The sequence below is a fragment of the Geodermatophilus sp. SYSU D01105 genome, from assembly GCF_054050095.1.
This window is the reverse complement of record NZ_JBJGYR010000012.1, coordinates 1-113,306: the sequence shown is the minus strand read 5'-3', so window position 1 is coordinate 113,306 and position 113,306 is coordinate 1. Positions and strand designations below refer to the sequence as shown.

General features: G+C 74.4%; 108 protein-coding genes and 1 tRNA gene. 57 read left to right on the top strand and 52 right to left on the bottom strand.

The window, feature by feature from the left end:
• Window positions 1–161 precede the first annotated feature (161 nt).
• Complete coding sequence (locus tag ACI79I_RS13405) at window positions 162–521, bottom strand: hypothetical protein (protein ID WP_456992831.1); 360 nt, start codon at window positions 519–521, stop codon at window positions 162–164.
• A 687-nt stretch (window positions 522–1,208) separates the two neighbouring features.
• Between ACI79I_RS13405 and ACI79I_RS13400 the strand changes: the two genes are divergently transcribed.
• From ACI79I_RS13400 to ACI79I_RS13385, 4 genes are all read left to right on the top strand, one after another.
• A complete protein-coding gene (locus tag ACI79I_RS13400) occupies window positions 1,209–2,156 on the top strand; it encodes a tyrosine-type recombinase/integrase (protein ID WP_456992830.1) in 948 nt (315 codons plus the stop codon).
• Complete coding sequence (locus tag ACI79I_RS13395) at window positions 2,153–3,643, top strand: hypothetical protein (RefSeq protein WP_456992829.1); 1,491 nt, start codon at window positions 2,153–2,155, stop codon at window positions 3,641–3,643. The genes ACI79I_RS13400 and ACI79I_RS13395 overlap by 4 nt, the downstream gene beginning before the upstream one ends.
• Before the next feature lie 110 nt (window positions 3,644–3,753).
• On the top strand, window positions 3,754–5,679 hold the full coding sequence (locus ACI79I_RS13390) for a hypothetical protein (protein ID WP_456992828.1): 1,926 nt from the start codon (window positions 3,754–3,756) through the stop codon (window positions 5,677–5,679).
• 184 nt (window positions 5,680–5,863) lie between these two features.
• Window positions 5,864–7,066: a hypothetical protein gene (locus ACI79I_RS13385; protein WP_456992827.1), complete on the top strand. Its 1,203-nt coding sequence runs from the start codon at window positions 5,864–5,866 to the stop codon at window positions 7,064–7,066.
• A gap of 83 nt (window positions 7,067–7,149) precedes the next feature.
• Here the strand turns inward: ACI79I_RS13385 and ACI79I_RS13380 are convergent, their stop codons facing one another.
• Window positions 7,150–8,331, bottom strand: coding sequence for a GTPase family protein (locus tag ACI79I_RS13380; protein ID WP_456992826.1), 1,182 nt, complete (start codon window positions 8,329–8,331; stop codon window positions 7,150–7,152).
• 143 nt (window positions 8,332–8,474) lie between these two features.
• The gene (locus ACI79I_RS13375; protein WP_456992825.1) at window positions 8,475–9,809 is read right to left on the bottom strand and encodes a hypothetical protein; all 1,335 of its coding nucleotides are present in this window, start codon (window positions 9,807–9,809) and stop codon (window positions 8,475–8,477) included.
• A 383-nt stretch (window positions 9,810–10,192) separates the two neighbouring features.
• Here ACI79I_RS13375 and ACI79I_RS13370 point away from each other — a divergent pair, with 383 nt between their 5' ends.
• The 5 genes from ACI79I_RS13370 (at window position 10,193) to ACI79I_RS13350 (ending at window position 17,340) form a co-directional block, all read left to right on the top strand.
• Window positions 10,193–13,030 carry a type I restriction endonuclease subunit R gene (locus ACI79I_RS13370; protein ID WP_456992824.1) on the top strand — a complete coding sequence of 946 codons (2,838 nt, stop codon included), beginning with the start codon at window positions 10,193–10,195 and terminating at the stop codon, window positions 13,028–13,030.
• On the top strand, window positions 13,027–14,508 hold the full coding sequence (locus ACI79I_RS13365) for a hypothetical protein (protein WP_456992823.1): 1,482 nt from the start codon (window positions 13,027–13,029) through the stop codon (window positions 14,506–14,508). The genes ACI79I_RS13370 and ACI79I_RS13365 overlap by 4 nt, the downstream gene beginning before the upstream one ends.
• On the top strand, window positions 14,505–15,998 hold the full coding sequence (locus ACI79I_RS13360; RefSeq protein ID WP_456992822.1) for an N-6 DNA methylase: 1,494 nt from the start codon (window positions 14,505–14,507) through the stop codon (window positions 15,996–15,998). Before ACI79I_RS13365 ends, ACI79I_RS13360 begins: the two co-directional genes overlap by 4 nt.
• Before the next feature lie 24 nt (window positions 15,999–16,022).
• Complete coding sequence (locus tag ACI79I_RS13355) at window positions 16,023–17,147, top strand: restriction system modified-DNA reader domain-containing protein (RefSeq protein ID WP_456992821.1); 1,125 nt, start codon at window positions 16,023–16,025, stop codon at window positions 17,145–17,147.
• A 120-nt stretch (window positions 17,148–17,267) separates the two neighbouring features.
• A tRNA-Lys gene (locus ACI79I_RS13350) sits at window positions 17,268–17,340 on the top strand.
• Between the two features lie 73 nt (window positions 17,341–17,413).
• Here ACI79I_RS13350 and ACI79I_RS13345 read toward each other — a convergent pair.
• Both ACI79I_RS13345 and ACI79I_RS13340 read right to left on the bottom strand, forming a co-directional pair.
• Window positions 17,414–17,974 carry a site-specific integrase gene (locus ACI79I_RS13345; RefSeq protein ID WP_456992820.1) on the bottom strand — a complete coding sequence of 187 codons (561 nt, stop codon included), beginning with the start codon at window positions 17,972–17,974 and terminating at the stop codon, window positions 17,414–17,416.
• A gap of 169 nt (window positions 17,975–18,143) precedes the next feature.
• A complete protein-coding gene (locus tag ACI79I_RS13340; protein ID WP_456992819.1) occupies window positions 18,144–18,683 on the bottom strand; it encodes an OsmC family protein in 540 nt (179 codons plus the stop codon).
• A gap of 311 nt (window positions 18,684–18,994) precedes the next feature.
• Here ACI79I_RS13340 and ACI79I_RS13335 point away from each other — a divergent pair, with 311 nt between their 5' ends.
• On the top strand, window positions 18,995–19,444 hold the full coding sequence (locus ACI79I_RS13335) for a PGPGW domain-containing protein (RefSeq protein ID WP_456992818.1): 450 nt from the start codon (window positions 18,995–18,997) through the stop codon (window positions 19,442–19,444).
• A gap of 39 nt (window positions 19,445–19,483) precedes the next feature.
• Here the strand turns inward: ACI79I_RS13335 and ACI79I_RS13330 are convergent, their stop codons facing one another.
• From ACI79I_RS13330 to ACI79I_RS13320, 3 genes are all read right to left on the bottom strand, one after another.
• Window positions 19,484–19,969, bottom strand: a complete 486-nt coding sequence (locus ACI79I_RS13330; RefSeq protein WP_456992817.1) for a response regulator — start codon at window positions 19,967–19,969, stop codon at window positions 19,484–19,486.
• 147 nt (window positions 19,970–20,116) lie between these two features.
• Entirely contained in the window at window positions 20,117–20,479 is a 363-nt protein-coding gene (locus tag ACI79I_RS13325; RefSeq protein WP_456992816.1) for a hypothetical protein, read from the bottom strand.
• A gap of 84 nt (window positions 20,480–20,563) precedes the next feature.
• Window positions 20,564–21,370, bottom strand: coding sequence for a DUF2382 domain-containing protein (locus ACI79I_RS13320; RefSeq protein WP_456992815.1), 807 nt, complete (start codon window positions 21,368–21,370; stop codon window positions 20,564–20,566).
• A 276-nt stretch (window positions 21,371–21,646) separates the two neighbouring features.
• Here ACI79I_RS13320 and ACI79I_RS13315 point away from each other — a divergent pair, with 276 nt between their 5' ends.
• Window positions 21,647–22,405 carry a TetR/AcrR family transcriptional regulator C-terminal domain-containing protein gene (locus ACI79I_RS13315; protein WP_456992814.1) on the top strand — a complete coding sequence of 253 codons (759 nt, stop codon included), beginning with the start codon at window positions 21,647–21,649 and terminating at the stop codon, window positions 22,403–22,405.
• A 9-nt stretch (window positions 22,406–22,414) separates the two neighbouring features.
• Here the strand turns inward: ACI79I_RS13315 and ACI79I_RS13310 are convergent, their stop codons facing one another.
• Window positions 22,415–22,759, bottom strand: coding sequence for an STAS domain-containing protein (locus tag ACI79I_RS13310; RefSeq protein WP_456992813.1), 345 nt, complete (start codon window positions 22,757–22,759; stop codon window positions 22,415–22,417).
• A gap of 413 nt (window positions 22,760–23,172) precedes the next feature.
• Between ACI79I_RS13310 and ACI79I_RS13305 the strand changes: the two genes are divergently transcribed.
• A complete protein-coding gene (locus ACI79I_RS13305) occupies window positions 23,173–23,418 on the top strand; it encodes a hypothetical protein (protein ID WP_456992812.1) in 246 nt (81 codons plus the stop codon).
• Complete coding sequence (locus ACI79I_RS13300; protein WP_456992811.1) at window positions 23,408–24,316, top strand: hypothetical protein; 909 nt, start codon at window positions 23,408–23,410, stop codon at window positions 24,314–24,316. Before ACI79I_RS13305 ends, ACI79I_RS13300 begins: the two co-directional genes overlap by 11 nt.
• A gap of 6 nt (window positions 24,317–24,322) precedes the next feature.
• On the opposite strand, the gene phaZ is transcribed toward ACI79I_RS13300, so the two are convergent.
• The 5 genes from phaZ to ACI79I_RS13275 form a co-directional block, all read right to left on the bottom strand.
• On the bottom strand, window positions 24,323–25,159 hold the full coding sequence (gene phaZ / locus ACI79I_RS13295; RefSeq protein ID WP_456992810.1) for a poly(3-hydroxyalkanoate) depolymerase: 837 nt from the start codon (window positions 25,157–25,159) through the stop codon (window positions 24,323–24,325).
• A gap of 7 nt (window positions 25,160–25,166) precedes the next feature.
• Window positions 25,167–26,891: a PHA/PHB synthase family protein gene (locus ACI79I_RS13290; protein ID WP_456992809.1), complete on the bottom strand. Its 1,725-nt coding sequence runs from the start codon at window positions 26,889–26,891 to the stop codon at window positions 25,167–25,169.
• A gap of 120 nt (window positions 26,892–27,011) precedes the next feature.
• Complete coding sequence (locus ACI79I_RS13285) at window positions 27,012–28,073, bottom strand: flippase-like domain-containing protein (RefSeq protein ID WP_456992808.1); 1,062 nt, start codon at window positions 28,071–28,073, stop codon at window positions 27,012–27,014.
• The gene (locus ACI79I_RS13280) at window positions 28,070–28,672 is read right to left on the bottom strand and encodes a hypothetical protein (protein WP_456992807.1); all 603 of its coding nucleotides are present in this window, start codon (window positions 28,670–28,672) and stop codon (window positions 28,070–28,072) included. The genes ACI79I_RS13285 and ACI79I_RS13280 overlap by 4 nt, the downstream gene beginning before the upstream one ends.
• On the bottom strand, window positions 28,669–30,363 hold the full coding sequence (locus ACI79I_RS13275; protein ID WP_456992806.1) for a phosphatase PAP2 family protein: 1,695 nt from the start codon (window positions 30,361–30,363) through the stop codon (window positions 28,669–28,671). The genes ACI79I_RS13280 and ACI79I_RS13275 overlap by 4 nt, the downstream gene beginning before the upstream one ends.
• 103 nt (window positions 30,364–30,466) lie before the next feature.
• Between ACI79I_RS13275 and ACI79I_RS13270 the strand changes: the two genes are divergently transcribed.
• Both ACI79I_RS13270 and ACI79I_RS13265 read left to right on the top strand, forming a co-directional pair.
• A complete protein-coding gene (locus tag ACI79I_RS13270; protein ID WP_456992805.1) occupies window positions 30,467–31,372 on the top strand; it encodes an ABC transporter substrate-binding protein in 906 nt (301 codons plus the stop codon).
• Between the two features lie 90 nt (window positions 31,373–31,462).
• Window positions 31,463–32,170: a hemerythrin domain-containing protein gene (locus tag ACI79I_RS13265; protein WP_456992804.1), complete on the top strand. Its 708-nt coding sequence runs from the start codon at window positions 31,463–31,465 to the stop codon at window positions 32,168–32,170.
• A gap of 120 nt (window positions 32,171–32,290) precedes the next feature.
• Here the strand turns inward: ACI79I_RS13265 and ACI79I_RS13260 are convergent, their stop codons facing one another.
• Together ACI79I_RS13260 and ACI79I_RS13255 are read right to left on the bottom strand one after the other, a co-directional pair.
• On the bottom strand, window positions 32,291–33,334 hold the full coding sequence (locus ACI79I_RS13260; RefSeq protein WP_456992803.1) for a YihY/virulence factor BrkB family protein: 1,044 nt from the start codon (window positions 33,332–33,334) through the stop codon (window positions 32,291–32,293).
• A gap of 107 nt (window positions 33,335–33,441) precedes the next feature.
• Window positions 33,442–34,920, bottom strand: a complete 1,479-nt coding sequence (locus tag ACI79I_RS13255; RefSeq protein WP_456992802.1) for an MFS transporter — start codon at window positions 34,918–34,920, stop codon at window positions 33,442–33,444.
• A 196-nt stretch (window positions 34,921–35,116) separates the two neighbouring features.
• Between ACI79I_RS13255 and ACI79I_RS13250 the strand changes: the two genes are divergently transcribed.
• Window positions 35,117–35,293, top strand: a complete 177-nt coding sequence (locus ACI79I_RS13250) for a hypothetical protein (protein ID WP_456992801.1) — start codon at window positions 35,117–35,119, stop codon at window positions 35,291–35,293.
• A 174-nt stretch (window positions 35,294–35,467) separates the two neighbouring features.
• Here ACI79I_RS13250 and ACI79I_RS13245 read toward each other — a convergent pair whose 3' ends face one another.
• Complete coding sequence (locus tag ACI79I_RS13245; protein ID WP_456992800.1) at window positions 35,468–37,261, bottom strand: acyl-CoA dehydrogenase; 1,794 nt, start codon at window positions 37,259–37,261, stop codon at window positions 35,468–35,470.
• 111 nt (window positions 37,262–37,372) lie between these two features.
• Here ACI79I_RS13245 and ACI79I_RS13240 point away from each other — a divergent pair, with 111 nt between their 5' ends.
• Together ACI79I_RS13240 and ACI79I_RS13235 are read left to right on the top strand one after the other, a co-directional pair.
• Window positions 37,373–37,849 (top strand): hypothetical protein, encoded by a 477-nt coding sequence (locus tag ACI79I_RS13240; RefSeq protein WP_456992799.1) that lies wholly within the window; start codon window positions 37,373–37,375, stop codon window positions 37,847–37,849.
• Between the two features lie 20 nt (window positions 37,850–37,869).
• On the top strand, window positions 37,870–39,015 hold the full coding sequence (locus ACI79I_RS13235) for a zinc-dependent alcohol dehydrogenase (protein WP_456992798.1): 1,146 nt from the start codon (window positions 37,870–37,872) through the stop codon (window positions 39,013–39,015).
• Window positions 39,016–39,080: 65 nt separating this feature from the next.
• Here the strand turns inward: ACI79I_RS13235 and ACI79I_RS13230 are convergent, their stop codons facing one another.
• Entirely contained in the window at window positions 39,081–40,862 is a 1,782-nt protein-coding gene (locus ACI79I_RS13230) for an MDR family MFS transporter (protein WP_456992797.1), read from the bottom strand.
• Window positions 40,859–41,377: a MarR family winged helix-turn-helix transcriptional regulator gene (locus ACI79I_RS13225; protein ID WP_456992796.1), complete on the bottom strand. Its 519-nt coding sequence runs from the start codon at window positions 41,375–41,377 to the stop codon at window positions 40,859–40,861. Before ACI79I_RS13225 ends, ACI79I_RS13230 begins: the two co-directional genes overlap by 4 nt.
• A 237-nt stretch (window positions 41,378–41,614) precedes the next feature.
• Between ACI79I_RS13225 and hrpA the strand changes: the two genes are divergently transcribed.
• Window positions 41,615–45,691 carry an ATP-dependent RNA helicase HrpA gene (hrpA, locus tag ACI79I_RS13220; RefSeq protein ID WP_456992795.1) on the top strand — a complete coding sequence of 1,359 codons (4,077 nt, stop codon included), beginning with the start codon at window positions 41,615–41,617 and terminating at the stop codon, window positions 45,689–45,691.
• A gap of 31 nt (window positions 45,692–45,722) precedes the next feature.
• Here the strand turns inward: hrpA and ACI79I_RS13215 are convergent, their stop codons facing one another.
• Window positions 45,723–46,088, bottom strand: a complete 366-nt coding sequence (locus ACI79I_RS13215; protein ID WP_456992794.1) for a hypothetical protein — start codon at window positions 46,086–46,088, stop codon at window positions 45,723–45,725.
• 194 nt (window positions 46,089–46,282) lie between these two features.
• Here ACI79I_RS13215 and ACI79I_RS13210 point away from each other — a divergent pair, with 194 nt between their 5' ends.
• Window positions 46,283–46,447 carry a hypothetical protein gene (locus tag ACI79I_RS13210; protein WP_456943616.1) on the top strand — a complete coding sequence of 55 codons (165 nt, stop codon included), beginning with the start codon at window positions 46,283–46,285 and terminating at the stop codon, window positions 46,445–46,447.
• Between the two features lie 84 nt (window positions 46,448–46,531).
• Window positions 46,532–47,914 carry a cytochrome P450 gene (locus tag ACI79I_RS13205; protein ID WP_456992793.1) on the top strand — a complete coding sequence of 461 codons (1,383 nt, stop codon included), beginning with the start codon at window positions 46,532–46,534 and terminating at the stop codon, window positions 47,912–47,914.
• A gap of 17 nt (window positions 47,915–47,931) precedes the next feature.
• On the opposite strand, the gene ACI79I_RS13200 is transcribed toward ACI79I_RS13205, so the two are convergent.
• Window positions 47,932–49,170, bottom strand: a complete 1,239-nt coding sequence (locus ACI79I_RS13200; protein WP_456992792.1) for an MFS transporter — start codon at window positions 49,168–49,170, stop codon at window positions 47,932–47,934.
• 123 nt (window positions 49,171–49,293) lie between these two features.
• On the opposite strand from ACI79I_RS13200, the gene ACI79I_RS13195 reads away from it, so the two are divergent.
• The 3 genes from ACI79I_RS13195 to ACI79I_RS13185 are packed head-to-tail and all read left to right on the top strand — an operon-like array spanning window position 49,294 to window position 52,906.
• A complete protein-coding gene (locus tag ACI79I_RS13195; protein WP_456992791.1) occupies window positions 49,294–51,579 on the top strand; it encodes a xanthine dehydrogenase family protein molybdopterin-binding subunit in 2,286 nt (761 codons plus the stop codon).
• Window positions 51,576–52,079, top strand: a complete 504-nt coding sequence (locus tag ACI79I_RS13190; protein WP_456943620.1) for a (2Fe-2S)-binding protein — start codon at window positions 51,576–51,578, stop codon at window positions 52,077–52,079. Before ACI79I_RS13195 ends, ACI79I_RS13190 begins: the two co-directional genes overlap by 4 nt.
• Complete coding sequence (locus ACI79I_RS13185; protein WP_456992790.1) at window positions 52,076–52,906, top strand: FAD binding domain-containing protein; 831 nt, start codon at window positions 52,076–52,078, stop codon at window positions 52,904–52,906. Before ACI79I_RS13190 ends, ACI79I_RS13185 begins: the two co-directional genes overlap by 4 nt.
• Window positions 52,907–53,120: 214 nt before the next feature.
• Here the strand turns inward: ACI79I_RS13185 and ACI79I_RS13180 are convergent, their stop codons facing one another.
• The 7 genes from ACI79I_RS13180 to ACI79I_RS13150 all read right to left on the bottom strand — a co-directional run bounded on the left by ACI79I_RS13180 (window position 53,121) and on the right by ACI79I_RS13150 (window position 60,178).
• The gene (locus ACI79I_RS13180) at window positions 53,121–54,452 is read right to left on the bottom strand and encodes a sulfate adenylyltransferase subunit 1 (protein ID WP_456992789.1); all 1,332 of its coding nucleotides are present in this window, start codon (window positions 54,450–54,452) and stop codon (window positions 53,121–53,123) included.
• Window positions 54,452–55,360 carry a sulfate adenylyltransferase subunit CysD gene (gene cysD / locus ACI79I_RS13175; RefSeq protein WP_456992788.1) on the bottom strand — a complete coding sequence of 303 codons (909 nt, stop codon included), beginning with the start codon at window positions 55,358–55,360 and terminating at the stop codon, window positions 54,452–54,454. The genes ACI79I_RS13180 and cysD overlap by 1 nt, the downstream gene beginning before the upstream one ends.
• A 94-nt stretch (window positions 55,361–55,454) precedes the next feature.
• Window positions 55,455–56,219 carry a 3'(2'),5'-bisphosphate nucleotidase CysQ gene (locus tag ACI79I_RS13170; RefSeq protein ID WP_456992787.1) on the bottom strand — a complete coding sequence of 255 codons (765 nt, stop codon included), beginning with the start codon at window positions 56,217–56,219 and terminating at the stop codon, window positions 55,455–55,457.
• Window positions 56,216–56,929 (bottom strand): PaaI family thioesterase, encoded by a 714-nt coding sequence (locus ACI79I_RS13165; protein ID WP_456992786.1) that lies wholly within the window; start codon window positions 56,927–56,929, stop codon window positions 56,216–56,218. Before ACI79I_RS13165 ends, ACI79I_RS13170 begins: the two co-directional genes overlap by 4 nt.
• Window positions 56,930–56,959: 30 nt before the next feature.
• Entirely contained in the window at window positions 56,960–58,546 is a 1,587-nt protein-coding gene (locus ACI79I_RS13160) for a sensor histidine kinase (RefSeq protein ID WP_456992785.1), read from the bottom strand.
• The gene (locus tag ACI79I_RS13155) at window positions 58,543–59,265 is read right to left on the bottom strand and encodes a response regulator transcription factor (protein ID WP_456992784.1); all 723 of its coding nucleotides are present in this window, start codon (window positions 59,263–59,265) and stop codon (window positions 58,543–58,545) included. The genes ACI79I_RS13160 and ACI79I_RS13155 overlap by 4 nt, the downstream gene beginning before the upstream one ends.
• Window positions 59,266–59,365: 100 nt before the next feature.
• Window positions 59,366–60,178: a siderophore-interacting protein gene (locus ACI79I_RS13150; RefSeq protein WP_456992783.1), complete on the bottom strand. Its 813-nt coding sequence runs from the start codon at window positions 60,176–60,178 to the stop codon at window positions 59,366–59,368.
• A 278-nt stretch (window positions 60,179–60,456) separates the two neighbouring features.
• Here ACI79I_RS13150 and ACI79I_RS13145 point away from each other — a divergent pair, with 278 nt between their 5' ends.
• The gene (locus ACI79I_RS13145) at window positions 60,457–60,666 is read left to right on the top strand and encodes a DUF2945 domain-containing protein (protein WP_456992782.1); all 210 of its coding nucleotides are present in this window, start codon (window positions 60,457–60,459) and stop codon (window positions 60,664–60,666) included.
• A gap of 25 nt (window positions 60,667–60,691) precedes the next feature.
• A complete protein-coding gene (locus ACI79I_RS13140; protein WP_456992781.1) occupies window positions 60,692–61,123 on the top strand; it encodes a DUF2795 domain-containing protein in 432 nt (143 codons plus the stop codon).
• 12 nt (window positions 61,124–61,135) lie between these two features.
• Here the strand turns inward: ACI79I_RS13140 and ACI79I_RS13135 are convergent, their stop codons facing one another.
• Window positions 61,136–62,356, bottom strand: coding sequence for a hypothetical protein (locus ACI79I_RS13135; RefSeq protein ID WP_456992780.1), 1,221 nt, complete (start codon window positions 62,354–62,356; stop codon window positions 61,136–61,138).
• A gap of 180 nt (window positions 62,357–62,536) precedes the next feature.
• Here ACI79I_RS13135 and ACI79I_RS13130 point away from each other — a divergent pair, with 180 nt between their 5' ends.
• Window positions 62,537–64,753 carry a LytR C-terminal domain-containing protein gene (locus ACI79I_RS13130; RefSeq protein WP_456992779.1) on the top strand — a complete coding sequence of 739 codons (2,217 nt, stop codon included), beginning with the start codon at window positions 62,537–62,539 and terminating at the stop codon, window positions 64,751–64,753.
• A 184-nt stretch (window positions 64,754–64,937) separates the two neighbouring features.
• Here the strand turns inward: ACI79I_RS13130 and pstB are convergent, their stop codons facing one another.
• The 6 genes from pstB to ACI79I_RS13100 form a co-directional block, all read right to left on the bottom strand.
• Window positions 64,938–65,717, bottom strand: coding sequence for a phosphate ABC transporter ATP-binding protein PstB (pstB, locus tag ACI79I_RS13125; protein WP_456992778.1), 780 nt, complete (start codon window positions 65,715–65,717; stop codon window positions 64,938–64,940).
• Between the two features lie 26 nt (window positions 65,718–65,743).
• Window positions 65,744–66,823 carry a phosphate ABC transporter permease PstA gene (gene pstA, locus ACI79I_RS13120; RefSeq protein WP_456992777.1) on the bottom strand — a complete coding sequence of 360 codons (1,080 nt, stop codon included), beginning with the start codon at window positions 66,821–66,823 and terminating at the stop codon, window positions 65,744–65,746.
• Window positions 66,823–67,773, bottom strand: coding sequence for a phosphate ABC transporter permease subunit PstC (pstC, locus tag ACI79I_RS13115; RefSeq protein ID WP_456992776.1), 951 nt, complete (start codon window positions 67,771–67,773; stop codon window positions 66,823–66,825). The genes pstA and pstC overlap by 1 nt, the downstream gene beginning before the upstream one ends.
• Before the next feature lie 104 nt (window positions 67,774–67,877).
• Entirely contained in the window at window positions 67,878–68,996 is a 1,119-nt protein-coding gene (pstS, locus tag ACI79I_RS13110) for a phosphate ABC transporter substrate-binding protein PstS (protein ID WP_456992775.1), read from the bottom strand.
• 213 nt (window positions 68,997–69,209) lie between these two features.
• On the bottom strand, window positions 69,210–70,151 hold the full coding sequence (mshD, locus tag ACI79I_RS13105) for a mycothiol synthase (protein WP_456992872.1): 942 nt from the start codon (window positions 70,149–70,151) through the stop codon (window positions 69,210–69,212).
• 7 nt (window positions 70,152–70,158) lie between these two features.
• On the bottom strand, window positions 70,159–70,902 hold the full coding sequence (locus ACI79I_RS13100; protein WP_456992774.1) for a winged helix-turn-helix transcriptional regulator: 744 nt from the start codon (window positions 70,900–70,902) through the stop codon (window positions 70,159–70,161).
• A gap of 292 nt (window positions 70,903–71,194) precedes the next feature.
• Here ACI79I_RS13100 and ACI79I_RS13095 point away from each other — a divergent pair, with 292 nt between their 5' ends.
• The 5 genes from ACI79I_RS13095 to ACI79I_RS13075 all read left to right on the top strand — a co-directional run bounded on the left by ACI79I_RS13095 (window position 71,195) and on the right by ACI79I_RS13075 (window position 74,511).
• Complete coding sequence (locus ACI79I_RS13095; RefSeq protein ID WP_456992773.1) at window positions 71,195–72,016, top strand: hypothetical protein; 822 nt, start codon at window positions 71,195–71,197, stop codon at window positions 72,014–72,016.
• Window positions 72,016–72,705: an LmeA family phospholipid-binding protein gene (locus ACI79I_RS13090; RefSeq protein ID WP_456992772.1), complete on the top strand. Its 690-nt coding sequence runs from the start codon at window positions 72,016–72,018 to the stop codon at window positions 72,703–72,705. Before ACI79I_RS13095 ends, ACI79I_RS13090 begins: the two co-directional genes overlap by 1 nt.
• Before the next feature lie 43 nt (window positions 72,706–72,748).
• The gene (locus ACI79I_RS13085) at window positions 72,749–73,111 is read left to right on the top strand and encodes a thioredoxin family protein (protein WP_456992771.1); all 363 of its coding nucleotides are present in this window, start codon (window positions 72,749–72,751) and stop codon (window positions 73,109–73,111) included.
• 270 nt (window positions 73,112–73,381) lie between these two features.
• Entirely contained in the window at window positions 73,382–74,215 is an 834-nt protein-coding gene (locus ACI79I_RS13080) for a sulfurtransferase (RefSeq protein WP_456992770.1), read from the top strand.
• A 2-nt stretch (window positions 74,216–74,217) separates the two neighbouring features.
• Complete coding sequence (locus ACI79I_RS13075; RefSeq protein ID WP_456992769.1) at window positions 74,218–74,511, top strand: DUF1416 domain-containing protein; 294 nt, start codon at window positions 74,218–74,220, stop codon at window positions 74,509–74,511.
• Window positions 74,512–74,584: 73 nt separating this feature from the next.
• Here ACI79I_RS13075 and ACI79I_RS13070 read toward each other — a convergent pair whose 3' ends face one another.
• Both ACI79I_RS13070 and ACI79I_RS13065 read right to left on the bottom strand, forming a co-directional pair.
• Complete coding sequence (locus ACI79I_RS13070; RefSeq protein ID WP_456992768.1) at window positions 74,585–75,835, bottom strand: PP2C family protein-serine/threonine phosphatase; 1,251 nt, start codon at window positions 75,833–75,835, stop codon at window positions 74,585–74,587.
• A gap of 275 nt (window positions 75,836–76,110) precedes the next feature.
• Window positions 76,111–76,803 carry a TetR/AcrR family transcriptional regulator gene (locus ACI79I_RS13065; RefSeq protein ID WP_456992767.1) on the bottom strand — a complete coding sequence of 231 codons (693 nt, stop codon included), beginning with the start codon at window positions 76,801–76,803 and terminating at the stop codon, window positions 76,111–76,113.
• Between the two features lie 125 nt (window positions 76,804–76,928).
• Here ACI79I_RS13065 and ACI79I_RS13060 point away from each other — a divergent pair, with 125 nt between their 5' ends.
• The 3 genes from ACI79I_RS13060 to ACI79I_RS13050 all read left to right on the top strand — a co-directional run bounded on the left by ACI79I_RS13060 (window position 76,929) and on the right by ACI79I_RS13050 (window position 80,323).
• Complete coding sequence (locus ACI79I_RS13060) at window positions 76,929–77,858, top strand: NAD-dependent epimerase/dehydratase family protein (protein WP_456992766.1); 930 nt, start codon at window positions 76,929–76,931, stop codon at window positions 77,856–77,858.
• A gap of 231 nt (window positions 77,859–78,089) precedes the next feature.
• Window positions 78,090–78,623, top strand: a complete 534-nt coding sequence (locus ACI79I_RS13055; protein WP_456992765.1) for an FABP family protein — start codon at window positions 78,090–78,092, stop codon at window positions 78,621–78,623.
• Window positions 78,620–80,323 carry a DUF885 domain-containing protein gene (locus ACI79I_RS13050; RefSeq protein ID WP_456992764.1) on the top strand — a complete coding sequence of 568 codons (1,704 nt, stop codon included), beginning with the start codon at window positions 78,620–78,622 and terminating at the stop codon, window positions 80,321–80,323. Before ACI79I_RS13055 ends, ACI79I_RS13050 begins: the two co-directional genes overlap by 4 nt.
• A gap of 3 nt (window positions 80,324–80,326) precedes the next feature.
• Here ACI79I_RS13050 and ACI79I_RS13045 read toward each other — a convergent pair whose 3' ends face one another.
• Together ACI79I_RS13045 and nhaA are read right to left on the bottom strand one after the other, a co-directional pair.
• Complete coding sequence (locus tag ACI79I_RS13045; protein WP_456992763.1) at window positions 80,327–81,079, bottom strand: hypothetical protein; 753 nt, start codon at window positions 81,077–81,079, stop codon at window positions 80,327–80,329.
• Window positions 81,080–81,400: 321 nt separating this feature from the next.
• Window positions 81,401–82,714: a Na+/H+ antiporter NhaA gene (gene nhaA, locus ACI79I_RS13040; protein ID WP_456992762.1), complete on the bottom strand. Its 1,314-nt coding sequence runs from the start codon at window positions 82,712–82,714 to the stop codon at window positions 81,401–81,403.
• A 170-nt stretch (window positions 82,715–82,884) separates the two neighbouring features.
• Between nhaA and murD the strand changes: the two genes are divergently transcribed.
• The 11 genes from murD (at window position 82,885) to ACI79I_RS12985 (ending at window position 92,151) form a co-directional block, all read left to right on the top strand.
• Window positions 82,885–84,219, top strand: a complete 1,335-nt coding sequence (gene murD / locus ACI79I_RS13035; RefSeq protein WP_456992761.1) for a UDP-N-acetylmuramoyl-L-alanine--D-glutamate ligase — start codon at window positions 82,885–82,887, stop codon at window positions 84,217–84,219.
• Window positions 84,212–85,531 (top strand): hypothetical protein, encoded by a 1,320-nt coding sequence (locus ACI79I_RS13030; protein ID WP_456992760.1) that lies wholly within the window; start codon window positions 84,212–84,214, stop codon window positions 85,529–85,531. Before murD ends, ACI79I_RS13030 begins: the two co-directional genes overlap by 8 nt.
• Window positions 85,528–86,439, top strand: coding sequence for a glutamate cyclase domain-containing protein (locus ACI79I_RS13025; RefSeq protein ID WP_456992759.1), 912 nt, complete (start codon window positions 85,528–85,530; stop codon window positions 86,437–86,439). The genes ACI79I_RS13030 and ACI79I_RS13025 overlap by 4 nt, the downstream gene beginning before the upstream one ends.
• 10 nt (window positions 86,440–86,449) lie before the next feature.
• Window positions 86,450–86,917, top strand: coding sequence for a Fur family transcriptional regulator (locus tag ACI79I_RS13020; RefSeq protein WP_456992758.1), 468 nt, complete (start codon window positions 86,450–86,452; stop codon window positions 86,915–86,917).
• On the top strand, window positions 86,914–88,023 hold the full coding sequence (ygfZ, locus tag ACI79I_RS13015; RefSeq protein WP_456992757.1) for a CAF17-like 4Fe-4S cluster assembly/insertion protein YgfZ: 1,110 nt from the start codon (window positions 86,914–86,916) through the stop codon (window positions 88,021–88,023). The genes ACI79I_RS13020 and ygfZ overlap by 4 nt, the downstream gene beginning before the upstream one ends.
• Window positions 88,020–88,865: a 3-keto-5-aminohexanoate cleavage protein gene (locus tag ACI79I_RS13010; protein WP_456992756.1), complete on the top strand. Its 846-nt coding sequence runs from the start codon at window positions 88,020–88,022 to the stop codon at window positions 88,863–88,865. The genes ygfZ and ACI79I_RS13010 overlap by 4 nt, the downstream gene beginning before the upstream one ends.
• Window positions 88,862–89,419 (top strand): RsiG family protein, encoded by a 558-nt coding sequence (locus ACI79I_RS13005; protein ID WP_456992755.1) that lies wholly within the window; start codon window positions 88,862–88,864, stop codon window positions 89,417–89,419. The genes ACI79I_RS13010 and ACI79I_RS13005 overlap by 4 nt, the downstream gene beginning before the upstream one ends.
• 40 nt (window positions 89,420–89,459) lie before the next feature.
• Complete coding sequence (locus ACI79I_RS13000; protein ID WP_456992754.1) at window positions 89,460–90,404, top strand: asparaginase; 945 nt, start codon at window positions 89,460–89,462, stop codon at window positions 90,402–90,404.
• An 88-nt stretch (window positions 90,405–90,492) separates the two neighbouring features.
• Window positions 90,493–90,999, top strand: coding sequence for a helix-turn-helix domain-containing protein (locus ACI79I_RS12995; protein WP_456992753.1), 507 nt, complete (start codon window positions 90,493–90,495; stop codon window positions 90,997–90,999).
• Window positions 90,996–91,742 (top strand): hypothetical protein, encoded by a 747-nt coding sequence (locus ACI79I_RS12990; protein ID WP_456992752.1) that lies wholly within the window; start codon window positions 90,996–90,998, stop codon window positions 91,740–91,742. The genes ACI79I_RS12995 and ACI79I_RS12990 overlap by 4 nt, the downstream gene beginning before the upstream one ends.
• A gap of 121 nt (window positions 91,743–91,863) precedes the next feature.
• Entirely contained in the window at window positions 91,864–92,151 is a 288-nt protein-coding gene (locus ACI79I_RS12985) for a DUF2516 family protein (RefSeq protein ID WP_456907989.1), read from the top strand.
• A 7-nt stretch (window positions 92,152–92,158) separates the two neighbouring features.
• Here ACI79I_RS12985 and ACI79I_RS12980 read toward each other — a convergent pair whose 3' ends face one another.
• The 4 genes from ACI79I_RS12980 to ACI79I_RS12965 form a co-directional block, all read right to left on the bottom strand.
• The gene (locus tag ACI79I_RS12980; protein WP_456992751.1) at window positions 92,159–92,362 is read right to left on the bottom strand and encodes a PspC domain-containing protein; all 204 of its coding nucleotides are present in this window, start codon (window positions 92,360–92,362) and stop codon (window positions 92,159–92,161) included.
• A 93-nt stretch (window positions 92,363–92,455) separates the two neighbouring features.
• Complete coding sequence (locus tag ACI79I_RS12975; RefSeq protein WP_456992750.1) at window positions 92,456–93,316, bottom strand: spermidine synthase; 861 nt, start codon at window positions 93,314–93,316, stop codon at window positions 92,456–92,458.
• Window positions 93,313–94,077: a maleylpyruvate isomerase N-terminal domain-containing protein gene (locus ACI79I_RS12970; RefSeq protein ID WP_456992749.1), complete on the bottom strand. Its 765-nt coding sequence runs from the start codon at window positions 94,075–94,077 to the stop codon at window positions 93,313–93,315. The genes ACI79I_RS12975 and ACI79I_RS12970 overlap by 4 nt, the downstream gene beginning before the upstream one ends.
• 29 nt (window positions 94,078–94,106) lie before the next feature.
• Entirely contained in the window at window positions 94,107–94,964 is an 858-nt protein-coding gene (locus tag ACI79I_RS12965; RefSeq protein ID WP_456992748.1) for a class I SAM-dependent methyltransferase, read from the bottom strand.
• Between the two features lie 34 nt (window positions 94,965–94,998).
• On the opposite strand from ACI79I_RS12965, the gene ACI79I_RS12960 reads away from it, so the two are divergent.
• Window positions 94,999–96,006: a UDP-N-acetylmuramate dehydrogenase gene (locus tag ACI79I_RS12960; protein ID WP_456992747.1), complete on the top strand. Its 1,008-nt coding sequence runs from the start codon at window positions 94,999–95,001 to the stop codon at window positions 96,004–96,006.
• A gap of 42 nt (window positions 96,007–96,048) precedes the next feature.
• Here ACI79I_RS12960 and ACI79I_RS12955 read toward each other — a convergent pair whose 3' ends face one another.
• On the bottom strand, window positions 96,049–96,837 hold the full coding sequence (locus ACI79I_RS12955) for an SDR family oxidoreductase (protein WP_456992746.1): 789 nt from the start codon (window positions 96,835–96,837) through the stop codon (window positions 96,049–96,051).
• Between the two features lie 87 nt (window positions 96,838–96,924).
• On the opposite strand from ACI79I_RS12955, the gene mshA reads away from it, so the two are divergent.
• From mshA to ACI79I_RS12940, 3 genes are all read left to right on the top strand, one after another.
• On the top strand, window positions 96,925–98,274 hold the full coding sequence (gene mshA, locus ACI79I_RS12950; protein WP_456992745.1) for a D-inositol-3-phosphate glycosyltransferase: 1,350 nt from the start codon (window positions 96,925–96,927) through the stop codon (window positions 98,272–98,274).
• A gap of 79 nt (window positions 98,275–98,353) precedes the next feature.
• Window positions 98,354–98,896, top strand: coding sequence for a YbjN domain-containing protein (locus ACI79I_RS12945; protein WP_456992744.1), 543 nt, complete (start codon window positions 98,354–98,356; stop codon window positions 98,894–98,896).
• Window positions 98,893–100,488, top strand: coding sequence for an MFS transporter (locus ACI79I_RS12940; RefSeq protein WP_456992743.1), 1,596 nt, complete (start codon window positions 98,893–98,895; stop codon window positions 100,486–100,488). Before ACI79I_RS12945 ends, ACI79I_RS12940 begins: the two co-directional genes overlap by 4 nt.
• On the opposite strand, the gene ACI79I_RS12935 is transcribed toward ACI79I_RS12940, so the two are convergent.
• Complete coding sequence (locus ACI79I_RS12935) at window positions 100,461–101,219, bottom strand: methyltransferase domain-containing protein (protein WP_456992742.1); 759 nt, start codon at window positions 101,217–101,219, stop codon at window positions 100,461–100,463. The two genes, ACI79I_RS12940 and ACI79I_RS12935, sit on opposite strands and share 28 nt — an antisense overlap.
• A 96-nt stretch (window positions 101,220–101,315) precedes the next feature.
• On the opposite strand from ACI79I_RS12935, the gene ACI79I_RS12930 reads away from it, so the two are divergent.
• Together ACI79I_RS12930 and ACI79I_RS12925 are read left to right on the top strand one after the other, a co-directional pair.
• Complete coding sequence (locus ACI79I_RS12930; protein WP_456992741.1) at window positions 101,316–101,615, top strand: hypothetical protein; 300 nt, start codon at window positions 101,316–101,318, stop codon at window positions 101,613–101,615.
• A gap of 89 nt (window positions 101,616–101,704) precedes the next feature.
• On the top strand, window positions 101,705–102,466 hold the full coding sequence (locus ACI79I_RS12925; protein ID WP_456992740.1) for a phosphoglyceromutase: 762 nt from the start codon (window positions 101,705–101,707) through the stop codon (window positions 102,464–102,466).
• A 113-nt stretch (window positions 102,467–102,579) separates the two neighbouring features.
• On the opposite strand, the gene phoU is transcribed toward ACI79I_RS12925, so the two are convergent.
• On the bottom strand, window positions 102,580–103,239 hold the full coding sequence (gene phoU, locus ACI79I_RS12920) for a phosphate signaling complex protein PhoU (RefSeq protein WP_456992739.1): 660 nt from the start codon (window positions 103,237–103,239) through the stop codon (window positions 102,580–102,582).
• 227 nt (window positions 103,240–103,466) lie between these two features.
• Here phoU and ACI79I_RS12915 point away from each other — a divergent pair, with 227 nt between their 5' ends.
• Together ACI79I_RS12915 and ACI79I_RS12910 are read left to right on the top strand one after the other, a co-directional pair.
• Window positions 103,467–104,723 (top strand): sensor histidine kinase, encoded by a 1,257-nt coding sequence (locus ACI79I_RS12915; RefSeq protein WP_456992738.1) that lies wholly within the window; start codon window positions 103,467–103,469, stop codon window positions 104,721–104,723.
• On the top strand, window positions 104,720–105,400 hold the full coding sequence (locus ACI79I_RS12910) for a winged helix-turn-helix domain-containing protein (RefSeq protein WP_456943675.1): 681 nt from the start codon (window positions 104,720–104,722) through the stop codon (window positions 105,398–105,400). Before ACI79I_RS12915 ends, ACI79I_RS12910 begins: the two co-directional genes overlap by 4 nt.
• Window positions 105,401–105,492: 92 nt before the next feature.
• On the opposite strand, the gene ACI79I_RS12905 is transcribed toward ACI79I_RS12910, so the two are convergent.
• On the bottom strand, window positions 105,493–105,702 hold the full coding sequence (locus tag ACI79I_RS12905) for a DUF3072 domain-containing protein (RefSeq protein WP_456943676.1): 210 nt from the start codon (window positions 105,700–105,702) through the stop codon (window positions 105,493–105,495).
• A gap of 43 nt (window positions 105,703–105,745) precedes the next feature.
• Window positions 105,746–105,973 carry a hypothetical protein gene (locus ACI79I_RS12900; protein WP_456992737.1) on the bottom strand — a complete coding sequence of 76 codons (228 nt, stop codon included), beginning with the start codon at window positions 105,971–105,973 and terminating at the stop codon, window positions 105,746–105,748.
• Between the two features lie 81 nt (window positions 105,974–106,054).
• On the opposite strand from ACI79I_RS12900, the gene ACI79I_RS12895 reads away from it, so the two are divergent.
• On the top strand, window positions 106,055–107,056 hold the full coding sequence (locus tag ACI79I_RS12895) for a helix-turn-helix domain-containing protein (protein WP_456992736.1): 1,002 nt from the start codon (window positions 106,055–106,057) through the stop codon (window positions 107,054–107,056).
• Window positions 107,057–107,186: 130 nt separating this feature from the next.
• On the opposite strand, the gene ACI79I_RS12890 is transcribed toward ACI79I_RS12895, so the two are convergent.
• The 3 genes from ACI79I_RS12890 to ACI79I_RS12880 are packed head-to-tail and all read right to left on the bottom strand — an operon-like array spanning window position 107,187 to window position 111,140.
• Window positions 107,187–108,047, bottom strand: coding sequence for a class I SAM-dependent methyltransferase (locus ACI79I_RS12890; protein ID WP_456992735.1), 861 nt, complete (start codon window positions 108,045–108,047; stop codon window positions 107,187–107,189).
• Window positions 108,048–108,051: 4 nt separating this feature from the next.
• The gene (locus ACI79I_RS12885) at window positions 108,052–110,247 is read right to left on the bottom strand and encodes a bifunctional MFS transporter/dTMP kinase (protein WP_456992734.1); all 2,196 of its coding nucleotides are present in this window, start codon (window positions 110,245–110,247) and stop codon (window positions 108,052–108,054) included.
• Window positions 110,248–110,306: 59 nt separating this feature from the next.
• A complete protein-coding gene (locus tag ACI79I_RS12880) occupies window positions 110,307–111,140 on the bottom strand; it encodes a hypothetical protein (RefSeq protein ID WP_456992733.1) in 834 nt (277 codons plus the stop codon).
• Between the two features lie 167 nt (window positions 111,141–111,307).
• Here ACI79I_RS12880 and ACI79I_RS12875 point away from each other — a divergent pair, with 167 nt between their 5' ends.
• Together ACI79I_RS12875 and ACI79I_RS12870 are read left to right on the top strand one after the other, a co-directional pair.
• On the top strand, window positions 111,308–112,255 hold the full coding sequence (locus tag ACI79I_RS12875) for a Ppx/GppA phosphatase family protein (RefSeq protein ID WP_456992732.1): 948 nt from the start codon (window positions 111,308–111,310) through the stop codon (window positions 112,253–112,255).
• Window positions 112,252–113,085 carry a hypothetical protein gene (locus ACI79I_RS12870; protein ID WP_456992731.1) on the top strand — a complete coding sequence of 278 codons (834 nt, stop codon included), beginning with the start codon at window positions 112,252–112,254 and terminating at the stop codon, window positions 113,083–113,085. The genes ACI79I_RS12875 and ACI79I_RS12870 overlap by 4 nt, the downstream gene beginning before the upstream one ends.
• Window positions 113,086–113,174: 89 nt before the next feature.
• Here the strand turns inward: ACI79I_RS12870 and ACI79I_RS12865 are convergent.
• Window positions 113,175–113,306 (bottom strand): integrase core domain-containing protein (locus ACI79I_RS12865; RefSeq protein ID WP_456992871.1); only part of this gene is annotated, 132 nt, incomplete at its 5' end.

Here is a 113,306-nt window from a genome sequence, read left to right as displayed (position 1 = left end):
TGCGGGCGGCGCAGGGCCGCGGCGAGTGGGTCGCGGCACCAGGAGTGCTGGGGCGTCGCCGGGTGGCATTCGTCCCGGCTCACCCGTTCGGGCGAACCAGGAGGGTGGCCGCCGGTACAGGCGGGTGGGCCCGGGCGCGATGCGCCCGGGCCCACCGGCGGTCAGGCCGCCTCGGGCGGCTGGTTGTCCACGCCGCCGTACGTGGCGTCGGCGGCGCAGACGCTGCAGCCCTGCGTGGGCAGCTCGTGCAGCATGCCCTCCTCCTCGGAGGCCCACTGCGGGAACTGCGCGTAGTACACCTGCGGCCAGCTCTCGCGGATCGTCTCCTCGACCGCCCACAGCACGTGCAGGATGTCCGTGCACTCGGGCAGGTCGTGGGAGCGCTGCTCGGCCGCCGTGGCGGCCAGGCGAGCCCGCACCTCCAGCAGCTGCCGCAGGTGCGCGCGGCGGCGGGGGCTCCACTCGGCGAGGGAGACGACGGTGCCGTCGCCGATGCCGAGGATGTGGTCGATCGCGGTCATGCAGGTCCTCCGATGGACCTCGGCGCTCGTCCCGGCGGGATGCCGAGGGGTAGCGCGAAGCTCCCGCCGATGTCGGTTGGGAAGCTCGCGGTCACCCGTTGGAGCGGGGACCGGCTCCGCCAGTCCCGGCTCCTACAGGCAACGAGTTTCGGCGGCCGGTGGGCGCTCCGTCCTGCCGGAGTGCACCGCAGCACCCGGTGGCGGCAGTTCACCTCCCTTTCTGCCACCGGCGTGCCCGGTCCCGGCCTGCGCTGTGCCCGCCCGTCCGAGGCCGCTGCGTGGGTCGGCGCCGGCCGTCCTTACCTCCTCCGTGCCGATGCCGGTTGCCCCATGCCCGGCGGCTACTGATCACCTCCTTCCTGCCGCCGGCGCCGAGCGTCGCTGTCCGCGTCCACGTCCTCGCATGTGCTGGGTCTGGGTCGCTGTGGAGTTGTCCGCGGCCGGTGATGATGACCACTGACTGCGAGGTGCCCGCCTGTTGGGCGGTCCGGTCGTGACGCCGGCGGTCGCCGGCCCGCAGACCGGATGCCGGTGTCTGTTCCGGCGGCCGGCGGGGGCGCAATCACCTGCGTGCCACCCGCCTTGCCCCCCCCGGTCGGGCGTGCTCTCAGGCGGTGCGGTCGAATGCCGCAGCGGTGACCGCCCGCACGCTGCGCCCCGTCAGAGTCCTGGGACGAGGGAGGCGATGTGGGGCGACGGGTTGCGGCCAACAGCACCCCGCCGGTGCGGGCCGCGGCGACTGCCGGGCCGGAGCTGGCCGACGCGGTGGTACAGGTGACCGCGCAGTGGCGGACCGAGCGGCTGATCAGCGAGCAGACGCTGCTGCGGGCCACCGAGACCATCGGCCGATACGTGCGCCGGCTCGAGGCCGGTGGCGTGCAGCGGTTCGGGCAGGAGACCCCGGTGGACGCCGCGGCGTTCGTCCGGGCCCGCACCGGCGACGGGCGACCGGCGGAGCTGGCCACGATGCACGCCCGCCGCACCTGTCTGCGGCTGCTGTACCGGACGCTGCGGGCCCGCGGCTGGCACGACGGGGATCCGACGCTGGACCTGGTGCTGCCGCCGCGCGGCGTCCGCGCGGCGCGGCCGCTGACCGGCGACGAGGTTGCGCTGTGCCGGCTGTCGAGCCGGCTGGGCGCTGGTGCGCGCACCCTGCGCCTGGCGGTGTGCTGGGCGCTGGGGGAGACCACCGCGGTCTCCAGCGAGATCGCCGCAGTGCGGCTGCGGGACCTGGACGATGCGCGGCGGCCGACCGTGGTGCGGCTGCCCGGCACCCGCCGCCACGACCCCCGCGTCGGGACGCTGTCGCCGTGGGGACAGGCGGTGCTGGCCCGCCACACGCAGGCACTGCAGGCCGCCGACGCGGGCGCGGACACCCTGCTCGCCTACGGCGGCGCTGCCCGCCCTGGCGGGCACGTGAGCCAGGCCAGCGTCTGCAACGCCCTCGGAGCGGTGCTCGACCTGGCCGGGCTGTCCGGGGAGGCCGACGTCCGCCCGGCGTCCCTGCGGCACTGGGCCGGCCGGGAGCTGTTCGACGCCGGATCGCCGATCGAGGAGGTGGCCCGCCGGCTGGGAGCGCGCAGCCTGGACACCGCGGCCGAGGACATCGCCCTGACCTGGCGGAGCGGCCGATGACCCGACCCCGCAGCAACGTCCCGACCACCGTCGAGCAGGTGCGCGCCGTCATGCGCCACCGCCCGATCTACGAACTCGGGCAGCTCGTCCCGGCCGCCCCGCCGGTGGGCCGCCGCCCGGTGCACCCCGGCTACCTGCTCATCGCCTTCGGCGTGCTGACCCGCATGACCCGCTCGGGCGCCAAGCTGGACGCCGAGCTGCGCAGCGGCACGCTGTGGCCGCTGATGCAGGCCGAGGCCACCGCGATGCGCGACCGGCTGCCCGCCGAGCTGTGGGCGCCGCCGGGGGACCGCCCGCCGACCTGGGCGGCCTGGCAGTACGCCCGCAACACGCACCTCACCACCGACGAGGCACTGGCCGAGATGCACCGGCTGTTCATCGACGGTGCGGTCGCCCAGGCCCGCGGCCTCGGCCTGCTCGACCCTGCAGGACCCGGGTCGCTGACCCACCCGGCGCGCTCCCGAACGGTCTACGGGGACGGCACGGTGGTGCGAGGTCTCTATAAACCCCCGCCCGTGGTGTGGGTCGAGGATCCCGACACCGGGCAGCGGCTGCGCCGCTACCGCGACAAGCGCACCGGCAAGCTCACCGACACCCCTACCCGCCGCCACGACCCCGACAGCGCCGAGTGGCACGGCCACACCGGCCCCGTCCACGGCACCAATCTGGTCGCCGTCTACGCCCGCGGCGACGCCCCCTACCAGCGGGTCGTGCTGGCCGTCGGCCGCGCCGAGCGCCCCGGTCGCGAGGCCGACGCCGCCGTCGGGCTCATCGGCGACGTGCACCGCGTCGCCGGCGCCGGCGTGCAGGCCGTCGTCTATGACGGCGCGCTGCGCGGCGTGCACCTCGAGACTCTGATGACCCGCCACGGGCTGGTCGTCGTCAACAAGGTCGCCGCCGCGCCGCTCACCGAGGCGGAGAAGGCCGACCGAGACGGGGTCAAGGCGGTCAAGACCTATCCGCTGGGCACCTGGGAGCACGACACCGAGGACGGGGCTTGCGCGCACATGCTGGCCGCTGTCGACGGCGCGATCGTGGAGATGACCCTCGACGAGGCCGGCGATCCGGTGATCGCCCATCGGCTGGCCCGCCGCCAGGTCAAGCGCCCTCGCCGCAGCAGCGGCAACTACCACTTCAGCGCCGCGTTCACCGTGCCCTGCCCGCGGGGGGACTTCGACGCATGGATCACTCCGCACGGTGAGCCCGGCGACCCCGACGCCCGCCGCGCCGAGAACGTCCGGCTGATCGCCGAGGGCGAGGACGACTTCACCCGCCTGTACGGCATCCGCAACGACGCCGAGGCGTTCAACAGCGCCTTCAAGCGATCCCTGCTGGTCAACCGCGCGATGAGCCTGGGCTGGCGCCGCCAGCTGCTCGATGCCACCTGCTTCGCGCTGCTGTCCAACGCCGTCGTCGCCCACCGGGCCGCGCAGACCGCCTCGCAGGCCTCGGTCACGGCCCGGCGCCGCCCGCTGCGGGCGGCGTGACCGGACACCGGCAGCTCCACCGGCCCACCTCTCGCCGGGCTACTGCCGAGCCCAACCACCCCCAGGACCAGTCGCCGTGTCCCTGACACGACGAGTTCCTGGAGCACCACATGCACATCCCGACGTCGCCCACGACGGCGCCGGGCACCGGCGAGGCCACCCCGGTCGCCTCGCTCCGTCCGACGGGGTCCCTGGCCCAGATCGCCCTCTCAGAGGACGTGCCGGCCGAGCTGTCCGCGCTGCTGCACATGCCGGTGTACGAGCTGCTGGCGCTGGACAACCTGCGCGCCGGCGAGCGCATCCGCGGCGCCGCGGCCCCGCTCATCGACATCGCCTGCGCGGTGCTGCAGTGGCCGGCGCTGGCCTCCTTCGCCGAGGTCCTGCCGAAGCCGAAGTCCACGGCCGGCAAGGGCGGCCGGAAGATGAACTACCCGCCACTGCTGATGCTGATCTACGCGGTGCTGGAGCGCGTCTACCGCGCCGGCACGCAGGTCGACGCGGAGCTGCGCAGCCCGCTCAACTGGCTGCGCCTCCGGGTGGCGTACTGGCAGCTGACCGGCGTGTGGCTGCCCGAGCAGCCGATGACCTGGGCCCACTACGAGTACTTCCGGGACACCTATCTGGCGCCCAAGCACCGCAAGGGCGAGCCGATCGACACCGGCGTCTACAACCCGGCCAACCCCACCGTGCTGCAGACGCTCATCCGCCACCTCGGCGTGGTCTCCGTCGAGCTGGTCCGCGCGCTGGGCGGCTTCCCGGACCAGGAGATCGACCTGCAGACCCCCAGCCGGCTCAACGCCATCCACGGCGACGGGTCGACGAAGAAGGCGAACTCCGGGGTGCGGGAGTACACCGACACCTTCGCCGACGGCACCACCGAGACCCACCGGTACGGCTCGCGGGCCACCGTCGGCCAGGCGCGGGTGCAGCGGGTCTTCACCGACACCGCCGCCGACGGCAAGACCGGCGAGGGCCTGAACATGGTGGGGCTGTACTGGCGCCACCCCGAGCTGACCGACAGCCGGGTGGTGCTGTTCACCGGCATGGCGCCCGGCGCGGAGAAGGAGGTGGCACTGCCCGCGGTCCGCCAGGTCCGGGGTCTGGTCGGCGACGCGCTGCACTTCCTCGTCTACGACGGCCTGTTCGACGGCTTCCCGATCGACGAGCTGCTCGCCGAGGGGGTCATCACCGTCAACAAGCCGCCGCAGGCCGACACCGGCAAGAAGGCCACCACCCGGACGACCAACCGCACCCGCCTCCCGGACCACACCCCGGAGCAGATGACGATCGCCACGCACCGCGCCGACGGCCGCGAGATCAGGACCGCCGCGGAGAAGAAGCGGCTGCGCGGCGCGGAGTTCCAGCGCCAGGTGGACACCGTGCTCAAGCGCCCTGAGTACCGTGACCCGGTCGGCCAGCGCACCTTCCTGACCCCGTCGGGTAAGGCCAAGCAGAAGGCGACGCTGGTCAGCTTCGACGTCGACCCGGCCGTGCACGCGCTGCCCGACGGCACGGTCTGCGAGCACGCCCTGGTCGCCGACGACGCCGCGCTGTGGGAGTGGCGGCAGGACCAGGTCACCGGAGAGAAGGTCAAGACCACCCGCGAGCCCCTGGAGCGGGTCGGCGCCGCCCTTCTCCGCGACTCTGAGGACCGCTCCTACGTGCAGCTGGACTTCCGCATCCCCTGCGAGCACGGGCCCTTCGTGCACCACGTCGAGCTGCGCCCCAACCTGTCCGGCCGCCGGCAGCGCAACCGGGCCACCCGGCTGCTGCGGATCCTGCCGGAGGCCTACGCCGAGGCCTTCCACGCCATCTACGACGTCCGCAACGACACCGAGGGCGCCAACTCCACCTACAACGCCACCCTGTACATCCAGGGCCGCGCGCAGAGCCTCGACGCCCACGCCCAGCTGCTGGACTGGCTGGCCTGGGCGCTGCTGAACAACGCGCTCACCTACGTCCACCACCTCGGCGCCGGCCTCGAGGCCGGCCACAAGCCGAAGAACACCCGCAAGCCGGCCCGCACCGCCGCCTGACCGGCACCACCCACACGGCCGCGGCCGGGGGCAGCCCACGAGGCAGCCCCCGGCCGCGGCCGTCGTGTAGGGCGATGGGGGGACACCGAAACCGGGTCTGCGCCCGACGCGCGAGAGGGCCCTCCTCGAACAGGCTGAAGACACCGCCGGGGACCGCCTCCGGCCCCGCCGAGGAGACCCCACCATGACCGCCGCGCTGCCCGCTGCGCCCGCCGCCGACGACCCGCTGCCGGCGCGGCCCCGCGCCCCGTTCACCCTGGCCGACCTGCGTCCCGGCGCGCCCTCCGCCGCGCAGCCGCTGCCGGCGCTGCCGGCCGTCAGCTACACCCAGGCCGTGACCGTCGCCGCCGGCCACCGCACCGACCCCGACCAGCCGCTGGCGCCCGCCGAGCTGCTGCCCCTGCTGCCGGCCGTGTGGCGCGAGCTCGGGCTGTTCCCCACCCAGGACGGCCTGGACGCAGCGGTCGCCACCCTGGCCCGCTTCGCCGCCTGGCTGCCCGCCAACAAGGTCACCGACCTGCGCGACGTGGACACCGCCTGCACCGCCCGGTTCATCAACGGCAAGTTCGACGGCGAGCCGACGCTCGAGCACAAGCACTGGCGGCGGATGACGCTGATCGTCACCTGGCTCACCCTCGACCACCTCGGCAGCCCCACCACCGGCGCGGCCGACGTCGCCGACGGCCCGGCGTGGCTGGCCGCCGCCCGGTGCCGCCGCGGTCCCGCCGGCGAGGTTCCGGCCCCGCCGCTGTTCCGGCTCACCGAGATGCAGCGCACCCGGGCCGCGAAGGCCCGCCGCGCCGGCAAGAAGCCGCAGCCGACCGACGTGCTGCCCGACCGTCCGCTCACCGAGATCGAGATCGTCGCCGGCCGGCTCACCGTCGCCGGCTGGAACCCGGCCAGCCGCGACCAGGTCACCATCACCTGGGCGCTCGCCGAGGCCGGTACCGGCACCGGCGAGATCCCCTGCGTGCGCGGCACCGACTTCGACGACCTGGCCGCACCGACCCACGTGCAGCTCGTCGGCACCCGCGACGCCGCCGCGCGCACCGTCGCGCTCACCCCCTGGGGCCGGGCACAGGCCGCCCGGGTCCTGCGGAAGCTGCAGCGCGCCGCCGTGCCCGCCGGCGCCACCGTCGCCTACACCGGCCGCAAGGACCCCGAGCACAAGGACGCGCAGGCCTCGATCAGCAGCAACCTCAACCGCGTCCTGGACGCCGCCGGCATCACCGGCGACGACGTCGCCCCGCACTCCGTCCGCCACTGGGCCGCCCGGCACGCCTACGACACCACCGGCCGGCTGCGCGCCGCCGCGGGCGTCCTCGGCCGCGACTCCGGCATCGACTGCCTCCACCAGATCGCCCTCGACCCCCGCGAGGTCGACTAGCCCCCGGAGCGCAACTGCCCGAGGCGGCGCCAGCCGGCGCCGCCTCGGGCAGTTGACGTGGCCGCCTGACGCGGCCGCAGCAGTCAGTCCCTGGGGGGCTGCCGCTTGGCCGCGAACTTGAAGCTGTCGAGGAACAGGTCCCGGATGACCGGCGAGTCGACGAGGCCGGCGATGCTCTCCACGTCCTTGTCCTGCAGGTAGTCACAGACGGCGATCCACGCCTCGCCGACCGCGCTGGTGAAGGCGAAGGCGACCCCAGCCTGGACGGTCTTGACGGCCACGTTCACACCGGGCACCCACGACAACAGCGAGCGCACGGCCATCTTGGCGAGCGCCGAAACCCCCTGGTGAAGGAATGCAGCCGAAGCCAGCGAGGCGAGGGTCTGCATGCCCACGGGGAAGCCGTAGATGGAGGAGATCCGGCCGATCATGGCCGCCTGGATGGGCACGATGGCGGCCGTGTCGGCGATCGGGATGGGCACCGCCGCCGCCGCCGCCGCAGCCGTCGCGGCGGCGTAGATGATCACGCGGGCCGAGGCGTGCTTGCGGTCGAGGTCGATCTGCTGTGCCGCAGTCAGCGCTGCGCGAACTGCCTCCGGGACGACCTGAAAGGTGGCATCGAGCAACTCCTGCAGCCCGTGGACCGGCAAGCCCGAGAAGTCGTCGGCGACCGCGTTGGTCAGCAGCACCCGTCCGGTCGGCGCGATGCCGAGGTTGCGGCCCTCGATGTCCTCCGCCAGGGCCTGCGCGTCCGGGTGCACCTCGCCCGCCGCGTTCATCGGTACCTGGGTGAGCACCAGCAGGACCGGCAGGTCCATGTTCTGCAGCTCCTTGACGAAGGCTGCCTGCCCGTCCTCGAATCGGCGGTCCGCCCAGCGCAGGCAGTACCAGACCGCGTGGATCTGCCGGTTGATCCCGGCCTGCCGCTTCTCGTCCACGATCTCGCGGAGCCGGGCGAGGAGGTCGTCGCTCGACTCGCCCACCTCGAAGCCCTCGGAGTCGTACAGACCGAGCGGCTTGTTGGGCACCTCGTAGTACTGCAGGCCTCGGGTGACGGGCCGGCCAACGCCGGTGCTCGCGACCTCGTCGCCGAAGATGGCGTTGACGAGGGTGCTCTTGCCGGTGCCCGTCTTGCCGACGAGCAGCAGGTTGATCCGGCCGAGCTTCTTGAGAGCGGACTTGATCTCATCGCTCACGAGGTGCTTGAAGTCAGAGCCACCGGAGGTGTTGGAGAAGTCGTTCAGCTCAGACAACTGCTGTGCCACCCACTCACGTTCAAGGCCAGGCGGTTGGGCCGCGGGCCTGTCGGGACATTCCGAGACAACATCGGCGTCCTTCGTGGGCTACTTGACCCGACGGGCATCTACGTCAAGCCGCTCGGCGGTGGGCGCAGTGGGCGCTGCCGCAGTCACGTCGGCGGCTGAGCGTCGGGCGCGAGGTAGCCGACCGCCCGCACGACGTCCCACCACACGTCGCCGATGGCGTTCAGCTCCTCGCGCATCCCGTGGATCAGCTCCCGGGCCTGCTGCACCGTCGCCTGCAGTGGGTCCACGCGGCGCCGCAGGCGCAGATGCGCGGTGGTGGTGAGCACCGAGATGGTGCCGGAGAACCAGTCCTCATCGACCGTGGCGGTGTCCTGAACGCGGGTCGGGCGGGAGACGTCGCCGGGGTCGACCACGAGCTCGTAGCCCGCCGGCAGCTCCCGCAGCGCCACGACCAGCTTGGCCAGCAGGTCCGGCCAGTGCGCCTGCGCGGCCGCGACGCCGGGGCCCGGGATGGACAGGCCGACCTCCAGGGCCGGGTCCAGGAAGTCGAACAGGGCGTAGAGGGCCAGGTTGGCGCCGAGCCGGCCGTGCCGCTTTGGCCACGCCTTCGGCCAGAACTGCACGCCCAGCCAGCCGCGGGTCCAGTCGGTGGGCTTGCTGGTGGAGGCCCCCAGCGCCAGCCACATGGACCGGTAGCTCGGCTGCGACCAGCCGATGTCGTCGTCGTCCAGGACGGCCGCGAGGTCTTCGACGAAGTTCTGCACCTGCGGGTAGACCCGCTCGCCGGCGACGCGCTGCGCCGCCGAGATCAGCCAGTAGTCCTCCGGCTTGAATCCGTTGAACACCCGGCGCACCCCTCTCATCTCCATGTAGGCGAGCACGTCGCCGACAAGCGCCCGCTCGTGCGTACGCAGCTCCGGCAGGTCGTTGAGCACCTCGGCGAGCCGCCACCACGGCAACCACCGGAACACCTCGGCGCCGGTCCCCGAGGACAGCCGGGCGACGTCCTGCGCGGCACGGTCCAGGTCAGCGGACGGCCGCAGCTGCGGCGCGGTGACCGCGACGATCACCGGTGGCAGCAGCCGCTCGCCGGCCGCCCAGGCGCTCACCGCGGCGTACTGGACGGCGAGCTGGTGCAACTGCGGCTCGGCCGGCGCGTTCGGGTCCGCGTACAGGCCGAACGGGGAGTGCAGCTTCGCCTCGAACACGACCGGCTGGCGGCCGACGACGATCACCACGTCGGGCTCGATGATCTTCCCGGGCCAATGAGGCATCGGCACCTGCGGCCACAGTTGGATGCGCGCCGCGTGCGCCGCCTTCGCATCCACCGGCACGCCGATCGCCGTGCACAGCGCCACCACCGCCGCCCGCGGCAGATGCCGGACCGCGCCGAACACGGCCGAGGTCAGCAGATCCTCGCTGCGCTCGGCGGCCTCGGGATGAGCCGGGTCGAACTTGCCGTGCAGCTCAGCGAGCATGCCCGGCCGCGCACCCGCAGTCGACCGCCATGTGCCTATGCCCCCGTGTTCGCCGTGTGCCTGCGCCGTCCTACCACGGCACGGCCTCGATGCCCGACAACCGGGGCAACCGGCGCGATTGACGGCCATCGCTGGGACCGCACCTTCACCGACGGGCTCCCTGGACGCCTGACCGCAACCGGGCCGACCCGACGAACCTCGACAACTCCACAGCGCACACCGCCGGGCACCCGACGTGCCCGCGGCGAGGATCAGACCGGCACGACAGGAGGTGAACCCGGCCCGCCGCGATCCTCGCCGCTGACACGCCCTCCGACGACCGCACCGAGTAGCGGAACTGCGACGGGTAGCGTTCACCGCTGCACGCCTGCGTCCACAGCACGGTGCACCACGGTTCGAACGGGGAGGTGCTCACCGCCGTGGCCAACGACCTCTACGTCGGCCCCGAAGGACACGCCCGGCGGCGCATCGACGAGATGCTCACCGCCGCCGGCTGGGTCGTGCAGGACTACCGGGCGATCAACCGCAACGCCGCCCGCGGCGTCGCCGTCCGCGAGTTCCCCCTCAACCCCGGCCACGGCACCGCCGACTACCTGCTGTTCGTCGACGGCACCGCCGTCGGGGTGCTGGAGGCCAAGAAGGTCGGCACGTCGCTGACCGGCGTGGAGACCCAGTCGGCCAAGTACGCCGACGGCGTCCCCTACGCCATCCCCTCCGCCGGCCGGCCGCTGCCGTTCGCCTACGAGTCCACCGGCGCCGAGACCCGGTTCACCAACCGGTACGACCCGGTCGCGCGCTCCCGCGAGGTGCACTGGTTCCACCGCCCAGAGACCCTGGCCCGCTGGGTGCAGCGGTTCACCCAGATGCCGGCGACCGCCACCTTCCGCGGCGGCCTGCGCCACCTGCCGCCGCTGGACCGCATCGGCCTGCGCCCGGCCCAGTACGACGCGATCATCGACCTGGAGACCTCGCTGCGGCACGACCGCCCCCGCGCGCTGGTGCAGATGGCCACCGGCGCCGGCAAGACCTACATGGCCGCTGCGCAGGCCTACCGGCTGCTGAAGTACGCCGGCGCGCAGCGCGTGTGCTTCCTCGTCGACCGCGGCAACCTCGGCCGGCAGACGCTGCGCGAGTTCCAGACCTTCATCACCCCGGACACCGGCCGCAAGTTCACCGACCTGTACCAGGTCCAACTGCTCACCTCGAACAAGATCGACCCAGCCGCCCAGGTGGTGATCACCACCATCCAGCGCCTGTACTCCATCCTTCGCGGCGAGGCCGACCTCGATCCCGAACTCGACGAGACCTCCATCGAGGACCTGAACCCCGACGACATCCCCACCGTCGACTACCACCCGGCCGTGCCGGTCGAGGCCTTCGACCTGCTGCTGGTCGACGAGTGCCACCGGTCCATCTACGGGCAGTGGCGGCAGGTGCTGGAGTACTTCGACGCGCACCTGGTCGGCCTCACCGCCACCCCGTCGAAGCAGACGCTCGGCTTCTTCGCCCAGAACCTGGTGTTCTCCTACACCCACGAGCAGGCCGTCGCCGACCAGGTCAACGTCGACTTCGAGGTCTACCGGATCCGCACCCGGATCGGCACCGCGGGCTCGGTGGTCGAGGCCGACGGCGAGACCGTCGTGCAGTTCCGTGACCGGCTCTCCGGCCAGACCCGGCTGGTCGCCCTCGAGGACGACTACGTCTACACCGCGCAGCAGCTCGACCGCGACGTCGTCGCCGAAGACCAGCTGCGCACCATCGTGCGGACCTTCCGCGACCGGCTGTTCACCGAGATCTTCCCCGGCCGCCGCGAGGTACCCAAGACGCTGATCTTCGCGAAGGACGACGCGCACGCCGACCGGATCGTGAAGGTGATCCGCGAGGAGTTCGACAAGCCCAACGAGTTCGCCGTGAAGATCACCTACCGGACCACCGGCAAGAAGCCCGAGGAGCTCTTGGCGGACTTTCGGAACAGCTACAACCCGCGCATCGCGGTGACCGTCGACATGATCGCCACCGGCACCGACATCAAGCCGCTCGAGTGCGTCATGTTCCTGCGCACCGTCAAGAGCCGGAACTTCTTCGAGCAGATGAAGGGTCGCGGCGTGCGCGTCATCAACGACGCCGACTTCCGCGCGGTCACCCCCGACGCGCCAGGCAAGACGCACTTCGTCCTCGTCGACGCCGTCGGCGTCACCGAGACCGAGCTGAACGAGACCACCCCGCTCGAGCGCGCCAAGCAGGTCGGCTTTGACACGCTGCTGCAGCAGGCCGCCAACGGTGTCGCCACCGCCGACCTCGCCTCCTCTCTCGGCTCCCGGCTCACCCGGCTGGACAAGCAGCTCACCGACGAGGACCGGGTCGAGGTCGAGCAGGTCAGCGGCGGGCTTACCGTCCGGCAGCTCGCGCACGACCTGGTCGCCGCGGTGAACCCCGACCGGGCTCTGGCGGCCGCGCAGGCCGCCCGCCGCCGGCGCGGCGAGCGGGGAGAGCCGACCGGTGAGGAGATCGCCGCCGCGCAGGAGCAGCTCATCCGCACCGCGCTGGAACCGCTGTCGGACCCCGACCTGCGGGCGAAGCTGTCGGCGCTGAAGAAGGCCTCCGAGCAGCTGATCGACGAGTTCAGCAAGGACGAGGTCGTCGAGGCCGGCTTCTCCACCGACGCCACCGACCGCGCCCGGCAGACCGCCGCGGACTTCCGCGCGTGGCTGGACGAGCACCGCGACGAGCTCACCGCGCTGCAGGCGCTCTACGGCGTCCCCTTCAAGCGGCGGGTCACCTTCCGGCAGGTCAAGGAGCTGGCCAACGCGATCAGCAAGCCGCCACACGCCTGGACCCCGGAGCGGCTGTGGGAGGCCTACGACGCCCTCGACGCCTCGAAGGTGCACGGCGGCGGGCAGCGCATCCTCACCGACCTGGTGTCGCTGGTCCGGTTCGCCCTCGAGCAGGAGAACGAGCTGGTGCCCTACACCGAGACGGTCAACCAGCGGTTCGCCGGCTGGCTGGCCCAACAGGAACAGCAGGGCCGGCGGTTCACCGGCGAGCAGATGGAGTGGCTGGAGCGGATCCGGGACGTCATCGGCTCCAGCCTGACGGTCACGGTCGACGATCTGGATGACGCGCCGTTCGCTGAACGCGGCGGCCTCGGAGGTGCCTACGCGGTGTTTCACAGCGAGCTCGAGTCGCTGCTCGACGAACTCAACCAGGTGCTCGTCGCATGAGCAGCTGGGGCAGCGGTCACCTGCCCGCGGGTTGGGCATGGGTGCCTTTGGGCGAGCTTGGTGAACGGATCTCCAGTACCACGACGCCGGATCCGGACGCGGTGTATGAGCTGTGGAGCGTGCCTGCCTTCCCTAGCGGGTCGCCGGAGGTGGTGGCGGGTCGTGAGATTGGCAGCGCGAAGGTTCTGGTTGAGCCGGGGGACCTCCTGATCTGCAAGATCAACCCGCGCATCAATCGTGTTTGGGTCGTTGGGTCAAATCGGGGGCTACCGCAGCTTGCATCGCCTGAATGGGTTGTCCTGCGGCCAGCTGGTGCTGCCGGTGACCAAACGGCTGCCTTCCTGCGACACGCGTGCTCCGCTCCTGGCTTCAGGTCTGTGATCAACGCCCAGGTTTCCTCGGTCACGGGCAGCCACGCGCGTGCCAAGCCGGCCGATGTACTGGCAGCCCCGGTGCCTATTGCGCCGGTGGCAGTTCAGAAGCAGATTGTCGCGGCGCTGGATCAACAGTTCCCACATCTCGACAGCGCGCTTCAGGATGCGGAAGCGCTCCATCGGCACTTGCAGCAACTGGAGGAAGCTGTCATTCGCGCAGCAGTCCTCGGTCGGTTGGTGCCCGGTGTCACCGGCGCAGCCCATGCGGCGGTTCACCTCGCTGCAGCGTTGGACACCGTGACATCGCCGGACACGCCAGGCCTGCCTGCACTACCTGCCGGATGGACATGGACGACTCTTGGTGCGCTCTGCGATGTGACCGGTGGCGTCACGAAGGATGCGAAGAAGCAGAACGATCCTGACTACGTTGAGGTGCCATACCTGCGCGTCGCCAACGTGCAGAAGGGCCATCTGGACCTGAGCGAGGTGGCACGAATCCGAGTGTCCAAGTCGAAGGCCGATGCGCTGCGCCTACTCCCTGGAGACGTGCTGTTCAACGAGGGCGGAGACCGGGACAAGCTGGGCCGAGGCTGGGTTTGGGAAGGGCAGATTCGCGACTGCATTCACCAGAATCATGTCTTCCGCGGTCGCATTCGCGGGGGAGTCCTAGACCCGCGTCTGCTGTCGTGGCACGGGAATACGTTCGGCCGGCGCTGGTTCGAATCGGCCGGCAAGCAGACCACCAATCTGGCGTCATTGAGCATGACCAACCTCAAGCGGCTGCCAGTCCCCGTGCCCCCGCTCGAGGACCAGGGGGTCATCGTGGCCGAAGTGCAGCGGCGCTTGTCGATCATCAAAGCGGCTCGTGACGACATCGCCGCCGTCCGCCGCAAGACACAGGTGTTGCGGCTCTCGCTGCTCCACAAAGCCTTCGCCGGTGGCCTGGACACGCAGGATTGCGGCGACGAGCCGGCTGAGCTGCTGCTGAAGCGCATCGCCGAGGACCGTGCCCTCGCTCCTTCCAGCGCACGCCGCCGTCGGGTGCGCACCGTCCCTGCTGCCCGCGCCGACGCGGGCGCCCCGCCCGTCGAGGAGTCCGCATGACCAACGCGCAGCAGCTCGTCGCGAAGCTGTGGTCCTACTGCCACGTGCTGCGCGACGACGGCGTTTCCACCCTCGACTACGTCCAGCAGTTGACGTTCCTGCTGTTCCTGAAGATGGCCGACGAGCAGTCGAAGCCGCCGTACAACCGCCCGTCGGCGGTGCCGGCGGAGCTGGACTGGGAGTCGCTGCTCACCCGCAGCGGCGACGAGCTCGAAGCGCACTACATCCACATCCTCCGCGAGCTCGGACAGCAGCCCGGCATCCTCGGCCAGATCTTCCGTAAGGCCCAGAACAAGATCCAAGATCCGGCGAGGCTGCGGCACCTCATCGTCAACCTCATCGACCGTGAGACCTGGTCCGGCCTGGAGGTGGACGTCAAGGGCGACGCCTACGAGGGCCTGCTCGACCGCGGCGTCGCCGAGGGCGGCTACGGCGCTGGGCAGTACTTCACGCCGCGGCCGCTCATCCAGGCGATCATGGACTGCGTTCAGCCGACCCCGGCCGACACCGTCGTCGACCCCGCGTGCGGCACCGGCGGGTTCCTACTCGCCGCGCACCAGCACGTCGTCGAGCACCACCCGCACCTGGACCCCGACGAGCGCCGCCACCTGCGCACCGAGTTCGCCACCGGCTACGAGCTCGTCGACGACACCGCCCGGCTGGCCGCGATGAACATGGTCCTGCACGGCCTCACCCAACCCACCGGAGACAGCCCCATCCACACCGGTGACTCGCTGAAGGCCGACCCCGGCCGGCGCTGGTCCTGCGTCGCCGCCAACCCGCCCTTTGGGCGCAAGTCCTCCGCGCTGGTGGTCACCGACGACGGCGGCACCGAGCGGGAGCAGCTGACCATCGTCCGCGACGACTTCTGGGCGACCACGTCGAACAAGCAGCTGAACTTCGTCCAGCACATCCACACCATCCTCGACACCCACGGCCGGGCCGCGGTGGTACTGCCGGACAACGTGCTGTTCGAGGGCGGCGCCGGGGAGACCATCCGCCGCAAACTGCTGCAGACGTGCGACCTGCACACGATGCTGCGGCTGCCGACCGGGATCTTCTACGCCGGCGGCGTGAAGGCCAACGTGCTGTTCTTCGACAAGAAGCCGGCCGCCGAGGCGCCGTGGACCCGCGAGATGTGGATCTTCGACTTCCGCACCAACCAGCACTTCACGATGAAGACCAACCCGCTGCGGCGGCCGCACCTGGATGAGTTCGTCGCCGCCTACTGCCCCGGTGCGCGGGAGGAGCGGGTGGAGTCCGAGCGGTTCCGCCGGTTCAGCTATGACGAGCTCATCGCCCGGGACAAGGTCAACCTCGACATCACGTGGCTCAAGGACGACTCCCTGGAGGACCCTGACAGCCTGCCCGCGCCGGAGGTGCTCATCGCGGAGATCCAGGAGGAGATGGCCGCGATCCTCAAGCAGTTCGGCGAGATCGCCGTTGGCCTCGGAGCGGAGCCGCTCGAGGCCGACGCCGTGGCCGAGTAGCTGAACGGACCACGGGGAGACGGCATGAGGGAGCTGTACGACGCGCTGAAGCACTGCGCGGAGCGGGTCGACCGCTACCGGCAGCTGCGACAACGGGTGGGCGAGTCCAACACGAGGGCCGGCCTGATCGAGCCGATCATCGCGGCGCTCGGCTGGGACGTCCTCGACCCGGACGAGGTCCACCGGGAGTACCGGCGCCGGCCCGTGGACAACCCGGTCGACTACGCGTTGCTGCTGCTGCGCACCCCACGGCTGTTCATCGAGGCGAAGGGCCTCGGCGAGAACCTCGATGACCCGCGTTGGGCCAACCAGACCATCAGCTACGCGGCCGTCGCCGGAGTGGAGTGGGTGGCGCTCACCGACGGCGCGGAGTGGCGGGTGTTCAACGCCCACGCCCCGGTGCCCGTCGAGCAGAAGCTGTTCCGCGCTGTCCGGGTCGAGGACGTCGACGCTGCTGCGGACCTGCTCACCCTGCTGAGCAAGGACAACATGCGGGACAACCGCATTGAGGAGCTCTGGCGGGGGTTCTTCGTCGACCGCCAGGTCAACGCCGCACTGGCGGAGATGTTCTCCGACGCCGAGCCGGCGCAGGACGTCGTGAACCTGGTGGCCAAGCGCGTGCCGCAGCTGAGCCGTGCCGACGTGCGGTCGAGCCTGATGCGCGCACGGGCGACCTTCGACTTCCCGTCGGCTACGTCGGCGTCGACGCCGGGCGCGGCGCCGGTCATCACCGCCGAGGAGGTCGACGACCTGACCACGGACTCCACGGCGTCAGATCGAGCTGGAACGGGCCGTAGGACTACTTCCCGGCCGACGAAGCCGCGGGTCAGCGCAGACGAGCGGAAGCTCGGGATCCCGGACCTTCTGGCCGTCGGTCTGCTGACCGTCGGGGCGACGCTGGAGGGCGACTACATGGGGCGACGGCACACCGCCGAGCTCCTCGCCGACGGCAGCGTCCGCTACGGCGGCGAGCCCTTCCGGTCGCTGTCGAGCGCCGGCCGGGCGGTCAAGGTCGCCGTCTCAGGACCAGGCACCCCGGAGTCCACGCTGTCGACCGACGGTTGGGACTTCTGGCGCGTGCGCGATCCCCGCACCGGCCAGTCGGTGAAGCTGAAGGACCTCCGACGCCGGGCGGTCTCATCCGCGTAGCAGTCGGTCCGGCCCCGATGGCCGCGCCGACGGCGCGCTAGCCTCAGACCGGGCCGCAAACGCCTCCAGTTGTCTCACGCGTTGTGTGGTGCGTCACCTGGAGGGTTCTCTGCACCCACCGGGCCTCTAGCTCAACTGGCAGAGCAGCGGACTTTTAATCCGCGGGTTGTGGGTTCGATCCCCACGGGGCCCACCTCGTCTGACCTGGCCTTTTGTGCGCTCTAACGGTGTGGAGGTCCCACCCCTGGTGCCACTGTGGTGGCCACTCAGCCCCACAGTGCCTCCCCCATGCGTCGAGCGGCGTCCTCTGCCAGCTCGGGGGCGACGTGCGAGTGGGTGCCGAGGGTCAGGCTGATCTGCGAGTGACCGAGCATCTCCATCGCCACCCGCGCCGGGACACCTTGCTGCAGGAGCAGCGTCGCCGCGGTGTGCCGGGCGTCGTGCAGTCGCGCCTGTGGCACCTTCGCGTCTGCCAGGAGGGCGCGCCAGGCGCGGTGGTCGCTCCGCGGGTCGATCGGCTGGCCGTTCTCTTGGCAGAACACGAGGTCGTTGTCCTGCCACTGCGAGCCGGCCACCATCCGCTCAGCAAGCTGAGCCGTCCGGTGTGCCCGGAGCGCGTCACGCAGTGGCCCCGGAAGTGCGATCGTTCTCCGCCCGGCTCGAGACTTCGGCTGCACGAAGACCAGCCCCCTGCCGGGCTGCCGCTGGAGCGCCTGGCGCACGGTCAGGGTGCTGGCATCGAGGTCCACTGCGTCCCAGGTCAGGCCCAGGGCCTCGCCCTGGCGTAGTCCCGGGGCCAGGGCTACGACTGGGGCGTCGGGAAGCACCTGCCGACGGTGCCGCCAGAACGGCTGCGCCTAGTCGACCAGTACCGCGTCCGCCCTAACCGGCCCACCTGGGGACACGACCACAACCTCTGGGTGTAGGCCGAGACAGGCCAAGGGTAATTGTCTCCTATCCTTCTTCGATCGTCCGCAAAAAAGGGGAACGCAGACGTCAGTGGACGACCAGCTCAGTTCGAACCGGCGTTGAGTTCCGGAAGATGTCGAGAGTAGGGCAGTGCTCATTCACCGCCGCAGCCAGTTCCTGATACCGCTCCGGAGCTGCGGGACCTCGAACGGCCACCCTGACTCGGACCTCGCCGTATCCGGGCCGTACCTGTTCGTCGAGGCCAAGAAAGCCGCGGAGGTCAAGGTCGCCGTCAACGGTCGCCCGGATGTCCTCGATCGGCACGCCCAGTTTTGCGGCCCAGAACCGGTAGGTCACGAGCTGACACGACAGCAAGGCGGCCAGGGCGTATTCAACAGGGTTTGGCGCCGCGTCGGTCCCGGCGAACACTGTCGGCTCGTCCTGCTGGACGGTATGCCGACCGATTCGCAGCTCGGTACCAACAGTTTCCAACCCGTGACCAGTGGCCCGGAATGTCACGACGGCGTTCCCCGCGTCGCCCGCGATGGTGGCGGCGACATCGTCGACAACACGGCTCAGCATGCCGTTGCGTTCGGCTGCAGTGGTGATTGCGGCGTCTGTTGACATCTTTCCCCCTTTGACCTGGCTGGCGAGGCATCGCCACGAGCCACAATGAGCGTCCTCGCGATGTCCTGCGGCCACAAGGCGCCCATCATCCTCGGGGGCTCGGGTCTCAGCGCCGTTGCAGCACTAGTTGGTTCAGCCCACCACGCACCGTTCCCCTCCCGCAGGACATACGGACGTTGGCGCACCCTGGTGGACAGACCTCCCGCGCCCTTTTGATCCGCGGGTTGTGGGTTCGATCCCCACGGGGCCCACCCAGCGCATCGGAGCCGTCGGGTCGCATGACGCCTCGACGGGTTGGGCACCACCACACCGTGAAGACTGCTGTCGTCGGCGTGCTCGGCGGCTTCCTGACCCTCGCCGGCATCGCGCTGCTCGTGCTGCCCGGCCCCGGCTTCGTGCTCATCGCCGCCGGCCTGGCAGTGCTGGCCACGCGCTTCTCCTGGGCGCAGAAGCCGCTGGACTACGCCAAGGACAAGGCGCAGGAGGGCATCGAGGAGGTCGCGAAGAGCCCGTGGCGCGCCGCCGGCGCGGTGCTGGCTGCCCTGGTGCTGGTCGCGCTCGGCGTGCTCGCCCTGGTGGGGGTGGACCTGCCGTTCATGAACGCGTTCACCGCCGTCGTGCTCATCCTCTCCGGGCTCTTCCTCGTCGGGACGGTCGTCTTCGCACGCCGCCAGGAGAAGCTCGAGCAGGCCCGGGCGCACCGGCCGGCGGGCGAGCGCGGCACGGCCGGGGCCTACCGAGCCGCGCGACCCCGCAACTGAGCCCCGCGACCCCCAACTGAGCACCGCGACCGAGGCCGGCTACCGCAGTCTCCGGGGGCTCTCGTCGAGGCGGACCGACGACGTCCCCGTCGCCGCGGGCGCCCGGCCGTCGGCGCGGTGCGCGGCGAGGGCGGCTGCCTCGCTGTTCCACGCGCTCCCGCCGGCCGCCACGGTCCGGACGTGGTCGGCGAGGAGCGCGGGGTCGTCGGACTTGAGCAGGTAGCCCGCCACCCCGAGCGCCCTGGCCTCGGCGGCGCTCTTGGCGGTGAGGGCGCCGGTCACCATCAGGACGCGCACCTCCGGGTGGGACCCGAGCAGCTGGGCGGCCGCCTGGAGGCCGTCCATGCGCGGCATCTGGACGTCGAGCAGAACCACGTGGGGACGGGTCGCCGCGACGGCGGGACCGACCTCGTCGCCGTCCGAGCACTCGCCCACGACCTCGATGTCGGGAGCCGAGGTGAGCAGCTCCTTCAGTGCCTCGCGGACGAGGGTGTGGTCGTCGGCGACGAGGACCCGGATCGGCATGGCGCTCCTTGGATCGGTCCCCCGGTCCACGGCGCTGTCCGCTGCTCCAGGGCGTGCCCAGGATCGTCGTCGCGGGAGCGCATCGTGGTCAGCCCGCTACCTGGGGTCCGACGTCCCCCAATCGAGGGGACCGCGGGGACCGGGAGGTCAGGCGTCGTGACCGACGCGGTCGATCGTGCGGTGGTAGTGGGTGCCGAGCCTGCCGCCGAGGACGGCGCCGAGCAGGGTGGCCAGCACGGCGGCGACGCCGGCGACGACGCCCGCCGTGGTCGCGGTCTGTCCGCTGATCGGGATGCTCGGCAGGTCGAGGCGGGCCAGCACGTTGTACTCGGCGCCGATGAGGGCGGCGGCGATGGCGAGCAGGACGACCACCAGCAGGCCGATCAGCCACACCGCGAGGCTGGTGCCGCCGTAGCGGCCGTGCTGGGCGTCGACGACGTCCCTCATCGGGCCGCGGGTGGCGTGCGCGCCGTCCGTGGTCGCCGAGGGGTCGTTCCGGCGGTCGGGCATGGCAGCTCCTCGGGCGGGGACGGCGGAGCCGGGCGGGCCCGGTGAGCGCAGCTCACCCGGACCCGCCCACCTGCGGTCGCGGCGTCAGCGGCGGCGGTCGGCCTCGTCGGCGTCGAACTCGATCTGCTCCTTGCGGACGGTGTCGCTGACCTGCTGCTGCTCGGTGACGGTCTCGGTGTCGAGGCGGACGCGCTCCACCGGCACCGCCTCCACGTCCACCACCGGACGCTCGGCGTGGAGGGTCACCTCGTGCTCCTCCTCGCTGATGGCCGGGCCGTCCAGCGCGCTGCCCACGGTGGCGTCGGTGATCGGCTCGCGCTCGACCCGGACCTCCTCGCGGGAGACCGGCACCGTCACGGTCTGGTTCTCGGTGACGACGTACTTGCGCAGCCGGGCACGGCCGGCCTCCACCCGCTGCGTGCCCACGTTCAGGCGCTCCTCGGAGCGGGTCATCGCCTGGTCGGTGGTGGGGCCGGAGGTGTCCCGGCCGACGACGCCCGGTTCGCCGGTGAGGTCGGCCCGCCCGTCCCCGTGCCGACCGCCGGTGAGTGCACCGGCGTCCCCGGCCGCGGCGGGGGAGCCGAGTCCGTAGTAGCGGTAGAGCTCGGCCTCCTCCTCGGGCGAGAGGTGACCGTTCTCGTCCCGGACGCGGGGGGCGTCCTTGACCTTCGCCTTGTCGTAGGGGAAGCGCAGCTGGTCGTCGGCCAGGTCCGCCTGGGCGAGCGGCACGAAGGTCTCCTTGGTGCCGAACAGGCCGGTGTTGACCGTCGCCCACTCCGGGCGGCCGGTCTCGTCGTCGAGGTAGACCTCGCCGACCCTGCCGATCTTGCTGCCGTCGCTGTCGAGGGCGGTGGTGCCGATGACGGAACTGATCTGCTGCTCGCTGATCACGATCACTCCTGGGGAGTCGGGGGAGGGCGCTCTCGTCGCGTGTCCGGACGCGAGGCGAGTGCGCTGCGGCCGGGGACACGGGCCCGCGACCCCTCAGGTGCCCGCTCGGTTTACGTTGTAAACAGACGCGTGCCTCGGGTAGCCCGGCGCTCGCGTACCCGGTCTGCCGACCCGGCAACCCGGTGCGGCTCCCGGTGTGCACGGGCCGCGCTGCTCGGCTGCGGCGTTGGCGGTACAAATCAAGGGCCGGGAGGGTCGAGAGGAAGGGCTCGCGAGGTGGCTGAGGGTGCCGGGCAGGAGGAACCCGACAGCCCGGGTGCGCGGGGTGGCCAGCCCGCCGCCGGCCGCGCCCCCCTCGACCGGCGCCGGGTGATCGGCGGGGCCATCCGGTTCGTCGACGAGCACGGGATCGACGCCCTGACGATGCGCCGGCTCGGCGCGTACCTCGGCGTGGAGGGGATGGCGCTCTACCGGCACGTCACCGGCCGGGACGACCTGCTCGACGGCATCGTGGAGCACGTCATCGACGAGCTCTACGGCGACCCCGACGTCTTCCTGGCCCCGCGGCACGGCTGGCAGGACTACCTGCAGCGCCTCGCCCACGGGGTCCGGCGCATCGCCCTCACCCACCCGGCCGTGTTCCCCCTGATCGCGACCCGGCCACCCGACGCACCCTGGATCCGGCCCCCGTTGCGGAGCCTGCGCTGGCTCGAGTCCTTCCTGGACGCGCTGACCGACCACGGGTTCTCCGACGAGGCCGCCGTCGCCGCGTACCGCGCCTACACGAGCTTCCTGCTCGGGCACCTGCTGCTCGAGGTCTCCCAGCGCGGCGTGCCGATCAGCCCCGCCGACGACCCCGAGGGGGCGCCGCCTGAGGAGGCCGACCCCCTGACCGAGTACCCCCACGTGCGTCGACTCGAGCCGCTGCTGTCGCAGGACGAGTCCTCGGCCGAGTTCGAGGAGTCCCTCGAGAACCTCCTCGACCGCCTCCACCGGGTCCTGCGGGAGTCCCGGCGGCCGGGGACGATCGTCTAGCGGGCGGACTCAGGGCTGCGCGACCTCGAACAGGTCGAGCACGCCGGTCAGCCGGAGCGCCTGGAGCACGGTGCGGTTCGGGTTGCGCAGGCTCGGCGTGCCCCCGGCCCTCCGGTGGGGGAGGGTCTCCCGCACCAGCAGGGCCAGGCCCGCCGAGTTGATGAAGGTCGCGCCCGTGGCGTCGACGGCGACCACACCCGCCGAGGGCCCGTCTCCGGCGTCGGCCCGGTCCTCCTCGAACCGCGCCACCGTCGCGGAGTCGATCTCACCGCGCAGGTGCAGGACGGGGTCGCCGTCCTCCCGAGCGACCCACACGATGCCGGGCGGGTGTGGCGGCATGGCGTCGAAGGTCACGAGGTCTCCTGAGCGGGCGTCGAGGGATGTGCGCAGACCGACGGGGAGCGTGGCCCTTTACATCGTAAACAAGGTGGTGCCCTCTCCGGGGCCACGCGTGCAGCTGCCGGTGGCGGCGACGTGTCCAGCGCCCGTCCTCGAGGACACCCGTCGGGACACGCCGTGTCGCGGTGCCGCTCCGGCGTCATCGACCGCCCCACCAGGCCGTTCCACGCTCCGGAGCTGGGCGGATGTCGACAAGACGGCGGGTGCAGCGGTGGGTCACCGCCCCCTCGGCGGGACCTCCGCAACGATCGGGTGACGGGCCCCTCCCGGCGCCCTCCGCGGCGGCGGGGACAGGCCGCTCGAGCCCTACTTTTCGGGCTGTTCGCGGCACTTCCCCGGCCGCGACGCACAGCCCCGAGGAGCCCCGTGTGAACGCGCCACCTGCACTGGCCACCCGACCGTCGACCCCGCCTGCGCCGACGGGGGCGGAGGACGAACTGACCCTGACGGCGCTGCTGGACCTGTTCTCCCCCGAGGAGTCGGCGGTCGCACCGAGGTCGCTGCGCCGCTCGCTGCGCACCTCGGTCGCGCGGCTGCGGCCGTGGACGCGGGACCTGGTGGAGCGGGCCGCCCTGTGGGGCGCCGGACCGCAGGGAGCCTGGCGTGCGTGGTGACGTGGGCGAGGTGCTGCTGTTCTGGCCGGCCGTCGCCGTCCTGGGTTTCGTCGCGCTCGCCGCGGTGGTCATCGTGCTGGGCGTGAGCTCGACCGCCCGGTACCAGTTCGAGCGCAACCAGGTGCAGCAGCAGCGGGCCGTCCCCGCCCGGACCGGGCCGGCTCCGGCCCGGACCCGTGCAGGGAGCCGACCGGGCGCCGACGTCCCGCGCGCGGACGCCGGCGAGGGCGGCGCCACGGCGCCGGCCGGGCGCCGCGCGCACGGAGCCGCCGTCGGCGTGGCGACGCACCCCGCGGGCAAGCGGGCCGTCGCGCCGGGGACGGCGGCGGCGTGGTGGCTGGTCGACGGGTGGGGCGAGGGCCCGGGCGAGCGGGTCGTGGCCGGCCCCTTCGCCGACCGGATCGACGCCGACTGGGCCGCCCTCTCGCAGGACCTGTCGGCCTCCGTGGTGGCGGTCTACGGGGTGCAGCGCGCCGACGGCGCGCTGGTCCGGCGGCAGCTCCCCCAGGACCAGGCGTGGCTCGGCGAGCTCGGCGAGCAGCTGGACCGGCTGGCCGAGGAGTGGACCGAGCTGATGACGGACGACGACGCGCTCACCACCCTGGTCGTCGAGGTGACCGCGGCGCTGGTCGAGGCCGGCCTGCCGCTGCACGACTGCGAGGGGCAGGGCGCGGCCGGCGGGGTCTGCCTGACCCCGGTCCCGGGCTCCGGCGGCATCCTGGTCAGCTGGCACCAGCACGACCGGATGAGCCGGCAGCAGGTGCGGGGCGCGGCCGTGGACGCGGCGGTGCAGCGGACGATGAACGGCGCCGTCGCGGACCTGCTGACTCAGATGGGCTTCCGGGTCGACGCCTCCGGGGTCGCCGGCTGCTCGCTCGTCACCGCGGTCCGGGGGTGAGCCCGGTCAGGCGGCGCGGTCCAGGAAGCGCTCGACCACGGGGGCCAGCTCGTCGGCCTCGGTGATCAGCGCCAGGTGGCCGCCGCGGTAGAGGTGCAGCGAGGCGTCGGGGATCAGCCGGGCCAGGATGTGCGCGTTGGCCACCGGGATGATCGGGTCGTCGTCCCCGGCCACGATCAGGGTCGGCTGCCGGATGAGCCGGAGGAACGGCAGGCTGCTCCAGCCGGCGCTGGCCGCCAGCTGGTAGTAGTAGCCGCGCCGCGGGCCCAGCCGGCTCGCCGAGTGCAGCACCCGGGCGGCCATCGCGGGGTCGTCGCGGATCGTCCCGCCGTAGATGTCCCCCGCGATGGACCGGGTGTAGCCGGGGTCCCGGTGGCGGCGCGGGGTCAGCATCCGGGCGAGCACCCGCGGGTGCGCGGGCACCATCAGGGTGCCCGTGCCGGTCGCCGCCAGCACCAGCCGGCGGACCCGGCGGCGGTGCTGGACGGCGAAGTGCTGGGCCAGCCCGCCACCCCAGGACAGCCCCAGGACGTCGACCGGGTCGTCGTGGCCGAGCTGGCTGAGCAGCCCGGCGACGACCGGGCTGAACGTCGCCAGGACGTAGGGGACGACCGGCCGTGGGGACCCCCCCACACCGGGGACGTCGAACCGGATCACCGTCCGCCGCTGGTCGATCGCGTCGACGAAGGGCTGCAGCACCTCCAGGCTCGCCCCGATGCCGTTCATCAGCAGCAGCGGCGGGACCGACTCGTCGCCGGTGCGGACCGACACGCGCAGCGTCCGCCCGGCGACGGTGAGGGTGCGGACCACGTCGGTGGCGGGCGCCGACGTGGCTCGCGGCACGCGGGGCCTACTTGTCGAAGACATACGTGCCGGGGGCGTCGGTCAGCGGCGGCAGCTCGTCGCTGCCGAGGGACGACGGCGCGTCGACCTCGTCGCCGGTGCGCTCGGCCAGCCAGGACGTGAAGTCCGGCCACCACGAGCCCTTCTGCTTCTCCGCCGAGGCCAGCCACTGCTCCGGGTCCGGCGGGGTCTGCGGGGCGACCTGGAAGGACGCCTTCGGGTTGCTCGGCGGGTTGACCAGCGAGGCGATGTGACCGCTGGTCGAGAGGATGAACCGGCTGCGCCCGCCCACCAGCTGCGTCGTCCGGTAGCAGGACTGCCACGGGCAGATGTGGTCGGCGATGCCCGCGGTGACGTAGGCGTCGACGTCCACCTTGGACAGGTCGACCGGGGACCCGAGCATGGTGGCGGCGCCCGGCTTGGCCAGCTTGTTGCCGAAGGCGATGTCGATGAAGTCGCGGTGCAGGGCCGCGCTCATGCGGGTGGTGTCGCCGTTCCAGTAGAGGATGTCGAAGGCCGGGGGCGGGTTGCCCTGCAGGTAGTTGTTGACCCAGTAGTTCCACACCAGGTCGTTGGGGCGCATCCAGGCGAACACCTCGGCCAGGGTCGCGCCGTCCAGGTAGCCCTTCTTCCGCGACCTCTCGGTCGCGTCCCGGATCGCCCCCTCGTCCATGAGCGCGCCCAGGGTGCCCGCCCGCGACCAGTCCAGGACGGCGACGGAGTAGCTGGAGGCGGCGACCCGGTCGAGTGCGCCGATGTCGGCCAGGTGCGCCAGCGTCATCGCGAGGATGATCCCGCCGGAGCAGAAGCCCTGGAGCGCCGTCCGGTCGCTGCCGGTGATCCGCTCCGCGGCGTCCATGGCGTCGAGGACCGCCTGGCCGTAGGTGTCCATGCCCCAGTCGGCGTGCCGCTCGTCGGGGTTGCGCCACGACATCATGAAGACCTGCTGCCCCGAGGCCACGTAGTGCTCGACGATGCTGCGGCCCGGCGCGAGGTCGGTGATGTAGTACTTGTTGATCGTCGGCGGCACGATCACCAGCGGCACCGACCGCACGGTCTCGGTCGTCGGCCGGTACTGGATCAGCTCGAACACCGGCGTCCGGAGGACCACGGCGCCCGGCGTGACGGCGAGGTCCTCGCCCACGGTGAAGGCGTCGGGCTCCACCATCGTGGGCACCCGCGGCGGTGAGGCGAGGTCGGAGACCAGCCGCCGCAGGCCGCGGACGGCGTTGCGCCCACCGGTGTCGATGACCGCCTTCCACAGCAGCGGGTTGAGCGGGGTGTTGCTCGGCGCGAGGGCGTCGACGACGTTGGTCAGGGTGAAGCGCAGGCGCTCGTCGTCCTGCCAGTCGAGGTCGGCGTCCTCGAGCAGTTCCATCGCGGTGCGGGCGGCGGCGATGTGCGCCTGCATCGCCCGGCGCATGAGCGGGTTGCCGCTCCAGGCCGGGTCGCTGAACCGCTTGTCCTTGGGCGAGGGGGCGATGTCGGATCGGCCGGCGACGACCTTGCCCAGGTCCGACGCGAGGGTCCCGACCCGCTGGGCGACCACGCGGGGCCGGCCGGCGAGGGCGCGGCCGAACCGCAGTGTCGTGCGCGCCGGCGGGATCATCCGGCGCAGCGGTCCGCGGGCGCCGTCGACGAGCACCATGTCGAGGCCGATGGCGGCCTCGCCGGGCTCCTGGGCGACCCCGTCGGTGGTGCGGTCCTCGGGCGTGCGGGCTGCGTCGGTCATGCCGGTCTCCTCGGGGCGTCGGCTCACGGTGTGACCACCGACACTGAACCACGGGTCACCGACGAGCGCCCGCCCGGGCGGCGTCCCCCGGCCCGTTCGGGTGGGGGCAGGGGTCCTCGTTCACACGGACTCGGGGACCAGCGCCGTCCGGGGCGCGGTGTTGGGCGGCCGGCGCCACGACCGGTTGCGCCGCCAGAACAGGTACGTGCCCAGCCCGAGCGGGATCGGCAGCACGTAGGTCAGCACCCGGTAGACCAGGACCGCGGCGGCCACGAGCGCGCGGTCCCCGCCCGCCGCCGCGAGGCCCGCGATCAGCGCCACCTCCACCACGCCCAGCCCGCCGGGGGTGAAGGGGACGGCCGTCAGCAACCGGGCGGAGGCGAAGACGGCCAGCGCCTCGACCACCCCGACGTCGTCCGCCGGGACCCCCACGACGCGCAGCGCCACCAGCAGCACGAGGAACAGCGACAGGTGGCTCACCAGCGTCGTGAGGGTGATCCAGTGCCAGCGGGCGCGCAGCAGCAGCGCCGTCCGGTCGCGGAACCGCGTCGTCGCCCGGTCCCACCCGTGCACCGGCGGCCGGCCGAACGGCCGGACCAGCGCGGAGGCGGCCCGGCCGGCGGCGGTGCCGATCCGGGCGGCGGCCGCCCGGCTGTGCAGCAGCAGCCCGAGCAGGACGACGGCGACGGCGAGCCCGGCCAGGCCCGCCAGCCCGGCCACGACCCGCCCGGTGCCGGGAGCGGACCGGAACGCCAGCAGGCTCAGGGCCAGCACCGGCAGGGCCAGCTTGGCGAAGTTGTTCCAGAGCCCGGAGACCAGCAGGGAGACCGACGTCCGCGAGCGGGAGAAGCCCCACGAGGAGTTCATCGCGTAGGTGAGCCCGACCGCGATGGCCCCGCCGGCGACGACGGTGTTGGAGACCGCGGTCGTCGACAGCGTGGCGACCGTGGCCTGGCGGAGGGTCTGCCCGGGCATGGTCGCGACCACGAGGAACTGGTAGGTGGCCAGGTTCCACACCGTCACCAGCCCGAGCAGGGCGACCTCCGCCCCGGTCATCGCACGGACCGAGGACCACACCGCCGCCACGCTCGTGAACTGCGGGAGGAACCAGGCCAGGACCGCGCCGGCCAGCGCCAGCGACAGCACCGGCGCGACCGCCCTGCGCCACCGGCGCGCGGTCACGGCGGCCCGCCGGCCCGGGGCGGGTCCAGCTCCAGGCGCCCCCCGCTCTCGGCGCGCACCTGCTCGGCGAGCTCGGCCCGGCGGAGGGTGCCGATGCCCTGGGTGGCCAGGGCGAGCGCCTCGGCGCGGCTCTCCCCGCCGAGGGTGAACGCGATCGTGAGGCAGCCGCCGTCGAACAGGTACATGCGCCGGCCGTGGTACTGCGGGGTCACCTGGGTGACCCGTTCGAAGCGCACCATGCCGTCGCGGTCGCTGGGGACCTCGGTGGCCTCGCCGGTGTCGCACGACCCGGTCAGCGCGACCTCGATGGCGCGCACGCCGTCCCGGTCGGAGTCCAGCCAGAACCGGGCCGAACCGCGCTGGGCCTCCAGCCCGGAGAAGTGCCACCCCAGCGGCAGCCCCTCGACGCAGGGGACCCGCGAGGCCGTGGGCACGGCCTGGGCCATGAGGACGACGCCGCCGGCCGCCCGCGCGTCGTCCCCGATGGAGCAGGCCGGCGCCGTGCCCAGCAGGGGGTCGCCCGGTGTCGCGCAGCCCGTGGCCACCAGCGCCGCGCCGGCGAGCAGGAGGACCCGCCGGGCGAGCCCGGAGCCGGTCACAGCGGCGAGTCCAGCAGGTTGCTGCCGACGAGGGCCGCGGCGAGCAGGCCGAGCAGGGCGACCAGCGACAGGCCGACCCGCCGCCAGCTCCACCGCTGGATCTGCACCGGCGGCAGGCGGTAGGGGAGCAGGTGGAGGAACTGGGCGTGCAGGTCGCGGCCGTCGGCGCGCAGCGACCGGCGCAGCTGCGTGGGCATGGTCAGGCCGCGGGTGGCGGCGAAGGCCTCGGCCAGTTCCTCGTCGGAGAAGCGCAGCCGTGCCCGGGCGTGGACCCGCGCCGGGTCGGTCCGCAGCGCCAGGACCAGCATCATGTTGGCCAGGTCCACCGCCTGCCGCCACGGGCTGGGCCGGATCTCGGCGAACGCGGAGTCGATGAGGTAGAGGGTGCGGTCGCGCACCAGGATGTTGGCCGGCTTGATGTCGCGGTGTGCCACGCCGATGTCCCACATCCGCCGCACCACGGCCAGCCCCTGGTCGATCACGGCCTCGTCGACCTCGGCGTCCCCGATCTCCTGGGCGCCGCGGAGGAACTCGGTGACCAGCAGGTACTCGCGCTCCGGCGTGATCTCCACGATCCCCATCGGGTGCGGTACCGGGAGCCCGGCGTCGGTGAACAGCCGCAGCACGTAGTCCTCGTACTGGACCAGCCGGCGCACGCTGTGGAAGGGCTTCTCGTCCTCCAGCCGGCCGTAGAGCAGGGTGCGGCCGAGCTTGAACCAGCGGTCGGAGCGCACGTGCGTGGCGGCGTAGAGCTTGCCGAAGACGAAGTCCTCCCCGTCCTGCGCCTTCACCGTGATCCGCAGCGGTGTCGAGCCGCCGGACCCGGCCAGGTTGAACGGCGTGCACGACGTGGCGAGCAGGCCCAGCTGGTCCTGCAGCGCCCGCACGATCGCCTCCCCGCGGGCGCCGGAGACGTCGAGGTGGGCCGGGCTGCCGCGGCGGTAGCGCACCGGGTGGACGTCGTTGGGCGTCAGCAGCCGGAACGCCGCCAGCGGGGTCGCGACACCGAGGACGACGCCGGCCACGACGTCGCTCGGGTGGTCCTGGGCCAGGTACAGCCGGGAGGCCACGGTGACCGCCAGCAACCCCGTGACGGTCCACTTGGCCACCGTCCGGGGGCGGCCGGCCGGCACGAGGGCGTACGCGGTGCTGACCAGGAACGCCGTCAGCACGGTCACCGGCAGGGAGGGCATGGAGAAGCCGGACCACTCGCCCAACAGCTCCACCTCGAAGGGGCGCGGACGCTGCAGGACGACCGTGGCCAGCGCCCCCACGTTGACCACCAGCAGGCCGACCCCGAGCCAGACGAACAGGTGGTGCCAGCGGCGGCACACCGCCAGCACGAGCAGGTTGCCCAGCCACAGCGCGTGGATGACGGGCTCGGTCGCCAGCACCCCGGCCGCCTCGGCGACGTCGGTCAGCCCGGGTGAGCGCAGCGTGGCGACCGCCTGCAGCACGCGGGTGTCCACCAGGTCGACCAGCGGCACGCTGTCGGTGGCCAGCACGACCGCCCACGCCACCACCACGCCCGCCGACAGCCCCAGCCACCACCGGCCGGAGGCGTTGAGGTGCCGGGGCAGCGGCGGGGGCTCCCCGGAGGGACGCCGCCGGCGGCGGACGCGCTGGATCGTCGGCGGCCCGGCACGCCGGACCGGGCCCGCCTCCGGGACGGCGTGCGGCAACGACGCCATGGCGCCCGATGCTGCACCTGCGGCGGGCCCGCGGTCCATTGGGTTCGCCGTCGTCCGGCGTTAGCGTGGCCGGGCCCGTCCCCGCTCGAGGAGGGAGCCCGCGATGCGGCGTCCCCGGGCGGTTCCCGCCGCGCTGCTCCTGCTGGCCCTCCTCCTGCTGCCCGGGTGCGCGCCGGCTCCCGGGACGGCGGCCCCGCCGGCCGAGGGCACGGTGCGGATCGCCTCCTACGACTTCGCCGAGAACCAGATCCTCGCCGAGGTCTACGCCGAGGCGGTGCGGCGTGCGGGCCTGCCGGTGACCGTCGTGCACGGCATCGGCACCCGCGAGGTGGTGCTGCCCGCGCTGGAGCAGGGCGTCGTCGACCTCGTCGTGGACTACCTCGGCACGGCCCTGGACTTCGTCGACCCCGGGCGGCCCGCGGCCCGGCGCGAGCCCGAGCACCTCCGGGCCGCCCTGGCGAGGGTGATGGCCCAGCGCGGTGCCACCGTGCTCGCCGCGGCGCCCGCCGAGGACCAGAACGGGTTCGTCGTCCGGGCCACGTGGTCCGAGCAGAACGCCGTCCGCCGGCTGTCCGACCTCGCCCTGGTCGCGTCCGGGCTGGTCTTCGGTGGCCCGCCCGAGTGCCCCGAGCGCCGGTACTGCCTGCCCGGCCTGCGCGAGGTCTACGGCCTGCAGTTCGCCGAGGTGCGCGCCATGCCCTCCCGGTCGGCGACGGTGGAGGCGCTGCTGTCGGAGGAGATCGACGTCGGCCTGCTGGAGACGACCGACCCCCACCTGGCCGACGGCTCGCTGGTCCTGCTCGACGACGACCGGGGGCTGCAGCCGCACGAGAACGTGGTGCCCATCGTGCGGACCGCGGTGCTGGACGAGGCGGGAGAGGGGCTGCGGACCGCGCTGGACGCGGTGAGCGCCCGGCTCACCGGCGCCGACCTCGTGCGGCTCAACCGGCTCGTCGTCGAGGGCCGGACCCCGGCGGAGGCCGCCGCACTGTGGTGGGGCGGCCGCTGAGCGAGGACCTCCTGCGCCGGTCACGCATGCGCCCCGTCCGGTGCGGGCAGGAAGCGGTCCCGAACCGAGAACCCGTGAGAGGTGCCTGACGTGGGCCGTTCCATCGCCGACCAGACGGACGAGGAGCTGGGAGGGCCGGGCAGCGTCCTGGTCCGCCAGCGCCGTGACCACATCGACCTCGACCGGCTCCTGCACGAGCTCGAGGGGACGACGGGCCGGGAGCAGGAGGAGGTGCTCACCCGCATCGACCGGCTGGTCTTCAGCCACGCCTTCGCCGAGGAGACCGTGCTGTGGCCGGTGCTGCGCCGGGTGCTGCCGGACGGCGACGCCCTGACGCTGCGGGTGGAGGAGGAGCACCAGGAGGTCAACGAGCTGGTCAGCGAGATCGAGACCCTCGCCCACGACGACCCGCGCCGCGCGCAGCGGCTGTCCCGGTTGGTGGAGGTGCTGCGCGAGGACGTGCGGGACGAGGAGGACGTGCTCTTCCCGCGGCTGCAGGAGAAGCTCGACCCGCACCAGCTGCGGCGGCTGGGCCGGCAGTGGGAGCTCGCCCGCCGGGTGTCACCGACCCGCGCGCACCCCACGGTCGCCCGCCGGCCCCCGGGCAACGCGCTGTCCGGCCTGCCCCTGTCGCTGATCGACCGCACCCGCGACGTCGTCGACGCCGCCGTCCGCCGCGCACCGGAGCGCCTCGCGCCGGCCGGGGAGGCGGTCAGCCGGGGCCTGGCCGGCGTGGCCGGGCTCGTCGAGCGGGTGCCGCTCTCCCGCCGGGGTGACGAGCCGCCGACGTCCCGCTGAGCAGACGGCGACGGCCCCCTCCCGATCGGGAGGGGGCCGTCGTCTGTCTCTCGTCCCGCCGCGGCCCGTCCCGAGGCTCACCCCGCGCATGCGAGGGGTGAGCCTCGGGACGGGGTCCGCTCAGTTCGTCTGGCGCGGCTTGGGGTCGCTGCGGGCGTCGAGCTGGATCTCCTTGTGGGCCTCCGGCACGCCGTCCTTGAGCTCCTTGGTCCGCTCGATCTCGGCGTCGAGCTCGATGCCGAACAGCAGCGCCAGGTTGGTCAGCCAGAACCAGATCAGGAACACCACGACCCCGGCCAGCGCCCCGTAGGTCTTGTTGTAGCTGCCGAAGTTGGCGACGTAGAAGGCGAACAGCGCCGAGGCGCCCGCCCACACGAGGATCGCCACGAGCGCGCCGGGGCTGACGAACCGGAAGCCGCGCAGCTTGGCGTTGGGCGTCGAGTAGTAGAGGACGGCGATCATCAGCGCCAGCAGGACGACGATCACCGGCCACTTGACCACGTTCCAGACGGTGAGCACCGTCTCGCCGACCCCGATCGCCTGGCCGACGGCGTCCACGACCGGGCCGCTGAGCACGAGCAGCGCCACGATGACCGCGGCGAACAGGATGCCGATCAGCGTGACCAGCAGCTGCAGCGGCTTGAGCTTCCAGACCTTGCGGCCCTCGGGCGTCTCGTAGACCACGTTGGCCGCGCGGGTGAAGGCGCCGACGTACCCGGAGGCCGACCAGACGGCGCCCGCGAGACCGACGACGAGGCCGATGCCGGGGGCAGCGGTGCTGCCGGCGATCTGCTGGATGACCGGGTTCAGCGTGCTGGCCGCCTGCTGGGGCACCACCGCGGTCAGTGCCGTGGTCAGCTGCTCGGGGTTGGTCAGCAGGCCGACGATCGACAGCAGGGCGATCAGCGCGGGGAACAGCGCGAGGACGCCGTAGTAGGTGAGCGAGGCGGCCCAGTCGGTGAGGTTGTCCTCGCTGAACTCCTTGAGCGTGCGCTTGAGCGTGCCGCCGGTGGTGGGCTTCTTGTCCGCTCCCTGGGGGGCGTTGTCGAAGCGGACCTCGTTGACCTTGTCGTCGTGCGGTGCGGGGTCCCCGGCGGTGTTGCCGGAGAACCGGGTGTCCTTGGCCGCGGTGTCGCTGCCGCGCGAGCCGGTGGGGCGGTTCATGGTCGTCCTCCGGTCGAGGGGGGAACTCGTCCCCGTCCCGGTGCCCCGGACGGTCCTGTTCCATGCCCGCTCAGGGGGTGTCGCGACCGGTCCGTGACCTGGTGTGGTCAGCGCAGGCCGCTCACCGGGGACCACTCCCCGGCCGCGGCGGTGGCCGTCTCCACCGCACCCGGCCGCCCTCTCCCGCGGGTGCCGGCGAGCCCGGCGAGGGTCACCAGGACGACGACGGCCGCGGCCCCCGCGCCCACCAGCGCGACCGCGGTGAACGCGCCGGCCGCGGGCAGCCCCGTCGCCGGGGACGTGCCCGCGGCGAGCAGGGCCACGGTGAGGGTGCTGCCGAGCGCCTGGCCCACCGACCGGGCGATGGAGTTGACCGCGTTGGCCACGCCGGTCTCCTCCGGCCGGACCGCCGACACGACCAGTGCCGGCAGCGCGGCGTAGGCGACCGTGGCCCACAGCTGGGTGAGCAGCCCGGCCAGGACCACCTGCCAGGGGGCGGCCCGCAGCAGCGCGAGCAGGAGGAACCCGGCCAGCCCGAACGCCGCCCCGGCCAGCAGCGTGGGCAGCGCACCGAGCCGGCCCACGACCCGCCCGGCGACCGGTGCCAGCAGCACCCCGGCGACCCCACCGGGCAGCAGGTAGACGACGGCCGCCTCGACCACCGAGGCGCCGAACCCGTAGCCGGCCACCTCCGGCGGGGTCTGCACGAACTGCAGGACGCCGAGGAACGAGGCGAACAGGCCGATGCCGGTCATGACCCCGGCCACTGTGGGCACCACCGTGCGCGGGTCGGCCAGCATCGCCGGGCGGACCAGCGGGTCGACCCGGCGCCGCTGCAGCAGCACCCACCCGGTCAGGACGACGACGGCGCCGGCCAGGCAGCCCAGTGTCGCCGGCGCGCGCCAGCCCCAGGCGTTGCCCTGGGAGACCGGCAGCAGGAGGAGGACCAGGCCCCCGGCGAGCACGAGCGCCCCCCACCAGTCGACCCGCCCCGACCCGGCGGGCGGCCGCTGCGGCAGGACGAACCAGACCAGCACCAGCGCGAGGACGGTCGCCGCCAGGCCGATCCAGAACGGCCGGTGGTAGTCGCCGCCGTCCCGGGTGAGCAGGGCCGCGGCGACCAGGCCGATCACGCCCCCGACGGCCAGCGTGCTGCTGACCACCGACATGCCCACGCTCAGCCGCTCGGCGGGCAGCTCCCGGCGCAGCACGCTGATCGAGAGCGGGAACAGCCCGTACGAGACACCCTGCAGCACCCGCGCCACCAGCAGGACCGGGAGGGACGACGTCGCCAGGGCGAGCAGGGTGCCCGCGGCCATCGCGACGAGGATGCCGATGACCACCGGCCGCTCGCCCCAGGCGTCGCCGAGCCGGCCGAGCACCGGCGTGGACACCGCGGCCGCCAGCAGGTTGGCCGTCAGCACCCAGCCCGCGGCGGTCGGGGAGACGCCCAGCTGCGCGCCGATCGGCCCGAGGACCGGCACGACCAGGCTCTGCAGCAACGACAGGGCCGTGGTGCCCAGGGCCAGCGTGGCCACCAGCAGCCCCGGCCGCGGGTGCCGGCGCGGGGCGTCGGCGGCGGGCACGCGGGCATTCGACCACGGCCCGCTGACCTCGGCGTGCTCACCCTTCGGGGTGGGACGCGGCGGCCCGGTGTCAGGCACGCCTCCCGAATCGACGATTGAGACACCGGTTGGTGGGGGAAACAACCCCCTGACGACGTGCTGCGGGGGGCAGGCCCCCTGCAGCGATGAGCAGATCGACTCCCGGGGGGAAGTACCGATGGTGCTGTGGCCGGCCGTGACCCTGATCGGGTTCCTGGTCCTGACCGCACTGGTGATCGTGATGGGCACCTCGTCGACGGCGCGGTACGAGCGCGAGCAGCGCGCCGCCACCGCGTCCGCCGCCCGCCCGGCCACGCGCGCCGCCGAGCCGGTGGGGATGGCCCGCGCGGCCTGACGGAGGACCCTCCCGCCACTCCCGGGGAAGGACCCCGTCCTCCCGCCCCTCGCACGCCCGGGGTGAGCCTCGGGACGGGGCCGCGGCGGGCCGCTGCAGGAGGGCCCGCCGCGCCGCGTGCCCCGCGCTCCCTCCCGAGCAGCGGGGCGCCGGCGCCTCCGGGGCCGGGCCCTCCTACAGCCAGGCCTCGTCGGTGTCGAGGACGGTGCGGTCCAGCGACTCCAGCAGGTCGAGGTGGGTGTGCACCTTCGGCAGCTCGTACCGGTGGAAGAACCGCGCCGCCGCCCGCTTGCCCTGGTGGAGGTCGCTGGTGCCCTCACCGGTGGCCAGCGCCTGCTCCAGCCACAGCCAGGCCACGACGACGTGGCCGGCCGCCTCCAGGTAGGCGGTGGAGTTGGCCAGCGTGACGGCCGGGTCCCCCGCGCCCCACAGCGTCGCGGTCACCGACCCGATGCGGGCCACCACGGCGTCGAGGTCCGCGGCGAGCGCCGCCCACTCGGTGCCGGCCGCCCGCGCCGTCGTCCGCCCGATGGTCTCGGCCAGCAGGGCCAGCCCGGCACCGCCCTGCATGACCACCTTGCGGCCGAGCAGGTCCAGCCCCTGGATCCCGTTGGTGCCCTCGTGGATCGGGTTGAGCCGGTTGTCCCGGTAGAACTGCTCGACCGGGTAGTCGCGGGTGTAGCCGTAGCCGCCGTGGACCTGGATGGCCAGGTCGTCGGCGACCGGGCCCCACTGCGACGGCCACGCCTTCGCGATCGGCGTGAGCACCTCCAGCAGCAGGCGCGCCCGGTCCCGCTCCTCGGGGGACTCCGCGGTCTGCTCCTCGTCGACCAGCCGCGCGCAGTACAGGCCCAGGGCCAGGCCGCCCTCGGCGTAGGACTTCGCCGCCAGCAGCATCCGCCGGACGTCGGTGTGCTCGACGATCCGCACCGGCGGCTGCGTGGCGTCCCGGTTGGTCGGCGGCCGGCCCTGGGTGCGGGTGCGCGCGTACTCCAGCGCGTGCAGGTAGCCGGTGTAGCCCAGCGCCGTCGCGCCCATGCCGACGCCGATCCGCGCCTCGTTCATCATCGTGAACATGTAGGTGAGGCCCCGGTGCTCCTCCCCGACGAGGAAGCCGACCGCGCCGGGCCGCCCGCCCGGGGTGTGCCCGCCCTCGCCGAAGTTGAGCAGCGTGTTCGTCGTGCCCCGGTAGCCCATCTTGTGGTTGAGCCCGGCGAGGACGACGTCGTTGCGCTCACCGAGCGTCCCGTCGTCCCGCACGAGGTACTTGGGGACGACGAACAGCGAGATGCCCTTCACCCCGGGCGGCCCGCCGGGGACCTTGGCCAGCACCAGGTGGACGATGTTCTCGCTGAGCTCGTGGTCGCCCGCGGAGATCCACATCTTGTTGCCGGTCAGCCGGTAGGTGCCGTCGTCCTGCCGCTCGGCCCGCGTGGTGATGTCGGCCAGCGAGGACCCGGCCTGCGGCTCGGACAGCGCCATCGTCCCGAACCAGCGGCCCTCCACCATGGGGCCGACGTAGGTGTCGACCTGCTCCTGGCTGCCGTGGGCGATGAGCAGCCGGGCGTTGGCCATGGTGAGGAACGGATAGGCCGAGGTGCCGACGTTGGCCGCCTTGAACCAGGCGAACACCGCCTGCCCCACGGTGTGCGGCAGTTGCATCCCGCCGAACCGCTCGTCGAACTCGCCGGCCATGAGCCCGGCCTCGGCGAAGACCTCCAGCGCCCGCTCCACCTCGGGGATCATCTCGACCCGGCCGTCGACGAACCGTGGTTCGTGCTCGTCGGCCGTGCGGTTGTGCGGCGCGAAGTGGTTGGTGGCGATCCGCTCGGCGAGGTCCAGGACGGCGTCGAACGTCTCGCGGGAGTGCTCGGCGAACCGCGGCCGCTTGGTCAGGCTCTCCACGTCGAGCCACTCGTGGAGCAGGAAGTCCAGGTCGCGGCGGGACAGGATCAGCGACGAGCGCACGGGGAGCCTCCAAGAGCGTGCTGCCGGGAGCCCCGCCACAGTAGGCCGGGTTGGCGGCCGCGCGGCGCTGGGTAGGGGCCGGGCTCGGCCTGCCCGCGAGGAGGAGCTCCGATGGCCCTACCGAGGATCCTCGACACCGTCCGGGGGGCGGCTGCCGGTGCCGGGGGAGCGCTGCTCGGGCGCCTCCAGCACGTGCGCCTGCCCGGCGTCGGCCAGGCGTCGGTCACCGACGACCCCGCGACCGCGGCCCGCCGCTGGCGGGCGGTCACGGTGCTCCGCCCGCCGGAGCAGATCGGCGCCGGCGCCGACCTCCCCGCGCCGCTGGCCGCCCTCGGCGACCGCGTCGAGGTGCGGGTCACCCCGGCGCCCGGCGACCGGGGCGCCGAGCTGGCCGCGCGCTACCGCGACCGCGCCTCCGAGGAGGACCTCGGCCGGCTGCGCGCGGCGCTGCGGGAGGCCAAGCAGCTGATCGAGGTCGGCGAGGTCCTCCGGGTGGACCCGGCGCCGCACGGCGTCCGCACGGCCACACCGCAGGGCGCCGCGCTCGAGGGGATGACCGCCGCGGCGGGGGAGCAGGGCGTGCTGTGAGGGCGGCGACCTGGACGGGCGTGAACGAGGTCTCCGTCGAGACCGTCCCCGACCCGCAGATCCTCAACGACCACGACGTGATCCTGCGGGTGCGCCGCACCACCACCTGCGGCTCCGACCTGCACCTGCTCGGGGGCTACATCCCGTTCATGCGGGCCGGCGACGTGCTGGGGCACGAGTTCATGGGCGAGGTCGTCGAGGTGGGCAGGGGGGTGCGCGAGCGGCGGGTCGGCGACCGCGTCGTCGTGAACTCCTTCATCGCCTGCGGCTCCTGCTGGTACTGCCGGCAGGAGCTGTACTCGCTGTGCGACAACGGCAACCCGAACCCGGGCATCACCGAGGGGCTGTGGGGGCAGAGCCCCGGCGGCTGCTTCGGCTACTCGCACGCCATGGGCGGCTGGGCCGGCAGCCACGCCGAGTACATCCGGGTGCCCTACGCCGACGTGGGCTCGTTCGTCATCCCGGACGGCGTCAGCGACGAGCGGGCGCTGTTCGCCTCCGACGCGGTGTCGACCGGCTGGATGGGCGCCGACCTGGCGGGCACGGAGCCCGGTGACACGGTCGCGGTGTGGGGCGCCGGGGGCGTGGGCCAGATGGCCGCGCGGGCGGCGATGCTGCTGGGGGCCGATCAGGTCGTCGTGGTCGACCGGCTGCCCGAGCGGCTCGCGCAGGTCCGCGAGCACGTCGGTGCCGAGACCATCGACTACTCGCAGACCGACGTCCTCGCCGAGCTGCGGGAGCGCACCGGCGGCCGCGGGCCCGACGTCTGCATCGAGGCGGTCGGCATGGAGGCGCACAGCCCCGGCGTCCACGGCGTGTACGACCAGGTCAAACAGCAGTTGCGGCTGCAGACCGACCGGCCCACCGCCGTCCGGGAGGCGATCCTGGCGTGCCGGAAGGGTGGCAGCGTGTTCGTGCTGGGCGTCTTCGCCGGCCCGGTGGACAAGTTCCCCCTCGGCGCAGCCATGAACAAGGGCCTGACCGTGCGCGGCGCCCAGGTGCACGGCCAGCGCTACACGCCGCGGATCCTCGAGCACATGGCCAGGGGCGAGCTCACCACCGAGCACCTGGCCACCCACGTGATGCCGCTGGAGGAGGCGCCCCGCGGGTACCAGCTGTTCAAGGACAAGACCGACGGCTGCGTGCGGGCGGTCTTCCTGCCCTGACCCGACGAGGAGGCCCCCACCCGCAGCGGGTGGGGGCCTCCTCGTGTGTCGATCCGGTGCCCGGGTCAGGCGCGGTGGCCGCCGTCCTCGACGGTGTCACCCGGCCGGCCGACCGGCGGTGCGGTGGACGTCGGCGCCGCGGCGCCGACCGCCTGCGCGGCCTGCCCGGCACCGTCGTCCTCCGACGCGCCGGCCGTCTGCCGCGCGGCCTCCCGGGCGGCCTGGATGCCGGACTTGTCCGACAGCGCCAGTTGCGGCAGGAACAGGAACACGAGGAACCCGAGCGCGACCACGCACGCGGCGATGAGGAAGACCAGGTCGATCGAGGTCGAGAACCCCGTCTTGAACGGCAGCGCCAGGAACGAGGGCAGGTCCTGGATGAACGAGGTGTCCGACAGGTCGCCGGCGCCCTGCAGCTGACCGCTCTGCAGGGCCTGCGCGACCCGCGGGTCGGTGGCCGCCGCCGAGGTCACCGACTCCTCGATCTCCACCGGCAGCCGGCTGAACAGCACGGAGAGGAACGCGGCCGTGCCGACCGTCGCGCCCATCTGACGGAAGAACGTGACCGAGGAGGTGGCCACGCCCATCTGGGACGGCGGGACGGCGTTCTGCACCGCCAGGACCGCGGGCTGGAAGTTGAAGCCGAGCCCCACGCCGAGCAGGACCATGAACGGCACCAGGGTCCAGATCGACGTCTCGGCACCGACGACGACGGACAGCGCCAGCAGGGCGACGGTCATCAGCGTGGTGCCGGCCAGCGGGAAGACCTTGTACTTGCCGGTCTTCGAGATCGCGATCCCCGAGCTCATCGCGCCGATCATGATGCCGGCGACCAGCGGGATCATCTGCAGGCCGGCGACCGTGGCGCTGGAGCCGTGCACGATCTGCAGGTACTGCGGGAGGAGCAGCAGTCCGCCGAACATGCCGGCGCCCACCACCACGCTGCCGAGGCTGGCGATGGTGAAGCTGCGGTTGCCGAACAGGCGCAGGGGCAGCAGCGCCTCGTCGCCGTAGGCCCGCTCGGCCAGGACGAACAGCACGAGCCCGACGGCGCCGATGGCGTAGCAGGTCAGCGAGCGGCCCGAGGCCCAGCCCCAGACCCGGCCCTGCTCGGCCACGATCAGCAGCGGCACGATGCCGGTGACCAGTGCCAGGGCGCCCGGCCAGTCGATGCGGTGGTCCCGGCGCAGGTGCGGCAGGTGCAGCACGCGGTAGACGGCGAGGAAGGCGAGCAGGCCCAGCGGCACGTTGATGAAGAAGATCCAGCGCCACCCGGTCAGCCCCAGCAGGGACGACTGCCCGGCGAGGAACCCGCCGATGACCGGGCCGAGCACGCTGGAGGTGCCGAAGACGGCCATGAAGTAGCCCTGGTACCGGGACCGCTCCCGCGGCGGCACGATGTCACCGATGATCGCCAGGGCCAGCGACATCAGACCGCCCGCGCCGATGCCCTGGATCGCCCGGTAGGCGGCCAGTTGGTACATCGAGTCCGCGATGCCGCAGAGGACCGAGCCGACGACGAAGATCCCGATGGCGAACAGGTAGAACGGCCGCCGCCCGTAGATGTCGGAGAGCTTCCCGTACAGCGGGGTCGAGATCGTCGAGGTGATGAGGAAGGCCGTCGTCGCCCACGCCTGGAGGTCGAAGCCGTTCAGGTCGTCGGCGATGGTGCGGATCGCGGTGGCGACGACGGTCTGGTCGAGGGCCGCCAGGAACATCGCCACCATCAGCCCGACGATGATCGTGACGATCTGCCGGTGCGTGAAGGCGCCGTCCGAGGCCGGGGCGGCGGCCGCCGCGCGGGCGTCCCTCCGCTCGGCCGAGGTGGTGCGGGTGCTGTCGGTCATGACCCCTCTCTCGGGGACGGGACGGGCGCGGTGGGCGGCTCGGTGGGCAGGGACGCGGCCAGGTCGTCCAGCAGGCGACCGAAGAGCGTGGTGAGGGTCGTCAGGTCGGCCGCGGGCCAGTCGGCGGTGACGCGGGCGAGGTGCGCCTCGCGCTCGCCGCGCACCTGTTCCAGCGCCGCCCGGCCGGCGTCGGTGACGACGAGACGACTGGCGCGGCCGTCGGTCTCGTCGGCGACCCGCTGGACCAGGCCCTGCTCGATCAGCGTGGCGACGTGCCGGCTGACGGTGGACGGGTCGGCGTGGACGAGGTCGGCGAGCGCTCCCTGACGGAGCGGACCGAGCCGGACGAGCGGGAACAGCAGGACCAGCGCGGCGCGGTCGCGTCCCTCGGGGACCTGCGCGGTCTTCAGGGCGTGCACGAGGCGCATGAACCGCGGCAGCTGCTCGCCCAGCGTGCGCAGCTCGGCCAGCCGCTCGTCGTCGAGCCCGGCGGGATCGGGCGCAGCAGGGGACACGGGGACTCCGGGAGGACGGAGGGGCGGGAACACGTGCACCGTACAACCGGTTGCTCCTATCAAACAATCAGTTGTACGGCGCACGCAAGTGAGGTGGGCCACGCTGCGTGCCCCGGCACCGGTGGGATCCTGGAGGGGATACCCGCCGGCCGGCCCGCTCACCCGCGCGGCCGGACCCCGGCGTCCACCGTGTGCCGTGACCGGCAGCCCGTGCCCCCGTGAGATCTGGAGAACCCCGTGACGTCCGCGCCCGACGACCTGCGCACACGGCTGGCCGGGCTGACCCTCGAGGACGAGCACCGGCTCCGCCGCCGGCTCGACGGCACCCGTCGCACCCGGGACGCCGAGGCGCGGACGCGGCAGCGGGCGGCGATCGCTGCCGACCTCGCCACGGCCGAGGCGCGGATCGCCCGCCGGCGGGCCGCCGTGCCCACGGTCACCTACCCCGCGGAGCTGCCGGTCAGCGCCCGCCGGGAGGACATCGCCGCCGCACTGCGGACCTCCCAGGTGGTCGTCGTCGCCGGGGAGACCGGGTCGGGGAAGACCACCCAGCTGCCCAAGATCGCGCTCGAGATCGGGCGCGGGGTCCGCGGCCGGATCGGGCACACCCAGCCGCGCCGGATCGCGGCGCGGACCGTCGCCGAGCGGATCGCCGAGGAACTGGACACGCCGCTGGGCGAGGTCGTCGGCTGGAAGGTGCGCTTCACCGACCAGGTCAACGACACCACGCTGGTCAAGGTCATGACCGACGGCGTGCTGCTCGCCGAGATCGGCCGCGACCGGCTGCTGCGCCAGTACGACACCCTGATCATCGACGAGGCGCACGAGCGCAGCCTCAACATCGACTTCCTGCTCGGCTACCTGGCCCAGCTGCTGCCGAAGCGGCCCGACCTCAAGCTGGTCATCACCTCGGCGACCATCGACGTCGAGCGGATCGCCAAGCACTTCGCAGGCCTCGGCGAGAAAGGGCAGAGCGCAGGCCTCGGCGAGAAAGGGCAGAGCGCAGGCCTCGGCGAGAAAGGGCAGAGCGCAGGCCTCGGCGAGAAAGGGCACGGCAGTGTGGACGGCGCCGAGGTCCCCGTCGTCGAGGTCAGCGGGCGCACCTACCCGGTGGAGGTCCGCTACCGGCCGGTCGTCGACCCCGACGCCCCCGAGGGGGACCCGGCCGCCGACCCCGACCCCGACCGCGACCAGGTGAGTGCCATCGCCGACGCCGTCGACGAGTTGGTCGCCGAGGGACCGGGCGACGTGCTGGTCTTCCTCGCCGGCGAGCGGGAGATCCGCGACACCGCCGACGTCCTCACCGAGCGCTTCCCGTCGGCCGAGGTCGTGCCGCTCTACTCCCGGCTGTCCGCGGCCGACCAGCACAAGGTGTTCGCGCCGCACACCGGACGCCGGATCGTGCTGGCCACCAACGTCGCCGAGACCTCGCTGACCGTGCCCGGCATCCGCTACGTCGTCGACACCGGCGTCGCGCGCATCTCCCGGTACAGCTCGCGGCTGAAGGTGCAGCGGCTGCCCATCGAGCCGATCAGCCAGGCGTCGGCCCGGCAGCGGTCGGGCCGTTGCGGGCGCACCTCCGCGGGCATCGCCGTCCGGCTCTACACCGAGGAGGACTTCGAGAGCCGGCCCGAGTACACCGACCCGGAGATCCTGCGCACCAGCCTGGCCTCGGTGCTGCTGCAGATGGCCGCGCTCGACCTCGGCGACGTCGCCGACTTCCCGTTCATCGACCCGCCGGACCGGCGCGCCGTCGCCGACGGCCTGGCCCTGCTCGAGGAGCTCGGCGCCCTGGACGGGGACGGCCGGCTGACCCCCACCGGCCGGGCGCTGGCCGCGCTGCCCCTGGACCCGCGGATGGCCCGCATGGTGGTCGAGGCCGACCGGCGCGGCGTCCTGGAGGAGGTCCTGGTCATCGCCGCCGGGCTGACCATCCAGGACCCCCGCGAGCGGCCCACCGAGCACCAGCAGGCCGCCGACCAGGTGCACGCCCGGTTCGCCGACGAGAACTCCGACTTCCTGGCCCTGCTCAACCTCTGGCGGTACCTCGGCGAGCAGCAGGAGGCGCTCTCGGGCAGCCAGTTCCGGCGCACGATCAAGCGGGAGTTCCTCCACTACCTGCGCATCCGTGAGTGGCAGGACCTCTACGGCCAGCTGCGCAGCACCGCCCGCCGCCTGGGCATGGCCGTCGGTGAGCTCGCCGCCGAGCCTGACGAGCGCGGCATCCACACCGCGCTGCTGGCCGGGCTGCTCTCGCACGTCGGGGTCCAGGTGGAGGACACCCGCAAGCAGAAGGACGGCGACCGGCGGCGGGGTGGCCGGGAGTACCTGGGCGCCCGCAACGCCCGCTTCGTGATCGCGCCCGGCACGCCGCTGGCGAGGAAACCGCCGCGCTGGGTGGTCGCCGCCGAGCTGGTCGAGACCAGCCGGCTGTTCGCCCGCACCGTCGCCCGCATCGACCCCGAGGTGGTCGAGCGGCTGGCCGACCACCTCGTCAAGCGGCAGTACTCCGAGCCCCGCTGGGACGCCAAGCGCGGCTCGGTGGTCGCCACCGAGCGGGTCACCCTCTACGGCATCCCGCTGGTCGTCGGCCGCCGGGTGCAGTACGGCTCGATCGACCCCGTCGTCTCCCGGGAGCTGTTCATCCGGCACGCGCTCGTGCAGGGCGAGTGGACGACGCACCACCGGTTCTGGCACGACAACGCCGAGTCGATGCGCCGCGTCGCCGAGCTGGAGGAGCGGGCCCGGCGCCGGGACATCCGGGTGGACGACGAGACGCTGTTCGAGCTCTACGACGCCCGGATCCCGGCCGACGTCGTCTCCACGCGGCACTTCGACCGGTGGTGGAAGCAGGCCCGCCGGCAGACCCCGGACCTGCTCACCTTCACCCCCGAGATGCTCACCAACTCCGCGGCCGCCGGGCAGGTGCGGGTCGAGGACTTCCCGGACGAGGTGCCGCTCACGCAGGGCCTCACCCTGCCGCTGTCCTACGCCTTCGCGCCGGGGACCCCGCAGGACGGCGTGACGGTCGACGTCCCGCTGGCGGTGCTCGACACCGTCGCGGAGCGGACGTCGGGGGGCTCGCTGGCCTTCACCGTGCCGGGGCTGCGCGAGGAGCTGGTCACCGCGCTGCTGCGCACGCTGCCCAAGCAGTTCCGGCGAGCGCTGGTCCCGATCCCGGACCGGGTGCGCGAGGTGCTGCCGCACATCGCGGCGACCGAGCCGCTGCTGCCGGCGCTGGAGCGCGAGCTGCGGCGCGCGGCCGGGGTCGTCGTCCCGCCGGACGCCTGGCAGCCCGACCAGGTGCCCGACCACCTGCGGGCCACCTTCCGGGTCGTCGACGACCGCGACCGCGCCCTCGCCACCGGCAAGGACCTGCAGGCGCTGCGCCGCGAGGTCGCACCCCAGGCCCGGGCCAGCCTCGCGGCCGCGGCGGCCGACGTGGAGCGCACCGGCCAGACGTCGTGGACGTTCGGCACCCTGCCGCGCACCGTCGACGTCCGCCGCGGCGGGCACGTGGTCACCGCCCACCCCGCCCTGGTCGACGAGGGGGCGACCGTGGGCGTGCGCGTGGTCGCGACCGAGGCGGAGGCGACGCGGCTGTCCTGGCGCGGCACCCGCCGGCTGCTCGTGCTCGTCGCCGGGTCCCCGACCCGCCAGGTGGTCAAGGGACTGTCGCCGAAGACCCGCCTGGCCCTGCAGTTCAACCCGGACGGTGAGATCCCCGCGCTGGTCGACGACTGCGTGGACGCCGCCGCGGACGAGCTGATCGCCGCGGCGGGCGGTCCGCCGCGGGACGAGGCGGCCTTCGCCGCGCTGGTGGAGACCGCGCGCGCCCAGCTGCTGCCGCTGACGACCGACGCGGTGCGCCGGGTCGAGGCGGTGCTCACCCAGGCCCGCGAGGTCGCCGTGGCGATCGGGGCCGCGCCGGGTCGGCGGGTGCCCGAGGCGGCGATCGCCGACCTGCGCCGCCAGATGGGTGGCCTGCTGCACCGCGGGTTCGTCGCCTCCGCCGGTCGACGCCGGCTGCCCGACCTGGTGCGCTACCTCAGGGCGATGGCGCACCGGCTGGAGAAGCTGCCGGCCAACGCGGCCCGCGACCAGCTGTGGATGGCGCAGGTCGCGGCGGTGACCGAGGAGTACGAGCAGCTGCGCCGGCAGGTGCCGCCGACCGGAGCGCCCGACGACCCGGTCGCACGGGTGCGCTGGATGATCGAGGAGCTGCGGGTGGGGCTGTTCGCCCAGACGATCGGCACGCCCCGGCCGGTGTCCGAGCAGCGGGTCTACAAGGCGATCGACGCGCTCACCGCCTGACGGAGGACCCCGGGGAGGACCCCGTCCTCCCTCAGCTGGCGACGCGGTCGCGCAGCAGGGCGGAGATGCGCTGCCGTGTCACGCCGAACAGCGTGGCGATCCGGTTGATGCTGACCTGCTCGGACTGCAGGGCGTGCGCCTGCTCGCGCCGCCACGTCCCGCCCACGGTGGCCAGCACCGACATCACCGAGCTGATCTGCTCGACGACCAGCGGGCGCCGCTCCTCGGTGACGATGTCCAGCCAGCGCCGTCCGTCGCGTCGCTCGGCGAGGAGTTGCTCGGCCCGGTCCCGGGCGCAGCGCAGCTCGTCGATGCAGCTGTCGAGGGCGGTCACCAGGGTGCTGAGCGCCTCGATCGCGGTGTCCCGCGGTCGCGCGCCGTTCTGCTCCGTCTCCACGACGGCTCCTTCCCGGATCCCCGCCGGTTCAGATGCGTGCAACTGCATGGCACGCTACCGGACCTCACGGCAGTTGCGTGCAACGCCTCTGACGCGCAACTGCTGTTGTCGTACGGGTGCGCCCGGCAGCGGTGGTTTGCCGCCAGCGGCTGCCGGGGACGGCGGAGGGACCGAACCAGCGAAGGGGAGTGGGCATGAGCGAGCCGACCGGCCACACCGAGAGCGCGGGCGAGGGGCTCTCCGACGAGGAGATGGTCCGCACCGTCGCCGAGCAGACCGACAGCGCGTCCGAGCACGCGGACGTGGCGGGCAAGGACTGGGACGGCGACCCGAGCGCGGCCCCGGACCCCAACAGCTGACCCGCGGTGCCCGTCCGGCCGGTCGTGGACCGATCCGGACGGGCGCCGTCCTGCCAGACTGCGCAGGACTCCGGGAGGGCGCGCGTGGACACGAGACCGGCACCGGTGCCGACCGCGGTGGGCGAGGCCCCCGCACCCGGGACGACGGTGGTGCGTCGCCGTCCCGCCGCCCTGGGACCCGCCCGGACGGCGGCCCGCTGGGGAGTTCGGCACGGGCTGCCCGGGGCCTACCTGTCCCGCGCCGCACGCCGCGGTGACCTCGTCGGCCGCCTGCTCCGCGACCCCGCCCTGCGCGCCGAGCCCCACGACCTCTATGAGCAGCTCAGGGCCCGCGGGCCGCTCGTGACCAGCGCCCTCGGCCCGGTCACCACCTCGCACGCCGTGGCCTCGGAGGTCCTGCGGTCCGACCGCTTCGGCGTCGGCTTCGACTGGTCCGGAGCACCCCGGGCGCTGCGGTGGGCGCTGCGGTTCGGGGACGACCCGACCGCCACCGGCGTCGCCGAGCCACCCTCCATGCTGGTCACGGACCCGCCCGACCACACCCGGTACCGGCGGCTGGTCAGCCGCGCCTTCACCCCGCGGGCGACCGCGGCGGCCGAGCCGATGGTGCAGCGGACCGCCGAGGCGCTCCTCGACGCCGTGGAGCCCGCCCGCGACGGGACGGTGGACCTCGTCGCCGCGTACGCCGCGCCGCTGCCGGTCCTGGTCATCGCCGACCTGCTGGGCGTGCCCGCCGACCGCCAGGAGGAGTTCCTGCACTGGGGGGCCGCCGCGGCCGCGACCCTCGACCCGGGGCTGCCGCTGCGCCGGTTCGTGGCGGCCGACCGTGCGATGCGGGCGCTGCACGCCTTCCTCGGTGAGCACTTCGCCCACCTGCGGCGCGACCCCGGGGAGGACCTGGTCAGCCGGCTGGTCACCGCCCCCGAGGAGGAGCGGCTCTCCGACCGGGAGCTGCACGCCACCGTGATGCTGCTGCTCGGCGCCGGCTTCGAGACGACGGTGAACCTGCTCGGCAACGCGGTGGTGCTGCTCGACGCCCACCCCGACCAGCGGGCCGCGCTGCTGGCCGACCCGTCGGGCTGGCCCGGCGCCGTCGAGGAGGTCCTCCGCCACGACAGCCCGGTGCAGATCACCGGCCGGTCGGTCCGGTCCGACGCGGTGCTGGCCGGCGTCCCGCTGCCCGCCGGCTCCCGGGTGACACTGCTGCTCGGCGCGGCCAACCGCGACCCCGCCGTCTTCCCCGAGCCCGCCCGCTTCGACGTCGGCCGCCGCAACGCCCGCGACCACCTGGCCTTCTCCGCCGGCATCCACTACTGCCTCGGGGCGGGCCTGGCCCGGATGGAGGCGGTCGTGGCGCTGCGCGCGCTGTTCGAGCGCTTCCCCGGCCTGCGGGTGTCCGGCCGGCCGGTCCGGCGGGACCTGCAGACGCTGCGCGGCTTCGAGCACCTGCCGGTGACGCTGCGCTGACCCGGGCGGGGCCGACCTCAGGCGGGGCTGGGCTCGCGCGGCCGTTCCTCGACCCGCAGGACGGCGTCGCGCGCCGCGCCCCACCCGGCCCAGGTCATCGGCAGGAGCAGGACCAGCAGCAGCGCCATGGGCCAGGCCCAGCCGCCGGTGCGGTCGTGCAGCCAGCCCAGCACCAGCGGGCCGGCCGCAGCCATCAGGTACCCCAGGCACTGGGCGACCCCGCCCAGCCGCGCGGCGGTCAGCGGCGTGGGGCTGCGCAGCACGATGAGGGTCAGGGCGAGCGCGAAGCCGCTGCCCTGGGCCAGCCCGAAGGCGCAGACCCACACGAGCGTGCCGGTCCCCGGTGCGACCAGCAGGCCGCCCACCCCCACCAGGTAGGCGACGACGACGGCCAGGACCAGCGGGCGCTGGGTGCGCATCCGCCCGGCCTGGGCCGGGGCGAGCAGCGCCCCGGCCGCGCCCACCAGGTTGCACGTCCCCAGGAGGAGGCCGCCCCGGGACACCGGCACGCCGGCGTCGGCCAGCAGGGTCGGCAGCCAGGCGGCCACCGAGTAGAACTGCACGCTCTGCAGGCCCAGGTAGACGGTCACGCGGCGGGCCAGCGACTGGCGGAGCAGCACCCAGGACCCGCCACCGGACACCTCGCCCCGGGTCGCGCGGTGCTGCCGGCCGGTCCCGGCGGCCGGCAGCCACAGGACCAGCGCCGCCAGCGCCAGGAGCAGCCACGCGGCCAGCGCGGTCCGCCAGTCCCACCCGAACGCAGCCGCCAGCGGCACGGTGGCGGCCGCGCCGACGGCCGCCCCCAGGTTCAGGGACGCCGAGTACAGGCCCATGACCAGGCCGGGACGGGCCGCCTCGCGCTTCACGTAGGCGGGCATGAGCACGTTGGCCAGCGCGATCGCCGCACCGGCGAGCAGGCTCCCGGCGTAGAGCAGGGCCACCGGGGACAGCAGCCGCAGCGCGATGCCGGCGGCGAGCAGCACCAGGGACGCCGCCACCGCGAGCTCCAGCCCGACCCGCCGCGCGAGACGGGGTGCGACGGGCGCGAACGCGCCGAAGCAGAGCACGGGCAGGGTGGTCAGCAACCCGGCCAGCGCCGAGGACAGACCGGTGTCCGCCCGGAGGTCACCGAGGACCGGCGCCACGGAGACGACGGCGGGGCGCTGGTTGAGCGCGACCGCCACGACGGCGGCCACGAACAGCAGCGCGGCTCCGCGGGAGCGCGTCCTCCCCCCGGCGTCCATCCTGGTCAGCACACCACACCGGAGGGTGACCCACGGACCCGCCACCGGTGATTCCGCAGGGCGGGAGGGGGTTGGCGGGACGGCCTCCGGGCGGAGATAGTGACCGCGGTCTCTCGCCCGACGGAAAGTGAGCGCATGAGCATCCTCGGTACCCGCGTGGTCCGCACGGAGGACCCGCTGTTCCTCACGCGTGGTGCGACCTACACCGACGACCTGGTCGACGACCGGCTCACCGGTGCGCTGCACGCCACCTTCGTCCGATCCCAGGTCGCGCACGGGCGGATCCTGTCCGTCGACGCCTCCGCCGCCCGCGAGGCACCCGGGGTCGCCGCCGTCTACACCGCCGAGGACTGCGCGGACCTCGCGCCGCTCCCGGCCGGCCTGCCGATGGTCCCGCCGGCGATGCAGCGGCCGTGGCTGGCGACCGACAAGGTCCGGTTCGTCGGCGACATCGTCGCCGTCGTCCTCACCGAGGACCGCTACCAGGGCGAGGACGCCGCGGAGCTGGTCAGCGTCGACATCGACCCGCTGCCCGCCGTGGTCACCACCGCCGACGCGGCCAAGGACGAGGTGCTGCTGTTCGAGGAGGCCGGGACGAACGTCGCGGCCGAGTTCGGTGGCCCGCCGCCGGCGGACTTCTTCTCCGGCTGCGAGGTCGTCGTCACGCAGGCCTTCAAGAACCAGCGGGTGGCGCCCGTGCCGCTGGAGACCCGCGCCGCCGCCGCGGCCTGGGGTGAGGACGGCCGGGTGACGATCTGGTGCACCAACCAGGGTGCTCAGCAGGCCAAGGGCGAGATCGCCGGCTGGCTGGGCCTGGACCCGGCGCGGGTGCACCTGGTCACCCCGGACGTCGGCGGCGGCTTCGGCGCGAAGATCGGCGCCGACCCGGAGTACGCCTTCGTGGCCTGGCTGGCGCAGCGGGCCGGCCGCCCGGTCCGCTGGACGGAGAACCGCTCGGAGAACCTGCTCGGCATGCTGCACGGCCGGGGGCAGGACCAGCAGGTCACCATCGGCGGGCGCCGCGACGGCACCATCGAGGCCTACGCGATCCACGTCGACCAGGAGGCGGGCGCCTACCCCCGGGTCGGGATCATCCTGCCGACCCTGACCATGCTCATGGCGGCGGCCACCTACGCGTTCCCCAAGGTGCACGCCTCGGCGCGGGCGCTGGTCAACAACGCCACCTCCATCGGCGCCTACCGCGGGGCCGGGCGGCCCGAGGCCACCGCCGCCGTCGAGCGGGCCGTCGACATGTTCGCCGCCGAGATCGGGATGGACCCGGCCGAGGTGCGCCGGAAGAACCTCGTCCCGTCGTTCTCCGAGCCGCACACCACCCCGTCCGGGGCGACCTACGACTCCGGCGAGTACGTCGCGGCGCTGGAGAAGGCGCTGGAGGCCGCGGGCTACGAGGAGCTGCGTGCCGAGCAGGCCCGCCGCCGTGAGCGCGGTGACGTCCGGCAGCTGGGCATCGGGTTGTCGACCTACGTCGAGATCACCGGCGCCGACACCGGGCTGGGCTCTGCGGAGTCCGCCGAGCTCGAGGTGCACCCGGACGGGACGGCGACCGTGCTGACCGGCACCTCGCCGCACGGCCAGGGCCACGCCACGGCCTGGGCGATGCTCGCCAGCGACCAGCTGGGCATCCCGGTCGAGAAGATCACCGTCCTGCACGGCGACACCGACCGGATCCCGCGCGGCGGCGGCACGATGGGCTCGCGCAGCCTCCAGCAGGGCGGTGCGGCGGTGCACCAGGCGGCCGCCGAGCTCGTCGAGCTGGCCAAGCAGCGGGCCGCCGAGCAGCTCGAGGCCGACCCGGCCGACCTCGAGGTGGACCTGTCGTCGGCCGGCCTGGCCGTGCGCGGCACCCCGGGTGCGGGTGTCACCTTCGCCCAGCTCGCCGAGAGCGAGCCGCTGGTCGTGCAGACCCGGTTCGAGGCGGCGGCGCCGACCTTCCCGTTCGGCGCGCACGTCGCCGTCGTCGAGGTCGACACCGAGTCGGGCAAGGCCGAGCTCCAGCGGCTGGTGGCCGTCGACGACGCCGGCATCATCGTCAACCCGCTGCTGGCCGAGGGACAGCGGCACGGCGGCTTCGCGCAGGGGGTGGCACAGGCGCTCCTGGAGGAGGTCCTCTACGACGCCGACGGCAACCCGCAGACCGCCACGCTGGCCGACTACCCGTTCGTCTCGGCGACGGAGCTGCCCAGCTTCGAGCTGGTCGACATGGCCACGCCCACGCCCATCAACCCGCTGGGCGCCAAGGGCATCGGCGAGGCCGGGACGATCGGTTCCACGCCCGCCGTCCACAACGCCGTCATCGACGCCGTCGCGCACCTCGGCGTCCGGCACATCGACATGCCCACCACGCCGATGAAGGTGTGGCGGGCCATCCAGAAGGCCCAGCAGGGAGGCAGCAACGCATGAAGGTCTCGATGACCGTCAACGGTCAGCAGCGCACCGACGAGGTGGAGCCCCGCCTGCTGCTGGCGCACTACCTGCGCGAGGTCTGCGGACTGAAGGCGACCAACATCGGCTGCGACACCACCTCGTGCGGCGCGTGCACCGTCATCGTGGACGGCCTCTCGGTGAAGTCGTGCACCGTGCTGGCGGCCCAGACCGACGGCGCGCAGGTCACCACGCTGGAGGGCCTGGCCGGGCCGGACGGCGAGCTGCACCCGATGCAGAAGGCGTTCCGCGAGGAGCACGGGCTGCAGTGCGGGTTCTGCACCCCGGGCATGGTGATGGCGGCGATCGGCGTCCTGGCCGACAACCCCGACCCCAGCGACCGGGAGGTCCGGGAGGGGCTGGAGGGCAACCTCTGCCGCTGCACCGGCTATCACAACATCGTCCGGGCGGTGCAGGCCGCGGCGAAGGCCGGCCCCGCCGCCGGCCAGGTGCCGCAGTCGCAGGAGGTCGCCCGATGATCCCTGGACCCTTCGAGTACGTGCGGGCGACGTCGGTCGAGGAGGCGATCGCGGCGCTCGTCGAGCACGGGGACGACGCCAAGGTCATGGCCGGTGGGCACTCGCTGCTGCCGATCATGAAGCTCCGGCTGGCCATGCCCGCGGTCGTCATCGACATCAGCCGGATCCCGGGGATGTCCTACGTGCGGGTCGAGGGCGACGAGGTGGCCATCGGCGCGGGCACCCGGCACCACGAGCTGGAGAAGGACCAGGTCGCCCGGGCCGAGGTGCCGATCCTGCCCTACGTGGCCAGCCAGGTCGGTGACCCGCAGGTGCGCCACCGCGGCACGATCGGCGGCACGGTCGCGCACAGCGACCCGGCGTCCGACCTGCCCACGGCGCTGCTCGCGCTGGGTGGCACGGCGGTCGTGCAGGGCCCGAACGGACGCCGGAGCATCCCGCTGACCGAGTTCTGGCGGGGCTTCTTCGAGACGGCGCTCGAGGAGGACGAGCTGATCGTCGAGATCCGCGTGCCGCGCACCGGGTCGGCCGGCTGGGCGTACGAGAAGTTCACCCGCCGGGCCAACGACTGGCCGATCGTCGCCGCCGCCGCGGTCGACGGCCGGGTGGCGCTGGCCAACATGGCCGGGACGGTGGTCCGGGCCTCCGCGACGGAGGAGGCCCTGGCGCGCGGCGCCTCGATCGAGGAGGCCGCGGCGCTCGCCGACGAGGGCACCTCGCCGGGCACCGACATGCACGCCGACCAGGAGTACCGCCGGCACCTGGCCCGGGTGCTCACCCGCCGGGCGCTGGAGAAGGCGGCCGGGGCACCCGCAGCCGCCGCCTGAGCACGACCGCACGACGACGCCCCCGGGAGCCTGTGGGCTCCCGGGGGTGCGTCGTGTCCGGGGACGAGCGGCTCTGCGGGTGTTGCTCCCGCTCCACCGGTCCTGCAGGACCCGCGATCCGCGATCACCACGCGCACTGCGTGCCGAGGCCCGGCCCCTCGAGGGGGGCCGGGCCTCGGTGCGTCGTGCGGTGCCGAGCCCCGCAGGGCATGCGTCAGCCGGCGGGGGTGAGCATCCCCGCGCCGACGGTGGCGTTCGTGGCCTCGTCGACCAGGATGAACCGGCCGGTCACCCGGTTGCGGGTGTAGTCGTCGACGAACAGCGGCTGGGTCGTCCGCAGCCGGACCCGGCCGATGTCGTTGAGGCCCAGCTCGGTCGCGTCGGTCTGGCGGTGCAGCGTGTTGACGTCCAGCCGGTAGGCGAGGTCCTTCACCACCGCGCGCACCGTGCGCGTCGTGTGCTTGACCGCGATGCGCTGCCGGGGGCGCAGCGGCTCGTCGGCCATCCAGCAGACCAGGGCGTCGAGGTCCTGGGTGGCGGTCGGGGAGTTCTCCGTGCGGCAGATGAGGTCGCCGCGGGAGACGTCGAGGTCGTCGGTCAGCCGGACGGTGACCGACATCGGGGGGAAGGCCTCCTCGACCGGCCCGCGGGGGCCGTCGATTCCGGCGATCGTCGTGGTCAGGCCGCTGGGCAGCACCTGGACCTCGTCGCCGGGGCGCAGCACGCCGCTGGCGACCGTGCCGGCGTAGCCCCGGTAGTCGTGGTGGGCGTCAGACTGCGGCCGGATGACGTACTGGACCGGGAACCGTGCGTCGGTGAGGTTGCGGTCGCTGGCGACGTGCACGTGCTCCAGGTGGTGGATCAGCGTCGGCCCCTCGTACCACGGGGTGTTGGGGGAGTGCTTCACCACGTTGTCGCCGTGCAGCGCGGAGATCGGGATGACCGTGAGGTCCGGGACGGCGAGCTTCGCGGCGAAGGCGCTGAACTCGTCGCGGATCGACTCGTAGGCGTCCTCGGACCAGTCGACGAGGTCCATCTTGTTGACCGCGACCACCAGGTGCGGCACCCGCAGCAGCGAGGCGAGGAACGCGTGCCGGCGGCTCTGCTCGACCATCCCCTTGCGCGCGTCGACCAGCACGATCGCGAGGTCCGCGGTCGAGGCGCCGGTGACCATGTTCCGGGTGTACTGCACGTGACCGGGGGTGTCGGCGAGGATGAACGTCCGCCGGGGGGTGGCGAAGTAGCGGTACGCGACGTCGATGGTGATGCCCTGCTCGCGTTCGGCCCGCAGGCCGTCGGTGAGCAGCGCGAGGTCGACGTAGTCACCCTTGCTGGCGCGGGCGACGGCCTCGTACTGGTCCTCGAAGATCGCCTTGCTGTCGAACAGCAGTCGGCCGATCAGCGTGCTCTTGCCGTCGTCCACCGAGCCGGCGGTGGCGATGCGCAGGATGTCCTTGCGCGCCGTCGCCAGCTCGACGGCGTGCTCGGCGACGGCCGAGTGCACGTCGACGGGCTGGTCGGTGGTCGCCTCTTCGACGGGAGCCATCAGAAGTAGCCCTCCTTCTTCCGGTCCTCCATGGCGGCGTCGCTGACCTTGTCGTCACCGCGGGTCGCGCCCCGCTCGGTCATCCGGGTCACCGCGATCTCGGCGATGACCTCCTCGACCGTCGTCGCCTCCGACCGCACGGCGGCGGTCAGGTTGGCGTCGCCGACGGTGCGGTAGCGGACCATCGCCTGGAACGGCTGCTCGCCGTCCCTGGGGCGGATGAACTCGTTGACCGCGTAGAGCATCCCCTGCCGCTCCACGACCTCCCGCTCCTGGGCGAGGTAGAGCGGCGGGATGGCGACCTGCTCGCGGGCGATGTACTGCCAGATGTCCAGCTCGGTCCAGTTCGACAGCGGGAACACCCGGATGGACTCACCGAGGTGGATCCGGCCGTTGTAGAGGTCCCACAGCTCGGGGCGCTGGTTCTTCGGGTCCCACTGGCCGAACTCGTCGCGGAAGGAGAAGACCCGCTCCTTGGCCCGCGCCTTGTCCTCGTCGCGGCGGGCGCCCCCGAACAGCGCGGTGAAGCCGTGCTCCTCGACCGCGTCGAGCAGCACGGGCGTCTGGATGCGGTTGCGGGAGCCGTTGGGCTCCTCCTTGACCAGGCCCTTGGCCATGGCGTCGGGCACCGAGGCGACGATCAGCGAGACGCCGAGCTCGGCGACCCGCTTGTCGCGGAACTCCAGGACGTCGGGGAAGTTCAGGCCGGTGTCGACGTGCATCACCGGGAACGGGATGCGGGCCGGCGCGAACGCCTTGCGCGCCAGCTCCAGCATCACGATCGAGTCCTTGCCGCCGGAGAACAGCAGCACCGGCCGCTCGAGCTCGGCGGCCACCTCACGGATCACGTGGATGGACTCGGCCTCCAGCGTCTCCAGCTGGGAGAGCCGGTAGTCGGGAGTGGTCACGCGTCGGTGCTCCGATGGATCGGGGGCAGGGCTCGAACCAGCACCAACTGCACCGGTCCGGGGGAGATTCCCGCCTCCAGTGTCCGTCATGGGCTCACCGCGGCGGCTGTGACCCCGCTCGCACCGCCGCCAGGAGCCGGTCGGCGAGCTCCGGGCGGCACACCAGCAGGTCGGGGAGGTACGGGTCGGGCTCGTTGTAGCGCAGCGGCGAGCCGTCCAGCCGGACGGCGGTCAGCCCCGCGGCGTGGGCGACGGCGACCGGCGCGGCCGAGTCCCACTGGTACATCCCCCCGGCGTGCACGTAGGCGTCCACCTCGCCCCGGACGACCGCGGTCACCTTGTACCCGGCCGAGCCCATCGGCACGACCTCGGCGCCGAGGGCGGCCGCGGCGACGTCGGCCTCCCGGGGCGGCCGCGTGCGGCTCACCGCGATGCGGGGCCGCCCGCCCGAGCCGCGCGGGACCCGGGGTGCCGGGTCGGTGACCAGGACCTCGCCCAACCCGGGCAGGGCCACGGCGGCTGCCACCAGGTCCCCGCCCGCCCCGCGCTCCCCGTCGGCCCACAGGGCGACGTGCACCGCCCAGTCCGGCCGGCCCTCGCCGTACTCCCGGGTCCCGTCGAGCGGGTCGACGATCCACACCCGGTCGGCCGACAGCCGCCGCGGGTCGTCGACGGCCTCCTCGCTGAAGACGACGTCGTCGGGACGGCGGGCGCCGAGCAGCCCGGTGATCGCGGTCTGGGCCGCGGCGTCCCCCGCGTCGCCGAGCTCGCGGCCCGACAGCCGCCCCTCCGCGCGCAGCTGCACCAGGACCTCGGCCGCGGCGCGGGCGGCCGCGGCCGCCACCTCGACGTCGCTCACGACCGGTCCGCCAGGGCGGTGGCGTCCGTGGGCCGCCCCGGCGGGGCGTGCCGGCCGGAGGCATCGGTGATGGCGCCGAAGTAGTCCGCGTGCAGCTCCTCGCGGGGCATGACGAAGACCCCGGAGGCCTCGACGAGCACCCGGTCGGGTGCCTGGGCCGTCGCGATGGTGCCGGTCACGACGCACTTGCGGCCGGCCGCCTCGACGACCCGGGCGCGCAGCACCAGGGGAGTCGACAGCGGCACCGGCCGCCGGTAGTCGATCTCCAGCCGCACGGTCATGCCCCACAGGCCCGCCGCGATGGCCGCGGAGCCGAGCAACTGGTCCATGAGCATGCTGCTCATCCCGCCGTGCACGTAGCCGGGCGGCCCCTCGTAGGCCATGCCCAGCGTCGCCTCGGCGACGACGCCGTCGTCGGTGCGGCGGATGGTCAGCGGCGGCGCCACCGCGCTGCCCACGCCGCTGACCGGGTTGTAGACCCGCCGGAAGACCAGCGGGTCGTCGAGCGCCGGCAGCTGCGTCGGCGGGCGCTGCGCGGCTGCCAGCCGGGCGGCGGTGGCCCGGGCCTCGTCGGCCGCGGCCAGCAGCTCGGCCGCGGGCACCGTGGTGCGCACCGAGGCGTCCACCAGCTCGCGCAGCGCGGTGCCGAGCTCGGTCACCGCGGCCATCAGGTCGGCGTCGTAGGGCGGGCCGCCCGCATCGGAGTCCACGGGCGGACGGTAACGAGCCGGTGCGGCCGCTCAGGCCCCGGCCCCGCCGCGGGGCAGCGGTCCCGCGGCGCCGTCCTCGATCGGCCCGGTCCCCGGGCCGCCGGGCCCCGAGCGCGGCAGCCGCACCGTGAAGGCCGCGCCGCGCCCGGGAGCCGTGTCCAGGTGGACGGTCCCGCCGTGGGCGGCCACGAGCGCGGAGACGATCGCCAGCCCGAGGCCGGTGCCCCCCGCGGTCCGGGCCCGGGCGGGGTCGGCGCGGTAGAAGCGCTCGAACACCCGCGCGGCGTCCTCGGGGGCCATGCCCGGACCCCCGTCGGCCACCCGGAGGACGACGACGCCGCCGTCCTCGCCGTCCGCGGTGGTCGCGGGCTCGTCGGAGATGCTGACGGTGACCGGCGCGGTCGGCGGGGTGTGCACCAGGGCGTTGGTGACCAGGTTCCCGACCACCTGGCGCAGCCGCGCCTCGTCGCCGAGCACGACTGGCAGCTCGCTGAGCCCGCTGTCCAGGTCCAGGGTGATCGGCCGCTCGGGCTGGACGGCGCGGGCGTCGTGCACCGCGTCCCCGGCCACCTCGGCGAGGTCGACCGGGGCGATCGACAGGGGACGCTGCTGGTCGAGCCGGGCCAGCTGCAGCAGGTCCTCGACCAGGACGCCCATCCGGGCGCCCTCGGACTCGATCCGCTGCATCAGCCGCGCGGTCTCCTCGGGCGTGCCGACCGCTCCCTGCCGGTACAGCTCGGCGAACCCGCGGATGGAGGTCAGCGGGGTGCGCAGCTCGTGGCTGGCGTCCGCGACGAAGCGGCGCATCCGGTGCTCCGATGCCCGAGCCTGCTCCTCGGAGGCCTGCTGGGCGCGGAAGGCCCGCTCGATCCGGCTGAGCATGCCGTTGAGCGCGGTGGTCAGCCGGCCGACCTCGGTCCGCTCGTCGCCCTCGGGGACCCGCTGCGACAGGTCGCCGGCGGCGATGGCCCGCGCAGTGCGCTCCACCTCGGTGAGCGGACGCAGGCTGTTGCGGACCAGCACGTAGCCGGCCGTGCCGAGCAGGAACAGGACGATGAGCCCGACCACGACCTGGATGCGGACCAGCCGGCCGAGCACGCGCTCGTCACCGGCGAGGTCGGTGCCGACCAGCGCGGTCCAGCCCTGGGGCAGGTCGACGGCGGCGATCCGCCAGGAGGTGTGGTCGTCCTCGGCGGGCACGGTGAAGATCCGGTCCCGCCCGGGAGGCCCGTCGTCGTCGACGCGCTCGGCGAGGACGTCGAGGTCGGGCGACCTCCCCGGGTCGTTGACCGGGCCGAGCACGAGGACGAGGTCGTCCTCCCCCGGGGGCAGGCAGCCCAGGTAGTCGGGAGAGGGGTACCCCGGACCCCCCTCGCTGCACTGGCCGAGCACCCGCCACGGGTTCCGGGCGACGTTCTCGGCGCTCAGGCGCAACTGGTCGTCCTGCTGCCCGGTGAGGTAGCCGCGCAGCAGCGACGTCGCGGCCAGCCCGGTGGCCGCCAGGGCCACCGCGACCAGTGCGACGAGGAGGGCCACGAGGGTGATCCGCAGCGGGATGCGGGGGCCACCCCGCGCGCGGGGCGGTGCCGGGTCGCTGCCGAGGTGCGGCCCGCTCACGAACCGCGGGGGAGCCGCAGCGTGTAGCCCACGCCCCGGATGGTGTGCAGCAGCCGCGGCTCGGTCGTGTCGACCTTGCGCCGCAGGTAGGAGATGTAGGACTCCACCACGTTGGCCTCGCCGTTGAAGTCGTAGTTCCAGACGTGGTCCAGGATCTGGGCCTTCGACAGCACCCGCCCGGCGTTGGCCATGAGGTAGCGCAGCAGCTTGAACTCCGTGGGGGACAGGCTGACCACCTGGCCGGCCTTGATCACCTCGTGGGACTCCTCGTCGAGCTCGATGTCGGCGAAGGACAGCCGCGGGGCCTCCGCGGCGCGCTGCTGACCGGTGCTGCGGCGCAGCACCGCCCGGATGCGGGCGAGGACCTCGTCGAGACTGAACGGCTTGGTCACGTAGTCATCGCCGCCCAGGGTGAGCCCGGAGACCTTGTCCTCGTTGGCGTCGCGGGCGGTGAGGAAGAGGACGGGGGTGTGCCGGCCGCTCTCCCGCAACCGGCGGACGACGCCGAAGCCGTCCAGTCCGGGCATCATGACGTCGAGCACGAGCAGATCGGGGCGGAAGGACGCCGCCATCGCCAGCGCCTGCTGCCCGTCGGCGGCGGTGGCCACCTCGAACCCGGCGTAGCGGAGGCTGGCGGAGAGCAGCTCGCGGATGTTGGGCTCGTCGTCCACCACCAGGAGGCGCGCCTCCGGTGCCGAGCTCCTGCCGGTGCTGGTCACAGCACCTCCCGTCGAACGTGCAACCGTCGTCATGGTCCCCAGGGTGGGCGCGGCGGCTTGGTCTCTGCTGGGCGGTACCTGTGAGGAGTCTGGACGACGGTCACCCGGTGGGTGACATGGCGCGTCCCCGCCGCCAGTACCCGATCGCGTGGTGCTGGGCCCGCCCGAGCCCCCAGCGCCCGCGCAGGTCGGCCCGGACGGTGCGGACGACGCCGGACTCGGCCGCCACCCACGCGAAGACGTCGTCCCCCGCCGGCCGGTCGATCGCGGCGACGGAGTCGGCGAGCACGGTGCTCTCCCCGGGCGGCGTGCCGCCGCGGTGCAGCCAGCGCACCTCGACGCCGTCCGGCGCGGGCAGCGGCTGCTCCTCCGCGGCGTCGGCGACCTCCACCAGCGCGACCCCGCGGGTGGACGGCGGCGCCTCGGCCAGGATCCGGGTGATGGCGGGCAGGGCCGTCTCGTCGCCGGCGAGCAGCAGCCACCCGGCCGGTCGCTCGCCCAGCGGCCCCCCGCCGGCCACGGCGACCGTCGTACCGGGGCCGGCGGCCGCCGCCCATGCTGCCGCCGGCCCGTCGCCGTGCAGCACGAAGTCGATCTCCACCTCGCCGCGGTCGGGGTCCTGCCGGCGGGCGGTGTAGCTGCGCAGGCTCACCCCGTGCGAGCCGGCGGGCCAGACGATCCGCCCATCGCGGGCGACGGCCGGCCAGCGCGGCGCGGGGTCACCGACCCGGGGCACCAGCAGCGAGATGGTCGGCCCGGCGGCGGTCACGGCGGCCGGCGTGCCCGACAGCAGCACCCGGCGCACCGAGGGGGTGACGTCGGCCACCGAGACGACGGTGAGGACGTCGACCGGTCGGGTCGGGTCGGGCGCGGTCGGCGCCGGGCTGCTGGAGGCCGGGTTGCTCAGGGACATGGCAGATCCAGCCTAGAACGGGCCGACCCGGCCGACCCCGGGGGAATGGGGTCGACCGGGCCGGCGATCGAGGACGGGCCCACGTCACCGTGGGTAGTCGGCTCACCCCACCCTAGCTGGGTCGATGGACCGGCGTCTCCGTCGGCGACAACGCTACGTGATGGTCCGTCGTCCGCTACTGCCCGCACGGGTGATGCCGCGTTCCGAACGGGTGATGTGTGCCCCGGGTGCCGGGGGGGCAGGGGCAGGGGGACAGCGTCGAGCGCCGGGAGCGACTGATGGCAGACGAGTTCAGCAAGGGCGACCACGTCACCTGGAACAGCCACGGCAGCCAGGCCGAGGGCACCGTCCAGCGCACGATCACCGAGGAGACGGAGGCGTCCGGCCGGAAGGTCAAGGCCAGCAAGGACGAGCCGCAGTACGAGGTCAAGAGCGACAAGAGCGGCAAGACGGCGGTGCACAAGCCCGGCGCTCTGCACGAGAAGTGACGGAACTACCAGGAGGAGAGCGACCGTGAGTGAGACCGGGGACCAGTTCGCCGGAGTGTCGGCGCGCAGCACCAAGCACAACCCGCGGCTCGACGAGGAGCTCGAGCACGAGACCCAGGGGATGCTCAAGGCAGAGCGCGCGACCCGCGCCCAGGAGTGGCGCGAGGTCGAGCCTGTCGCGGAGGGCGACCCCGACCTGACCGCCGACCCGCAGGGCACGCTGGTCGGTGGTGTCCCGGTCGGCATGACCGAGGACGCCGTCGTCGCCCGCGCCGAGCTGGCCCGGTGGCTGGACCGCGCCGACTTCCCGAGCGACGGCCCGGCGCTGGTGGAGGCGGCCCTCGACCACCGGGCTCCCGACGCCGTCGTCGACGAGCTCCGGCGGCTGCCCGACGGCGAGACCTACGAGCGGATCGGCGACGTCGTCCGAGCCCTCGGGTACCCGACCGAGACCTGATCGGTCCGGCGGTCAGGAGCCGGAGCCCCCCGGCTCCTGACCGTCCGCGGTGGCCCGGCTCTCGAGGGCCTCGCGCTCCTCGTCCTCGGCGATCTCCTCGGCGCCGCGTCGGCGGAACAACCGGGAGCCGGGGAAGCCCTTCACCACGTGGCGCAGGTCCTGCATCGTGTCGAGCAGGTCGTGGACGTCGGTGCCGACGTTCCCCAGCGACGCCACGATCGGCAGGACGTCCTCGTCGAGGTGCTGCACCAGTTGCGGCAGCCAGTCGATGAAGGTCACCACCGCCTGGACCTCGTCGGGGTCGATGCTGGCCGCCAGTCGCCGCACCGCCGGAGCGAGCGCCAGCAGCGGCTCCTCGAAGGTGTCGACCAGCGGGTCGACCCGGCCGAGCAGTCCCTCCGCGCGGGAGACGGCGTCGTCCGCCCGCGCCAGGGTCACGTTCGTCGCGTCGATGGCGGCGTCGGCCTTCTGCTGGGTCGCACCGACCGCGGTGATCGCGGCGTCGGCCTTCTGCTGCGTCGCGCCCACGGCGGCGATCGCGTCGTCCGCTCTCCGCTGGGTGGTGCCGATCGCGTCGATGGCGGCGTCGGCTCGTTGCTGGGTGCGCTCCACCGCGGTGATCGCCGCGTCCGCCTTCTGCTGGGTCGCACCGACCGCGGTGATCGCGGCGTCGGCCTTCTGCTGCGTCGCGCCCACGGCGGTGATCGCGGCGTCGGCCTTCTGCTGCGTCGCGCCCACGGCGGTGATCGCGGCGTCGGCCTTCTGCTGGGTGGCGCCGACCGCGGTGATCGCGGCGTCGGCCTTCTCCTGCGTCTGCGACGCGGCGCGGACGAGCTCGTCGGCGCCGCGCTGCGTCTGACCTGCCGCGCTGATGAGGGCGTCCGCGCCGCTCCGCGTCTGCCCCGCCGCACCGATGAGCCCGTCCGCGTTGCTCCGCGTCTGCCCCGCCGCGCTGATGAGCTGGTCGGCGCCGTGTCGCGTCCGGTCTGCTGCACCGATCAGAGCGTCCGCCCGGCCGCGGGTGGCCTCCACGGCGGCGACCTCGTCGTCGACCCGGTCGAGGAGTCCCTCGATCCGGTCCACGGCCGAGGTCACCCGGTCCAGGAGCCCCTCGACCCGGCCGACGACGGTCCCGAGCCTCGGGACGAGTGCGAGCGCCTCGGTCACGCCGCCACGGAGGCCCTCCACGGCGGAGATCACGTCGGACGGCCCGGGCACGAACGGCAACTTCACCCGGGGAGGCTACGGCCGCGGCGAGGGTCCCGCGCGGCGATGTCCGCGCGTCGGCGGGGTCGGCGGCGATCCGCCCGTATCGTGGACTCCTGCCGCGACCGCGCGGGCAGTGCCGCCTGCGCCCGTGCGGAGGGACGGCACGGGCCAGGACGACACCTCGACGATGGGAAGTCGGCACACGTGGGGGACAAGCGGACGCGCGACGAGGCGGGCGACGGTCGGACGCCCGGGCGCTTCCTCGGACGGCGACGTCCGGCCCAGCAGCCCCCCGCCGACCCGTCCCGCCCGGCGCGCGAGCCGATCACCGTCGAGCAGCTGATCGCCCGGCAGGGCGGCGAGGTGGGCCGCCGGCGCGCCGCGCGCACCGGCGAGATCCCGCTGCCCCTCACCGCGGGGGAGCCGGCGCCGCCGCACCGGCGCGGCCTCCCGCCCGTGCCGGCCGACGAGTCGCGCCCCCCGCGCGACGCCGTCCGTCCCGCCCGCGAGGAACCGGCTGCCCGGCCGGACGACGACGCCGACCCGAGCCCGGCGCCCCTGCGTGGGTTCCCGCCGGTGCCCGGTGCCGACCGGCCCTCCCCGGCGGGGGCCGACCGCACCGGCCGGCCGGTCGGAGGGCCGCCCGCGGAGCCCCGCCGGGACGACGCCCAGCTCCCGCCGGGTGCACCTCCGCCCGTCGCGCCGGCGGGCAGTGGCCTGCCGCCCGTGCCGGCCGGCCTGCCACCCGTGCCGCCCTCGCCGGCGCGTGCCTCCGCGCCGCTGTTCCCCCCGCTGGGCGACCTGCCGCCGGGGTACCGCCCGTCCCGGCCGATCGCCCCGCTCCCGCCCATCCCCGGCCGGGACGTGCCGCTGGCTGGGGCGACCCGGCTGTCCCCGCAGAGCCCGCGGGCCCGGCGGGCGGCCCGTCGCGCGGCCCGCAGCCCGGGCCGGCGCCGGCTGATCCGGGCGGCGATCAGCCTGCTGGTGGTCGCGGGCGTCGTCGTCGGCTACCACCTGGGCCTGTACTTCTACGTGGACCAGAGCATCCAGCGCGTCGCCGCGCTGGCCCCCGAGGGGCCCGAGGTGCTCGCCCCCCGGCTGCAGGAGGGCGCGGCCACCTACCTGGTCGCCGGCACCGGCCTGCCCGGCGCGGAGGGCCCGGCCGCCGTCGCCACGCTGCTGGTGCACGTGACCGCCGACGAGCAGCGCGCGGTGCTGGTCAGCGTCCCGCCCACCGCCCTCGTCGACACCCCCGCCTGCGTCGCCGCCGACGGTGAGCTGCGCGAGCCGACCACCGAGGCGTTCGCGGGCTCCCTGCTCGATGGGGGGCCCGCCTGCATGGTCCGCGCCGTCCAGCAGGTCACCGGGCTGCGGGTCGACCACTACCTCGGCGTCGACCTCACCCGTCTGCCGGGCATGGTCGACGCGCTCGGCGGGATCGGCCTGTGCCTGCCCACGGTGTCCGACGCCGTGACCGCCTCGGCCAGCCCGCTGGAGCCCGGCAGCAACGAGCTCTCCGGCGAGCAGGCCTCCGGCTTCCTCACCCCCGGGGACGCCGGTTCCGACGTCACGGGGGCCGCGGTGGCCGAGCGGGCCCAGCTGCTGCTCACCTCCACCCTGCGGACGGCGATGTCCTGGGGCACCCTCGGCGACCCCGTCACCCTCACCCGGTTCCTCACCCGGGCCTCCGACGCCCTGACCGTCGACGAGGGGACCACGCTCGGCGACCTGCGCACGCTGGCCGGCACGCTGGGCGACCTCTCCGGCGACGCGGTGCAGCGCGCCGGCCTGCCGGTCGCCCAGGTCGGCCACGTGCCGGCCGGGAGCGAGCAGGCCTACGTGGTGCTCGATGCCGGGGCCACCCGCTCGCTGTTCGACGAGGTCATCGACGAGGGACGGTTGCCGGAGGAGGTCGCCGCGCAGCAGGTCGCCGAGGCCGCACCCTCCGCCGAGGCCGCACCCACGCCGGCGCCCAGCGCCGAGGCCGAGCAGCCGGCCGCTCCGCCGGCGCCGCAGCCGCTCACCGTGGCTCCCGGCGGGATCACCGTCGACGTGCTGAACGGCACCGGCACCAGCGGGCTGGCCGCCACGGCCGCCGACCAGCTCCGCGGCCAGGGCTTCGGGATCGGGCAGGTCGGCAACGAGCCGGGCACCGTCAACGAGACCCTCGTGCGGTACGGCCCCGGCGCGGAGGAGCGGGCGCGCACCGTCGCCGCCGCCGTCCCCGGGTCCGTGCTGCAGGCCAGCGACGCGATCGGCGACCGGGTGCAGCTGGTCCTGGGGCCCACCTCCTCGACCGTCGTCCCCGTCGAGGTCCCGGCCCCGCCCCAGCCGGAGGCCGCGCCGGCGGAGCCCACCGGCGACACGCTCGCCGCCCCCGCCACCGAACCCGCCGCGAGCGAGACCCCGGTCTCCTGCTGAGCAGGCGAGGCGGCCGTCCCCGGCTGCGCTGAGGACGCGAGAGGGGGCCGCCGCGTCGGAACGCGGCGACCCCCTGTCCGTCGTCCTACCGGACGACACCGCGACCAGGGTGCCGCCCCCGGCTGCGCTGAGCCCGTCCGCGGCTCGATCGCGGGACCCTCCGGGCCCCACTCCTCGCCGCAGGTCAGCCGAAGCGGCCGGAGATGTAGTCCTCCGTGGCCTTCTGGTCCGGGTTGCTGAAGATCTTCTCGGTCGGGTTGAACTCGATGAGCCGACCGGGCTGGCCGACACCGTTGAGGTTGAAGAACCCGGTGTAGGAGCTCACCCGCGCGGCCTGCTGCATGTTGTGCGTGACGATGACGATGGTGAAGCGCTCCTTGAGCTCCGTCATCAGGTCCTCGATCGCCAGCGTGGAGATCGGGTCGAGGGCCGAGCAGGGCTCGTCCATCAGCAGGATCTCGGGCTCGACGGCGATCGCGCGGGCGATGCACAGCCGCTGCTGCTGACCCCCGGACAGGCCCGACCCGGGACGGTCGAGGCGGTCCTTCACCTCGTTCCACAGGTTGGCGCCCCGCAGCGACCGCTCCACCAGGTCATCGGTCTCGGACTTCTTCATCCGCTTGTTGTTCAGCCGGTTGCCGGCCACGACGTTCTCGTAGATCGACATGGTCGGGAACGGGTTGGGCCGCTGGAAGACCATGCCGATCTGCCGGCGCACGTTCACCGGGTCGACGTCGGCGCCGTAGAGGTCCTGGCCGTCCATGACGACCTTGCCCTCGACGCGGGCTCCCGGGATCACCTCGTGCATCCGGTTGAGCGACCGCAGGAAGGTGGACTTGCCGCACCCCGACGGACCGATCAGCGCGGTGATGTTCCGCGGTTCGATGGAGACGTTGACGTTCTCCACGGCGAGGAAGTTGCCGTAGTAGATGTCCAGGTCGGAGACCTCGATGCGCTTGGCCACGTACGTGTCCTCCTGACGGGGTCCGGTCAGCGACCGGTCTTGGGGGCGAAGAAGCGGGTGATCAGGCGGGCGACGACGTTGAGCGCCATCACCAGGACGATGAGGACCAGAGCGGCTGTCCAGGCGCGCTCGATGGCGAACTCCGGCGGGAAGCCCGGCTGGGTCAGCTGGTAGAAGGCGTACACCGGCAGCGTCGCCATGCGGCCGTCGAACGGGTCGAGGTTGGTGCCGTTGATGATGCCGACGGTCACCAGCAGCGGCGCGGTCTCCCCGATGACGCGGGCCACGGCCAGGGTGACGCCGGTACCCAGGCCCGCGATCGCCGTGGGCAGGACGACCTTGACGATGGTCCGCCACTTGGGGACGCCGAGGGCGTAGCTGGCCTCGCGCAGCTCGTTCGGGACGAGCTTGAGCACCTCCTCCGACGACCGGACGACGACCGGGATCATCAGCACCGACAGCGCGACGGCGCCCATGACGCCCAGCCGGATGCCGGGGCCGAAGAACAGCGCGAACAGGGCGAAGGCGAACAGGCCCGCGACGATCGACGGGATGCCGGTCATGACGTCGACGAAGAAGGTGATCGCCCGCTTGAGCCGGCCCGATCCGTACTCCACCAGGTAGATGGCCGTCAGCAGGCCGATCGGCACGGAGATCACGGCGGTCAGCAGGGTGATGATGACGGTGCCGAGGATCGCGTGGTACGCGCCGCCACCCTCCCCGACGACCCCGAGCAGCGAGGAGTTGAAGAACTCGCCGTCGAGCCGGGGGAGGCCGTTCTCGAGCACGGTCCAGACCAGGGACACCAGCGGGACCATCGCGATGGCGAAGGCGGTGGTCACCAGGGCGGTGACCAGCCGGTCGGTGCCCTTGCGGCGTCCCTCCACCTGGCGGGAGACCAGCCAGACCAGCAGGGTGCCCAGGACGGCGCCGTAGATGACCGTGAGCGCGATGCTGAAGCCGGTGAGCGCCGAGAGGACGGCACCGAGCGCGATGCCGAGGGCGTAGAGGCCCAGGGCCGCGTACCGGGGCAGCTGCCGGCTGCGGCGGACCGGCCCCTCGGGGGACGTGAGCCGCGAGGGCGCGGACTGGGTGTCGGTGCTCATCAGTTGGCTCCGGAGAAGTCGGCGCGCCGCTCGACGATCCAGCGGGCGAACATGTTGACCGCCAGGGTGATCACGAACAGCGCGAGGCCGCTGGCGATGAGCGTGTTGATCGCGATGCCCGTGGACTCGGGGAACTGCAGGGCGATGTTGGCCGCGATGGTCGACGGGTTGCTGCTGGAGATCAGGTTGAACGTGATCCCGCCCGAGCCGGAGAGCACGATGGCGACGGCGAGCGTCTCGCCCAGGGCCCGCCCGAGGCCGAGCATCGCGCCGCCGATGACGCCGGACTTCCCGTAGGGGAGCACCGCCATCTTGATCATCTCCCAGCGGGTGGCGCCCAGTGCCAGGGCGGCCTCGCGGTGCAGGGCCGGGGCCTGGCTGAACACCTCGCGGGAGATCGCCGAGATGATCGGCAGGATCATGACCGCGAGGACGAGGCCGGCGGTCAGCATGGTGCGGCCGGTCGCGGACGCGGGGCCGGCGAAGAAGGGGAGGAAGCCGAGGTTGTCCTCGGCCCACCCGAAGAAGGGCACCAGCGCGGGGGCCAGCGCGGCGATGCCCCAGAAGCCGTAGACGACGCTGGGGATGGCGGCCAGCAGGTCGACGACGTAGCCCAGGCCCTGGGCCACCCGCCGCGGGGCGTAGTAGGTGATGAACAGGGCGATCGCGACGGCGAGGGGCGTGGCCACCACGAGGGCGATCACGGCGGCGATCAGCGTGCCGAAGACCAGCGGGGCGACGTAGCTGCCCAGGCCCTCGCCGCCGGGGATGTCCTCGGCGGGGGCGGTCAGCGCCGGGAGCGCCTCGCTGATCAGGAAGACGGCGACGCCGGCCAGGACCAGCAGGATGAGGATGCCGGAGCCGGTCGCGCTGGCGGCGAAGATCCGGTCACCAGGGCGGCGTACCGGCCGTGCGGTCGTGGGCTCGGACGGGGTCCTGGTCGCGGTCACCCTTGCTCCGTGGGTTGGTTCGGTCGTGTCGGGGTCCGCCCGTCCCGGGCGGGGCTGTGGCCCGGGGCGTCGGAGGACGCCCCGGGCCACGGTGTGGGGCTCGGTCAGCCGGCGGTCATCGCGTCGACCGCGGACTGGGCCTGGTCGCGCAGGGCGGCCGAGATCGGGGCGCTGCCCGCGGCCTCGGCGGCGGCCTGCTGGCCCTCCTCGCTGATGACGTAACCCATGAAGGCGGAGACGGCGTCGGTCGTGGCCTGCTCGTCGTACTGGATGCAGCCGATGTGGTAGCTGACCAGCACGATCGGGTACTCGCCGGAGCCCTCGGTCTGCCGGTTCACCTCGATGGCGAAGTCGTACTGGCCGCGGCCCTCCACGGCGGGGGAGTTCTCGACGACCGCGGCGGCGGCCTCCGGGGTCGGGGCGACGAACTCGCTGCCGACACCGACGTTGGCGATGCCCAGCTCGCCGGCCTGGCTGGCGTCGGCGTAGCCGATGGCACCCGCGCCGGCCTGGACGGCGGCCACGACGCCGGAGGTGCCGTTCGCGGCCTCACCGCCGGGCAGCGGCCACTCGCCGTCGGGCTCGGAGGTCCACACGTCCCCGGCCGTCTGGAACAGGTAGTCGGTGAAGTTGTCCGTCGTCCCCGAGTCGTCGGCACGGTGCACCGGGGTGATCGCCTGGTCCGGCAGCGTGACGCCGGGGTTGTCGGCGGCGATCGCCGGGTCGTTCCAGTTCGTGATGGCCCCCGAGAAGATCCCGGCGATCGTGGCGGGCTTCAGGTTCAGCTCGTCGACGCCCTCGAGGTTGTAGATGACCGCGATCGGCGAGATGTAGTTGGGCAGCTCGAAGACCTCGCCACCGCCGCAGCGCTCCTGCGCCTGCGGGAGCTCCTCGTCGTCCAGGGCGGCGTCGGAGCCCGCGAAGTCGGTGCCGCCGGCGATGAACTGCTCGCGGCCACCGCCGGAGCCGACGGGGTCGTAGCTGAAGTTGACGCCCGGCTGCTGCCCGTTGAACCCGGCCTGCCAGGCCTGCATCGCGGCCTGCTGGCTGCTCGCGCCGGCGCCGACGAGGTCGCCGCTGAGCTCCTCCGAGCTGCCGCCGCCGCTGGTGCTGCCGCCCCCGCTGGCGTTCTCCTCGTTGGCGGCGCCACACGCGGTGAGCGCGAGGGTGCCGGCCAGCGCCGCGGAGAGGGCGACGGCGCGCGACGTGGTGCTGAGCTTCAACTCAGTGCCTTTCGACTGGTGTGCCCGGACCTCGATGCCGGGCAGCAAGGAACCAACGAGCGCCGAAGGTAGGCAGCCGAGGTGGCCGCATCCGGGTGCCTCGGTGAACGACCGGTGAACGGCTGCAGAGCGTTTCCCCACCGGGTGAGAACCAGGTCACGTCGAGCAGGTGAACGGGCGCGCGCCCCCGTTGCGGACGGAGATCGTCCGGTACTAGGCGGACCGCCGCCAGGAGACGTCGACGGCGTGCCGCGTGAAGCCGCTGCGCTCGTAGAGCGTCACCGCGGCGGTGTTGTCCTCCTCGACGTAGAGGAGGACCTGCCCGAGGCCGCGGGTGCGCAGATGGGCCAGGCCGATGTCGGTGAGCGCCCGGCCCAGGCCGATGCCCTGGGCGTCGGGGTCGATGCCGAGCACGTAGACCTCGCCCACCGCCTCCGGCCCCTCGTCGCCGGGCGGGTGCACCTTGGTCCAGTGCGAGCCCAGGAGGGTGCCGCCGCCGTCGGGCTCCCCTCGCCAGGCCAGGAAGAACCCGGCCGGGTCGAACCACGGCTCGGCCTCGCGCAGCCGCAGGTCGGCCTCGGTCCAGCTGCCCTGCTCGGGGTGCGAGGCGAAGGCGCGGGCGTTGACCCGCAGCCAGGCCTGCTCGTCCCGGCCGGGCCGGAACGGTCGCACCGTCACGCCCTCGGGGAGCCGCAGCCGCGGATCGGGGTCGACGCCCGCCAGGTCGCGGCGCATCTGCAGCAGCACCCGCGCCCGCGTGTAGCCGCGGCCCGCGGCCAGCTCGGCCGACCCCGGCAGGTCGCCGTGCGCCCACACCCGGAGGGGGCGGTCGCCGGCGAGCTGCTCGAGCCGGGTCAGCAGGGCGGCGCCGATCCCCTGCCGGCGAGCGGCCGGGGAGACGACCAGCTCGGCCTCCGCGTCACCGGTCCCGTCGCCGCCCTCGAACCGGGCGTAGCCGGTGAGGGTGCCGTCGGGCGCCTCGGCCAGCACGTCGCGCCCGCCGTCGGGACCGCCGTGCTGCAACCGCAGCTCGGCCTCCTCCGAGAGGGGACGGACCCCGTCGCCGGCGGTCGCGGCGCGCAGCAGCGCGAGCACCGCGGCGACGTCAGCCGGGTCGAGGCGCGCGACGTCCCGGACGGCGGAGGGGGAGGACAGGGCGGCCTCAGACCAGCTCTGCGTCGGAGGCGGCCTCGGCCTCGGCCCGGGCGGCCGCGGCGGTGGCGTCGGCGACCTGCTGGTCGAGCTTGTAGCCGACGTTGCGGACCGTGCCGATCAGCGCCTCGTGCTCTGTGCCGAGCTTGGCCCGCAGCCGGCGCACGTGGACGTCGACGGTCCGGGTGCCCCCGAAGTAGTCGTAGCCCCAGATCTCCTGCAGCAGCTGCGCGCGGGAGAAGACCCGGCCGGGGTGCTGGGCCAGGTACTTGAGCAGCTCGAACTCCTTGTAGGTGAGGTCGAGCGGCCGGCCGCGGAGCTTGGCCGAGTAGCTGTGCTCGTCGATGACGAGCTCACCGGCGGTGGTCACGCCGCTGTCACCGCCGTCGACCGGCGTGGCGGCCGCCATCCGCCGGGCGGTGGCCCACTTCAGGCGGGCGTCGACCTCAGCGGGGCCGGCGGTGTCGAGCAGGACGTCGTCGACGCCCCAGTCGGCCGACAGCGCCACGAGGCCGCCCTCGGCGAGCACCGCGACCAGGGCCGAGGCGACGCCGGTGGAGGAGAGCAGCCCGCACAGCGTGCGGGCGCCGATGAGGTCGTGGCGGGCGTCGACGAGGACGACGTCGCCGGAGTCGCCGTCGAGCAGGCTGGACAGCTCGGGTGCCACCACGCGGACCTGGTGGCCCAGCAGCCCGAGAGCGGGCAGCACCTCGGTCGTGGCCTGGCGCGCCGCGGTCATGAGCACGAGTCGCATGTCGTCTCCTCAGGGGAGCCGGGGACGAGGGGTCGTCCGGGGGCCCACGACGGCGCTGTCGAGAGACAGCAGGATAACCGACGTGTTGCAGGGACCCTGAGTCGTGATCGATCTGCAACGAGTGACGGGAGCCACGGTCGACGGCGTGCGCCCGCAGGCGTCGACAACCCGGGGCCACCGCGGTGCGGGCGGCCGCCCGCGTCGGTGGTCCCGGGGTCCGGACACGCCGAGAGCGGCGCCCCGAACAGCTCGTCGAGCGGATCGGGCGCTGGGCGTCTGCGACGATCGACCCGTGACTGCGGCCGCACTGCGCACGAGGGCGACGGCCCGGGGGCACCACGTCCCCTCGGCCGCCCTGGCGGCCGTCGCCACGGCGCTGCTCCTGGTGCCCGCCGAGGTCGCGGGCGAGGTCGGGCGGGTGGCCGCGGTCGCCGTCCTCCAGGCCGCCCTCGTCGCGGCGTGGGTGCCGGCCACCGGCATCCCGGGGCGGGTCGGTGCGCCGCTGCTGGGCCTGGCGGCGGCCGCGGGTGCCGACGCGCTGCTCGTCCTCCCGGAGCGGCCCGAGCTGGGGTCGCTGCTGGCGGTCCCGGGGCTGGGCTTCCTCGCGGCCGTGCTGCACCAGATGTTCCGCCCGGCGCCGCGCCGGGACGTCGTCGGCTCGCTGGCCGGGGTCGTGCTGCTGGTCTGCGCGGTCTCGGCCCTGGCGGTGCTGCTGCTCCTGGCGGGGGAGGGCCAGGACGGGGACGCCGCCACGACGGCCCTGCTGGTGGTCGGGACCACGCTCGTCGTCGGTCACCTGGTCGACCTGGTGGCGCTCCGCCCGACCGTCGCCCCCGGCGTCTCGCGAGGGGTGCCCGGGCTCGTGCTGTCGGTGCTGGCCGGCGCCGCCGTGGCGCTGGTCCGCCACGGCCCCGCGGACCTGTTCGAGGTGCTCGCCGTCCTCACCTTCGGCCTCGGGCTCGGCGGGGTCGCCGCCCTCGTCGGTCTGGCCGCCCAGTACGGAACGGCCGAGGGCCCGCGGCGGGCCTGGGCCGCGCTGCTGGTGCAGGCGGTGTTGCCGTTCGCGGCCTGCGCCCCGGTCGCCTTCTCCCTCGTCCTGCAGGACGCGTTCTGATGCGTGCCCTGCTCGTCGTCCTCCTGCTGCTGGTCGGCCTCGCCGTCGTGGCCGACCGGGTGGGCGTCGGCGTCGCCGAGGACCGCGTCGCGCAGGTCATCGAGGAGCGCGGGCAGCTCGCCGGGCAGCCGGAGGTCGACATCCGCGGGTTCCCGTTCCTGACCCAGGCGTTGGGCGGTACCTACGAGGACGTCCGCATCTCGCTGACGGCGGCCGAGCTCGGCCAGCCGGAGGGCACGCGGGCCGACGTCTCGCTGCGCGGGGTGCACGTCCCGCTGTCCGACGTGCTGTCCGGATCGGTGCAGGAGGTGCCGGTCGACCGCATCGACGGGACGGCGACGCTGTCCTACGCGCTGCTGTCCGAGCAGCTGGGCCCCGGCACCACGCTGACCCGTGAGGGCGACGGGCTGCGCGTCCAGCGGACCGTGGAGCTGGCCGGTCTGACCGTGCCCCTGACCGCGGTCGGCACGGTCGGCCTCGACGGCGGCGACCTGGTCGTCGACGTCGAGGAGGCCTCCGGCGCGGGGGTGGACCTGCCGGGCTTCCTCGTGGACGAGGCCGGTGACCTGCTGGACCTGCGCTACCCCGTGCCGGAGCTGCCCTTCGGGTTGGCGCTGACCGGTGTCACCCCCGGCGACGACGGCGTCGACGTCGCCGTGGCGGCCACCGACGCGGTGCTGCGGGGCTGACCGCCCGGGAACACCCGCCCGGCCGGCCGCGGTTGTGCCGGGCGTGGGTCCCGTCGACGTGCCGCCCGACGTCCTCACGGCGCTGGGTGTGCGCCCCGAGGAGGCCGACCTGACCGTCGTCCAGTTCTCCACCGCCTTCTGCGGGCCGTGCCGGGCGACCCGGGCGCGGCTGCGGCAGCTGGCGGCGACGCGGCCGCGGCTGGCCGCCGTCGACGTCGACGCCGAGAGCCACCTCTCCGCGGTCCGCGCGCTCGACGTCCGGAGCACCCCGACGCTGCTGTTCCTCGCCCGCGACGGTCGCCTGGTGGGACGCGCCGACCGGGCGCCGCGGGCCGGCGAGCTCGCCGCGCTGGTCGATGCGCACCTCGGGCCGGGCCCGGGCACCCGGGACGGGTGGGACGTGTGATCCGTTACCCTCGCGCCGTGGGCATCCTGCTGACCTCACGCCGCACGGTGGACCTGTGCCGCGTCGGCAGCTGCCTGTGTCCGGCCTCCTGAGCGCCGGCCCCGCCCGCCCAGGACCGCCCGACCGACGACGTGCGGGCGCACGGCCGATCGCCCGGCCGACCCCGACGCGGAGCGCTCCGACTCACTCCGCCCCCACCTGAACCGTCCGGCGGGTCGCCCCGGCCCGCACCGCCCGACCCGCACCCACACACAGGGAGGAACACCCCCCATGAGCCGCAACGACGTGCTCGTCTCCGCCGACTGGGCCCAGGAGCACATCGGCGCCCCCGGCATCGTCTTCGTCGAGGTCGACGAGGACACCAGCGCCTACGACAAGGGCCACATCGAGGGCGCCGTGAAGCTGGACTGGAAGACCGACCTCCAGGACCCCCTGCGCCGCGACTTCGTCAGCAAGGAGCAGTTCGAGCAGCTGCTGTCCGAGCGCGGGATCAGCAACGGCGACACCGTCGTCCTCTACGGCGGCAACAACAACTGGTTCGCCGCCTACGCGTACTGGTACTTCAAGCTCTACGGCCACCAGGACGTCAAGCTGGTCGATGGCGGTCGCAAGAAGTGGGAGCTCGACAGCCGCCCGCTGTCCACCGACACCGTGTCGCGGCCGGCCACGCAGTACCGGGCACAGGAGCCCGACACCTCCATCCGCGCCTTCCGCGACGAGGTCGTGGCCGCGATCGGCCAGAAGAACCTGGTCGACGTCCGCTCGCCCGACGAGTTCGCCGGCAAGCTGGTCGCCCCGGCCCACCTGCCGCAGGAGGGCGCGCAGCGTCCGGGTCACATCCCGACCGCGGTGAACGTGCCGTGGAGCAAGGCGGCCAACGAGGACGGCACCTTCAAGAGCGACGAGGAGCTGGCCAAGCTCTACGCCGACGCCGGTCTCGACACCGGCAAGGACACCATCGCCTACTGCCGGATCGGCGAGCGCTCGAGCCACACCTGGTTCGTGCTGCGCGAGCTGCTCGGCCACCAGAACGTCAAGAACTACGACGGTTCGTGGACCGAGTACGGCTCCCTCGTCGGCGTCCCCATCGAGAAGGGGGCCTGAGCATGTGCGGCGCTCCCAAGCAGGGCGGTGCCCTGGCGGGCGTGGACCTGACGACCCAGACGGTCATCCAGGGCTCGGTGTGGCACGACGGCGCGCCGGTCGCCGGGGCCTACGTCCGGCTGCTGGACTCGACCGACGAGTTCACCGCCGAGGTCGTGACCAGCCCCGAGGGCGAGTTCCGGTTCTTCGCCGCGCCCGGTGAGTGGAAGCTCCGCTCCCTGGCGCCGGTCGGCAAGGGCGAACGCCTGGTCACCGCCGACGTCGGCCTGAACGAGACCACCGTCGCCATCGACTGACGGAGGGACCCCTCCAGGGCCCCCCGCGACAGCGCCCGCACCGGCAGCCGCCGGGGCGGGCGCTGTCGCGTTCTCAGGAGATGTCGGGCGGCAGCCGGTTGGGCCCTGCCTCCGGCGGGCGCGGGCGGTCCTCCGGATAGGCGCGGACGGCGACGAGCGCGACGTCGTCCGCGCCGTCCACCGGCAGCATCCGGGCCAGCAACGCGTCGCAGAGCTCCTCGAGCGGCACCGCGCCCAGGTCGCGGAGCGCCTCGCGCAGCACCGCCAGCCCCTCGTCGAGGTCGGCGTCCCGGCGCTCGACCAGGCCATCGGTGACCAGCAGCAGGGTGTGCCCGTCGTCGAGCTCGACCGTGTGGTCGGTGCGCGGGGCGTCGGGGTCCACGCCCAGCATGAGATCCGGGCGGGTCTCCAGCAGCGTCGTCGTCCCGTCGGGCGCCAGCAGGAGCGGCGGCAGGTGCCCGGCGTTGCTCCACCGCAGCACGCGGGTGCCCCGCACCGGTACGTCGGGGCGGCGCTCGACCCGCACGAGGACCACGGTCGCCAGGCTGCTCACCGCCAGCCCCCGGGCGGCGTGCTCGGCGCGGGTCAGGGTCGCCGACGGCGGCTCGTCGTTGTCGTAGGCCAGTGCGCGCAGCAGTCCGCGCAACTGGCCCATGGCCGCCGCGGCGTCGCTGTCGTGGCCCACGACGTCCCCGATGACCAGCATGGTCGCGCCGTCGGGCTGCAGGAACGCGTCGTACCAGTCGCCGCCGACTTGGGCCTCGTGCGCGGCCGGCCGGTAGCGGACCGCGATGTGCAGGTGGTCCGGCTCGGGCGGTGGCGTGAGGAGGGCCTGCTGCAGCCGGTCCGAGAGCGCGCGCTGGGTCGCGGCCCGCTCGGCCAGCTGCTGCAGTTCGGCCGCCTGCCGCTGCGCGGCCAGCCGGTCGGTGAGGTCGCGGAAGGAGACGACGACGCCGGTCACCGCGCCGTCCTCCAGCATGGGGACGGCGATCAGCTCCACCGGCACCGGCCTGCCGTCGCGGTGCCAGAAGACCTCGTGGTCGCCGGCGACCGTCCGGCCGGTGCGGAGCGCCTGCCACACCGGGCACTCCTCCCGGGGGTAGGGGGTGCCGTCGGGGCGGACGCCGTGCATGAGGTCGTGCTGGTCCAGGCCCAGCTGCTCGGCCGCCGGGCGACCGGTGATCCGCACCGCGGCGGGGTTGACGAACTCGACCCGGCCGGCCGCGTCCAGGCCGTAGATGCCGTCGGCGACGTTGGCCAGCACGCGCTCGTAGCGCGCCACCGCGCGGTCGAGCTGCGCCTCCACCGACCGGAGGATCGGCACGTCGTCCGCCCCTGTCCGATGGTCCTCGATGAGGCCGCCCTCCTCCGCGCTCCCGACACCTGCTCCGTCACCCGCTCGGGCACACGCCGCAGCCCACCAGCGTGCCATGCCGTGCGGCGGCGTTCCCGCCGGTGGAGGCTGCACGACCAGTGGCCGACGGGCCGGCCGACGTCGGGGACACCCAGCGGCGCGCTCGGTCAGGACGGCGGTGGCACACGTACGGGGTGTGACGCCTTCGGAGGCTCACCCAGGGGTGCAGTCGCGCAACACGGGCGTCAGCCGCGGGCGAGACCGATGAGCTGCGCCAGTTCGTCCATCGCGCGGTCGAAGTACCGGTCGGCGTCCTCGACCGAGCCGACGAAGTGCCCGAACAGCTCGAAGCTGATCGTCCCGTAGATGGAGCTCCAGGCCAGCAGGGCGCGCAGCCGGATGGTGTCGTCGAGGGCGGGGTGCTCGCCGCCGAGGACGGCGACCGTGTCGTCGCTGAGCAGCGTGCGGTCCCGCGCCGCCTCGGTCCGCTCCGGCAGGACGCCGCTGCGGGCGGCATCGCCGAGGACCCGGCCGAGGACGACGCCGACCCGGCTGGCGGCGGGGACGGTGTCGCGCGGCGCCGCGTAGCCCGGCACCGGCGACCCGTAGAGCAGGGCGTACTCGTGCGGGTGCGCCCGGGCCCACGAGCGGACGGCGCGGCAGACGGCCAGCCAGCGCTCGCGCGGCGGGGCCGCGGGGTCGTCGGCAGCTTCTGCGGCGGCGCCGAGCGCGTCGTAGCCGTCGATGATCAGTTGGGTCAGCAGGTCGTCCCGGCTGGGGAAGTAGCGGTACAGCGCCGACGACGCCATGCCCAGCTCCCGCGCAACGGCCCGCAGGGAGAGCGCGGCGGCGCCCACCTCGGCCAGTTGCCGGCGCGCGGCGTCGGTGATCTCGGCGGTCAGCTCGGCGCGGACGCGTTCCCGGGCGGTGGGCGGCACCTCCTCATCATCGGCTACGCGAGCACCGCACGCAACGGTGAGCACCGCTCTTGACGCGACGCGACAGGTCTGCGAGCGTCGAACACATCCGAGAGCACTGCTCTCACACCCTCGAGGAGGCCGACATGGGACTGCACGTCATCGTGGGCAAGGGCGCCGTCGGGACGACGACCGCCGAGGTGCTGGCCGCGCGCGGGCACCGCGTGCGGGTGCTCTCCCGCAGCGGCGGCACCTCCACCGACACGGTGGAGCACCGGCGGGTGGACGCCGCCGACCCCGCGGCGCTGGCCGCCGCGGCTCGCGGCGCGGACGCCCTCTACAACGCGGTCAACCCCGCCTACGACCGCTGGGCCACCGACTGGCCCCCGGTGGCCGCGGCGCTGCTGAGCGCGGCCGAGCGCACCGGCGCAGGGCTGGTCACCATGTCCAACCTCTACGTCTACGGCCGGCCGACCGGCCCGATGACGCCCGAGAGCCCGCTGGCCGCCACCGACCTCAAGGGCCGGGTGCGGGTCGCGATGTGGCGGGAGGCGCTGGCTGCGCACGAGGCCGGTCGCGTCCGGGTGACCGAGGCCCGCGCCGCGGACTTCGTCGGCCCGCAGGTGCCGGCCGAGCACTCGCACCTGGTCCGGCAGCTGCCCGCGGTCCGCCGGGGTCGGCGCGCGTGGGTGGTCGGGGACCCCGACGCCCCGCGCAGCTGGGCACACCTGCCCGATGTCGCGGCCACGCTGGCGACGCTGGGCACCGAGGAGCGGGCGCTGGGCCGGGCGTGGCACGTCCCCAGCGCGCCGCCCCGCTCCCAGCGCCAGGCCCTCGGCGACCTCGCCGCCGCCATGGGCAGGCCCCCGGTCCCGGTGAGCGGGATCCCGTGGGCGGTCCTGCGCGGCATCGGCCTGGTGTCCCCGGTGATGCGCGAGGTCGTCGACGTCCGCCACCAGTTCGACCAGGAGTACGTCATCGACGCCACCGCCACCACGGCCACCTTCGGGCTCACCGCCACCCCGTGGGCCGAGGTGGTGGCGGCGACGGCCGGATCGGTGCCGACGACGGCCTGACGGAGGACCCCGTCCTCCGTCGGAGGACGGGGTCCTCCTCACCACTCGCAGGCTCGCGGCGAGCCTCTGGAGGGGGTCGCCTGGACGGGGCCGTGCCAGCAGGTCGCCAGCCGGTCCTACGGTGGAGCGCATGGTCGCTGCCTGGGTCCTCGTCACCCTGGCGTCGCTCGCCGCCCTCGGCTGCGGGTACGGCGCCGTCCGGCTCGCCCGCCGGCCGAAGGGGGTGCGTCGATGACCGACGCCACCGAGCTGCCGGTCCCCGACACCGTCGACGTCCGGTCCGGCCCGGGGGTCTCCGAGGAGCTGCTGGCGGTCCTGCCGCTGCTCGGCGAGTGGCACGGCGAGGGCCAGGCCGCCGGCGCCGAGGGCGACCACCGGTTCGGTCAGTGGATCCGGTTCAGCCACGACGGGCGGGGGTTCCTCGCGTACGAGTCGCGGACCTGGCGGCTCACCGACGACGGGCAGATCGTCGGTCCGGAGAGCCGGGAGTCCGGCTTCTGGCGGCCCCGGGGCCGGGACGACGTCGAGCTGCTGGTGGCCAGCCCCGACGGCCTGGTGGAGATCTACGTCGGCCGGGCCCGGACGACGACCAGCTGGGAGCTCACCAGCGACGTCCTCGCCCGCACCCCCGACGCACCCGACGTGGCGCGCGCCGTGCGGCTCTACGGCATCGTCGAGGGCGCGCTCATGTACGCGATCGACCGGGCGGCCGGCGACCAGCCGCTCGCGCCCACGATGTCCGCCCGCCTGGAGCGGATCCGATGACCGCGTCGTCCCCCGCCACCCCGCGACAGGTCGCCGACCGGTACGTCGACGCCGTCTGCGACCTCGACCCGATCGTCGCCACCTCGCTGGGCACCCGCCCCGGCGACGACCGGCTGCCCGACCCCAGCCCGGCGGGGCTCGAGGCCGAGGAGCAGCTGGCCCGCGACACCCTGGCCGAGCTGGACCGGGTGCTGGCCGCGGAGCCAACACTGGCCGACGACCCGGTGGAGCGGCGCTGCGCCCGCCTGCTGCGGGAGCGGCTCGGCGCCGAACTGGCCGCCGCGGAGGCGGGCGAGGGGCTGCGGGCGCTGTCGAACCTGACCAGCCCGGTGCACTCGGTGCGGCAGGTCTTCCTGCTCATGCCCACGGCCTCCGAGGACGACTGGGCGGTCGTCGCCCGCCGGATGGCCCGGGTGCCGGAGGCCTACCGGGGCTTCCGCGCAGCGCTGGAGGAGGGCGCCCGCCGCGGGCTGTTCGTCGCTCCGCGGCAGGTCTCCACCGTGGTGGGGCAGCTGGAGGAGTGGCTGGCCGGGCCGTTCTTCGGTCGCTTCGCCGCCGACGGCCCGGAGGAGCTGCGCGGCGAGCTGGCGGCCGCGGCGCGCGCGGCCGACGAGGCGGTGGCCGAGGTGCGGGACTTCCTCCGCGACCGCTACGCCCCGCAGGTCGAGGGGACGCCCGACGCCGTCGGCCGCGACCGCTACGCGCTGGCCGCCCGCCGCTGGACCGGCTCCGACCTCGGCGCGGGCGCCGGGCTGGAGGAGGCCTACGCCTGGGGCTGGGCCGAGCACCGGCGCATCCTCGCCGAGCAGCGGGCCGCGGCGACCGAGGTCGTGCCCGGTGCCGGCCCGCAGGAGGCCATGCGCTGGCTGGACGTCCACGGCCCGGCCGTCGAGGGCGTCGAGGCCATCCGGGAGCGGCTGCAGGCGATGATGGACGAGGCGATCAGGGCCCTCGACGGCACACACTTCGAGCTGGCCGAGCCGATCCGCCGCGTGGAGGCGATGATCGCGCCGCCGGGCAGCGCCGCCGCCCCCTACTACACCCGGCCGGCGCACGACTTCTCGCGGCCGGGCCGCACCTGGCTGCCCACCCTGGGGCGGGAGCGCTTCCCGCTGTGGGACCTGACCTCGATCTGGTACCACGAGGGCGTCCCCGGCCACCACCTGCAGCTGGCGCAGTGGGCCCTCGTGTCGGGGCAGCTGTCGACCTACCAGACCTCGCTCGGCTCGGTCGGGGCCAACGTCGAGGGTTGGGCGCTCTACGCCGAGCGGCTCATGGACGAGCTCGGCTACTTCCCCGACCCCGGGACCCGGCTGGGCTTCCTCGACGCCCAGCAGCTGCGGGCGATGCGGGTCGTCGTCGACATCGGCATGCACCTGCAGCTGCCGGTCCCCGACGACGCCGAGGGCGTGCTGGCCGAGCACCGCGGACGGCCGTGGACGCCGGAGCTCGGGCGGGCGTTCTTCGGCGAGCACAGCGGCAGCAGCCCGGCCTTCCTCGACAGCGAGCTGGTCCGCTACCTGGGGCTGCCCGGCCAGGCGATCAGCTACAAGCTCGGGGAGCGGGCCTGGCTGGAGGGCCGGGAGGAGGCGCGGAAGGCCCGCGGCGACGCCTTCGACCGCAAGGCCTGGCACATGGCCGCGCTGTCGCAGGGTTCGCTCGGGCTCGACGACCTCGCCGCGGAGCTCGCCGTCCTCTGAGTGTCAGGGGGCGTCGAGCGGCAGCGGGTTGACCGTGTCGGCGTCCCAGGTGACCGGCTGGGTGGGGGAGACCTCCGCCGTCTCCAGCTCCCCGGCGGCGAGGACGGCGTCGACGCAGGCCGGGCTGCCACCGACGAAGGTGGTCACCAGGTCGATGTCGGTGGCGACGAACCACGCGCGGTCGGCCGGCCACCACAGGTTGGCGCTCTGGCTGGCCGGCTCGGGGAGCAGGTTGGCCTCCGCGAGCTCCACGGGCCCGCGCAGCAGCCAGAAGGCGCGGCCGGGGAGCTCCAGGCGCGGGAGCGGCTCGAGGTGGGGGAGCGCCAGGGCCTCCGCCCAGTGCGTGGACAGGCCGAACCAGCAGTCGTCGGGTGTCCCGGTGTGCCCTCGGAGGACCCGGGCGAGGGCGGCGGCGACGTGCTCGGGCAGGTGCCCGAGGGCGGGTGAGTCGTCCCACAGCGGCGACTGGTTGTCCTCGCCCAGGAACTCCATCGACCCGGTGATCGAGGTCCACTCCATGGCCGGGTGCGCGACGGTCCCGTTGGCCTCGGCCACCTCGGCCCACGACACGTCGTGGTCGTCGAGGCCGTCGTACCGGACGGCCGGGTGGAAGACGCGGGCGTAGGCCGCGAAGACCGGGGGGACCAGCCCGGCGACGGTCGCCGCCTCCTGCCCGCGCACGGCCGCGGCCACCCACGCCGCTGCGGAGGCGTCCGTCTCGACGTCGGCCTCCCTGCCCGTCCCGCCGGCGACCACCCGCGGACCTCCCCCGGAGAACGGACAACCCCCGGGCTGCTCCGCGGCGCTGACCCTGCTGGGCAGGGGAGCTGCACGCGGGCCGACTGGACAAGTGTCGGCGGCCCGGGGGTCGGGTGACTGTCCGGTTCTCGCTCGCCGCCGTACGACGGACGGGCGATCTGCCGTCGCTCAGACTGTCGTCTGAACGGGCGGCCCATCTGGACGGCGGCTAGCGGACAGCCACCTCACGAGTCCGATAAGCATGCAAAGTTCGGACCACCTCCCTTCTCGTGTACCTCGACGGTACGTCGGGGGAGCGAGGGTCGGCAACGCGGATTTTCAGCCCTCGGCGGAACGCCGTTGGTAGACGTCGGGGACGCCGTCGGCGTCCCGGTCCGCCTGCTCCTCCTCCGCGATCCGCCGGTAGCGGCGGTTGCGCAGCCGCAGGACGACGGTGGCGAGCAGCGCCGCGGCGAGCGTGCCGGTGAGGATGCCGACCTTGGCGTGGTCGTAGGTCGGTGAGCCGAGGCCGAAGGCCAGCTCGGTGATCAGCAGCGACACGGTGAACCCGATGCCGCCGAGGAGTGCCAGGCCGACCACGTCCGGCCAGCCGAGGTCCTCGTCGAGCTCGGCACGGGTGAACCGGGACACCAGCCAGGTGGCGGCGGTGATGCCGATCGCCTTGCCGGCGACCAGGCCGACCGCGATCCCGAGCGCCACCGAGTCGGTCACCGAGGCGCCCAGCCCGGAGAGCCCACCGACGGCCACGCCCGCCGAGAAGAAGGCGAACACCGGGACGGCGACCCCCGCCGACAGCGGCCGCAGCCGGTGCTCGAAGTGCTCGGCCAGGCCGGGGCCGGCACCCGGACCGCCGGCGGCCTCGCTGCGCACCACCGGCACGGTGAAGGCCAGCAGCACGCCGGCCACGGTGGCGTGCACCCCCGACTCGTGCACCAGCACCCAGGTCACGGCCGCCAGCGGGAGGAGCAGCCACCAGCTGCGCACCCGCCTCTGGACGAGCAGCCCGAACAGCCCCAGCGGCACCAGCGCCAGCAGCAGCGGGACGACCGAGAAGTCGTCGGTGTAGAAGACCGCGATCACCACGATCGCCAGCAGGTCGTCGACGACGGCGAGGGTGAGCAGGAAGGTCCGCAGACCGCTGGGCAGGTGGGTGCTGATCACCGCCAGGACGGCGAGGGCGAAGGCGATGTCGGTGGCCGACGGGATCGCCCACCCGCGCAGGGCGCCGTCGTCCCGGCCGAGGTTGAGCAGCACGAACAGGAGAGCCGGCACGGCCATGCCGCCGACGGCGGCGGCGACCGGGAGGGCGGCGCGTCGCGGATCGCGCAGGTCGCCCGCGACGAACTCGCGCTTGAGCTCCAGCCCGGCGACGAAGAAGAAGAGCGCGAGCAGCCCGTCGGCCGCCCAGGTGCCGAGGGTGAGGTCCAGGTGGAGTGACGCCGGACCCACCCTGGTGTCGCGGAGCGTCTCGTACGTCTCCGCCCACGGCGAGTTGGCCCAGACCAGCGCGATCACTGCGGCGACCAGCAGCAGGGCGCCGCCGACGGTCTCCCTGCGGAGGACGTCGGCGATCCGGCTCGCCTCGGTCCAGGAGCCGCGGCCGAAGAGCCGGGCGGGGGTGGGCGTCGTCACGGGGCGGCTCCAGGGGGAGGGGTCGGGTCAGGGACCTGCCGACCAGACTTCCCGGCGCACCTGCCGGAGACCCTACCGGGCGCTTCCCCGAGCGGGACGGTGGCCGGGCGCACGCTCCGTACAGTGGGCGCCGTGACAGCTCGCTCCACGCCCGGTCCCTGGAGCAGCCGGTGAGGCTCGCCGAGCTCGCCGGTCGCCGGGTCGGCGTCTGGGGTCACGGGCGCGAGGGGCGGGCCGCCGTCCGCGCCGCTGCGGCCGCCGGTGCGGCCGGCGTCGTCGTGGTCGACGCGGTGCTCCCCTCGGCCGAGGACCTGCCGCCAGGTGCCGAGGCCGGCACCGACGTCGCGGCTCTGACCTCCTGCGACGTCGTCCTGCGGTCCCCGGGCATCAGCCCCTATCGCGAGGACGCCCGGGCGCTGGCCGCGCGCACGACGATGGCGTCGGGCACCGGGATCGCGCTGGCGGAGTTCGCCGCGCGGTCGGTGCCGACCCTCTGCGTCACCGGCACCAAGGGGAAGAGCACCACCAGCGCGCTCGCCGCCGCGGTCCTCACCGCCGCGGGGCGGCCCGCCGTGCACGCCGGCAACATCGGCACGCCGCTGCTCGACGTCCTGCTGGACGGGGTCGTCACCGACGGCACGTCACTGGTCGTCGAGGTCTCCAGCTACCAGGCGGCCGCCGTCGAGGGGTTCTCCGGGTTCGGCGCGGTGACCTCCCTGGCGCCCGAGCACCTCGACTGGCACCGCACGGTCGAGGCCTACTACCGCGACAAGCTGCACGTCTTCACCGGCTGCGGCCCGGGGACCGTGGTGGTCGGCGGGCAGGCCCGCGCGACCGCCGAGCGGTACCTGGACCCGGCGGTGCTCGTCGACCCCGCCGACGTCGTCGCCGAGGAGCAGCTGGCCGGCTTCCGGCCGGCGCACCTGCCGGGGCTGCACAACGTGGCCAACCTGCACGTCGCGCTCGCCGCCTGCGTGCGGATGGGCGTCGACATCGTGCGCTCCGGGGAGGCCGTCCGCCGGGCCGTGACCGACTTCCGGGCGCTGCCCCACCGGCTCTCCCCGGTCGCCACGAGGGACGGCGTCACGTTCGTCGACGACACGCTGAGCACCACCCCGGTGTCGGTGCTGGCTGCCCTCGACGCGTTCGCCGGGCAGCACGTGACCCTGCTCGCCGGCGGGCAGGACCGCGGCCTGGACTACACCGACCTGGCCCGCGCCGTCGTGGCCCGCGGTGGCTCGGTGCGCGTGGTCACCGTCCCCGACACCGGGGCCCGGCTGGCCGCCGACATCCGCGCCGACGCGGCCCGCGCCGGGGTCGCGGCACCGGTCACCGAGACCGCGTCCCTGGACGAGGCCGTGGCCGAGGCCCTCCGGACCGCACCCCACGGCGGGGTCGTGCTGCTCTCGCCCGGCGCCCCCAGCTACAACCGCTACCGCAACTACGAGGAGTTGGCACGGACCTATGAGCAGATCCTCCTCGACGCCGGAGCGCACCGTGTCTGAGCCGTTCGTCGTGGCCGACCGCTCGCTCGACCCGGCCACCGGGGAGGCGGCGTTCACCTACTCGCTGGCCGGTGACGAGTTCACCGAGCGGCTCACCCTCGACCGCGAGCTGCTGACCGGCGCGGACCCCGCACGCCTGGACGCCGCCCTCGACCTGGTGCACCTGGTCATGGGCACCAGCTACTACAAGCTGCGCGCGCCCGGCCGCGTCGTGGTGCGGCGACCGGTCACCAAGGCCCAGTTCGCCGTCGCCGAGGCCGCCTACACGCACGGCCTGGGGGAGTTCGCCGCGGTCAACCGGCTGCCCGTGCCGCACGAGGTGGCCTGGGAGGTCGAGCTGCGGTCGGCCGACCCGGTCCCGGCGCACGTCGGCGGCCGCGGCGCGCTGCTGCCGGTCGGCGGTGGCAAGGACTCCGCGCTGGCGCTCGTCGTCGTCAGCCCGGCCACCGCCCTGGCGATCAACCCGACCGGCGCCCAGCGGGACGTCACCCGCGCCGCCGGCGTGCCGCTGCTCGGCGTCCGCCGCCGGCTGGACCCGCTGCTGGCCGAGCGGACGGCGGCCGGCGGGCTCAACGGCCACGTGCCGGTCACCGCCATCAACTCGGCGATCTCCACGCTGGTGGCGGTGCTGGGCGGGTTCGGCCCGGTGGTCTTCGCCAACGAGCGGTCGGCCGACGAGGAGACCCTGTCGGTGAACGGCGCGCGGGTGAACCACCAGTACTCGAAGTCCTACGAGTTCGAGCGGTTCTTCGCCGCCGCGGCCGCCGAGGTGGGGGTCGGGTACTTCAGCCTCACCCGGCAGCTGTCGGAGCTGGCCACGGTCGCCACCGTCGCCGCCCTGCCCGGCCTGCGCGACGAGATCCTCAGCTGCAACCGCTCCTACACCCAGAAGCACCTCGGGGGCGAGGCCGGCCAGCGCTGGTGCCTGCACTGCGACAAGTGCCTGTTCACCTTCCTCTGCTTCGCGGTGTTCCTGGAGCCGGCCGAGGCGGCGGCGATGTTCGGCGGCAACCCGCTGGAGGACCTGGCCCTGGTCGACGGCTTCCGCACTCTCTGGGCCACCGAGAAGCCGTTCGACTGCGTGGGGGAGCGGGCCGAGAGCGCCGCGGCCATGGCGCACCTGGCCGGCAGCACGGTCTGGGGCGGGTACCCCGTCGTCCGGGCGCTCGGCGGCGAGGCGGCGTCGTTCGCCGCGGTCACCGGCGCGACCGTCGAGGGCTTCCTCGAGCCGCGGGGGGAGCACGCGGTCCCCGAGGAGCAGCTGACCGCGCTGCGGCGGGTGCTCGCGGAGGCCCGTCCGCCGGTGCGGTGAGCTCCGCCGCCACCGGGGTGGCGGCGCGGCTGGCGGCGGTCGAGCGCGCGGTCCTGCGGCCCGGCGCCCGCGACGTCAGCGGGCTCGGGGCCGCCGTCGCCGGGCAGCTCGCCCGCCTGGCCGGCAGCCTCGCCGCCGCCGGGGAGGCCCGCTCCCGCGTGGGCCTGGTGACCGGCGTCCACATCGCGTGGGCGCCCCGCCCCGCGGCGGAGACCGACGGGCCGGTGGGGACGGCGGTCCTCGCGGCGGCGCTGGCCACGCTGGGTGCCGAGCCGGTGGTCGTGACCGACGAGCCGTGCGCCGAGGTGACCGACGCCTGCCTGGGTGTCCTCGGCGCGGGACGGCTCACGGTCGTCCCGGCGGAGGACGACGACGAGGCCGCGGTCGCCGGCCGGGTCGCGGGTCTGGGCCTGTCGCACCTGGTCGCCGTGGAGCGCCTCGGGCCCAACGCGCAGGGCCGGGTGATGACGATGCGGGCGGTGGACATCACGCCGTCCACGGCTCCGCTGCACGCGGCGTTCACGCTCCCGGGCCTGGTCACCGGCGCGGTCGGCGACGGCGGCAACGAGATCGGCATGGGCAACGTGCCGGCCGACGTCGTCGCCGCGTGCATCGCCGACGGGGAGCGGATCGCCTGCCGGGTGCCGGTCGACGCGCTGGTGACCGCCGGCACGTCCAACTGGGGGTGCTACGCGCTGGTCGCGGCGCTCGCCGTCCTGGTCCCGCGGCGCGGGCCGGAGCTGCGCACGCTGCTCGACCCGGCCGTGGACGCCGCGGTGCTGGACGCCGCCACCGCGGCCGGCGGGATCGACGGCGTGACCGGCTCCCCGGGCGCCTCGGTCGACGGCGTCCCGGTGCCCACCTACGCCGACCTGCTCGCGGACCTCCGCGACCTGGCGCGGGCATAGGCTGCACCGCGTGGCCGACTCGCACCGCACGGAGCTCGCCGCGCCGCTGGCCGAACGCCTGCGGGCCCGCGGCCTGCGGCTGACCACCCAGCGCCAGCGGGTGCTCGCCGCCGTCGCCGCGATCGAGCACGCCACCCCGGAGGCGATCAGCGCCCGGCTGCGGGAGGACGCCGGCCCGGACGGCGCCGCCCCCGACACCTCCACGGTCTACCGCACCCTCGAGCTGCTGGAGCGGCTCGGCCTGGTGTGGCACACCCACCTCGGCAAGGGCGCGCCGGTCTACCACGCGGCCGAGCACCCGCACGTGCACGTCGTCTGCCAGGGCTGCGGGGAGATCTCCTCGGCCGACCCCGGGCTGCTGGACTCCGCCGCGGAACGTCTCGCGGCCGATCTGGGTTTCCAGCTCGACGTGGGGCACGTGGCGCTCTCCGGGACGTGCCGCGCCTGCCGCGAACGAGCCGACCAGGAGAAGCCATGACCACCGCGCCGTCCCCCCTGCTGTCCCTGCCCGGTGCCGTCGCCGTCCAGGACGGCTCCGTCGCGGCGCACTACGGCGACCCCCTGCGGGAGCAGCGCGCGCTCGCCGAGGGCGCCGGCCTGGTCGACCGCAGCGACCGCGACGTGCTGGCGGTCCCGGGCGCCGACCGGCTGGGCTGGTTGCACAGCCTCACCACCCAGCACCTCGACCGGCTCGCCGAGGGCACCGGCGCCGAGGCGCTGGTCCTCTCGCCCAACGGGCACGTCGAGCACCACCTCGTGCTCGCCGACCTGGCCGGCACCACCTGGGCCGACGTCGAGCCGGGCACCGGCGCGGCGCTGCAGACCTTCCTCGACCGGATGCGGTTCCTGCTGCGCGTCGAGCCGGCCCTGGTCACCCGGGAGTGGGCGCTGCTGTCGCTGGCCGGGCCGCGCGGGGACGCCGTCCTCGCCGCCGCCGGGCTGCCCGTGCCGGCCGGACCCCACGAGGTCCTCGCCCTCGACGGCGGCGGCTGGGTGCGGCGCATGCCGCCGATCGGTGAGGGCGCACCGGTGGTGGACCTGCTGGTGCCCCGAGCGGAGCTCGCCGCCCGCGCCGACGCGCTCGTCGCCGCCGGCGCCACCCCCGCCGGCCTGGACGCGTACGAGGCGCTGCGGGTGGAGGCCCGCCGGCCGCGGTCCGGCGTCGACACCGACCACCGCACGATCCCCAACGAGACCGGGTGGATGACCACCGCCGTCCACCTCGACAAGGGCTGCTACCGCGGCCAGGAGACGGTGGCGCGGGTGCACAACCTGGGCCGGCCGCCGCGGCGGCTGGTGCTGCTGCACCTCGACGGGCTCAGCGAGGAGCTCCCGCAGCCGGGCACCCCGGTGCTCGCCGGCACCCGCGAGGTCGGGCGGGCCGGGACCGTCGTGCGCCACCACGAGCTCGGCGCGGTCGCGCTGGCGCTGGTGAAGCAGTCGGTGAAGGCGGACGCCGACCTGAGCGTGGGCGGCGCGCGGGCGTCGATCGACCCCGACGACCTGCCGGGGGATCTGGACGACACTCGGGCGGCGGTGCGGGAGCGTGTGCGGGCCGTCCGTTCTGCGACGATCCCCCGGTGAGCTCCGGCACCCTGATCACGCTCGCCCCCACGGGGGCGGAGTCCGCGAAGGCGGACGTCCCCGCGCTGCCGGTGACCGTCGACGAGGTCGTGGCCACCGCGCGCGACTGCCAGGCTCTCGGCGCCGCCGTCATCCACCTGCACATCCGGGACACCGAGACCCGGCCGACCCTCGAGCTGGGCCGGGTGCGCGAGGTGGTCGCCGCCGTCCGGGAGGCCACCGACCTGGTCGTGCAGCTGTCCACGGGCGGCGCGGTGACCGACCCGTTCGACGCGCGCCTGGCCGTCCTCGACGCCGAGCCCGACGCCGCCTCGCTGTCGCTGGGCACGGTGAACTTCGGCCGCGACGTCTTCAGCAACCCCTGGGACCTCATCGTCGAGCTGCACACCCAGATGCAGCAGCGCGGCGTCGTGCCGGAGTACGAGGTCTTCGACCTCGGCCACCTGGCGACCCTGGCCCGGCTGCTGGACAGGTACGGCCCGCCGCACGGCGGCCACGTGCACGTGGACTTCGTCATGGGCGTCCCCGGCGGCATGCCCGGGACGACGCAGGCGCTGGCCGCCTGCCTGCCGCTCCTGCCCCCGGGCGCCTCCTTCGCGGCCACCGGGGTCGGGCGCACCTCGCTGCCGGTGATGCTCGCGGCCCTGTCGGCGGGCGGCCACCTGCGGGTCGGCATGGAGGACACGCTGACCTACGCACCCGGCGAGCCGGTGCGCGACAACGCGCAACTGGTGGCCCGCGCGGCGGGGTTGGCCCGGATCGCCCAGCGCCCGCCGATGAGCACCCCGGACGCCCGCGCGTTCCTCGGCATCTCCCCCCTTCCCGTGGAGGCTTCCTCGTGACCCCCGAACCCACGCCCGCCGGCGGTGCCACCGTCGACGCGCTGCTCGACCCCGGCTTCCTCGAGGCGGCGGTGCAGCGGCCGATGGCCGACGTCCGCCGGCTGCGCCGCCAGGCCGAGCAGGAGGAGGTCAACCTCTCCTACACGCGCCGGCTGCTGCAGGGCCGGCTCGACATCGTCCGGCGTGAGCTCCAGCGCCGGGCCGAGGACGACGGCCGGTCGCTGGTCGACCTGCTGCCGGAGATCCTGGCCGAGAAGGGGCGGGGCCCGGCGCACGGCCTCGGCCGCCACCAGACGGTGCAGCCGGCCGCGCCGGAGGAGTACGAGTCGTGGGTCAACGCCCTGACGCCCGGCGTCGACCTCTCCGCCGTACCCGAGCTGACCGACGACGAGTTGGAGCGGGCCGCACGGGCGCTGGCCACCGCGGAGAGCTCGCTGTCCGAGCGTCGCCGCGGCGTGCAGCAGGTGATGGACGGCCTGGCAGCCGAGCTCGCGCGGCGGTACCGCAACGGCGAGGCCGACGTGGCCGCGCTCCTGGCCGACGAGGGCAGGTGACGGCCCCCCGCGGGGGTCCGCCGCGTGGCCGGAGAACCCCGTGCTGGCCGAGGTCTGGCGGTCGGGGTTCCTCGAGTCGGTGCACCGGGGTGCGCTGGTCGTCGTCGGCCCCGACGGCGGGGTGCTGTTCTCCGCGGGGGACGTCGACCGGCCGGTGCTGCCCCGCTCGGCGAACAAGCCGGTGCAGGCCACCGCGATGCTCGCCGCCGGCTGGACCCCCCGCTCCGCCCAGGAGCTGGCGATCGGTGCCGGCTCGCACACGGGCGAGGACGGCCACCGGGAGCTCGCCGCCGCGATCCTGGCCGCCGCCGGCCTGGGCCCGGACGACCTGGGCTGTCCCCCGGCGCTCCCGTCGGACGAGGGGACCCGGGCGGCCTGGCTGGCCGCGGGCCGGGAGCCCGAGCGGCTGGCGATGAACTGTTCCGGCAAGCACGCGGCGATGCTGGCCGCCTGCGTCGCGGCCGGCTGGCCGACCGAGGGCTACCTGGAGCGCGAGCACCCGCTGCAGGAGGCCGTCGAGCGGCGGCTGGGGGAGGCGGCCGGGACGCCGGTGGCGGCGGTCGTCGTGGACGGCTGCGGTGCCCCCCAGCACGCGCTGCCCCTCACCGGCCTGGCGCGGGGGGTGTCCTCGCTGGTCGAGGCCGCACCCGAGACCCGGGAGCGGTCGGTCGCCGACGCCATGCGCGCCCACCCCTGGTTCGTGGCCGGGACCGGCCGCGACGACACCGAGCTGATGCGCGCCGTCGACGGGCTGCTGGTCAAGGTCGGCGCGGACGGCGTGCACGTGGCGGCGCTGCCCGGGCGGGGGGCGGTGGCGCTCAAGCTGGACGACGGCGGGGAGCGCGGCCGCACGCCCGCCCTGTGCGCGGGGCTGCGGCGGCTCGGCGTCCCCGCGGAGCAGCTGGCTCCGTTCGCGCGCACCGCGGTGACGGGTGGGGACGGCGTGGTCGGTGAGGTGCGCTCGGCCGCCGTCCTGCGGGGTTGAGCCGAACACCGGGCGTGTGAGGCGGCTCACGGTACGGTGCTAGCAGAAGCGCTTGCAACTGCTAGCACCGCTGGTTAGCGTCGTATCCGTGCAGACGCCCGGCGAGTTCGTCCGTGAGCAGGTGACCACGGTCCGCGAGAAGGTGGACCAGCTCGCGGGCAGCGTCGCGGAGACGGTGGCCGCCGAGCGGTCCAAGGTCTCGGCGACCAGTTCGCAGGTCGGCAACTACATCCGGGAGCAGCGCAGCGCGGCCCGGGTGTCCCTGCGCGAGCTCGCCCGCACCGCCGGCGTGAGCAACCCGTACCTCTCGCAGGTGGAGCGGGGGCTGCGCAAGCCGTCGGCGGAGATCCTGGCCGCCATCGCCAAGGGCCTGAAGATCTCGGCCGAGACGCTCTACGAGCAGGCCGGGATCCTCGACCGCCGGTCCGGCAACCCGGACACCGTGGCGGCCATCCGGTCCGATCCCTCGCTCTCCGAGCGGCACAAGGCGGTCCTGCTCGAGCTCTACGAGACCTACGTCCGCGAGCACGCCGCCAGCGAGCCCCCCGCCCCCAGCTCGACCCCCACCCCCAGTTCCTCGAAGGAGTCCGCATGACCGCCACCGAGACCCTCAAGAAGGCCGGCCGGACCGTCGTGGTCCAGCAGAAGACCGCCCTGCTGGCCGCCGTCGGCGCCGGCGACCTCGCCGTCGAGCGCACCCGCGCCGCCGTCGGCACCCTCCGCTCGCGCGCCGAGGCCCTGCCGGGCGAGGCCCAGGTCCAGGTCGACCTGGCCGCCAAGGAGGCCCGCACCCGCGCCAACGAGGCCGCCAACCGTGCCAAGGACGCCGTCCAGTCGGCCCGCACCACCGCCGAGCACGTCGCCTCCGCCGTCCGCCCGGACGCGGTCGTCACCACCGTGTCCGGTCTGGTGAGCACCGCCCGCACCCAGGCCGTGGCCACCATCGAGACCCTCGCCCTGCGCGGCGGCAAGGTCGTCGACGAGCTGCGTCGCCAGCCGGCCGTCCGGAAGGTCGTCTTCCGCGCCGAGCGCGCCGTGGACGCCGTCGAGGACCGTCTCGAGGACGTCCTCGAGGAGACCGCCGAGGTCGTGTCCGAGGCCTCCGACGAGGTGACCTCGGTCGTCCAGAAGACCGCCGCCAAGACCGCCAAGGCCGTGGACGCGGCCGAGGAGAAGGCCGCGCAGGCGGCCGACTCGGCCAAGGCCGCGCTCGAGGAGACCGCCGAGGTGCCCGCCCCGGCCAAGCCGGCCAAGAAGAGCTCGGCGGCCCGCAAGAGCACCAAGGCCACGACCACGGCCCGCGTGAGCCGGACCCGCACCGCCAAGACCGACGCCTGACGGTCGCCCCCGCCCAGGGCCCCGGAGCTGCCTCGCGCGCTCCGGGGCCCTGTGCTGTCCGGCGTGCCCCGATGGGGTAGCGCACGACCGCGGACGCCGCTGTCGCGGGTACCCTCCGGGCATGCTGTCCTTCGACGGGGTCATCTACCTCGGGCTGTACTACGGGGCCCTGGCGCTCACCGCGTACGCCCTCGTCGACGCCCTCGTCCGGCCCGCCGCCGGGTACGTCGCGGCGGGCAAGCTCACCAAGCCGGCCTGGGCCGCGATCACCGGGCTGGCCGTGCTGGTCGTCTTCTGGCAGGGCCCGATGAGCTTCCTCGGCCTCCCGGCGATCATCGCCGCGATCGTCTACCTGGTCGACGTCCGGCCCGCCGTCCGCGGCCTGCGCCGGGGCGGCAGCAGCTGGTGACCGTCGGTCAGTAGCCGCGATCTGCGGGCAGGACGACCCACAGCACCAGGTAGGCCACGAACTGCGGGCCGGGCAGGATGCAGGAGAGCACGAACGCCAGCCGCAGCCCGGTGACCGACAGGCCGTAGCGCCGGGCGATGCCCGAACAGACTCCCGCGATCACCTTGTTGCGGGTGTCGCGGCGCAGGGGTGGGCGAACAGGCGAGGTCATGCGCCCGACCCTACGGTCGCAGCGTGCTCCTGCGGGCGGTTCCGGGCGACGTCACCGAGGCCGACGGGTCAGACGCGCTGACCGAGCGCGGCCTCACCGGCTGAAGACGCCCTCCGGCGGCTCGGGTGAGGCCACGGCGTCGACGTCGTGCACCGGCTGCGCCCGCCCGGCGAAGCGGTCCAGTTCGGTGCCCTCGACCACCCGGCTGGGCATCGGGTCGGCGGCGCAGCGGCGGACCAGCGCGGCGATCGGCAGGTCGGCGTCGGACCCGACCGCCACCAGGTTCCCGAAGCGCCGTCCCTTGACGGTCCCCGGCTCGGCGAGCAGGCAGACGTGCGCGAACACGGCGCGCAGCGTGGCCACCTGGGCACGGGCGAAGCGCAGCGGCGGGCCGTCGGCGACGTTGGCCGCGTAGACGCCACCGGGTCGCAGCACCCGCCGGGCCTGCTGCGCGTACTCGACGCTGGTCAGGTGCGCCGGGGTGCGGGCGCCGGCGAAGACGTCGCTGACCACCACGTCGGCGCTGCCCGCGGGCAGGGCCTCGAGGCCGGCGCGGGCGTCGGCGGCCCGGACCCGGACCCGTGCCCCGCGCGGCAGCGGCAGGTGGGCGCGCACGAGGTCGGTGAGCGGCTGGTCGATCTCCACCACCCGCTGCCGGGAGCCCGGCCGGGTCACCGCGACGTACCGCGGCAGGGTCAGGGCGCCGCCGCCGAGGTGGACGACGTCGATCGGCCGGCCCTCCTCGGCGGCCAGGTCCAGCACGTGCCCCATCCGGCGGACGTACTCGAACTCCAGGTGGGAGGGGTCCTCGAGGTCGACGTGCGACTGTGGCGTCCCGTCGACCATCAGCACCCAGGAGCCGTCCCGGTCGGCGTCGCCGAGCAGCTCGGCGACCCCGCCGTCCACGCGCGTGGGGCCGGGCGGGACCACCTCGGGGGCGGGGCGCCGGCTCATCGGCCGCGGAGGAGGGCCTCGGCGGCCGGGTCCCCGCCGACGGCGACCTCGGCCGGGCGGCCCCAGAGCCGGCGGAGCAGGGCCTCGGCGGGCGCCTCGAGCCGGGCGTCGGCCTCGCCGGTCCCGTCACTGACCTCCACCGCGCCGCGGTCGACCCGCACCCACCACGCGCGGCCGGTGTCGGTGGAGCGCACCGCCACGGTCGCCGTCGACGTGCGCAGCGGCTCGGTGTGCGCCCAGCGGGGGACGACGACGCACAGCAGCTCGTCGACGCCGTCCTCGGCCAGCTCCGCGTCGACCGCGGTGACCGGGACGCCGGCGGCGACCTCGAGGTCCATCCGGTGGACGGCGTGCTCGTGCGCCTGCCGGCGGACCCACGACCCGGCGACCTGCTCCGCGGCGGGGCTCATGTGCCAGGCAGGGGAGTCCGGCGGCGTGGTGCGCAGGGCGCGCACCAGGTCGGCGTGGCCGGCCGCGTACCAGTCGAGCAGGCCGTCGTCCGGGGGCTGCGGCGGGGCGGCCGGGCGCTCGGTGGACCCCGCCCGCACGATCGCGGTGGCCCAGCGGTGGACGGCGCCGAGGTGGCCGACCAGGTCGCGGATCGTCCAGGCGGGCACCCACGGGACCGGGGCATCGAGGTCCGGCGCGGCGGTCAGCCCGGCGTCGACCTCCCGGGCGAGGACGCCGAACCGCTCGCCCTCCTCGACGACGGCCTCGATGCACCGCTGCCGGAGCGCCTCGTCGATGGCCACGGCGGTCATGGTGCCCGACCCTCCCGCGCCGGCCGCGGTCAGACCGGCGCGACGGCCGACCAGCGCACGCTGACCTCGCCCTGCCGCCACCGGCGGGTGGAGCCGACGAACGGCCAGCCCTGCTCGGCGAGGGACTCCACGGCGGCGGTCCAGCGCTGGCGGGGGCCGAACGTGGACAGTCCCGCCGCGCTCGCCCAGGCCGTGTCGAAGGCCCGGAGGAACTCGTGCACCGGCTGGCCCCGGACGTTGTGGTGGATGAGCGCCTTGGGCAGCCGCTCGGCGAGGTCGGAAGGCCGGTCGAGGTCGGCCACCCGCGCCGAGAGGGTCAGCGTGAGGGGACCGTCGGCGTCGAGGGCCACCCAGACCGCCCGCCGTCCCCACTCGTCGCAGGTGCCCTCGACCAGGAGGCCGCCGGGCCCGAGCGCGGCACACATGGTCTCCCAGGCGCGGCCGGCGGACTCCTCGTCGTACTGGCGCAGCACGTTGAACGCCCGGACCAGCACCGGCCGCAGCCCGGCCAGCTCGAAACCGCCCACCCGGAAGTCGACCCGGGGCGGGTCCCGGTCGGCGGCGACGGCGGCGACCCGCTCCGGGTCGATCTCCAGGCCGACCACCTCGAGGCCGTGCACCTCGGGGGCCAGCCGGTCGACCAGTTCCAGGGTGGTCACCGCCGACGCCCCGTAACCGAGGTCCACCACCAGCGGCCGGGCCGCGTCGCGCAGCCGCGGCACCTGGGTGGCCAGCAGCCATCGGTCGACCCGGCGCAGCCGGTTGGCGTTGGTCGTGCCGCGGGTGGGCAGGCCCAGGGCGCGGGCCCGGCCGGCCGCCAGGCGCGGGTTGGCCTTCCTGGGGAGGCTGGCCCGGCGCTTGTGGTCCCCGCCTCCTGCCTCGCTCACCGGTCCAGAGGGTAGTCGCGGTTAGCGTGGAGCCGTGCAGGTCCGACGGAACGCCCCCCTGGCGGAGCTGACGACGCTGGCGGTGGGTGGTCCGGCGGAGCGGCTCGTCGAGGTCACCGACGCCGGCGAGCTGGTCGCCGCGGTCCGCGAGGCCGACGAGGCCGGCCGCCCGTTGCTGCTGCTCGGCGGCGGCTCCAACGTCGTCGCGCCTGACGCCGGCTGGCCCGGGGACGTCGTCCTCGTCCGCAGCCGCGGCGTGCGGCGCGACGGCGGGCAGCTGGTCGTGCAGGCCGGCGAGCCGTGGGACGACCTGGTCGCGTACACCGTCGAGCAGCAGCTGGCCGGCATGGAGGCGATGTCGGGCATCCCCGGGTCCACCGGCGCCACGCCCGTGCAGAACGTGGGCGCCTACGGCCAGGAGGTCGCGCAGGTCATCACCGCCGTCCGGGTCTGGGACCGCGCGGAGGAGGCCGAGCGCACGCTGTCACCCGACGAGTGCGGCTTCGCCTACCGCGACAGCCGGCTCAAGCGCGAGCCCGGGCGGTTCGTCGTCCTCGAGGTGGGCTTCGCGCTGACGCCCGGGGAGCTGTCCCGGCCGATCGGGTACGCCGAGCTGGCGCGGCGGCTGGGCGTGGAGCTCGGGGAGACCGCCCCGCTGGCCGACGTCCGCGCCGCCGTGCTGGAGCTGCGCCGCGGCAAGGGCATGGTGTGGGACCCCGCCGACCCCGACAGCCGCAGCGCCGGCTCGTTCTTCACCAACCCGATCGTCCCGGCGCAGCGGGCCGTGGAGGGCTGCCCGAGCTGGCCCGCCGGTGACGGCCGGGTCAAGCTCAGCGCCGCCTGGCTGGTGCAGCACGCCGGCTTCGGCCGCGGCGTCCGCGAGGGCCGGGTCGGGACGTCGTCCCGCCACAGCCTGGCCCTGACCACGGCCGACGGCGCCACCGCCGACGAGCTGCTCGCCTTCTCCGAGAAGGTCATCGCCACCGTCCGGGAGCGCTTCGGCGTCACCCTCGAACGCGAGCCCACCGCCGTCCGGCCGTGAGTGGAGTGGGAGGGGCGCGGGAACCGCGCCGTACCACTCCGCTCAGGGCTCCTCGCGGAAGACCTTGTGCTGGGCGGCCTGGGCACGGGGGCGGACGACGAGCAGGTCGACGTTGACGTGGTGGGGGCGGGTGAGCGTCCACGCGACGCAGTCGGCGATGTCCTCGGCCACCAGCGGCTCGCGCACCCCGCGGTAGACCGACTCGGCCTTCTCCCGGTCACCGACCCGGTTGAGGGTGAACTCCTCGGTCCTCACCATCCCGGGCGCGATCTCGATGACCCGCACCGGCTGGTCGTAGAGCTCCAGCCGCAGCGTCTCGGCGAGGGTGTGCACCGCGTGCTTGGCGGCCGTGTACGACGCCCCGCCCTCGTAGGAGATCAGCCCCGCGGTGGACCCCATGAACAGCAGGTCGCCGGCGCCGGAGGCGATGAGCTTGGGCAGCAGCGCCTTGGTCAGCCGCACGGTGCCGAGCACGTTGACCTCGTAGGTGCGCTCCCAGGAGTCGAGGTCGGCCTCGGCGACCGGTGCGGCGTCGAAGGCCCCGCCGGCGTTGTTGACCAGCACGTCCACCCGGTCCAGGGCGCCGGCGAACTCCTCGACCGACACGGGGTCGGTGAGGTCCAGCGGCAGCGCCCGGCCGCCGATGGTGGCGGCCAGCTCGGTGAGCCGGTCCAGGCGCCGCGCCCCGAGGACGACGTCGAAGCCCTCCTCGGCCAGGCGCGCGGCGGTGGCCGCCCCGATGCCGCTGGACGCGCCGGTCACGACGGCGGTGCGGCCCTCACCGGGCAGGGGACGGGGCGTCGACGGAAGATGGCTGCTGGGACCGGGCATGAGGTCGATCCTGGCCCTGTTGCAGGATGGACAGTCGAGTGGGTGCCGTCCGGTGCCCGACCAGGGAGCCGAGGCGGGAGGTCGGACGTGGCCGCTCGCCGTCGCGCCCGGTCGGCCGCGCCCCGGCGGGTGGCGACGCTCTCGGTGCACACCAGCCCGCTCGACCAGCCCGGTGCCGGGGACGCGGGCGGCATGAACGTCTACGTCGTCGAGGTCTCCCGGCGGCTGGCCGCCCGGGGCATCGAGGTCGACGTGTTCACCCGTGCCACCTCCAGCGACCTCCCGCCGGTGGTGGAGATGAGCCCCGGCGTCACCGTGCGGCACGTCAGCGCCGGCCCGTTCGAGGGGCTGGGCAAGGAGGAGCTGCCCGGGCAGCTGTGCGCGTTCACCGCCGCGGTCCTCCGGGAGGAGGCCCAGCACGAGCCGGGCCACTACGACGTCGTGCACTCCCACTACTGGCTGTCGGGCCAGGTGGGCTGGCTGGCCCGCGACCGCTGGAGCGTGCCGCTCATCCACACCGCGCACACCCTTGCCAAGGTCAAGAACGCCGCCCTGGCCGCCGGTGACCGACCCGAGCCGCGGGCCCGGGTGATCGGCGAGGAGCAGGTGGTGGCCGAGGCCGACCGGCTGATCGCCAACACCGCCGACGAGGCCCGCCAGCTCGTCGAGCACTACGCCGCCGACCCGCGCCGCACCCTCGTCGTCCCGCCCGGGGTGGACCTCGACCGCTTCACCCCCGGCGACCGGACGGCGGCCCGCCGCGAGCTGGGCATCGCCGAGGACGCGGTGGTGCTGCTGTTCGTGGGGCGCATCCAGCCGCTCAAGGCGCCCGACCTGCTGCTCGAGGCCGCTGCCCGGATGCTCGCCGACGACCCGGCCCTGCGCGACCGCCTCCAGGTGCACGTCATCGGCGCGCCCAGCGGCTCCGGCCTGGAGGCGCCGCGGCAGCTCGAGCAGCTGGCCGCCGAGCTCGGCCTCTCCGACCTGGTCCGCTTCCTCCCGCCGCAGCACGCCGAGCGGCTCGCGCAGCACTACCGCGCCGCCGACGTCGCCGTCGTCCCCAGCCACAACGAGTCCTTCGGCCTGGTGGCGCTGGAGGCCCAGGCCTGCGGGACGCCGGTGGTGGCCGCGGCCGTGGGCGGGCTGCGCACCGCGGTGCGGGACGGGGTCTCCGGCGTGCTCGTCGAGGGCCGCGACCCCGTCGACTACGCCGCCGCGATCCGCGCCGTCCTGGCCCGCCGCGAGCTGTTGTCGGCCGGTGCCCGGCGGCACGCCGGCTCCTTCTCCTGGGAGCGCACCGTCGACTCGCTGGTCGCCGCCTACACCGCCGCCGCCGAGGAGATGGCCGCCGCCGCGCGCCACCGGGTCGCGGGTCCGGTGCTGCGCCCGGCTCGGGCGCTGGGGGCGGTGCTGCCGATCCCCGGGGTGGCACGGTGAGCGGACAGGCGCGTGAGCATCGCAGGGAGCGCCAGCGAGCGAGGAGCGGAGCGCCCCGCGGGAGCGAACGGACGGCACGGTGAGCGGGCAGCGGAGCGTCGAGGAGCTCGACGCGGTCATCGAGCAGACCCTGCGCGAGGCCGAGCTGGTGTTCGAGCACCCCGCTCCCGGCCGCTGGCTGGTCGACCTCCCCGGCACGAAGAAGCTCAAGACCGTCTGCGGGCTCATCGTCGGCGAGCACGCGCTGCGGGTGGAGGCGTTCGTCTGCCGCCAGCCCGACGAGAACCGCGAGCAGCTGTGGACCTTCCTGCTGCAGCGCAACGCCCGCATGTACGGCGTCGCCTACTCCATCGACCGCGTCGGCGACGTCTACCTGACCGGCCGGCTCTCGCACGCGGCGGTGACGCCCGAGGAGCTCGACCGGCTCCTCGGCGCCGTGCTGAGCTACGCCGACGAGCCGTTCAACACGATGCTCGAGATCGGCTTCGGCACCTCGATCCGCCGGGAGTGGGAGTGGCGGGTGAAGCGGGGGGAGTCCCTGCGCAACCTGGCGGCGTTCGCCGACTTCGCCGACCCGGAGCGCCGGTCGGGGACGCCGTCGGACGCCGGCGGCGAGGGGTGACGGCGACCGGACGCTCGCCGTCCGGCGCCCCGGTCGACGACCGCCCGGGCTACGCCCGCCGCTGGTGGGTGCTGGCCACGATGACGGTCTGCCTGCTCGTGGTGATCATGGGCAACACGACGCTGAACGTCGCCATCCCCACCCTGCAGCGCGAGCTGGACGCCAGCCAGGGCGAGCTGCAGTGGGCGATCGACGCCTACATCCTGGTCTTCGCCGGCCTGCTGTTCTCCTGGGGCGTGGTGGGCGACCGCATCGGCCGCCGCACCGTGCTGCTGGTGGGCCTGTCGATCTACACCGTCGCGTCGGTGTTCGGCGCGTTCAGCGACAGCCCGGCCGAGCTGATCGTCTGGCGGGCGGTGATGGGCATCGGCGGAGCGGCGGTCCAGCCGGCCACGCTCGCGGTCATCACGAACGTCTTCCCGCCCGGGGAGCGGGGGCGGGCCATCGGCATCTGGGCCGGCGCCGCGGGGCTGGCCGTCGCCGGCGGGCCGCTGGCCAGCGGCGCGGTCCTCGAGAGCTCCTGGTGGGGCGCGATCTTCCTCATCGCCGTGCCGGTCGCCGTCCTCGGGATGGTCGCGACGGTGCTCGTCGTCCCGGAGTCGCGCGACCCCTCGCCGGGCCGGCTCGACGTGCCCGGCGTGCTGCTGTCCATCGCAGCGCTGGCCGGGCTGGTCTACGGGATCATCCACGGCGGCTCCGGCGAGGGCTGGACCTCCCCGGGCGTGCTGGTCCCGCTGCTCGGCGGGCTGGCCCTGCTGGTCCTGTTCATCTGGCTGCAGCGGCGCTCGACCCACCCGGCGCTGGACGTCACGCTGTTCCGCAGCCCGGCCTTCTCCGCCGCCGCGGCCGCGCTGGGACTGAACTTCTTCGCGCTGATGGGCGCGACCTTCTACCTCGTCTACTACCTGCAGGGCGTCCGCGGCTACGGGCCGCTGGGCAGCGGCGCCGCGCTCATCCCCATGGCGCTGGGCATGGCGGTCATGGCGCCGGGCAGTTCCCGGCTGGCCGAGCGCTTCGGTGCCAAGGCCGTCGTCGCCACCGGGTTCTCGCTCATCACGCTGGCCGTGCTCGGGTTCCAGCTGCTCGACCGCAGCTCGCCGCTGTGGCTGCTCCTGACGATCCTGTCGGTGCAGGGGCTGGGCATGGGCGCGGTCATGGCGCCCACGACCGAGTCGATCATGTCCGTCGTCCCGCGGCACAAGGCCGGTGCGGGCGCCGCCGTGAACAACTCCGTGCGGCAGGTCGGCGGTGCGCTGGGCGTGGCCATCCTCGGGTCGCTGCTGGCCTCGTCCTACGCGTCCTCCCTCGGGGACGCCGTCGAGGTGCTGCCGCCCGAGGCCCGCACGGAGGCCAGCACCTCGCTGGTCGCGACGCTCGAGGCGGTCGCCGGGGTCCGCGCCGGCGGGGACCCCGACGCCGCGGCCGCCGCGTCCTCCCTGCTCGACCCCGCGCAGGAGGCCTTCGTCTCGGCCATGCACGTCACCGCGGTCGGGACGGCGGCGGCCTGCCTGGTCGCCGCCGTCGTGGTGCTCCTCTGGCTGCCCGGGCACCGGCGGCGGCCCGCTCAGGAGGCGGTCCCGGCCCACCAGTAGGTCGTCGACGTCCGCGGCCGGTCGTCGCGGAACCGGCGCATCGCCGCGGCCACCTCCGGCTCCCGCTCGACCGGCAGGCACAGCCGGCGGCGGGTGAAGGCCAGGACGACGTCCTCGGACGCCTCCCGCCAGGGGTCGGGCCGCGCATCGGTGACCGACTCCGCGGCGACGCCCAGCTCGGCGAGCACCTCGCCGAACAGCTCCGCGCTCGGACCGGTGGGCCGGTCCTGGCCGTGGAAGTGCCGCCACAGCGCCCGCAGGGAGGTCCACGGGTGCAGGTCGCTGAGCTCGACGACCACCCGGCGGCGGGCGTGGCCGGTCAGCGCACCGACGAACGGGGCGATGTCGGGCACGTTGTAGACGACGTCCGCCGCGACGACGACGTCGGCCGGCGGCACCTCGGCGGCCACGTCGGGCCACCGTCCGCACCAGGTCCGCACCGGCGTCGCCCCGGCCGCGACCCGGTAGCGCTCGAGCATCTCCGGAGAGGAGTCCACGGCGAGCAGCTCCGCGGCGCCCACCGGGATGCTCGCCCGCCCACCGCCGCAGCCGACGTCCAGCACGCTGGCGGGCGCCACCTCCCGGGCGACGTCGACGGTGCGGCCCGGCCGGCGGGTGCTGCCGAACAGGCCCGGCGGGAACCCGTAGGGCGACTCGGGCGCCGCGGCCAGGATCGCCGGGTCGATGGTCCACGCGGCGAGCTCCTCGGCCCAGCGCAGCACGGCGGTCACGCGCCGATGGTCCTCTGCACCCCCGGGTCCCCCGCAGGGGCCCGCCGCGAGCGTGCGAGTGGTGGGGGGCAGGGGGGTCCTTCTAGCGTGGCGGCGGTGCAGGACCAGTCCGGGCAGCAGCGCCTCGTCCGGGCACTCATGGGCCTGGTCGCGGCCTCGGCGCTGGTCTACCCGATGCTGCTGTGCGCGGTGCAGCTGGCCCTCGCGCAGCTCGTCGTCGTCGACGTCCCCGCGGTGGTGCTGTGGCTTGCGGTTGCAGTGACCTGCAGCGTCGCCCTCGTCGCGGCGGTGCGCTGGGGCGCCGAGCGGCCGGTCCGCAGCCCGTGGCTGCTGATCGGGCTGGCGCCGCCGGCCGTGTTCGAGCTGTGGGTGGTGTGGCCCCTGCTCACCGGCTGAACGGCGCGGTCCTCGGCCCCCGCCCGATCGGGACGAGCCTCCGGACGGGGCCGACGCCGGGTCGCACGTGATCGGGCAGGATGACCGGTGTGACGACGACTGCCCCCGGGACGCTGGTGCTGCTCCGCCACGGCGAGAGCGAGTGGAACAAGGCCAACCTGTTCACCGGCTGGGTGGACGTGCCGCTGTCGGAGAAGGGCCGCGTCGAGGCCGCCCGCGGAGGGGAGCTGCTCGCCGAGCACGGCCTGCTCCCGGAGGTCGCGCACACCTCGGTGCTCAAGCGGGCCATCACCACCGCCGAGCTGGCCCTGGCCGCGGCCGACCGGCAGTGGATCCCGGTCAAGCGGTCGTGGCGGCTCAACGAACGGCACTACGGCGCGCTGCAGGGCAAGGACAAGGCCGCGACGCTCGCCGAGTACGGCGAGGAGCAGTTCATGGTCTGGCGGCGCTCGTACAGCACCCCGCCGCCGCCCATCGACCCGGCCAGCGAGTACTCCCAGGACGGCGACCCGCGCTACGCGATGCTGCCGTCGGAGGTGCGGCCGCAGACCGAGTGCCTGGCCGACGTCGTCGTCCGGATGCTGCCCTACTGGTACGACGCGATCGTCCCGGACCTGCGCGCGGGGCTGACCGTGCTCGTCGCCGCGCACGGCAACAGCCTGCGGGCGCTGGTCAAGCACCTCGACGGCATGGGAGAGGACGAGGTGGTGGGCCTCAACATCCCCACCGGCGTCCCGCTGCGCTACGACCTGGACGAGGACCTGCGGCCGGTCAAGCCGGGCGGGGAGTACCTCGACCCGGACGCGGCCGCGGCCGCCATCGAGGCGGTCAAGAACCAGGGCAAGAAGTAGCCCAGGACACCGAAGGGCCCTTCCCCAGACAGGGGAGGGGCCCTTCGACGTACTGGAGGCGTGTCGTCCGGAGGACGACACCGCCATCCCGCGGTCGATCTCCCGGAGGGCGATCAGTTCGCTGTCGCGTGCATCTCCCGCTCGCCGGTGACGAGGAAGACGACCCGCCGGGCGACGCTGACCGCGTGGTCGGCGAACCGCTCGTAGTAGCGGCCGAGCAGCGTGATGTCGATCGCCGCCTCCATGCCGTGCTTCCAGTCCGTGGAGAGCAGCTCGCGGAACAGCTGCCGGTGCAGCTGGTCCATGAGGTCGTCGTCGGCCTCGAGGTGGGCGGCGGCCTCGACGTCGAGCTTGGCGATCACGGTGGCGGTCTGGCTGACCAGGCTCTCGGCGACGTGGCCGGCCTGCAGGAAGATCGGGCGCAGCTCCTGGGGCACGGCGGGCTCCGGGAAGCGCATCCGCGCGAGCTTGGCCACGTGGACGGCGAGGTCGCCCATGCGCTCGAGGTCGGCGATCATCCGCATCGCCGCGGTGATGGTGCGCAGGTCGGTGGCCACCGGCGCCTGACGGGCCAGCAGGGTGAAGCAGCGCTGCTCGATGCTCTCGCGGGTGGCGTCGATGTGGTCGTCACCCTCGATGACCAGGTTGGCCAGCTCGATGTCGGCGTCCAGGAGGGCGGTGGTCGCCTTGCTCATCGCGGAGCCGACCGAGTTCGCCATCTCGACCAGGCAGCTGTTGATGTCCTCGAGTTCCTCGTGGTAGTGCTGGCGCACCGTCGTCGTCCTCCTCGTGGGCCGGCGGACCGGCAGTGGCTGGGGCGCCGCTAGTCGTCTGTTCGGCTCGCCGGCGCTCTCCCCGTCGAGCGTAGGGCCGCATCTCCACGCCCTCCGGCCCTCCGGGTGAACGACCGGGCACGGGAACGTGAACAGTCCCGATACGGCGGCGAACCGCCACTCGGACGGGGGATGACCAGGGGTCGCGGCCGCCTAGCATCGAGGTCGTGAGCCCCACGGTCGCCCTCGTGGTCGGCCTGGTCATCGGTGGTGCCCTGGTCGCCACGGTCCTGCTGCGCTACTCCCGTCCCGACCTCGACCGCTCGGCCCCGCCCCCGGCGGCGCCGCTGGCGGAGGCGGTGTTCGCCCGGCGGCTGCTCGACCTCATGGACCCGGCGGTGGTGCTGCTGGACGCCGACGACGTCGTCGTCCTGGCCAACCCGGCGGCCCGGGCCCTCGGCATCGTGCGCGACACCCGGCTGCTGGTGCCCGACCTGCTCGACCTGGCCGGCGAGGTCCGTGCCGGCGGGCGGCGGCGGGCCGACGTCTCGCTGCCCGGTCCCCTCGTCGGCGGCGGTCCTCGGCTGGTCGGGGTCCACGGCGTCCGCCTCGAGGCGGGCTCCGCGCCGGGCGGGCCGGTGGCGCTCGTGCTGCAGGACGTCACCGAGGCCCGCCGGGTGGAGGCCGTCCGCCGCGACTTCGTCGCCAACGTCGGGCACGAGCTGAAGACGCCGGTGGGGGCGCTGTCCCTGCTGGCCGAGGCCGTGCAGGACGCCGCGGACGACCCGGAGACCGTCCGGCGGTTCTCCGCGCGCATGACGCACGAGGCCGACCGGCTGGCGCGGCTGGTCCGCGAGCTCATCGACCTGTCCCGGTTGCAGGGCGGCGAGCCGCTGCCGGAGCTGGTGCCCGTCGAGGTCGACCGGGTCGTCGCCGAGGCCGTCGACCGCACGAAGCTGGCCGCGACCGCCAAGCACATCGTCATCGCCAGCGGGGGCCAGCGCGGTCTGGTGGTGCGCGGGGTCGAGGCGCAGCTGGCGACCGCGGTGACGAACCTGCTGGCCAACGCGGTCGCGTACAGCCCCGACGGGACCCGGATCGCCGTGGGCGCCCGCGCCCGGTCCGGGTTCGCCGAGATCACGGTGACCGACAGCGGCATCGGCATCCCGCGCCAGGACCGCGCGCGGGTCTTCGAGCGCTTCTACCGGGTCGACCAGTCGCGGGCCAGCAGCACCGGTGGCACGGGCCTCGGGCTGGCCATCGTCAAGCACGTCGCCAGCAACCACGGTGGCTCGGTGAGCGTGTGGAGCGAGGAGGGCCTCGGCTCCACGTTCACCCTGCGGATCCCGCTCGCCGCCCGGACGGCCGGTGACCCCGCCTCCGGTCGGGCGGCCGCCGACTCCAACCCCGCCGGCGACGTCGTCGCCGAGCACCCCATCGCCGGTGACGCGGTCGCCGGGGACGCCCCGAAGGGACGGTCATGACCCGAGTGCTGGTGGTGGAGGACGAGGAGTCCTTCTCCGACGCGCTGTCCTACATGCTGCGGCGGGAGGGCTACGACGCGGTCGTGGCCGCGACCGGGCCCGACGCGCTGGCGGAGTACGACCGCGGCGGGGCCGACGTCGTCCTGCTCGACCTCATGCTGCCCGGGCTGCCGGGGACGGAGGTGTGCCGGGCGCTGCGGTCCCGCGGCAACGTGCCGATCATCATGCTGACCGCCAAGGACTCCGAGGTGGACAAGGTCGTCGGGCTGGAGCTGGGCGCCGACGACTACGTCACCAAGCCCTACTCCGCGCGCGAGCTGGTGGCCCGGATCCGCGCGGTGCTGCGCCGCCGGGGCGACGTCGAGACCCCGATCGAGGCCACCCTCGAGGCCGGCCCCGTGCGGATGGACGTCGAGCGGCACGTGGTCGCGGTCGACGGCGAACCCGTGTCGCTCCCGCTCAAGGAGTTCGACCTGCTGGAGCTGCTGCTGCGCAACTCCGGCCGGGTGCTCACCCGCGGCCAGCTGATCGACCGCGTGTGGGGCTCGGACTACGTGGGCGACACCAAGACCCTCGACGTCCACGTCAAGCGGCTGCGCGCCAAGATCGAGCCGGACCCGGCCAACCCCAAGCACCTGGTGACCGTCCGCGGCCTCGGCTACAAGTTCGAGGCCTGACAGAGGACCTACGGCCCCCTGCAGAGGCCCGCCGTGGCCCCGCCCCGGTCCCACCCTGACCTCGCGGAGGGTGGGAGGGCGGGGTCCTTCGACTACTGGCCCCGGCCGGTCTCCTCCTGCAGTTCGTCGATCTTGCGGGAGGCGTCGGCCTTGCTGAGGTCCTCGGGGACCTCCTCGCCGGCCTCGCGGGCGAGGGTGTTCAGGTAGCTCTGCTGCGCGCCGGTGGCCGGCTCGTCGCCGGTCACCCAGTCCGACGGGTCCTTCTCCGTGGTGCGCTCGGTGTGGGCGTTCGATTCGCTCATGTGTTCGAGCGTAGGACGGCGGCGCGCCGCCCGCACGGCCAACTCAGGCCCGCGCCAGCTCCCGCGCCGGCCGCGCCGGGACCACGCTCTCCTCGGTGTGCTGCCGGTGGCTGTCCTCCCAGCGGCGTCCGGTGCGGTACACGTGCACGGCGCCGCAGGCGGGGCACTCGACGTGCATCGCGATGTGGGTCGGGTGGTTGACCACCGAACGGATGCGCCGATCGGCGACCAGCTCGTCGGTCCGGGTCACGGGGCAGGTGATCAAGAACATGGGGAGAGCGTGCTCCCGGTCACAGCCGGGCACGAGTGGCAGGACTGACCGCGACCGCAAGTTCTCTGCCATCATGTCGGCATGAGTGGAGCGGACCGTCCCCTCGTCGTCAGCACCGTCGTCGCCGACGGGCTCGTGGGCAGCTTCGGCCTCGGCGTGGCGGCCGAGGTCTTCGGCTACGACCGCCGCGCCATGGGGTTGCCGCGGTTCGACTTCGGCCTGGTCACCGAGCAGCCGGGCGTCGTCCGCACCGACACCGGCATCCCGATCACCGTGGAGCACGGCCTCGACCGGCTGGCCGCGTCCGACATCGTGACGATCACCGCCTGGGAGCTGTTCGACCGCGTCCCGTCGCCGCAACTGCTCGACGCGTTCCGCGCCGCTGCGGCCAACGGGGCGCTGATCGTCAGCCAGTGCACCGGGGCCTTCGTGCTCGCCGAGGCCGGGCTGCTCGACGGCCAGCGGGCCACCACGCACTGGAAGTACGCCGGCGAGCTGGCCGCCCGGTACCCGCGGGTGCAGGTCGACCCGATGGTGCTCTACGTCGACAACGGCGCGATCATCACCGGGGCCGGCACCGCCGCGGGTGTGGACACCCTGCTGCACGTCGTCCGCCGGGAGTGGGGAGCCGCGGCGGCCAACGCGCTGGCGCGGGAGATGGTCGTCCCGCCGCACCGCGACGGCGGGCAGGCGCAGTTCATCGACGCCCCCGTCCCCGCCTGCGAGGACGACCTGCTCGGCGCCGTCCTGGAGTGGGCCTCGGCGCACCTGGCCGAGGACATCAGCGTCGAGCTGCTGGCCCGCCGGGCGCTGATGAGCCCCCGCAGCTTCGCCCGACGGTTCAAGGCCACCACCGGGACGACGCCGCACGCCTGGCTGCTCGGCCAGCGGCTGGCCGCTGCCGAGGAGCTGCTCGAGAACAGCGACGCGCCGGTCGAGGAGATCGCCCGGCTGGTCGGCTTCGGCACCGCGGCCGGGCTGCGGGAGCAGTTCACCCGCCGTCGCGGCGTCTCCCCCCGCACCTACCGGCAGACGTTCCGCAAGGCGCTCCCGGTGGCCGCCGACGAGGAGACGGCCGCCTGAGAGAGGACCCCCGGGAGGACCCCCAGGAGGACCCCCGGAAGGACCCCGTCCTCCCCACCACTCGCAGGCTCGCGGCGGTGCCCTGGACGGGGCCGGGGACACCAGCCGAGGCCCGCGGCCGCTCCTGGGCTCAGGTGCCGGGGATGGGCCGGGCGATGCCGACCAGCGAGTCCAGCCGCCCGGCGTTGGACGGCGCCAGCGGGCTGCGGATCACCCGGGTGAGGGCCAGCCCGGCGCGGGCGAGCAGCAGCGCGTGGGTCCGCGGGGTGAAGTGCCAGATGTGCTCGGTCGGCTTGAGCGTCCACCAGCGGGTGCCCAGCAGCCGGGCGGGCAGCGACGAGTAGTAGGGCGTCGAGAAGGCCACCACACCGTCGTCGGCGACCAGCGAGCGCACCGAGCGCCAGAAGGACAGCGGATCGGGCACGTGCTCGACGGTGTCCCAGGCGCAGACGACGTCGAAGCCGGGCGCCAGCGGGGCGTCCTCGAGCTGGCCGCAGAACACGTCCAGGCCGAGGGCGTCGCGGGCGTGCTTGGCGCCGGTGCGGGAGAGCTCCACGCCGGACGTCGTCCAGCCGGTGCCGCGCGCGGCGGCCAGGAACAGGCCGTAGCCCGCGCCGACCTCCAGCAGCCGCCCGCCGGCCGGCGCGCCGCCCCGGGCGGCGTCGACGAGCCGCAGCCGGCCGGCCGTCCAGGTGCGCTGCAGCAGCATCGCGGGGGAGAGGCTGCTCCCGGTCGGGGCTCCGACATCGGAGGCGGCGTCCGTGCTCGAGACGCCACCGCCGTACACGCCGCCCTCGAAGTAGCCGACGTCGTCGTAGAGCCGCTGCAGTGCCTCGGGGCGCAGCCGCGGGCTGACGAACACCAGCGAGCACTGCGGGCAGCGCACCACCCCGAACGGGTCGACGTCGTGCACCAGGCTGCCGGCGACACCGCAGAGGCAGCAGACGACCTCCTCGGTGTCCGCGGCGGTCCACTGCGCGAGCTCGGTCACCGGATCAGCCTACGGAGCGACCGGGGCCGTCCCCGGCAGCGGGAGACCGAACCGGGACCGGCGGGTCGGCGGGTGGGGAGGGCGCGGGTGCGGTGCCCTCGGCGGCGGCCGGGTAGCGCAGCGCCAGCAGGCTGTCGATCCGGCGCCGGACGGCAGGGGAGACCAGGCCGCCCTCGCCCTCGGCGTCCAGCAGCTCGCCGGGCACGACGACGTAGCGGTCCGGCGCGGCGTCGGCCTGGGCCAGGAACGCGCGCCGCACCGCCTCGGGGTCGGCGTCCACGGGCCCGGCGGTGACCGGGGAGTCGACCACCACCGTGAGGTCGGGCAGCAGGCCGCGGGTGGCCCACAGCGACGTCCGGAAGATGCGGTCGGCGTCGAGGCCCTGCCCGGCGCCGTGGAAGGCGATCGAGGTGTCCACGTAGTGGGTGTTCACCACGACCTGGTTGCGCTCGAGGGCCGGGCGGATGACGGTCGCGACGTGCTGCGCGCGGTCCGCGGCGGCCAACAGCGCCGCCGTGTGCGCCCCGACCGGCGCCCCGGCGTCGTCCGTGGGCGGCTCGGGGGACGGGAAGCCGGTGCCCGAGCCCGGCGGCGGCGGGAACAGCACGCCGCGCACCTGCCGGCCCAGCTGGGTGTCGCTGGGCTCGGAGGTGACGACGACCGGGCAGCCGCGCTCGCGCAGCACCAGGGCCAGGGCCTCGGTGTACCGGCGGGTGAGCTCGCGGTCGGCCCCCTCGACGACGACGAACAAGCCCACCCCGGACGACGACGCCGACAGGATGTCCGAGCTGCCCCACAGCAGGCGGGCCATGTCGCGGAACCGGGTGCGGCCGCGCCCGGCCGCCACCTGCCGCCGCGCGTAGGCGCTCACCGTGAAGGCGATCAGCCCGCCGACGAGGAGGGTCAGGCCAGGCCCGGTGACGGTCAGCCGCAGGTCGCCGAACTGCAGGTCGTGGCTGCCCAGCAGGCCGGCCAGGCCGGGGCCGACCGCCACGGACAGCAGCAGGATGATCCGCACCGAGGAGACGACGAAGGAGAAGACCCGGCCGCGCAGCCGGTCCTCGACCTCGAAGCCGATGAGCGTGTACCCGATGATCCAGCTCACGCCGGCGAACAGGCCGACGAGGAAGGCCGCCCCGGTCGCCAGCACGAAGTCCCGCAGCACCGACATGGCCAGCAGCGCCAGGCCGGCCAGGCCGATGGCGTTGGCGAAGACGCTGCGGCGGGGGACCGTCGGCAGGATGCGGGGTCCCACCAGCATGCCGATCGCCAGGCCGGTGAACACCACCCCGAAGACCACGCCGTAGCCGGCGGTGCCGGCCTCCAGGGTGGCGACGTAGAGCTGGGCGACGCCGATGGTGAGCCCGCCGGCGCCGAACGCGCCGATGACCCCGACGTAGAGGGCGCGCATCAGGGGCCGGCCGCGGAGGAAGGACACGCCCTCCACCACGAGGGAGAAGACGTTGCGCTGCTCGCCGTCCCGGCCGGCCGGCGTCCCGGGGATGAGGCGCCGGGAGAGCAGCACGGTGAGCGCGCTGAGGCCGAAGCTGGCCGAGTTGAACACCAGGGCGACGACGATGGCGGTCCTGGCCTCGCCGCCCTCACCCCCGCCGGGGAACACCCGGGTGATGGTCGACAGCAGCGCGAACAGCAGCGAGGCCACCGGCACCGCGCCGTAGACGGAGAACAGCGACACCTGGTTGGCGACGGCGAGCCGTTCGCGGGGCACGATCGCCACCCACATCGCCTGCTTGGCGGGGTTGGTGAACAGCCCGACGGCCTCGACGAGGAACTGGGCGACGTAGAGCCAGGTCAGCTCGTAGGTGACCGCGATGGACAGGTACAGCGACATCGCCAGCAGCTCGCCGACGACCACGGTGGTCCGGCGGTCCAGCCGGTCGGCCAGCGCGCCGGCCAGCGGGCCCAGGAGCAGGTCGGGGAGCAGCCGGGTGAGGATCACCCCGGAGATGGCTGCGCCCTGCACGGCCAGCGACTCCTCGCGGGTCAGCTGCTGGGCCATCGCCGTGGTGGCCAGGAGGCCCAGCCAGTCGCCGAGGCTGGAGACGGTGATCGCCGCCCACAGCCGGCGGAACACCGGGATGCGGACCAGCGCGACGAAGGCGTTGTCGGGGCGCGCGTCCGCCTCGCGGATCCGTTCCCCGGCCGCGGGACGGCCCGCCGTCGCGCGCTCCTCGCTCACAGTCCCCGCCGTCCGCTCGTCGTTCCGTCCCGGGAAGGGTAGTGGCGCGGGGGACCCGGTCAGTGCCGCTGCACCCCCGAGGAGGGAGACGCCTCCGGGCGCCGGCGGTGCAGCACGACCGGGACCGGGCGGGGGCTGGCCGGGTGCGGGGCGACCAGTCCCTGGTCGAGCCGGGCCTCGGTGAGCCGGAGCAGCTCGGCGTAGGCCGGCGCGCCGAGCAGGGCGGTCAGCTCCGCGGCATAGGTCAGCACCAGGGGCTCGGGCGACACGTGCGCGGCCGGCGAGCCGGTGCACCACCAGTGCAGGTCGTGCCCGCCCGGTCCCCAGCCGCGCCGGTCGAACTCGCCGATGCTGCTCACCAGCACCGTCGTGCCGTCGGGCCGCTCGACCTCCTCCTGCTCCCGCCGGACCGGCAGCTGCCAGCAGACGTCGGGCTTGGTGAGCAGCGGGTGCAGGTCCTCGCGCAGCGCCATGCGGTGCAGCGCGCAGCCCGTGCCGCCGGGGAAGCCGGGGCGGTTGAGGAACACGCAGGCGCCGTCGACCAGGCGGGTGCGCAGCGAGCGGACGCCGCCCTCGTCGTCGGCGTCGTCTGCCTCGGTCCAGGCGCCGCGCCCGACGGGGGCGAGCTGCCAGTCGTCGTCGGTGAGGTCCGCGACGGCGGCGGTGACCCGGGCCAGGTCGTCCTCGTCGGTGAAGAAGGCCCCGTGGCTGCAGCAGCCGTCGTCCGGCCGGCCCTCCACGACGCCGGCGCAGCCGCGGCCGAACACGCAGGTCCACGCCGAGGACAACCAGGTCAGGTCGGCGCGGACGACGTGTCGCGGATCAGCCGGGTCGGGGAACTCCACCCACTCGCGGGCGAAGTCCAGGGGCACCTCGGGCGGGACGTCCTGCACCGGGCCGAGGGTAGGCGGCCCGGGTCGGGCGACCGGGTCCGCGGGCCGGCCGCCGCTCCCGCCGACGACGCCGGCGGGGACCCGGTGACCGGACGCGCCGCCCCGCCGTCCCCCTGACGCACCCCCCGTGACCGGCCGGTTCCGGGGGCGACCGGCAGACTGACGGCATGCGGCTCGGGGTGCTGGACGTCGGATCGAACACCGTCCACCTGCTCGTGGTCGACGCCCACCGCGGCGCGCACCCCACGCCGATGCACGACGACCGGTCGGTGCTGCGGCTCGCCGAGCACGTGGGCCAGGACGACGTCCTCTCCAAGGAGGGCGAGAAGGCGCTGGTCAAGGCCGTGCGCCGGGCCTGCGACCAGGCCGAGAAGCAGGGCTGCGAGCAGCTGCTGGCCCTGGTGACCTCCGCCATCCGCGAGGCCGTCAACGGGCTGGAGGTCCTCGAGCGGGTGCGCGAGAAGACCGGCGTCGACCTCCAGGTGACCAGCGGCGAGGAGGAGGCCCGGCTGACCTTCCTCGCCGTCCGCCGGTGGTTCGGGTGGAGCGCCGGCCGGTTGCTGGTCCTCGACATCGGCGGCGGCTCGCTGGAGCTGGCCAGCGGCCTGGACGAGGACCCGGACGTCGCCCTCTCGCTGCCCCTGGGCGCGGGCCGGATGACCCGCCGCTACCTGCCCGACGCGCGCACGGGCGGGCGTCCCGACCTCGCCGCCCTGTCCGAGCTGGACGCGCACGCCGCCGACCTGCTCAAGCCGGCGGCCAAGAAGCTGCTGGGCGCCGGGCCTCCCGACCTGGTCGCGGCCACCAGCAAGACCTTCCGCACCCTCGCCCGGCTCACCGGTGCCGCGCCGTACTCGGCCGGGCTGCGCGAACCCCGCCAGCTCACCCGCGCCGGGCTGGAGCAGCTGATCGGCTTCGTCGCCCGCATCGAGTCCTCGGCCCTGGCCGAGCTGCAGGGTGTGTCCCCCGACCGCGCCCACCAGATGCCCGCGGGCGCCGTCGTGGCGCACGCGGCGCTGCGGGCGCTGGACGTACCGTCCGTCCGGATCTGCCCGTGGGCACTGCGGGAGGGGGTCATCCTCCGGCGCCTGGACCAGTTGGGGGACGAACGATGACGACCCCGAGGGAGCGTCGCGACGCGCCTCGCAGAGACCCGGACACCGCCGGCCGACCCCTGGCCGACATCCTGCGGGAGGCCGGTGTCGAGTCGCCCCGGGCCCGGCGGCGCCGGGGCGACGACGAGTACGACACCGGGGTCCGGCAGCGGGGGAGCGGGGGCGACCGCGGGACCGACCCCGGCGTCCGGCGGCGGGCGGCCGATGCCCTCACCGGCGACACCGGCCGGGTGGGGGAGCGCCGCCCGTCCGGCCGCCGGGTGAGCGACCGCACCGGCGACCTCGCGCCGTCCCCCCAGCCCGCGCGCCGCGCGCGGGACGCGGGGCCCTCCACGGCCGCGATCCCCGGCCTGCGGCCCTCCCGCAAGCCCGGCGTGCCGGGGACGACGACCTCCGCGGCGGTGACCTCCGGGCCGGGAGTCACCGGCGCGGGGCGGTCGACGACGGCACCCCGCGGCGCGGGCCCGGAGACGGGGCCGTCGACCGGCCCCATCCCCGTCGTCCGCCCCGACGACGCGCCGCTGCTCGAGGACGAGGCGCTCGGCCCACGGGAGGGCGCCCTCGCCTGGCTGCGGTTCGGCGGCGAGCTGGTCGTCGCCCTCGCCGCCGGCGTCGGCATCTACTTCCTGTTCACCGTGTTGTGGGAGCTGCTGCCCTACCTGGCCGTGGTGCTGGCACCGCTGGCCGTGGCCGGGCTCGTCGCCGGTGTCGGGGCCTGGCGCCAGCGCCAGGACAAGGAGCACGCCGGGGTGCGCCTGGTCGGCGTCCTGGTCTTCGCCGGGACGCTGCTCACCATCGCGCCGGCCGCGGGGCTGCTCTCCGCCGGCTGATCGAGGACCCCCTGCCCCCCGCCAGTCGCACGCTCGGGGCGGGACCCCGCAGGGGGCCGCCCCCGCCCCCGCGGTGGACGGACCCCGCCCTAGTTGTACTGCCCGGAGAGGTTGTTCAAGCGGGTGATCGGCGGGTGGCATCCGATCGCGGTGTGGGGCCGGTGATGGTTGTACTCGTGCAGCCAGGCTGGCAGCGCCTTCCGGCGGGCTGACTCGCTGAG

Coding starts and splice junctions, on each gene's coding strand:
- ygfZ (WP_456992757.1), top strand. CDS start 86,914: ATGACCACCGCGCCGTCCCCCCTGCTGTCCCTGCCCGGTGCCGTCGCC.
- ACI79I_RS13375 (WP_456992825.1), bottom strand. CDS start 9,809: ATGCTCGCTGAGCTGCACGGCAAGTTCGACCCGGCTCATCCCGAGGCC.
- ACI79I_RS12910 (WP_456943675.1), top strand. CDS start 104,720: ATGACCCGAGTGCTGGTGGTGGAGGACGAGGAGTCCTTCTCCGACGCG.
- ACI79I_RS13405 (WP_456992831.1), bottom strand. CDS start 521: ATGACCGCGATCGACCACATCCTCGGCATCGGCGACGGCACCGTCGTC.
- ACI79I_RS12985 (WP_456907989.1), top strand. CDS start 91,864: ATGCTGTCCTTCGACGGGGTCATCTACCTCGGGCTGTACTACGGGGCC.
- pstA (WP_456992777.1), bottom strand. CDS start 66,823: ATGAGCACCGACACCCAGTCCGCGCCCTCGCGGCTCACGTCCCCCGAG.
- ACI79I_RS13055 (WP_456992765.1), top strand. CDS start 78,090: ATGACCGACGCCACCGAGCTGCCGGTCCCCGACACCGTCGACGTCCGG.
- ACI79I_RS13075 (WP_456992769.1), top strand. CDS start 74,218: ATGTGCGGCGCTCCCAAGCAGGGCGGTGCCCTGGCGGGCGTGGACCTG.
- ACI79I_RS13230 (WP_456992797.1), bottom strand. CDS start 40,862: ATGACCGACAGCACCCGCACCACCTCGGCCGAGCGGAGGGACGCCCGC.
- ACI79I_RS12875 (WP_456992732.1), top strand. CDS start 111,308: ATGCGGCTCGGGGTGCTGGACGTCGGATCGAACACCGTCCACCTGCTC.
- ACI79I_RS12955 (WP_456992746.1), bottom strand. CDS start 96,837: ATGCCCGGTCCCAGCAGCCATCTTCCGTCGACGCCCCGTCCCCTGCCC.
- ACI79I_RS12895 (WP_456992736.1), top strand. CDS start 106,055: ATGAGTGGAGCGGACCGTCCCCTCGTCGTCAGCACCGTCGTCGCCGAC.
- ACI79I_RS13340 (WP_456992819.1), bottom strand. CDS start 18,683: ATGTCAACAGACGCCGCAATCACCACTGCAGCCGAACGCAACGGCATG.
- ACI79I_RS13080 (WP_456992770.1), top strand. CDS start 73,382: ATGAGCCGCAACGACGTGCTCGTCTCCGCCGACTGGGCCCAGGAGCAC.
- ACI79I_RS12980 (WP_456992751.1), bottom strand. CDS start 92,362: ATGACCTCGCCTGTTCGCCCACCCCTGCGCCGCGACACCCGCAACAAG.
- ACI79I_RS13390 (WP_456992828.1), top strand. CDS start 3,754: ATGCACATCCCGACGTCGCCCACGACGGCGCCGGGCACCGGCGAGGCC.
- ACI79I_RS13185 (WP_456992790.1), top strand. CDS start 52,076: ATGATCCCTGGACCCTTCGAGTACGTGCGGGCGACGTCGGTCGAGGAG.
- ACI79I_RS13385 (WP_456992827.1), top strand. CDS start 5,864: ATGACCGCCGCGCTGCCCGCTGCGCCCGCCGCCGACGACCCGCTGCCG.
- ACI79I_RS13365 (WP_456992823.1), top strand. CDS start 13,027: ATGAGCAGCTGGGGCAGCGGTCACCTGCCCGCGGGTTGGGCATGGGTG.
- ACI79I_RS13150 (WP_456992783.1), bottom strand. CDS start 60,178: ATGTCCCTGAGCAACCCGGCCTCCAGCAGCCCGGCGCCGACCGCGCCC.
- ACI79I_RS13145 (WP_456992782.1), top strand. CDS start 60,457: ATGGCAGACGAGTTCAGCAAGGGCGACCACGTCACCTGGAACAGCCAC.
- ACI79I_RS13090 (WP_456992772.1), top strand. CDS start 72,016: ATGCGTGCCCTGCTCGTCGTCCTCCTGCTGCTGGTCGGCCTCGCCGTC.
- ACI79I_RS12975 (WP_456992750.1), bottom strand. CDS start 93,316: ATGAGCCGGCGCCCCGCCCCCGAGGTGGTCCCGCCCGGCCCCACGCGC.
- ACI79I_RS13330 (WP_456992817.1), bottom strand. CDS start 19,969: ATGCCGATCCGGGTCCTCGTCGCCGACGACCACACCCTCGTCCGCGAG.
- ACI79I_RS13190 (WP_456943620.1), top strand. CDS start 51,576: ATGAAGGTCTCGATGACCGTCAACGGTCAGCAGCGCACCGACGAGGTG.
- ACI79I_RS13325 (WP_456992816.1), bottom strand. CDS start 20,479: ATGCCCGACCGCCGGAACGACCCCTCGGCGACCACGGACGGCGCGCAC.
- ACI79I_RS13355 (WP_456992821.1), top strand. CDS start 16,023: ATGAGGGAGCTGTACGACGCGCTGAAGCACTGCGCGGAGCGGGTCGAC.
- ACI79I_RS13395 (WP_456992829.1), top strand. CDS start 2,153: ATGACCCGACCCCGCAGCAACGTCCCGACCACCGTCGAGCAGGTGCGC.
- ACI79I_RS12970 (WP_456992749.1), bottom strand. CDS start 94,077: ATGACCGCCGTGGCCATCGACGAGGCGCTCCGGCAGCGGTGCATCGAG.
- ACI79I_RS13050 (WP_456992764.1), top strand. CDS start 78,620: ATGACCGCGTCGTCCCCCGCCACCCCGCGACAGGTCGCCGACCGGTAC.
- ACI79I_RS13360 (WP_456992822.1), top strand. CDS start 14,505: ATGACCAACGCGCAGCAGCTCGTCGCGAAGCTGTGGTCCTACTGCCAC.
- ACI79I_RS12905 (WP_456943676.1), bottom strand. CDS start 105,702: ATGAGCGAATCGAACGCCCACACCGAGCGCACCACGGAGAAGGACCCG.
- ACI79I_RS13250 (WP_456992801.1), top strand. CDS start 35,117: ATGGTGCTGTGGCCGGCCGTGACCCTGATCGGGTTCCTGGTCCTGACC.
- ACI79I_RS12990 (WP_456992752.1), top strand. CDS start 90,996: ATGACCGCCACCGAGACCCTCAAGAAGGCCGGCCGGACCGTCGTGGTC.
- ACI79I_RS12900 (WP_456992737.1), bottom strand. CDS start 105,973: ATGTTCTTGATCACCTGCCCCGTGACCCGGACCGACGAGCTGGTCGCC.
- ACI79I_RS13240 (WP_456992799.1), top strand. CDS start 37,373: ATGGCCCTACCGAGGATCCTCGACACCGTCCGGGGGGCGGCTGCCGGT.
- ACI79I_RS13290 (WP_456992809.1), bottom strand. CDS start 26,891: ATGACCGACGCAGCCCGCACGCCCGAGGACCGCACCACCGACGGGGTC.
- ACI79I_RS12870 (WP_456992731.1), top strand. CDS start 112,252: ATGACGACCCCGAGGGAGCGTCGCGACGCGCCTCGCAGAGACCCGGAC.
- ACI79I_RS13275 (WP_456992806.1), bottom strand. CDS start 30,363: ATGGCGTCGTTGCCGCACGCCGTCCCGGAGGCGGGCCCGGTCCGGCGT.
- ACI79I_RS13270 (WP_456992805.1), top strand. CDS start 30,467: ATGCGGCGTCCCCGGGCGGTTCCCGCCGCGCTGCTCCTGCTGGCCCTC.
- ACI79I_RS13100 (WP_456992774.1), bottom strand. CDS start 70,902: ATGCGACTCGTGCTCATGACCGCGGCGCGCCAGGCCACGACCGAGGTG.
- ACI79I_RS13260 (WP_456992803.1), bottom strand. CDS start 33,334: ATGAACCGCCCCACCGGCTCGCGCGGCAGCGACACCGCGGCCAAGGAC.
- ACI79I_RS13060 (WP_456992766.1), top strand. CDS start 76,929: ATGGGACTGCACGTCATCGTGGGCAAGGGCGCCGTCGGGACGACGACC.
- ACI79I_RS13180 (WP_456992789.1), bottom strand. CDS start 54,452: ATGGCTCCCGTCGAAGAGGCGACCACCGACCAGCCCGTCGACGTGCAC.
- ACI79I_RS13195 (WP_456992791.1), top strand. CDS start 49,294: ATGAGCATCCTCGGTACCCGCGTGGTCCGCACGGAGGACCCGCTGTTC.
- ACI79I_RS13210 (WP_456943616.1), top strand. CDS start 46,283: ATGAGCGAGCCGACCGGCCACACCGAGAGCGCGGGCGAGGGGCTCTCC.